Origin of the sequence: Cytobacillus horneckiae, from assembly GCF_002835735.1 — a bacterium.
Taxonomy (GTDB): domain Bacteria; phylum Bacillota; class Bacilli; order Bacillales; family Cytobacillaceae; genus Cytobacillus; species Cytobacillus horneckiae.
The window spans coordinates 1-93077 of sequence record NZ_PISD01000066.1; the positions used below are offsets into that span (position 1 = coordinate 1).

Here is a 93077-nt window from a genome sequence, read left to right on the forward strand (position 1 = left end):
GTGCGGACTGACGCAAAAAAGAGAGAAGAGGCGCAAAAAGTGTGCGGACTGACGCAAAAAGGAGAGAGGCGCAAAAAGCATGTGAGTTGACGCGAAAAAGAGAGAAAATTTTCTTGTTTTTATTATTAGAATTATCTGATTACCAGTTAAAGAATTCTTAATTACCGTGTATAGTTATAATTATATGAATATTAAAGGAGTACACTTGTATGAATAAGATGATTATATTTTTGATTTGTTTCTTGGTGATCTTTTTTGTAGCTGCTTGTGAAAAAGAAAAAACAGCAGAAGAGATTATCGAGCCCTTGCTTTCTATTGAAAATGAAGTGAAGCCTTTATACGCAGAAGGGAAATATAAGATATTTGAAAAAGATGAATTAATTGGTGAAGTAGAGTTTCACGAATATGTTGATAAGAATGGAAGGAAAAAAATTATTGAATTTGATAAAAAGGTGGGAACTGAATCGCTGACGATTAATAATGGGGAGCAGGCAATTGTCCATGCAGTCGGCTCCAAGCTCGCAAAACAATATGAAATCGCCGATGACAATGATACATTTGACTATTTAACGCAAATGAATCATCTTACATACTACCTTATGTATATACAAGACTCACATTCTGCAGTCTATAAAGGTGAAGAAGAAAGAAACGGATTTTTAACAGATCATCTCATACTCGAACCGGAGTCTGAGCTGTCAATGGTGAGAGATTTTGAGATTTGGGTTGATAAAGAATCAAATGCCATCATTAAAGCAATTGTTCAAACCGGTGATAAACAAACAGAGATGGAATATTCCAAAATCGATTTCTCACCGCAATTTGATGAAAACACTTTTAATATGGATTTGCCAGCTGAAGTAAAGATTGAAAAAGTAGAACAGTGAGTAATTGAAGATTAATGAACGATAGCAGGGAGAGAAAAGTATGATTTATAGTAAAGCAGAAAAAACAATCGAAACAGATAGATTGCGATAGATTGCTTCAGAATTTATTTAAAGAATCAGATGCAAAAACTGTTAGCATCATGTGCAATAATTACAATATATACAAAAACACAATGAGTTTGCCTTATCCCTATCCACTACAATGTGCTCTTTGGCTATCGTCAAATCATAAACAATATAATAATGGTGAAATTACCTACTGGATAGGAGAAGATTATTGGAGAAACGGATACGGAACGGAAGCAACTAAGGCCATGATAGAAAATCCAGTTAAAATAACTAAAAAACTATTGAAAAGTGAAGATCAAGAAGAGGCATCAAGTAATTTCGATTTTTTCTTCTTTTACGATAATAAATGTATAAATTTTTTGACTACCACAGGTCTTTTATACTGTGGTATTTTTCATTCTCTGAAGTTAAAGAAGCTAGAGAGCTATCGCAGAATAAAGTGGTGTTATTCCACTATCATGTGTAATACATTGTCTTGTTCTTTTGGATACCGTAATGAAGGTTAGTCGCCTCCCTCTATCTTTGGTATTATCTGCTCCTTCTAATGAAATACTTTTTCTAAACAAGAAGGCTAGTAAAAAGAAAAACGAGCTTTTATAGTAAAAAAAAGTAAGAGCATACAAAAATATATTGTCAGAATAATTCGTCTATGATACGATTAAATCATTCAGTTAGTGCAAACGTTTTCATAATAGATGGTGATGAATCTGTAAAAAGAATTTGTCTTTACATATGATATATCTATTAATTGGAAGCGTTTCCTAAGTGATGCCATTACAATGAATTATGCAACCGAATTCATTGCAAAAATTACTCATTTATAGGGGGAAATTCAGAGATGAGGGGTAAAAAATTTTATGCAGGGCTTGCTATTGCAGTTTTGGCATCAGGTGCTCTATTAGCAGGGTGTGGAGGTTCTAATGAAGAAAAAGCATCTTCTTCAGGAGACAAAGTTGTTGTTGACGTTTTCCAATACAAAGTAGAGTTCAAAACTCAGTTTGAAGATTTAGTCAAAAAATATGAAGAAGAGAACCCTGGTGTTGATATCAACATAAAAACAGTTGGTGGTGGAAATGACTACGGTGCAGCTGTAAAAGCATCTTTCTCCTCTGGAGATGAGCCCAGTATCTTTAACGTAGGTGGGCCTTCTGATGTTGCTGAATATCGAGATTACCTTGCGGATTTATCTGGAACAGAAGCAGCAAAAGCAGCGCTAGATGGCACCTTTACAAGTGTAATAGATGGTGAAGAGGTTCTGGGATTGCCATATAACCAAGAAGGATATGGATACATCTATAATAAAGCAGTATTTGAAAAAGCAGGAATTAAGGCTGAAGACATTAAAACATATGAGGATCTAGAAAAGGCGGTTAAAACTTTAGACAGTCAAAAGGATGAGTTAGGACTTGACGCTGTATTTGCACTTGCTGCAAAAGAAACTTGGGTACTTGGAAATCACTTAGCGAACGTTTTCATTGCTCCTGATTTCAATCACGATGTTGTAGAAGCGTTTAACTCAAAAACAATCCCAATGACGAAGAGTACAGAACTTCAAAGAATGCTGGATTTACAAGCTGACTATTCTGTACAGCCAGTACTTAGCCTTGACTACTCTCAACAAGTTGAGCAGTTATTCTCACTTCAAAAAGTGGCAATGATGCAGCAAGGAAACTGGACATACAACTCCATTTATGAAATCGATCCTGAGTTCGCAGAAAACAATATTGGTATTATTCCGATTCCTGTAGAAGGATTTGAAGGAAAGCTTCCTGTAGGTGTTCCAATGTACTGGGGAGTTAATAAGCAAGCTGATGAAGCAGTAGTAGAAGAATCTAAGAAATTTTTAGACTGGTTGTACACATCTGAAACAGGTAAAACAGCGGTTTTGGAAGATTTCAAATTTATCCCTGCATATGAAGGATATGACGAAACTAAGATTGCTGATCCGCTTTCACAAGAAATCTATAAGTATGCTTCTGAAGGAAACACTATTGGATGGACGTTTTTAGGAGCGCCAACTGGCTGGCAGCAAGAAGTATTAGGTGTTAATATGCAGAAATATTTAAGTGGTCAAGCGACTTGGGAAGAGACAATGAAGGCGTCTCAGGATTCATGGGAAAAGTCTCGTCCATAGGAGACTAATTCTCTATTTTAAAAAGGGTAAAAAATAGCTAACGAAGCAGCGTAGACGGTTTCGTTAGCTATTCCTTTTATCAAATGGAGCATGAATCGGGGATAACCTTTATCCCGGCTCAATTCATCATTTCTTGGTTGTCTTTAAACCGTGAAACGCACAGGAGGTTACCAATGAGAAATCGGGATCTATCATTTTGGCTGTTTTTAACACCTGTTCTGTTAAGTTTATTCCTTGTGGTGATCATTCCGCTCCTATATGGTACAGTTTATTCTTTTACAAACTGGAATGGTCTTAAAGCTACGGAATTTATAGGTTTTCAAAACTATATCGATTTATTTAAGGAAGAAGAATTTAGAGCATCACTTTGGTTTACGATTAAATTTACTGTTGTTTCGGTGATCTTACTTAACTTCCTTGGTCTAGGACTTGCATTACTCGTTACAACAAAAATTAAAACAAATAATCTTTTGAGAACTATTTTCTTTATGCCGAACTTAATTGGCGGACTTATTCTGGGATTTATCTGGCAGTTTATTTTTATCAGTGCCTTTAGTAGCCTTGGAGAATTAATTGGGGCTGAAGGCTTGCAGGGGTGGTTATCAACTACTGAAACTGGTTTCTGGGGTCTTGTGATTTTATCTAGTTGGCAATGGGCCGGATACATTATGATCATTTATATTGCATATTTGGAAAACATCCCAGGTGAATTACTTGAAGCAGCCGAAATTGATGGAGCGAACGCATTCCAACGATTTAAACATATAACCTTTCCACTTGTGGCACCTGCGTTCACAGTCAGCATGTTTTTAACGATTTCACATTCATTTAAAATTTATGATCAAAACTTGTCACTTACTGGCGGGGGGCCTTTCAACTCAACGCAAATGGTAGCGATGGAAATATATAAGACAGCCTTTAGCGAAAATCAAATGGCTCTTGCTCAATCAAAAGGGATTATCTTCCTTATTATCGTTGCAGTCGTATCATTAACACAAACGTACTTTAACAAAAAGCGGGAGGTCGACTTGTAATGAAACAAAAGAAAATCGGTTTAGTTTTATTAGAAATATTCGGCCTGCTCCTTGCGATTCTTTGGTTATCTCCGTTTTATTTAATGCTCGTAAATGCTTTTAAAACGAAAAGAGAAATCTTTACAAATGTACTTGGGATACCGGAAGAATTTACGTTTGAGAACTTTAACCGAGCCTTTGTTGAATTAGACTTTGTGAACTCGTTCCTGAACTCACTCTTCATATCAGTTGTGAGTGTAGCGATTATCATTCTGTTTTCTGCGATGGCTGGATATGCATTAGCACGGAATAAGAGCAAGCTTAGTAATATTATCTTTTACTTCTTTGTTGGCGCAATGTTGATTCCGTTTCAATCTGTTATGATCCCGCTCGTTTCTATCTTTGGGCAGGCGGAGATGCTAAACCAAGCTAGTTTAATTTTTATGTACTTAGGATTTGGATGTAGCTTGTCTATATTCCTATATCACGGCGCAATGACTGGTATTTCGAACTCATTGGATGAAGCAGCGAAGATTGATGGAGCAAACAAGTTTCAAACATTCTGGCATATTATCTTTCCATTGTTAAAACCGATTTCAGTAACAGTCGGAATTCTAAATGTGATCTGGATTTGGAACGACTTCTTATTGCCATCTCTTGTAATTGGGGAAGCAAATGCAACTATTCCTTTAAAGATGTTCTACTTCTTTGGTCAGTATACGAAACAATGGCATTTGGCCTTGGCGGGATTAACCATCGCAATCATTCCAGTTATTATTGGTTACTTCTTTGCTCAAAAACAAATTATTAAAGGTGTGTCTGAAGGTGCTGTTAAATAATATAAAATGAGTTTATAAGATAAATAAGGAACTAATTTACGAACATAATGTGCAGCTATGTTTCTGAATTTCCCTAGTTTATTTTATTAAAAATAAAAAGAGGGACGGTAATTACGATGTCAGTTACGATTAAAGATGTTGCCAAGAAAGCAGGCGTGGCACCTTCTACTGTTTCGCGTGTGATCGCTGAAAGTCCGAAAATAAGTAAGGAAACGAAAAAGAAAGTCAGAAAAGTTATGGATGAATTGGGCTATCATTTGAACTTAAATGCTCGAAATCTAGTTCAGAAATCGACGAAAACAATCGGAATTGTCTTGAAAAATTCAGCAAGTCAGTCTTTGCTCAACCCTGTTTTTCCTGAAATTTTAAATGGAATTAGTGCTTTTTGTCATCAGGAGGATTTTAGTATTATCTTAACTTCGGGAAGTTCAGAGGAAGAAATTTTTCAAGATACGGTTAAAATTGTCCAAGGGAAAAAAGTGGACGGAATCATTGTTATGTATTCCAAAAAAGATGATAAGGTGGTTCCTTATTTGTCAGAATGCGGAATTCCTTTTCTTGTTATTGGGAAACCTGTTTTCGGCCTTAATGAGGTTATGTATGTCGATAATGATAATGTCTTCGCAGCCAAACAGGCTACCGACTATTTAATCAAGCTAGGGCATAAGCAGATTGCCTTCATTTCTGCAGCTCCAAATTATGAAGTGTCCCTATCTCGATGTTACGGATATAAGCTAGCCTTAACGGAAAATAACTTAGAAATCAAAGAAAGCTATATAAAAAGTTTTCAAATTGAACAAAAGGATCCTGGCAAACAAGCGGTTACGGAACTATTGCAAATGACAGAACCGCCAACTGCTCTTCTTATTGCAGATGATCTTCAAGCGATGCTTGTTTTATTAATTTTAAGAGAATTGAAGATAAAAGTTCCGGAGGATGTCAGTATCGTAGCCTTTAATAATACTATTATTTCTAGGTTATCGAGCCCTCCCTTAACTTCGGTGAATATTCAAACCTATCAGTTAGGTTATGAAGCAGCCCGTTGTCTGATTGAACAAATTAAAGAACCGGATAGTAGCAAGAAGAGTGTCATTATTCCTACAAATATGGAAGAACGTGAATCTTGTTTAGCAATAAATCATTTGAAATAAATGCTAAACCGTGAGCATTTCACTTTTAAAATTAAATGGGGCAATACAAGCATGCCTTTAAAAAATATATTAATTTCAAGGAGATTTTACGGATGAATGTACTCGTTTGGAATGAAAACCGCCATGAAAAAACGAATCAAGTGGTAGCTGAAAACTATCCAAAAGGCATTCATGGAGCGATTGCTGAGTTTTTACAAAGGGAGGATGTTGTTGTAAAGACTGCCACACTGGATGAGCCTGAGCATGGCTTAACAGATGAGAGATTAAATAAAACGGATGTATTGGTTTGGTGGGGCCATAAAGCTCATGGAGATGTAAACGACGAAATCGTTGAAAGGGTACAACAGCGTGTTCTTGAAGGAATGGGACTTGTTGTTCTTCACTCTGGTCATTTCTCTAAAATCTTTAAAAAGTTGATGGGAACCTCTTGTGATTTGAAATGGCGTGAGGCTGGAGAAAAAGAGCGTCTATGGGTAGTGGATCCATCGCATCCAATTGCTAAAGGAGTCGGGCAATATTTTGAGATAGAGCAAGAAGAAATGTACGGAGAACATTTTGATATTCCAACTCCAGACGAGCTTATTTTTGTTAGTTGGTTTGCAGGCGGAGAAGTGTTCCGCAGTGGTTGCACATTCAAACGTGGTAAAGGGAAAATCTTCTACTTCCGTCCTGGCCATGAAACATACAAAACCTATTATAACGAAAATGTACAACGCGTAATTAAAAATGCAGTTAAATGGGCAAAGCCAAGTGAAACGGAAACACATACTTATGGAAATGTTCAAGCTTTAGAGAAAATTTCTGCAAAAGCAAACGCTTAATGACTTTTTACTGAATAAAGGAGAGAGAGAATATGTCAAAATTAAAAGTTGCGGTGGTTGGTTGTGGAAGTATAGCTAAACATCGCCATTTAATCGAATATGCTGCTCACCCTGAAGTTGAAATTACAGCTGTTTGCGATAAAGTAGCTGAACGTGCAAAGGAAATAGCTGAAAAGTATAATGTGAAAGCTTATACAAGCTACGAAGAGCTACTTGCGACGGAAGAAATCGATGCTGTCAGTGTTTGTACGCCAAACTACCTTCACGCACCTGTTTCGATCGCAGCACTAAATGCCGGCTGTCATGTACTATGTGAAAAGCCAATGGCTAGTTCAAGAGAAGAAGCTGAGCAAATGATTAAAGCAGCTGAAAAGAATAATAAGAAATTAATGATTGCTCATAATCAGCGTTTTGTTCTGTCTCATGTTAAAGCACGCCAGTTAATCGAATCAGGAGAAGTAGGCAAAATCTACAGCTTCAGAACAACATTCGGCCATGGTGGACCAGAATCTTGGAGTGCGGACGGGAAAGAGAGCTGGTTTTTTAAGAAGGATCAAGCCTTTATTGGTGCAATGGGCGATTTAGGTGTTCATAAAGCGGATTTACTTCGCTTCTTACTAGGAGAAGAGTTTGTTGAAGTCGCTAGCTTTGTGGAAACATCTGCAAAGGAGAACACTAATGTTGACGATAATGCAGTGTTTATTTTGAAAAGTGAAAGTGGTGTAATTGGAACCCTTGCAGCCAGCTGGGCTTACAATGCAGGCGAAGATAATTCAACAATCATTTATGGTGAAAAAGCAATCTTGCGTTTAGAAGATGATCCGAATAATTCCTTAGTTGTACAATATACAAATGGCGAGGTTGTTCGTTATGAGCTAGGGAAAATTCAGTCAAATGAAGAGGGAGGACAGAAAAATACGCATGTAGTCGAAAATTTTGTTCAGTCTATCACAGAGGATACAATTCCGCCAATTTCAGGCGAGGAAGGAAAAAAGTCGCTAGAAATTATTTTAGCAGCGATTGAGTCCAATGAATCGAAAAAAATTACGCAGGTGTTAGCATGAAAAAATTTAGAATAGGAATTATTGGAGCAGGAGGCATCGCGAAAGCTCGCCATATTCCCGTATTTTTAAAGATGAAAGAAAAGGTAACACTTTCAGCGGTTCAAGATTTGAATGAGAGTCGAGCGCGAGAAGTAGCAGAGGAATATGGAATTGAGCATGTTTTTTCTGATTATCGTGATATGTTTCTTGAGGTCGATGCTGTTGCTATTTGTACCCCTAATAAGTTTCATGCGGAAATTACCATTGCAGCACTAGAAGCTGGGGTTCATGTACTATGTGAAAAGCCGATGGCAATTTCAGCGGTAGAATGTGAAGCTATGATAGCAAGTTCTAAAAAATCCGGAAAAGTGTTAGCGATTGCCTATCATTATCGGTTTAAAAAGGAGTCACAAGCAGCGAAACGGGCTATTGAAAAAGGAGAAATTGGTGAATCAATTGTGACAAGAATTCAAGCCTTGAGACGTCGTAAAGTGCCAAACTGGGGAGTTTTTACGAATAAAGAATTACAAGGAGGAGGCAGTCTGATCGATTATGGCTGTCACTTGCTTGATTTATCACTCTGGTTGATGGAGGATGTAAAGCCTGTAGATGTGGTAGGGAAAACGTATAATCGGCTAAGCAAGCAGCCAAATCAAGTGAATGAATGGGGATCGTTTGACCATGAAACTTTTGAGGTTGATGATCATGTAACAAGCTATATTACGTTTGATAACGGCGCTTCATTATTATTTGAATGCTCTTGGTCTGCAAATATTAAATCGGATGCTGAACATGTAAGTATTTCAGGGGTTGACGGTGGAATAAATGTATTTCCACTAGAGCTTTATCATGCGAAGGATGGCATGTTAGTAAATAGGACAGAACAAACGATTCTTGGCGAAGATAATCCTTGGGTTTCACAGGCAGAGAATTTTATTGCTGCTTGCCTAGGAGAAGCAGCGTTGGTTGTGAAACCAGAAGACGCTTTAAAGGTAACCAAAATTATTGAGGCAATCTATCGAAGCAGTGAGACTGGAGAAAAGGTACCGCTGTAATACATAGCAAAAACTTACCAAAAGCGGTTGAGGTTTTGATCCCGTATTAATAGGCAGTAACCCCCTACGTCAAGACTTTTGAAGGGACAATAAAGGATAAATGGGGAATGAAAGAACTCCCCCACTGTTGGATGTTTCACTTTTATAAGGACAACACTCATTTAGAAAAGAATGGAGGATGAACAACTTGAAATTAGGTGTATTCACCGTTTTATTTTCAGGGAAATCATTTGAAAACATGCTTGATTATATTCAAGCTTCTGGATTAAAAGCCGTTGAAATTGGCACGGGTGGATATCCGGGTGATGCCCACTGTAATGTAGATGAATTATTAGCGAGTGAGGACAAGCGAAAAAAATACTTAGAAGAAGTTCAGTCTAGAGGACTAACAATTAGCGCATTTAGTTGTCATGGTAACCCGCTTTCACCTGATGAAAAGTTTGCAAAGGAGTCGCATGATATATTTATTAAAACAGTGAAACTAGCAGAAATGCTAAATGTCCCTGTTGTGAATACTTTCTCGGGAATATCAGGAGACCAGGAAGGTGCAAAATTCCCGAACTGGCCGGTTACACCTTGGCCAATGGAATACACCAATCTCTATAATTGGCAGTGGGAACAAAAACTGATTCCTTATTGGAAAGAACAAGGACAATTGGCAAAAGACCATGGTGTTAAGATTGGCATTGAACTTCATGCAGGATTTTTAGTTCACACGCCATATACGATGCTAAAATTGCGTGACGCAACTTGTGATGCAGTTGGAGCTAACCTTGATCCTAGTCATTTATGGTGGCAAGGAATTGATCCGGTTGCAGCGATTAAAATTCTAGGAAAAGCAAATGCAATTCATCATTTCCACGCCAAAGATACCTATATCGATCAAGAAAACGTTAATATGTATGGATTAACGGATATGCAGCCTTATTCAAATGTTCAATCTCGTGCTTGGACGTTCCGTTCTGTTGGCTACGGTCATAGTATTCAAGAGTGGTCCAATATTGTGAGCATATTAAGAACGTATGGCTATGATCATGTCATTAGTATTGAACATGAAGATCCAATTATGTCAATTGATGAAGGTTTCAACCAAGCGGTTAAAAATTTAAAGAGCGTATTCATTGAAGAAGCTCCATCCGATATGTGGTGGGCCTAACCAATCAAATAATCTAAGCCCTTTAACAAATTCCCTTTAAGGTCCGCTTTAAGGGGCTTTTGTCTTAAAATGAGGCAAATTGTAATCGTTGTCTGTATCCAGCTCTCAGCGCCTAATCCCTCGGGTTAATAGCCAATCATTCAAGAAGAGTAAAAAAACCACCTTCTGGCTGGCTCATCTTATGTCTGTCACGGCTGACCACTAAGGAAGGTTCCTTAGAATAAACATTGCATGAACAAGATGCGTGTTCCAAAGGCGCTTTTCGCTTTTGTTCGTTGGGATGCTATAAGTGGTGATAATTTTTTAAATGAAGGAGTAGATTCGGTTTGAAAGAAGTTTCCGATTTGATAGAGGGTATTTACCGTATATGTGAATGGATAATGAGATTTTCAGTGACCAATATGCTTTGGGTGGTTTTTAACTTGCCAATTGCTTTTTTGGTGCTGAATCTCTACTTTATAGAGCATACGGAATACTTAATGTTTTCTATTATTCCTCTTATTATTATGCTGCCATTTTTATATTTTCCAGCAACCGCGGCAATGTTTGCTTCTGCAAGGGATTGGGTGATGAAGGAAGAAAACACGTCTATACGCCAATATTGGAGCTATTATCTTGAAAACTATAAAAAAAGTATGTTAGGTGGATTGATTTTAACAGGGGTATGGACCGTTTGGGGAGTAGACTATTATTATTTCAGTCAAGAAAATGTAGTTTTGACATTTATCTTTCTCGTCATGGGAGTAATCCTCTTTGTATTTACGATTAACTTTTTTTCTATGCTATCCCATTATGAGATGAAATTGCCTAAGATTATGAAAAATGCACTTATCATTACATTAGGATGTCCCATTCTTTTTTTGACGATTCTTATTAGTAGCGGCATTTTATTATATATGAGTTTAAACGGCTTTGAATTCTTATTTATCTTTTTTACTGGGTCACTCATCTCCTACCTGTCATTCTCAGCATTTTATCGATTTTATTTAAAAATGACGGCATAATGCTGAATATTAGTTATTACAGAATAGTTAGGAGCGTATTATGGTTAACCAATAGGGAAAGAAAGTGTGGTTTGTAAAACTTATCGCAGATTAACGGATAGTAAGCCCCCACCTCAAAATATAGAGAAATGCTTAAGTAGATAACTGCATGACAAGTCCAGTTGGTGAGATACAGTGAAACTTATCTCGGAAGGTAAGACTGAACCAATCGAGTTTTGTCAATTAATCTAAGCGTATGCCAGATATGGGGACTAACAATCAGTGGAGAAGGAGAAAAAAATTGTTAGTCGTGGTGATTGTCGCTCAGAGCTACCATTCTTCAATCTTACTAAGGTCTTACATTTGACTCTCAACAATTAAAGATCAGTAATGATCGTACGGATGAAAGCGATTCAATCGCTCATTTCGAACTTAGACCTTATGAAGATTGGTTGTATTTATTGCACTATGTAGAAGGAGGAATAACATGAAGAAAATATGGTGGAAAGAAGCGGTTGCCTATCAAATATACCCGCGAAGCTTTATGGATTCCAATGGTGACGGAATCGGGGATCTTCAAGGAGTCATTTCAAAGTTAGATTATTTACAGGATCTTGGAATTGATGTGGTCTGGATCTCCCCTATTTATCGTTCTCCAAATGATGATAATGGTTACGATATTTCTGATTATCAAGATATTATGGATGATTTTGGGACAATGGCGGACTTTAATCTGCTTTTAGAGGAAGTACACAGACGCAAGATGAAATTAATTATGGATTTAGTCATTAACCATACGTCTGATGAACATCCTTGGTTTATTGAGTCACGCTCATCCAAAGATAATCCATATCGCGATTACTATATTTGGCATCCTGGAAAAGATGGAAAGGAACCGAATAACTGGGAGTCAATTTTTAGCGGCTCGGCTTGGGAATATGATGAACTAACCAAAGAGTATTATATGCACATCTTCTCTAAGAAACAACCAGACTTAAACTGGGAAAATCCACTCGTTCGCGAAGAGTTATATAAAATGGTGAATTGGTGGTTCGATAAGGGAATCGATGGCTTCCGAGTTGACGCTATTTCTCATATTAAAAAAGTACCTCAGTTCCCGGATCTTCCGAATCCAGATAAAAAGAAATACGTTCCATCGATGAACGGTCATATGAATCGTGAGGGCATTCAAGTATTCCTTGAAGAGCTAAAGCAAGAGACTTTTGCTAAATACGATATTATGACAGTCGGGGAAGCAAATGGGGTGAATGTTGACCAAGCGGAAGAATGGGTAGGAGCGAAAACCGGCAAATTCAATATGATTTTCCAATTCGAACATTTGGATCTTTGGGGAAAAGGAGCATCCGACAGACTTGACATTCATGCTTTAAAGAAAACGTTAACGAAGTGGCAAACAGGATTAGATGGCGTGGGCTGGAATGCATTATTTTTAGAAAATCATGACCAACCACGTTCAGTTTCTACTTGGGGAAACGATCAGGAGTTAAGAGATAAATCAGCAAAATGTCTGGCAGCCATGTACTTTTTAATGCAAGGAACTCCATTTATTTATCAAGGTCAAGAGATTGGAATGACTAATGTAAAATTTGACTCCATAGATGATTATAATGATGTTGCAATTAAAAACCTCTATAAAAGTGAGCGAGAAGAAGGTAAGTCAAACGTAGAAATTTTGGAGGTTATTTGGAGTAGCGGTCGTGATAATTCAAGAACACCGATGCAATGGAACGGTCACGAATCGAATGGAGGTTTCACCACCGGCACACCTTGGATAAAGGTAAACCCAAACTATGTTGAGATTAATGTAGAGGATGCATTGCAAGATCCAGGTTCCATTTACCACTTTTATAAAAAATTGATTAATCTGCGTAAAGAAAACGAAACACTTATTTATGGGAGCTATAACTTGATTATAGAAGATGATGATTCAATCTATGCGTATACAAGAACATTAGGTAATGATACCTTTGTTGTGATAACAAACCTATTTGCGGAAAGGGCAGAGTTTATTTTACCGAAGGGTTTAAATGCAAAAGATGCAGTATTTTGTTTGGGGAATTACTCCGTTGACTCAGTAGAACTATCAGTCCTTACACTTCAACCTTATGAGGCTAGGGTTTATCGGATTTAAAGTGATGCACGGGGGGAAAGAGGAGGAGAATGGTCATGGATGAAAAATGGCTAGTTGGTGTAGATATAGGTGGTACAACGATTAAAATGGCGGTTGTTAATCTACATGGCGATATCCTTTATAGCTGGGAGATCAGTACGGATATTAGAGACAAAGGTCAATATATTCCCTTAACGATTGCAAAATCGATTGATCAAAAGTTAGAAGAAATAAATCAACCAAAAAAACGGTTAATTGGGATTGGAATCGGTGCACCAGGTCCTGTTAATATGATGGATGGTTCTATTGAGATGGCTGTAAATCTAGGGTGGGATCATTTTCCATTAAAGGAGATTTTAGAACGGGAAACAGGCTTACCGGTTGTTGTTGACAATGATGCAAATATTGCTGCCATTGGTGAAATGTGGACAGGTGCAGGAAAAGGAGCTAAACATTTAATCTGTGTTACATTGGGAACTGGTGTCGGAGGAGGGATTATTATCAATGGAGAAATTGTCCATGGAATAAATGGAGCAGGTGGCGAAATCGGCCATATTATTGCTGTGCCTAAAAATGGTTCACCATGTAATTGCGGAAAGTCGGGATGTTTAGAAACGATCGCGTCTGCAACCGGAATTGTCCGTCTTGCCATAGCAACGCTCTCTTCTATGAATTGTAATAGTAAATTACGAGAATATTTTGAGGAACATCAAACGCTCACTTCTAAATTAGTTTTTGATGCTGCCAGTGAAGGGGATGAACTTGCTAAAAACGTTCTCCAACAGGTGACAGAGCATCTTGGATTAGCTCTTGCGAATTTAGCAAATGGACTAAATCCTGAAAAAATTGTCATCGGAGGAGGGGTATCAAAAGCAGGAGACGCTTTGTTAATTCCGTTGAAAGATGAGTTTACTCTATATGCTTTTCCGAGAGTCGCACAAGGGGTAGGGCTCGTCATTGCAGCTTTAGGGAATAACGCAGGTGTTATTGGAGGTTCCTGGTTGGTAAAGGAGAGGCTATTGAAGAAAGCGTAGGGATGTAAGTTACTTTTATGAATGAGCCTATTTACATAAGTGGTTTCAATTTGTTGCAGACGGACAAGTTAATATTAAGGCTTTAGAGAACGATAGTAAATTTTATGTTCAATTGTTTTTTTAGTAGTGTTTTTAATATCAGAACATTATCTTAACCAACTATAAATCTATCGATAATGAAGGTGACGACATGCTAAGTAAACTTCAGTCTTATTATCCAAATGCTATTGCGATGAATATTCCTCCTACTGTCACCGAGAAAGACTATTATTGGTTTAAGGAAGAAATGAAAGAGCTTTATTGGGTTGGAGTCCCGAAGTCAGAACTTCGTGAAGGACAGCTTGAATTATTAAGTACCTTATATGAATTAGTCATTCCTGATCATTCCTCCTATTTGTCCGATTCTGTAAGAGAATGGTACGCTTACTTATGCCAACAAGGAGACCTCCCTACGATAAACCGAGAAAAGACAATACGCTTTATCCAAGTTCATATTAACAGTTTTGACCAGGAGATAAAGGGGTTTGAGGAGGCGATTCGAGAATTTTTTACACAATCGCTCGCTTTTCTCTGGCTTGATAAGCAGAACGGAATCATTATAGAAGAAAAGTCAGAAATATCATACGGGGAAGAGGAATTATATTCAATCTCCATAACATTAGAGAATGATTTTTATTTAAAGCCATATTTTTATATTGGGAAATTCAGAAACAAATTCACCACTTTGCGAGAGTTATTCTCTTTAGAACGTGATTTGTTTATTCAAGCATTGAAGCACCTTTCCAAAGAAAGGGTGTATTCATTTGAAAAAATTTTTCCGTTTTTATTAGCATCTAATCTCCCTGACCTTCCTAGCAACATACTAAAAAAAGATATTCTTCCAATTTTAAGGGAGGATTCAGAGTTAAGGAGAACCTTAATTGTCTTTCTTGAACATAATTCAAATACCTCACATGCAGCAAAAACACTTTATGTTCATCGTAATACGTTACAATATCGAATTGATAAATTTAGTGAAAAAACCGATATTAACCTTAAACATTTCAACAGCGCGATAATGGTTTATCTTACATGCTTGCTGGTAAATTTACCGGAATGATTTCTTCGACAATCTGCTAAAAAGGCTTTCATTATCTTTGTGCAAGATGCCCATGACTAAAATGGGCAACAAAGGTAAGCTATTCATGTAAACCTTTTCATTTTAGGGGGGAAGAAAGTGGCTGAATTAAAATTAAATCACATTTATAAAATATACGACAATAATGTAATTGCTGTAAAAGATTTTAATCTTCATATACAGGATAAGGAATTCATCGTTTTTGTTGGTCCTTCTGGTTGCGGGAAATCTACGACTCTACGTATGATTGCAGGTCTAGAGGAAATTTCAAAAGGTGATTTCTATATTGACGAAGAACGAGTAAACGATGTGGCACCAAAAGACCGCGACATTGCAATGGTGTTCCAAAACTATGCTCTTTATCCACATATGACAGTATACGATAATATTGCCTTTGGACTAAAGCTTCGTAAAGTCGCTAAAGATGAGATTGACCGCCGTGTACGTGAAGCTGTGAAAATACTAGGATTAGAAGATTACCTTAAACGGAAGCCAAAGGCTCTGTCAGGTGGACAACGTCAACGTGTGGCTCTAGGACGTGCGATTGTGCGTGATGCGAAAGTGTTCTTGATGGATGAGCCATTATCAAATCTTGATGCCAAGCTTCGTGTTCAGATGCGTGCTGAGATTGTCAAGCTTCACCGGCGGTTGAATACAACAACGATTTATGTAACGCATGACCAGACAGAAGCGATGACAATGGCTACCCGGCTTGTAGTGATAAAGGATGGAATTATTCAACAAGTAGGGACACCAAAAGAAGTATACGATAACCCTGATAATGTCTTTGTTGGCGGTTTCATCGGATCTCCATCAATGAATTTTTTTAATGGGAAAATTCAAGGTGACAAGTTTGAAATTGGAAACGAAAGTCTCTCGATTCCAGAAGGAAGGTTGAAAGTGCTCCGTGACCAAGGATATGTTGGAAAGGAAGTTATCCTTGGAGTTCGACCAGAGGACTTCCATAATGAACAAGTATTTATTGATGCTTTTAGTGGTTCAACCATTCAATTTATAGTCGATGTGGCGGAGCTAACTGGTGCAGTAACGATGGTTTATTCGACACTAGAAGGACAGAATTTCGTTGCGAGCGTTGATTCACGGACTAGTATTTCACCAGGAGAAACAATTGATCTTGGCATTGATATGAATAAGGTCCATTTTTTCAATAAAGAATCAGAATTAAGAATCCAATAAAAAATAATGAGTATTAAGGTGTAAGGCTATGGATCCTCTTAAGACTGAAGCCATGAGATTCTTAAGTAAGAAACCTTATTGCTTAATATCCTTGTCGCGTGAGTCCTACAAGATTTTTATAAGAAAATCGAAATCCGAATGAATTTGAACACCTGAATTCACATCAAGATGGACAATCTCATTTACTAAGGGTTTACATTTTTTAACGTCTTTGGTTATTACATCCATACAGCATGCATTTGCGTCTTAATGCAAATTCCTGTAAATGAGTTTGTCAACAGCCTGCTGTTATCTAATTAGACATCCTATTTCTGTATAGCAAATAACATTGTAGTTCAACAAAGCAGGTTATTATTTAAATAAATCACTTGATAAATATCTCTCTCCTGTATCACAAACAATAAATACAACAACATCTTCAGGATTGAGTCTTTTCGCTACTTGAATTGCAGCATAGCAGGCTGCACCGGATGACGGTCCGACAAGAATGCCTTCCTTTCTTGCCATTGCCCTTGCCGTATCGTAAGCATCCTCATCATTGATTTGATGAATTTCATCATAAACGGATGTATTTAAAATATCGGGAATAAACCCTGGACTCGTTCCGACGAGCTTATGCTTGCCTGGTTTTCCGCCTGAAAGAACGGGTGAACCCTTTGGCTCAACGACATGGACTTGCAAATCCTTATAATGCTCTATTAAAACCTCACCCGTACCGGTAATGGTTCCGCCTGTACCCGCCGTTGCTACGAAAGCAGTGAGCTCCTTCCCAATTTGTTTCATGCCATCGATAATCTCTACGGCTGTTGTTGTTCTATGGGCATCAGGGTTTGCGGAGTTTTCAAATTGCATCGGCACAAAGCTGTTAGGGATTTCTTTTGCTAATTCCTTCGCTTTTTTTATTGATCCAGGCATTTTTTCATCTCCTGGTGTAAGAACAACTTCTGCTCCATAAGCTTTTAATAGATTAATTCGTTCTTGTGTCATTGTATCTGGCATGACGAGAATGCTTTTGTATCCCTTTGCGGCTGCATTCATTGCAAGGCCGATGCCAGTGTTTCCGCTAGTAGGCTCAATAATCGTCGCTCCTTCTTTTAAAAGACCAGCTTTCTCCGCTTCGATAATCATATTATAAGCGGCCCGGTCCTTCACGCTTTTACTTGGATTAAAAAATTCTAATTTCGCATAGATTGATGCTCCATCCTTGGGAGCCAAACGATTTAATTTAACTAAAGGCGTGTCTCCAATTAACTCTGCGAGGTTTTCTACAACTTTCATCACTTTTCTTCCTTTCCTAGTAAAACGAACTATTAAGTAATAATTTATTTATATCATACCTATCCTATCCAATATAGATGGTTTCAATCAAATCATTGAACCTATGAAAGCAATATCAATGAATGAGTCTTAAGTACTACTTATTCTTTCGGACTTTTAGTCATAGTTTGTTAAAATAAAGGTAGATAAAAATAATGGAGGGGTTAATTGTGAAGGAAAGAAGTCCGCATTACTTCTTTGCTGTTAGTTTGCCGCCTGAGGTTAAAGATATCTTAAAAAACAAATGTGATGGGATGGGTAATCAAGGGTCCTTTAAAAAATGGGTTCATTATAAAGATTATCATATTACATTGGCCTTCCTTGGAGATTCAGCTGAAGAAAGCCTAAAAAATGCAACTTCATTCATTAAAGAAAAGATCTCTGATTTTCCTGCATTTCCAGCTGAAATACAAAATATAGGCACGTTTGGTAAAAAAGAATCACCTCGAATTTTGTGGGCAGATATTCAAGAGAATGACAAGCTTCATTTGCTGCGAGCGCTTGTGTATACATGTTGCCAGAAAGCTGGCTATAAGCTTGAGGCAAGAGCATTTACTCCGCATATTACCCTTGCGCGCAAATGGATAGATGAAGAGCCGTATTCAAATGCACCTGGTCAATTTCTGCATTCAATTCCCTTTACCATAGATGAAATCGCGCTATACGAAACAAATACTGAAACGATACCAAAGTATAGAAAAATAGCTACACTTCCGTTAAAAATTAATTAAGGTAGGCATAAGTGAATGGGACAGTTAATTAAGTTGCAAGATTATATCTCACGCTACGAGCAAAATATCTATTTATATCCAGCCAGGTTTGTCAGGCTCAAACAGCAGCAGTGGGCCAAGCTGAATGAAGGTTGGGAACGCAATCAATTTGAAGAATGGATTGAACAGCAGCAGCCTGCAGCAGCCGAGATAATAGAAGAAAAACCATCAATTAAAGACAAGGTGAAGGGGTTGCTTTCAAGAAAACAAAAGGCTAATTCAGGATCTATTCTTCCTTCTCCTGAGATTGTTCAACTTGAGAAGCAAGAGGATAGTTTTGACTTCCAAGCTGTATTCACTGTGAAGCCGCACTCATCTGAAGATTTAAAACAACAATATTTAGATCAATTATTTCGTTTTCAAATGAAGTGGGCGAGCTCGACATTGACGGAGAAGTCAAATATCCAGCGACAATATTATTATGAAGAAAAATTAAAGTACCTACTGCAGCGGTTTCCAGATACTTTTTTAGTGCTTTATGATCCAATCTTTAAGGTGAAAAGTGCTCCGATTGCTCTAGAAACAATCGTCATTACACCTACGGAAGTCTGGTGCGTATCTTTTCTTGAAGAAGAAGATTTAATGGTATATACAGGGTCATCTGAACACTTTTGGGCAGGCAAAAGCCAAAGGCAAGATAAAAAGGTTCTCAATCCCCTGTTTGCATTAAATCGGACAGCTCAGGTGATTAAGCCAATTTTCCGCAAGCATTCGATCGATTTGCCTGTTAAACAAATCGTTCTCTCCCGAAATGGTTATATTGATTATCCATCAGTCCCAAACGGCTATCACATCATAGATCGTAAAAATTATGAGGAATGGTTTTCAAAAATGAGAAGCATGCGTTCGCCATTAAAAAATCATCAGCTGAAAGCGGCTAGATCGCTGTTAATTTATGGAGACATCCAAGCTTTTCGCAGGCATGATTGGGATGCTATGGAAGAATAAAGTGGATGCGCCATTTATTATGTACGAAAGCATTCACTGAAAGGACTTGGAGAATGCCAAGTTTTTTGTAGCTTACCTGGAAAGGACTGGAACAGGTTGAATTAAGTGGTCATAGAGAAGAAAAACGAAGAAATAATTTATCCATGATTTTGCTTAGTGATTTTCTATTCTGCAAGACCAGAAACAAGCACTGAATGAGATGTTGAAAAATATAAATAATAAAGACCTATATGAACTGCATGCAGCGCAATTGCTATAAAGTCATTTATCCAGGGAGGAATAGAGTGACCCTTTAAGCAACTCCATTGGATGGTTTATAAATACTTCGGCCGTCTATCATTTAGTAAGAGCAAAATTCCTTCAACAGTTGCAGACCTTTTCAAGATGCTATATCCCATAAACTGATAAAATCGCAAAGAGTTTTTCTAAGCGCTTACATCACAAAAGGAGTTGGGCCCATTTGCACGTAATCGAAAGACGATTTTATGCATACTTGGATGAATTGCAGCTTATAACGATCCTCTTGCCCTTTGATTATCATAATGGGCATTCCGAAAGCTTTACATTAATCCATGCTGGGGTTCATCTTCCAATATATATAGTCAATGTGACAGAGATTGAGAACTACAGAAAATATTGTTGCCGTGTAGAAGCTGAAATTGTATTTGGTGACCGATATTGGGTGAAGGATGAGCATGGTGGAAAAACAGATATGCAGATTGGTGCGGTAATAAGAACTCATCAGTTTGATGAAAAATTTTATTGTGATGCCGAGCTTGGAGCGAAATATCATAAGGAGCAGACTGTGTTTCGATTATGGGCACCAACTGCTACCGAGGTGAAGCTGGTTCTTCAGTCTCCTGAAGATAAAGCAGAGAAAAAAATGGGCATGCGTAGACAAAGTAAAGGAATGTGGGAATATACGGAAAAGGATAATCTGGAACTATGGCGCTATTCCTTTTTAGTTTGTGTAAACCTAGAATGGCGCCACGCAGTAGATCCATACGCGATTGCTTTGAGTGTAAATGGCGAAAAGGGCATTATTATAAATAAGGAAAAGTTTGAAAAGCAGACATCTCCTTCCCCGCCATTTAAGCATTCGACAGAAGCGATTATTTATGAAACTCATATAAGAGATTTAACGATTCATCCCGAAAGTGGAGTCGTACAAAAAGGAAAGTACTTAGGGGTTTCCGAGTGCAATAGTAAAAATAATAATGGCTTTACAACGGGATTAACTTATATAAGAGAGCTTGGCGTGACTCATATTGAATTTCTTCCTTTTAATGATTTTGCAGGCGTTGATGAAACAAAGCCAAAGGAAAAGTATAATTGGGGATATAATCCGCTGAATTATAATGCACCAGAAGGAAGCTATGCGACCGATGCATACGATCCTTACTCAAGAATTAATGAACTAAAGAAAATGATTGATACGATCCACTCACAAGGACTTAGGGTGATTATGGATGTTGTATACAATCATGTATATGAACGGGAAGAATCTGCTTTTGAAAAAATGGTCCCTGGATATTTTTTTAGGCATGATGATAATGGAATGCCCTCTAATGGAACGGGCGTCGGAAATGATGTGGCATCAGAAAGGTTAATGGTAAGAAAGTTTATCGTTGACTCCATTACTTTTTGGATAAAAGAATATAAGCTGGATGGTTTCAGGTTTGATCTGATGGGGATTCTAGATGTAAAAACGATGAATGAAGTGAGAAGAGCAGCGAATCATATCGATCCATCGATTCTCATTATTGGAGAAGGATGGGACTTGAATACCCCGATTAGCCATGAAATAAAGGCGAATATTAACAATCAAGCAAAAATGCCGGAGATTGGGCAATTTAATGATTGGTTCAGAGATTCCATCAAAGGGAATACGTTTAATCTTTATGATACAGGGTATGCATTTGGAAATGGATTTTACTATGAGGCGGCTAAATATGTATTGATGGGAAGTGTAGGTGAAAGCGGCATATTTAATGAGCCTGTGCAGTCTGTGAATTATGTAGAGGTTCATGATAACCACACTTTATGGGATAAAATTGAAGTTTGCTTTCCAAATGACACACTTGAGTTGAATCAGCGTAGGCATAGACTGGCTACTTCTATGGTTTTGCTTGCACAGGGAATCCCCTTTTTACACAGCGGACAGGAGTTTTTTCGCACAAAAAAAGGCGATGGAAACAGTTATCAATCTCCAAATCAAATCAACCAATTAGACTGGAAGGACAGAACGAAATTTAGAGAAAATGTAAATTATATTAAAGGCTTAATAAGCATTCGAAAGAAATATCCAAACTTAAGGTTGAAAAATACAAAACAAATACAGGATAGCATCACCTTTCTTTCATTTGAGAAGCCAATCATCGCTTACCGAATTGCAAATGAGGATTTAGAGAAAAAAATGTTAATATTCCTCAATTGTACAATTGAAGAAAAAGAAGTTACATTGCCAGATGGCAAGTGGGGGCTCCTTGCCAATGAAAGTACAGCTTCGCCTCATCCGATTAAATCGGTCGCTAAGATCACAATGAAGCCCATGAGCAGCTATATCTTTATACAATGAAATGAGACAGACAAAAAAGATGACTTGATTAAAAAGCACGAAAGAGATAAAATTTATTTAGATAGCTATTGTAGGATTTTGCATCAATAGCTTTTTTTATTTTTAGTAGAAGAGTGAGACTTACCTAATATAAAGTATAAGAAAGACTAAGGATTCGCCGATAGAACTTGGCAAACGCCAAGTTTTTCTAATCATAAGTGAACATGAAGTAATGTATAAATAAATAGATTGTCAGTAGGGAATGGCCGCATGCGAACCCATTTCTTAATAAAGCTGTTTTGCAAATGGCATAGTAAATTGCAGGTGAACTATTTTGGAAAATTTATTCGGGGATGACTGGGAGATTGTCCCGGCTGGTGGAGCAACTGGAGAAGCCTATTACGCTCAACATGAGGAACAAAGATTATTTTTAAAAAGGAACTCTTCTCCTTTCCTAGCTGTGCTTTCTGCTGAAGGTATTGTCCCGAAGCTAGTATGGACAAAAAGGATGGAAAACGGGGATGTGTTTACTGCTCAGCAATGGATGAACGGCAGTGAATTAAAAGCATCAGAAATGAATAATGAGCGAGTAGCCCGGCTTTTAAAAAAAATCCATTCCTCTAAGCCGCTGCTAGGTATGCTGACTCGACTTGGGAAGTCGGCAATCAATCCAGAAACAGTTCTTAAAGCGTTATTAAAAGGAATCGATCGTGACTTAAAGGACCAGGAAGATATCCATAAGTCTATCCATTTTTTAAAGGAAAAGGTAGACTTCCTTTCCTGTGAGGAAAAGACGGTATGCCATTGTGATGTGAACCACAACAATTGGCTTTTAACTGAGGATAATCAACTCTATTTAATTGATTGGGACGGAGCGGTCATAGGCGATCCAGCAATTGATTTAGGGACGCTGTTATATTCTTATATCCCGGTTGATGAATGGGCAGATTGGGTCAAAAGATATGGCTTGGAGCTTACAGATGACTTAAGATTGCGAATGAAATGGTATGTAATTGCCCAAACCCTAGACAGCATTCAATGGCATAAAAGCAAATTTCGTTTTCAAGAAATGAATCATCTTATCCAAGGTTTGGGAAGAATGCTTACGTTAGATTATAATAATTGAATCATATCGTCTACCCATTGTGATAGATTTTGTTTGCTAGCCTCAATATGAGTATTGAGGTTTTTAGCTTGCATTCCATCTTGACTATATTTATGAACCTCTTCCAAAATGGGAAGCATGTCCTCTTGCAAATCGTTTTGTAACATTAAAGATTGCACAAGACGTTCAAGCTGTTCACATTCTGAAACCGATCCGCAAGCATCAGAAGAATGATTAGTTAAAATATCTTGCAGCAAGGATAATTGATCTTTCTGACTAATTGGCATTGTTCCGCTACACCCTTTCTTAAAAAAGGAATCAAAGTTAGTTTGCAGTTCCTTTCATTTTTTTATTCGTTAAGAATAGCTTGCAACGTTTCATTTGACGTGGTATGTTTTGAACGATTAATTATTAATAGGAGTGTCACTATGCGACAAAGAAATAAGCCGTGGGCAAAACAAAAGCTGGATGATCACCCACAATATGTCATCTCTTCACCAGACAGCCAAAAAGGCAGCTGGAGCGATTATTTTGGTAATGATCATCCGGTTCATATAGAAATTGGTACTGGAAAAGGACGCTTTATTACCGGAATGGCTGCGCAGAATCCGGCAATTAACTATATAGGGATTGAGCTTGCAGAAAGCGTCATTGTATCCGCATTAGATCGGATTATTGAACAAGAATTGCCTAATGTAAAACTCATGAATGCCAATGCAGAGGATCTTAGAGATTTCTTTGAAAAAGGCGAAGTAGATAGAGTCTACTTAAACTTTTCTGATCCATGGCCAAAAAAACGCCATGCCAAAAGAAGATTAACTTATAAAACTTTCCTGTCTATTTATGAAGACATTTTACCTGAACATGGAGAAATCCACTTTAAAACAGATAATCAGGGGCTGTTCGAATATTCCCTTACAAGCTTCTCAGAATATGGCATGCTGCTCAACTATGTCAGTCTTGACCTTCATAATAGCGATTATGAAGGCAACATTATGACAGAATACGAAGAAAAATTCTCCAATAAAGGCAGCCGCATTTATCGCTGTGAAGTACAATATCGTTAAAAGAAGTGCCCATTTAGTCGGTTTGACTATTGGGCGCTTTTTTGTGGGTAAATCGCTGTGATAAAGTGACGAGATCGTCAGATGAATGACAGTCGGCCGGAAATCATATGAAAGTTCTTAATATTTCATCAACTATCTACTTAATGTTAAAATATAGATGTAAGTTGAGAGGAGGAGCAAGATGGAAACATTACAGATGGCAGATTTAAAATTAACATGGCTCCGCGGAGGCGTTACTCATTTAGATGGCGGCGCAATGTTTGGTGTTGTTCCAAAACCGCTATGGTCCAGAAAGTATCCGAGCAATGACAATAATCAAATTGAATTAAGAACTGATCCGATTTTGATTCAATGGGGAAATAAAAATATTTTGATTGAAAGCGGTTTAGGAAATGGCAAGCTTTCTGAAAAACAAAAACGAAATTATGGCGCTACAGAAGAGTCGAATGTAGATGCTGACTTGGAAACTTTAGGTCTTTCTGCAGCTGATATTGATTATATATTAATGACTCATCTGCATTTTGATCATGCATGCGGATTAACAAAACATGAAAAGGGAGTATATATTTCTGCTTTTCCAAATGCAAAAATTATTGCTTCACAAGTTGAATGGGATGAAATGAGAAATCCAAATATTCGTTCGAAAAATACATATTGGCAAGAAAATTGGGAGGCCATTCAAGATCAAGTTGTGACCTTTGAAGGTGAGTGGACGCTTGGACCGATTCGAATGGTGCACACTGGCGGGCATAGTGATGGACATTCGATTCTTGTGTTAGAGGCTGAGGATCAGATGTTCATTCATATGGCTGATATCATGCCGACACATGCACATCAAAATGTTTTGTGGGTGCTAGCTTTTGATGATTACCCGATGGATTCGATTGCAGCTAAGCAGAAATGGATGAAGATTGGACTTGAGAACAATGCATGGTTCTTCTTCTATCATGATACAATTTATCGAGCTGTGAAGTGGGATCAGGAAGGCAAATCAATCATAGACTCACTGGAAAGAGAAAATTAAGACATGCATTTGCTCCGTATCGCTTGTAGTGATGCGGAGCATTTTTTATTCATGGTTAAAAAGAATCATACAAGAGAATATTTAGGAATATACATTTAAATTCCTCACTTAACTTTTATGATAAAAGACTCCCGGTTTTTCACCTCGGGAGTCTCTTGAGTCATAGTGGATAAGCATCAAGAATGACGCCTGTTTTAGCATCTGCGATAAATTCATATTGCTTTAAGCTTTCGCCAGTATGCCTTGAGATACCGCCTTTATACACTTCATAATGAAGCTGTCCTTTTTCGAATGGCTCTTTTTTCATGTGAATCCATGACCCGCTGATTGTGCCGGCTTCCTTGAATGCTTCTTTTGCATTTTGCAAAGCTTTTTCAGGAGTAACTTCAATTTTTTCAGAGAGGAGTTCTCTTGTTAAATAGCCACCAACCAGACCTACGCCAATTCCTATTGCAAATGATTTCCAATTCATAATTGCACCTCCGAAGGTTGAAAATAAGTGATACGCAATTTAAGTGAGTTTTTTATTATTTGCTTAGTTATAAGAATCTTCTCTCTTATCTTAGCAAAGATTGGAGAATATAAAAACTGTTTCCACTTGGTTAAATGGTGGCAAGGAATATGAAAGTTCTGTAAAATAAAAGATATACATATACAGCAATAGTTGATTTTTGTAAAAAGAATAGGAGCGGGAGATATGAACGAGAAAACTTTACAAATGTTTAAAACATTAACAGAGCTACCTGGCGCGCCCGGTAATGAGCATCTAGTTAGAAACTTTATGCGCGAACAATTGGGGCAATATGCTGATGAAATTGTTCAAGATAAAATTGGCAGCATTTTTGGTGTTAAACGAGGCGGAGAAGATGATCCGACAATTATGGTTGCAGGTCATATGGATGAAGTAGGATTTATGGTCACTTCCATTACTGAAAATGGCATGGTTCGTTTTCAAACTTTAGGCGGCTGGTGGAGTCAAGTATTGTTGGCGCAAAGAGTCCAGATTATGACAGATAACGGACCGATTATTGGTGTAATCGGATCAATTCCTCCTCACCTGCTGGACGATTCAAAGAAAAATAAACCGATGGAAATTGGCAATATGCTTATTGATATTGGTGCTGATAATCGCGAGGATGCTAAGAATATTGGCATTAAGCCCGGTCAGCAAATTGTCCCTATTTGTCCTTTCACTCCGATGGCAAATGAGAAGAAGATTCTTGCAAAAGCCTGGGATAATCGCTATGGCTGCGGATTAGCGATTGAGCTTCTAGAAGAATTGAAGGATGAAACATTACCGATTAATTTATGGTCTGGTGCGACAGTACAAGAAGAGGTAGGTTTAAGAGGAGCAAAAACAGCGGCAAATATGATTAATCCGGATTTATTCTTTGCACTTGATGCCAGCCCAGCGAATGATATGTCAGGAAATAAAAATGAATTTGGCCAGCTTGGAAAAGGTACATTGCTTAGAATCTTAGATCGTACGATGGTTACGCATCGAGGTATGAGAGAATTTGTACTTGATACAGCTGAATCGAATAATATTCCTTATCAATATTTCGTATCCCAAGGTGGGACGGATGCGGGAAGCGTTCATATATCAAATGAAGGCGTGCCAAGTGCAGTAATAGGCATTTGCTCAAGGTATATTCATACACATGCTTCAATTGTTCATATAGACGATTACGCAGCAGCGAAAGAACTATTAGTCAAGCTTGTAAAATCATTAGATCGTACAACTGTGGAAACGATTCGTCAAAATAGTTAAGAAACAGGAGAGGCAGTGAAAAGCTGTCTCTTTTTCTAGGCTAATAGGAGAGTTTAACTTAATTTACGTATTATAGTGAACATTTTTTTATATCATTTGCTTTAAAATATCGGACTTGGCGAACGCCGGGTTTTTCTAAAAAAAGGTGGTCAAAGTTGAAAATTTTAATTGGTTCCAAAAATCCTGCCAAGATAAAAGCGGTACAGGCGGCTTTTAATCATTATTCTTCGGAATATGTAGCATTGGATATTCCATCTCTAGTGAACAGTCAGCCTTTATCTGACAGGGAAACGATTGAAGGTGCGATCAATCGTGCGAAAGGAGCGCTTGCTACTCATGATGGAAAGATTGGCATTGGGCTTGAAGGTGGAGTGGAAAAGACTGATTTTGGATTATTTCTATGCAATTGGGGCGCGCTTGTAGAAGAAGGCAAACCTCCGATTATTGCAGGCGGAGCAAGAATTCTTTTACCTGAAGAAATAGCGAAACATTTAATAGCGGGCGAGGAGCTTGGTCCGGTTATGGATCGATTTACGAGAAAAGAAAATATTCGTCACCATGAAGGAGCTGTGGGGATTTTTACAAATGGCCAAATCAATAGAGCAGACATGTTTACTCATGTAGCTAAACTATTAGTCGGTCAATATGAATATAGGAATAGAAAATAAAACTCGGAAATGAAGCGCTCCTTCTTCATTTCCGAGTTTTTTTACTCTTTCTCAAAAATATAGGAAAGAACCTTCATCGCTTGATTAACTGTTTCAACAGTGACCTTCGCTTTACTGGAAAGTTCTTTTAATGGATGATGCAGCTCCTTTGGTCGAATGAGAATGAGCGGTTTACCTTGTGATACAGCTGCACTCGCATCCATTGCCGTATTCCACTGCTTATATTTTTCACCAAATAAAGCAATGACAAGATCAGATTTTTGCATTAATAATTGTGTGCGCAAGTTATTGATCCCTGATGCAGCTTCATCACGCAAAATGGCATTTGGCTGCTCTCCTAAAATTTCTTCCCCAATAATATCAGAACGATCATGATTTTCCATTGGGCCATAAAAGTGAATAGGGAGCTGAAGCGATTTTGCTTTCTCCTTTATTTCTTCACGCCAATTTGAATGTATTTCGCCAGCTAAATAAACATTTATCTCCATACTTAGTCTCCTTTACAATCTTTTTTAATATTTTACCATTTTCAGTTGAATAGTTAAAAGGATAGGAATAGAAAATAGAGATAACAGTTGAAAAAGGATACTAAGCCAATCCCAATCCCTTCTTTTTATTTTTTTATAGCCTGATAAGATGACAGCATATTCAAGGAGATGTTCAACATGAAAAATATTTTGTCTTTCCTGATGATTACGATAGCGGTAGTTGTCAATACATCTTGTGCAGAAACATCATATACAGAAGAACGTTCAAATGCGAGAGAAGCAGCAAAAGCGGCTTTTAATCTAGCGCCTATTGACCCTAATCAGGAAAATGAACATATACAATACTATTTACCGAGCGGATTTAAAGTTGAAAGAGAAAAGCCAAATAATATATTGCTGAAAAGCCGGCGCCAGGAATACATTTTATTTTATAACCAGCATGAATCTGACCAAAGTGATGTAATATATGATACGGCGATAAGCCAAATAGATTATGATGTGAATGATACTTATTATCATGATGATCGCTTTGGTTTCCTCCTTATGACTCCGCTCAATGATGAAACTGTTGAAATAACGGTAGGGATTGGCGGTGTGAAAATCACTACACAATCAAAGGTAAGCAAAATCACCGATGAAGCAAAAAAAATGATGTTCATTGCAAACTCTGTAGAGGTTAAATAAGCAATTGACTTTAAATTTAACAGAGAGCTTAGACGTTAGATTAAATCTTTAACCTTTTTAGTTGGTATTTTGTTTTTCTCTAAAAAGTCTTTTTGGTAGAAACTGAAAAAGTCTTTGTTTTTTATTTTTTTGCTGGGCCAATACAGGGGATGCACTGCCTTTGAGCTCAAAATGATTAATTTCATGCTGCAGGTCATTGGCAATTTCACTTAGCTCTACCGCAGCATAGTTGACCCTTTCAATCGCTTCTAATTGATTTTCGCTCGAGGCTGAAACCTTTTCAGCAGCAGCTACTGATAGCTGTGAAACTGAGGCTGATTCAATAATTCTTTCGGTTAAATAATCATTGGTAAGATGAATCTGATTCACTGCATCCTCAATGAAAGCTGATTTGCTGTGTATGATTTTAGTGTGACCAGCAATATTTTCAAAGGTCGCTTTCGTATCATTTACAGCACTAGCTTGTTGCATTTTATATAAATTAAATTGTTCAGTTTCCAGCATAAGCTCTGTCATTTTTTCATTCATGCTTATAATTAAAGTCTGAATTTCTATTGCTTCTGATTTTGTACGTTCAGCCAGCTTTTTCACTTCAGCAGCGACTACGGCAAAGCCTCTGCCTGATTCACCTGCCCTGGCAGCTTCTATAGTTGCATTTAATGCAAGCAAGTTCGTGTTATCGGCTATGCTTTGAATTTTATCAATGATGGTAGATATGCTCTCTGTTTGTCTTGATGATTGTGTCACTTTATTAGTCACTTCAGTTGACAATTGAATAAATTGATCTGTCACTCTCTCTAATGCAATCACCGTTTCGAGCCCATTCTCTCCCTCTTGTGCAGCTAGTGCTGCCTCGGTTGATATTTCTTTGCTAAGCAGTTCAGTATGTGAAATCGCGGTTTTAACTTTTTCAATATCTAGCCTGCTGACTTCAAGTTGCTGGGATTGTTCTTCTGCACCTAATGCAATTTGTTTAATCGCTGCATTCACTTCATTTGATTGAGCATTTGTTTCTTCAGATATAGCAGCTAATTCCTGTGAGGACGACTGCAGCTGTGAGGAAGAGTCTAATATATGGACAAATGCCTGCTGCACTTTTTCAGCCATTGAATTGAAAGTATGAGCGAGCTGATTCATTTCTTCCTCACCGCTAGCAGGAACACGGTAATATAGATGACCACTGCCAATTTTTTCTGCACCGGTTTTTAATAAATTTATTGCTTTGGAAATATTGGCTAGTAAGTAATATCCTACTAATGTAAGAATAATAAGCAGAATGATACTAAGAGCAGCACTGCCCCAGGTGAGCCACTTGTTTTGCTCGTCAATCTTTTCCTGAAGTGCAACTGTAATTGCAATCGCTTCTTGTTCAGCTGCTGAAACAAACTGCTCAATGGCTCCTGCTTGTTCATCAAAATGGTGAATAAAATCAACTGTCTGCTGATAAGAATCATTAATTGTATCCATTGCCACTAAATACTGGGATAATCTATCTAATATGTAATCTTTGGATGACTCATCAAGACTTGCATCATTTTTTATTTCTGAAGTTAAAGCTTGACTTGCTTGCGAAAATTGATGGAATGCCTCCTCCTCTCTTACTGCTAAATACTGTTTTTCATACATACGCATCAATAGGATTTGTTCCTCAATCTTAGGATTTTTGACGTAGGACGTTAAGGAAGCAATTTGTTTTGCAGAGTTTTCAATTTGTCCTTTTAAACCATGGGGTTGATGAAAACCAATCTGTTCATACTTGTTTGCAAGCTGGGTAAATTGTTCTAAATATGTATCGGAGACTTTAACAATCTGGTTGAATTGTACTTTCAATTTTGTATCTGTTTGCTGTTCACTAATTGCCTTTGCTTCAGATTTAACACGATGAATCGATTGTGTCACTAAATCAATGCCAGATTGGTCTGGGGTGCGTAGAAACTGTTGTTCAAATTTCCTCGTCAATGCCATATTGTATTTTATTCCAATACTATCTGCGACTGTTTGCTTCATTTTCTCTTCTTCCGCTCTGCTTTGATCCTGGATGATTGTACTGATAAAATTGGATATTAAGAGAATAACAAATCCTCCAATGGTCATTAATAAAATAACTCTTATTTTACCCCGAATTGTTTTCACAGCTTCACCTTCCTAATTTATAGAAAATTCAAAAATATTATGACCTTTATTATAGAACCTATTACCTATATTGACAATATCCGACAGAAAGAAATATTATCTATTACATCTGTCTTTACATGTGGTAATCTATTAAGGTGCTTGCAAAATAGTCTTTATATGTTTCTTGGATAATAGATGGGGAGGAACAAAAACGAATGAAGGAATTCTTAAACAAAAAAGGTGTAAGCTTGTCTCCTAAAGTTTATTTAATAGATGCCTTGAGCAATATGGCTCTTGGTTTATTTGCTTCATTAATCATTGGTGTTATTATTAAAACAATAGGTGAACAGTTAGGTGCAGGCGGATTTGCAGCGTATATGATTGAAATCGGCACGATGGCAATGGGATTGATGGGACCGGCTATAGGCGTAGCTGTTGCTTATGGTTTAAAGGCTCCTCCGCTTGTATTGTTTGCAGCTATTGTGAGCGGGGCGGCAGGAGCAGCGCTGGGTGGTCCAGCTGGTGCTGTTGTAGCCGCTTTAATTTCCACGGAAATTGGCAAGGTGGTCAGTAATGAAACGAAGCTTGATATTATAGTGACACCTTTTACTGTTGTATTTACAGGCTATTCTGTAGCTGCATTGATAGGGCCGGGAATTGATTATATTATGAAGGGTGTCGGCAGTTTAATTATGTGGGGAACAGACCAGCAGCCGCTATTAATGGGTATTGTCGTGGCTATGTTGATGGGGTTTGCCATCTCTGGTCCCATTTCATCAGCAGCCATTGCAATGATGCTAGACTTAAATGGGTTAGCTGCAGGCGCAGCAACGGTTGGCTGTGCCGCTCAAATGGTAGGCTTTGCTGCAAGCAGTTATCGTGAGAATAGAATTGGCGGTTTGGCCGCTCTTGGATTAGGTACATCCAAGCTGCAAATTCCTAATATTATTAAAAACCCGCTTATATTAATTCCTCCTACCGTTGCTGGCGTAATTTTAGCTCCGATTTCAACGATGGTATTTAAAATGGAAAGTGTTGCGGCAGGCGCAGGAATGGGTACAAGCGGACTTGTCGGTCAAATAATGACTTTCTCAGTCATGGGTTTCAGCTTTGCCGTCGTTTTAAAGGTCGTTTTATTGCATTTTATTGGACCAGCTGTCATTAGCTTGATAATATCAGAATATATGAGAAAAAAAGACTGGATAAAATTTGGAGATATGAAGCTTAATATGGGAGGAAAAAAATAATGAAAAAATTACAATCGATGGAGCAATTTGAAGAGCTAAAAGACAATGGCAAACATATTTTTATGTTTTCTGCACAATGGTGTGGAGATTGCCGTTTTATTGAACCATTTATGCCTGAAGTGGAAGAAAAATTTAAAGAGTTCACATTTATTTATGTAGACCGTGATGATTTCCTGGATCTTTGCATAAAGCTTGATGTTTTTGGCATACCAAGCTTTGTTGGATATAGGGACGGTCAGGAGCTAGGCAGATTGGTTAGTAAGGATCGCAAAACACAGGCTGAAATTGAACAATTTATTTCTTCACTAGCGTAATGAAAACAGCGGTTTTAGTCTAATTGGCTAAAACCGCTTTTTTATGAAAATATACTAGATTACGTTTTCATGCCTCCCGCTTTTGTTTCTATTCTATATAGTGTAAACTGTATACGGAATTCTTCCCCGTAAAGGAGGGGCAAAACTTGAAAAATAAAATGGATAGTAAAAAGATGAAAGCTGAACTAGAGAAGCGGCTAGCAAAAGAAAACCGTTCATTTTCATTTGATAGAGAGAAAGATCAGCTGCGTATAGAGGATGCAGGTACGGGAAAAGGAATAACGATAACTTTGCCTGGCATCATTGCAAAATATCAAGAGCAAAAGGAAAAGGCAATTGATGAAGTCGTGTACTATGTTGAAGAAGGCCTTGAAGCAATGAATGGCGATGTTCATTTTTCTGGAAAGGAAAAAAATATCATTCCTGTCATTCGCTCGACTTCCTTCCCTTCAGAGTCTCAAGAAGGCGTCTCATTTTTATATGACGATCATACGGCGGAAACAAGGATATACTATGCTCTTGACCTAGGAAATACTTATCGTTTAATTGACGAAGCGTTGATAAGTAAAGAAGGATGGGAACGTGAGAGAATTAAGGAGACAGCTCTATTCAATGTCCGATCATTATCAACAGCTTTAAAGAAAGATCACGTAGCAGGGAATACTTTTTATTTCTTAAATAAAAATGATGGTTATGATGCAAGCAGGATATTGAACGAAGCCTTTTTAAAAGAGATGAAACAAAAGCTTGAAGGTGATATGGCAGTTGCCGTTCCACACCAGGATGTATTAATTATCGCTGACATAAAAAATGAAACAGGGTATGACGTATTGGCGCAAATGGCTATGAGCTTCTTTGCGAGCGGACGGGTGCCAATTACCGCGTTATCATTTTTATATGAAAATGGTGAATTGGAACCAATCTTTATTTTAGGGAAAAACAAGAAAAAATAACTGGATACTGAGTGGTCCATTCCAAAGTGAAAATAATAAAATTAAAGTTGAATTTGGAGTGGCTTACCGCTTCGCCCCGCGGAAAGCGTGCAGTAAGCCTTGGAAAATCCCACCCGCTTCTTTTTGAAAAAATTAGGAATGAGTTTGTCTGCAACCTCAAATGGATCACTTAGTGGTCCATTTTTCATTTATGTGTCATCCTTTGCAATAGAATCTTAAAAGTATCAATCAGAACACAGGTCACTTAATTTCTACCCTATTTTCATCGATTACTGCTAAAATGGAGAGGAAAGAATTCAAGAAAGAGATGATTTTCAATGAGCTGGATAAAAAGATTAAAGAATTTATTTAAAAATGATGATTATGAATACGACGATGAATACATAGATACGGAAGAAGAAGTAAAGCAGAAGCAAAGCTATCAGAAATCTGAGCAATCTCGTGAAGTTGAGACACGTGTCATATATCAATACCCTAAAGGTGAATTTCGCTTTCCAATAATTCCGGATGAAAAAAAGGAACGGGATAGAAGCAGCATTAGACAAAAGAAGCAGAATCAAGAAAAAATCCCTGCAAGTGAAAAACCGGAGCAAAGAAAACAAAGTGTTGAACGAAAGAAACCGCTGGAAAACAAACCGAAGGAAGAAAGTCAGTATACGCGTAATGAGAGGGAAGCAAAGTATAGAAAAGGCCCTTTTAAGCCAACAGAAATACCATCCCCTATCTATGGATATGAGCGGCCGAAAATTAAAAAACAAATAATAGAAGAAGAGATTGAACCAGTAGAATATGAAATTGGACGGACTGAACAAGAAGAGGGTAAGGTATTACAGAATTACACAGAGCAAGAAACAAAAATCATATACATGAGAGATGAATATGGAAATGAATCCTCCTATTCTGGAGAAAATTCCTATAGACATGATAAAAAAAGCGATATAGGTGCTGCTGTAGAAGAGCAGGCTGTTACACTCGAAAAACCATCGCGAGGATGGGATGATAAAGAGGCAGTTTTCAATAAAGAAGCTGAAAATAAAGATGATAGAGAACATACTCTTATTTTTCATGAAGAGAGAAAAGTGACACGTGAAATTGATGAAATCGCAGGCGTGGGTACCAATGAAGATTCTGCACATAACGTCAATGTTGCTGAAGAAACTGAAGCTGAGCTTGTTTTTGAAGAATATCAGCAGCAGGAAGAGGTTGTTATCAAGAGCCCTTCAGAAGAGCGTGAATCAGAAGGTGATTTTGCAGAGGATCGGCCAAAAGTGCAGAGATTTGAAGAGTTTATCGCAGCGAGCTCGACAGAAGAGCAGGAAAATGAAGAGGTTATTGCTGAGAGCCCTTCAGAAGAGCGGGAATCAGAAGGTGATTATGCAGAGGATCGGCCAAAAGTGCGGAAATCTGAAGAGTTTATCGCAGAGAGCTCGACAGAAGAGAGGGAAAATGAAGAGGTTATTGCTGAGAGCCCTTCAGAAGAGCGGGGAATGCAAGAAGTATTAGCTTGGAGTCCTCCAGAAGCACAGCAGCAGGAAGAGGTTTCAGATGTAACGCGGCAGCCGGAACTCATTTTGACAGAGAAGAACGAAGAAGTGCAGGATGAGCCATTCGAAACAGTTGAGGAAATTACTGGCGAAACAGAGCGAAAATCACCTGAAGAAAGCAGTCACTCATCGAGAAGCCATTTGCCGTTTAATGTAATGATGCTAAATTCAGATAAACAAAAGTTCAATTCAAATAAGCGTGTTGAAAAAACTGAAACGAAGCCGCAGCCATTAACGATGGTGACTGAGCATGAAAAGGAAGAACCGCTGCCGCATTATGTTTTCCCTTCAAGAAATTTACTGACTCCGCCAGTAGTGATGGAGGAGGATTCAGCATGGCTTCATAGGCAAGAGGAGCTCTTGAATTCTACGCTACACGACTTTAATGTAAGGGCAAGTGTAGTGAATGTAACGAAAGGTCCTGCGGTGACGAGATTTGAGGTACAGCCGGAGCCGGGAGTTAAGGTTAATAAGATTACTAACTTATCAGATGATATTAAATTAAGCTTAGCCGCCAGGGATATAAGAATTGAGGCACCTATTCCAGGCAAGCATACGATTGGCATTGAAGTTCCAAACCAATCTAGCAGACCTGTTCTTATTAGTGAAATCATCAATAGTCCTGAATTTTCAAATGGCGCTTCGCCATTAACTGCCGTACTTGGCTTAGATATAGCTGGTAAGCCGGTTGTAACAGATTTAAGAAAGATGCCTCATGGACTCATTGCAGGTGCTACCGGTTCAGGGAAAAGTGTATGTATTAATTCAATCCTTGTCAGCCTTCTATATAAAGCTGATCCAGATGAGCTTAAATTATTGTTGATTGACCCGAAGATGGTTGAGCTTGCGCCATATAATCATATTCCACATTTAGTTAGCCCTGTGATTACAGACGTAAAGGCAGCTACTGCATCATTAAAGTGGGCAGTTGAGGAGATGGAGAGACGGTACGAACTATTTGCACATGCGGGGGTTAGAGATATCAACCGCTACAATGAAAAAGCGGAGGAAAGCAGACAGTTTGCCAATAAATTGCCGTTTATCGTAATTGTCATTGACGAGCTGGCTGATTTAATGATGATGTCGCCAGCGGATGTTGAAGAGGCGATTTGCAGAATTGCACAGAAGGCAAGAGCTTGTGGGATTCATTTGATCATAGCGACACAACGGCCATCAGTGGATGTCATTACGGGGCTTATTAAAGCTAATGTGCCTACGAGAGTAGCGTTTTCCGTATCATCACAGATTGATTCTCGTACAATCATAGATATAAGCGGGGCAGAAAAGCTGCTTGGCAGAGGAGATATGCTTTTCCTCGAAAATGGTTCATCGAAGCCTGTACGTCTTCAAGGCACGTTCGTATCCGATCGTGAAATTGACGATGTTGTGTCACATGTTAGAAAAGAGCGTTCTCCAGAGTTTTTATTTGAACAAGAAGAACTGTTAAAAAAGGCAAAAATTACTGAGGAAGAGGACGAGTTGTTCTATGACGCATGCAAGTTTGTAGTTGATCATCAATCAGCATCAACCTCCTCACTTCAAAGAAGGTTTAAAATCGGATATAATCGTGCAGCCAGGCTGATAGACATGATGGAAGATCAAGGCTTTATCTCCGAAAATCGGGGCAGCAAGCCAAGGGACGTATTGATAACAGAGGCTGAACTGGAATCTAGTCATCATACTAGTAACTTCGAATAATTCATGTTAAGCTGTTTTTTTATGTAACCTTGTAGAGACAACTTAAGCTAAGAGTGATAAAATAAATAATGTTTTTATGGAAAAAACTCCTAATAAAAAAACAAAAAGGAGCCAGGCCGATGGTTACGAAGGAAGTCTCAATATTAAACTTGAATGAATATCGTGCCGAGAAGCAAGCTCAGAGTGAGAAATGCAGTTTACAGTTACACAGCATGGCGATAGATTATGTTAATCGCAGCGTGAATATTCGTGAGAAGGTGCGGGCCAAGCATATTTTTAGGAATAAGCTTGGTCTTCCAGCAAATCAAGCTTTGTTAGAACAGCTAGATGAAATATTTCTTGATTGGTTTTTATTTGACTATAAGACAATTCAAAGGACGACTATTTTTAATCTGTTTATTAAAGAGATGGCCAAAGACTTAAAGGAATATGAAATGATTCAGGCGGCGCTATGCATCTCTGCCGTGATGGAGCCTTTTGTAGTAACAGGTCAGCAAAGAAAAGATTTGTTCATCTTAAAATCGATGGTTGGAGAAATTTCTAATGTCCGCTTTAGTGATAACAGAAAGCTTAGTCTCCATAAAGGTTCCGCTCTTATGCTACGAAAAGTCCATGGGTTGGAGTATGATTTTGCATTGGGGCCAACCATGATATTTGCTTCTAAAGAAGAGTGTGAACGAATCAAGCATGCCTACAATAATATGAAAGAGACGCAATCAGATTTGACTTGGAGAGCTTTTTTAAAACTGCAGGCATTAGAAATACTCCCTCCTCTGAAACAATGGAGTGTAATAAAGGAGTAATTTTCTGATTGAAGGCTTATACTTATAATACGCACTGAGGTTCGTGGGACAAAAGATGTGTTTTAATTGAGCAGAATTGTATCATTCTAAAGTATTGGGAGCTATATTCTCTTTTCAGGAAACATGATACATAGTTTTTAAAAATGAATAATGCTATAATGATAAAATGTGATTTAAGAATGACCAAATTTCATCTAATTGATGGAATATGAGCAAAAATAGATATATGTCATATACTGTTTTACAGATATACGATGGTTGGAGGTTTCTTTATATGACTATTTACCATTTCGTAGGTATAAAAGGGTCAGGGATGAGTGCATTGGCACAAATCCTTCATGATATGAACTACAATGTACAAGGATCAGATATTGAAAAGCATTTCTTCACTCAGGTGGCACTTGAGGAAGCTGGAATTAAAATTTTACCGTTTCAAAAAGAAAATATCGAACCAGGCATGACGATTATTGCCGGAAATGCATTTCCTGATTCACACGAAGAGATTCAGGAAGCGTTAAGATTAGGTCTGCCTGTGATTAGATATCATCGCTTCTTAGGTGATTTTATGAAAAGCTTTACGAGCATTGCAGTGACAGGGGCCCATGGTAAAACATCAACAACAGGATTGCTTTCCCATGTACTGGCAGGTGCAAAGCCGACCGCTTTCTTAATAGGAGACGGAACAGGTAAAGGGGATCAGAAAGCGGAGTACTTTGCATTTGAAGCATGTGAGTATAGACGCCATTTCTTATCTTATCATCCGGATTATTGCATCATGACGAATATTGATTTTGATCACCCTGATTATTTTGCTAGTATAGAGGATGTCTTTTCCGCTTTTCAAGAGATGTCATTACAAGTGAAAAAGGGCATTTTCGCATGCGGTGATGATGAAATGCTACAAAAAATTCAAGCGAAGGTACCTGTCCTGTTTTATGGATTTGGTGAAGAAAATGATTTCCAAGCAAGAAATATCGTGAAATCCACTGAAGGCACAACTTTCGATGTATTTGTACGCAATACTTTCTATAATACATTCTCAATCGCTTCTTACGGTGATCACAATGTGTTAAACGCACTTGCTGTTATTGCTGTTTGCCATTATGAAGAAATTGATGCAGCAATCGTTCAGGCACAATTAACAACATTTGGCGGTGTAAAAAGACGGTTCACAGAAAAGGTGATTGGTAGACAAGTCATTATAGATGATTATGCCCATCATCCGACAGAAATTAAGGCAACGATCGAAGCGGCCAGGCAAAAGTATCCGGAAAGAGAAATTATTAGTGTGTTCCAGCCTCATACTTTTACAAGAACACAAACTTTCTTAGATGATTTTGCCGAAAGTTTGAATATGGCCGATCAAGTGTATTTATGTGAAATTTTCGGATCTGCGAGAGAAAATCATGGCAAGCTATCTATTGAGGACTTGCAGGCTAAAGTGTCTGGAGCTGTCGTATTAAATGAAGACAGAACGAGTATCTTAAAGGAACATAACGATAGCGTACTTATTTTCATGGGTGCAGGAGATATTCAAAAGTTCCAAAAAGCCTATGAAATGCAATTATAGTTGTAAGCACCTAACCCCCTAGTATACTTTGGGGGTTTCCTGCATTTGTGCTCTGTTACACATATACGGTTTTAAGGAAGAAGATGTAATTGGACTAAATGAGGTGTCTGCTCGACTTCCGCAAGAGAGAAGCGAGACAGACGAGAAGACACTGCGGCAACGACGAAACGGACCGACGCTCTCGATCAGTGAGCGAGAGATTAGTTTCCAAATAGCGCAGAAGAACCGAAAAAACGGTGCGCTACATGAAAAAGTGGTATTAAAAAGCAATGTAATTAGGACAGGAGAATAGCAGTTTGTTTTTTCATATACTCCCTTACTTTGACAAAAATAAGAAAGCAGACAAAATGACAAGATTGTTACATCGTTGGAAAACATTGAATAATCTAGGGGAAACAGCTACAAAAAACGAATAATAATTCCCTGTGTTAATTTCATATAATTAAAGTAACAAATGAAGGTGAGTGTTTATATTTTCCGATGCAAGAGCAGATACACGACTTCGCTATTGTTGCTTCCGTGGGATAGAAAGGATGAGTAAACGAGTGTTACTTACCGCACCATGTCAGAACATGAAAAGAGATACGACAGCTTTTTATATAAATAAAAAAGCTTGTAGAAAAACGATAGGTTTCTCTACAAGCTCTGGAAGAAGTCCATTGGATTTCTTCCCGTTCTATTATTTCAAGTTTTCTGGATTTAAAGATTCCAATTCAGGAATGACAAAACGGCCGTCTTTACGGATAAGGACATCATCAAAATAAATTGCTCCTCCGCCGTAATCAGGGCGCTGGATATTAACTAAGTCCCAATGGATGTTTGATTTATTGCCATTGTAAGCTTCGTCATAGCATTGTCCAGGCGTAAAATGGAAGCTGCCATCAATTTTTTCATCGAATAATATATCTTGCATTGGATGAAGAATGAACGGGTTCACACCGATTGCGAATTCTCCTACAAAGCGAGCGCCTTCATCAGTATCAAAGATTTTATTGATTCTTTCAGTGTCATTTGCTTCTGCTTCAACAATTTTTCCATCCTGAAATGTAAGCTTTACATTTTCAAAAGTAAAACCGTTGTATGGCGATGGCGTATTGTACGAAATGGTTCCGTTTACAGAATCGCGAACAGGGGCTGTATAGACTTCGCCATCAGGGATATTCATCTGACCTGAGCATTTAATTGCAGGAATATCTTTAATGGAGAAAGATAAATCTGTTCCTGGACCTGTTAAATGCACTTTATCTGTCTTGTTCATTAACTCAACTAAGTTTTCCATTGCTTGATCCATTTTTCCATAATCAAGGTTACATACATTGAAATAGAAGTCTTCAAATGCTTCAGTGCTCATTTTTGCAAGCTGTGCCATAGAAGCATTCGGATATCTTAAAACAACCCATTTTGTCTTCGGTACGCGGATTTCTCTATGTACTTTTTGACCGATTGTTGAGCCGTGGATTCTCATCTTGTCGTCTGGCACATCGGCATGTTCATTAATGTTATCACCTGAACGCAGGCCAATATAAGCATCCATTTTGCTCATTACAGTCGCTTCGAATTCAGCAGCAAGATTATATTGCTCTTCATGCGCTCCAAGCAGTAATTCGCGGTCAACTTGATTGTCTTTTAAAGTAACAAATGGATGCCCGCCTGCTGCATATGCTTCTTTAACTAATGCAGTAACAAGCTCTTTTTGCAATCCGAAATTCTCAATTAACACTTTTTCACCTTTTTGCAGGCGAATAGAATAATTAATTAAATTTTTTGCTAGTTGTTGAATACGAGGATCTTTCATCCTATTATCCCTCCGTAGAACAGAATAAATGTTACTAGTATATTGTAACCTAAATATTTTGTTTTTGTTTATTCATTTAAAAACTCTTTTAGATTGTGGTAATATTTACATAGAAATTAAAGGACGTTGCAAGGAAAGGATATCATCAGGTTTACTATACAGTTTAATTGGGAAAAGAAATAATATATCTTTAATTACAAATGCTGTAATGTAAAAACTTTCTTAAACTTCTCTTTAATTTTTTAATCAACTGGAGGTGTACCCTTATATGCAGATAATTTTATATTTGAGTGTGGCGGTTATTGCCATTGCCTTTCTCGTTTTAGTGATTTATTTAGCTAAAACTCTTTCATCCCTGCAAGTCACTTTAACAAGTGTTTCAACTACACTGGTCGGCTTGGAAAAGCAGCTGGATGGAGTAACAAGAGAAACAACCGAGCTGTTACATAAAACAAACGCACTTGCTGAAGATATTCAGCACAAGTCTGAAAGTCTTAATAATGTAGTAGACGCAGTAAAAGAAGTTGGAGATTCTGTTAGAACCTTTAATGGTTCTATTCAAAATATTACTTCATCTGTGAATACACAGGTTGAACTAAATAAAGACAAAATGGCTCAAATGATTAGTTGGGGCAATGTCATCTTAGAATTAAGGGACAAATACAAAAAGCGTAAGGTGGAACCAGTTCAAACCTATACTGCTGAAGAGCCAGTTCCAACTAAGAGAAGAGAAAGAGGAAGATCGTAAATTCTAATCTGGAGGTTGAAAGAGATGGGAAATCAAGATCGTAATCAAAATGATACTAAACAAGCAAATAAGAGTGAAGACAGCATTAATACAAAGGATTTTTTAATTGGTGCTCTTATTGGAGGAATTGTAGGAGCCGGGACAGCACTGCTGCTTGCACCTAAGTCAGGAAAAGAATTGATTAGTGACATTAATACCCAAGCTGCAAATTTGAAAGACAAATCCAGTCATTTAGCTGGTACAGCCAAGGAAAAAAGCAATGAACTTGTCCACGCAGCAAAGGAAAAAACGAATGAAATTTCACATACTGTTTCAAAGCAATCTTCAGAAATTATGGATAAGATTAAGCATATGACAACAAATGAAGAGACGCCTGCTGCTGAAAGTGCATTTACAACTGAAGGTGATGCGCAACTGAGGCTTGAAGAAACAAAAAAAGCCTTCGATGCAACAGAAGAGAAAGTTAATCAATAAATCAAAGCTGAACGATTTGTTTTCAAGGCGGTGAAGTGATAATATTACTTCACCGTCATTTAATGATTAGGAGGAGATTTAACATTATGGAAAGATTAACGAATCATGAAGAATTTGAAAAAGCATTGGCAGAAAACGATCAAATGCTATTGCTGAAGCATAGTAATACATGCCCAATAAGCGCGGACGCATATGAACAATATGAAAAATATACAAGTGAAAACAACAGCGTCAAATCTTACTATCTTATCGTCCAAGAAGATCGACCATTATCTAATGAAATTGCCGAAACTTACGAGATCAAGCACGAATCACCACAAGCTTTCTTCTTTAATAATAAACAAGTTGCTTGGCATACATCACATCGTAAAATTACATATGACACATTGGCAGCAGCTGTAAGTGAAGGGAAATAAAAAGCTCACAATAGTGAGCTTTTTATCATTTTGTTGCCTTATTTGGATTAGAGAAAATGACTTTCGTTATTGGCCAAACAATCTCGAGCTGGTCGCCATCCTGAATTTGTTCATGAAAGTTAGATTCCTCGCCATTTTTTAATAAAGTAAAGCTTCCGTTTGATTCATGGGGTATTTCGACTTGCACCTTTTTAAATATGTCTTGAAAAATAAAAGGTTCATTTGGCTCCTCTTTATAAATAAGGCGATCGCCATTGTAAATGAAGCTCTCTTCTTCCAAAGCTTCCTCATCACGCTTAACTGATATAAGCCTTTTTGTTAAAGCTAAAGGTTTTCCGTTGTAGGTAATGCGAATGGATTTTGATAGCGATAAACGTTTATGCCCAGCTAAACGGCGCAGCGTGATCGGTTCTCTTTTTTGAATATGAAACCTGTCAAGATGCTCGAAGGGAAAATGGATTTTTGCTTCTTGGCCATTTCTCAACAGCTTTCCAGAACCGGATGGTATGATTGTCGATTTATCATTGAGTGTGATGTTCATCGGCTTTAATTCATCCAAAAGGTCCTCTAATTGCAAGAACTTAAACATGTCTTCTATTGTTATTGGAACTTTGCACACTATTTTATCTCTATCATTGAGGCTTTCTTCCATTGAAATATTCTCGCCGTTACGTGTAATAGCAGAATGAACGATGTATTGTGCTTCGTTAATTTGCACCTGTTTTTTTGCTGCTTCTTCAATTAAGTCCTTTACACGGACTTCCGCTTTTTTTCCATCACTGCCTTTGAGAACTTTTAAGACATCACCATTTTGAACCTTGTCATCTAGTTTACATACTTGGTGATTAAGTGTTATTTCCGGAGCATGACCATGACTTCCAGGAATCGTAATATTGTTCTCATTTAAGGAGATAATCATAGCGAGTCCCGGTTTTCCATATAGCTGATTCACCTTTATCCCTGCAGCCAGTAAACAGTCGCCAACAGTCAATTTATTAATTTCAAATAGCCGAATCGGCTGTTCGTTCACATAAACTGTGCGGTATTGAACAGGCGCTTTATGTGCAGCGATAGCAATGCCGATTGGGGTGACCAGCTCTGGTCCAGCAGGCAGATCCGCTGACTTTGATAAAGATTGTATAGCTTCAATTCCGCGTATCGCTACTCTGTTAAAAGGGAGCTCAAGCAGCTCAGCAACTCTTGACGTTAAATCAGGTGTTTGACTGCCACCTCCTACAAGCATGACAGCGGTTGGAGAGCGTCCATTATTCAATTGATATATTTCATCACATATTGCTCCAGCAAGCCGGTCTATCGCTGGAGAAAGGTCTTTCATAATCGCATCTCGCGATAATTCTGACTGAAAGCCGAGAATGTCTGAAACTTTAATTGCCTCTTTTGTATTCAGCTCTTTCTTTACTTGTTCAGCTGATGGAAAGTCGAGTAATAAGTTCTCTTGAATTGCTTCTGTTACTTCATCGCCGGCTACAGGAACCATCCCATAAGCCACAACAGTGCCTAAGTCGGTGATTGCGATATCAGAAGTGCCTGCCCCAATATCAACAAGAGCCACATTCAGTTTCCTTATTGAAGGAGGAATAAGTACGTTAATAGCTGCTATAGGTTCTAACGTTAATGCTTCCATCTCTAATCCTGACCGCTGCAGTGCAGCAATTAGTGAATCGATAACGACCTTTGGCAAGAATGTCGCAATAATATCTACAGATGCAACATCTCCTGTTTGATCTATTAAATTACCGATTTCCTGGCCATCGATATAATAATGAAGGATGGAATAGCCTACACAATAATAATGGTGGCTTTTTTCTATTAGATATTTTTCTGCCACATTTGCTTGAGCTTGTTGAACCGCGCTTAGTTCTAAATGAAGTACGTCCTGCTTTTCCATAAGCGAATTTCCCTGAATGTTTATGGACGCAGAAGCATGTTCTGTTTTTAATGCTCTCCCTGCAGCAGCTACGCTGACTTTTTCCAAAGGTCCATAAGTTTCTTCAAGTTCATTTTTGATTTGTGAAATGACTTTTGAGACCGCTACTATATCGTGAATCTGTCCATCAAGCATTGCACGTTCCGAGTGCTCCTGACTGCGCATATCGATGATACTAAATTGATCATTCTGTTTTTCAAGAATGATACCTACAACTGATCGTGTGCCAATATCTAATGCAAAAATCCTGTTATTCTCATCGTTCAAGAGGATACACCTTCTTTATTTTAATAACTTTTTGCTTTATTACTTAAAAGCGTTTAATTAATAAAGAAAAATTTAGTGACAGATACGTATATTTCATATATAATAACCCTAATTATAAAAAATGTATCATATATTTTTAAGCCAATAAAGATGAATATGTCTGAATAGAGGTAGAATAAAAAGAATTCAACCATCTATGTGCTATTCTAACCTTCATATAATTCTTACGGCAATTTAATTTTTGAGAGGATGGGACTGTTATGGGTAAAGAACTAGAGCAATTACGTAACCGTGTGGATGAGATTAACCTTCAGCTACTAGCTTTAATTAATGAAAGAGCAGAACTTGTTCAAGAAATCGGAAGGGTTAAGGAAACACAAGGAGTTTATCGATATGATCCTGTCCGCGAGAGAGCTATGCTTGATTTAATTAAAGAGAACAATAATGGTCCTTTTGAGAATTCGACGATTGAGCATATGTTCAAAGAAATTTTTAAAGCGGGTCTAGAGCTTCAAAAAGATGACCATCGCAAAGCACTATTAGTTTCACGTAAGAAAAAATCAGAAAATACGATTGTTGATATAAAAGGTGAAAAAGTAGGCAATGGCCAACCGCATTTAGTGTTCGGTCCATGTGCAGTTGAATCTTACGAGCAGGTTGCTACAGTAGCGAAAGCTGTAAAAGATAAAGGCTTAAAGCTTTTGCGCGGAGGTGCATTTAAGCCAAGAACTTCGCCTTATGATTTCCAAGGACTTGGTCTTGAAGGGCTTAAAATCCTTAAAAAAGTGGCAGATGAATTTGATTTAGCGGTCATTTCCGAAATCGTTAGTCCTAGCGATATTGAGACGGCTGTTGATTACCTCGATGTCATTCAAATTGGCGCAAGAAATATGCAGAACTTCGAATTGTTAAAAGCAGCGGGCCAAGTAAATAAGCCAGTCTTGCTTAAGCGAGGCATGTCTGCAACAATTGAAGAATTTATCAATGCAGCGGAATATATTATGGCGCAAGGAAACGGGCAAATTATCCTATGTGAACGCGGCATTAGAACATACGAAAAGGCAACGAGAAATACGCTTGATATTACTGCAGTGCCGATTCTTAAACAAGAAACTCATCTGCCGGTATTTGTTGATGTTACTCATTCAACAGGCAGAAAGGATTTATTATTACCAGCTGCAAAAGCTGCATTAGCTATCGGAGCTGATGGCGTGATGGCGGAGGTTCACCCTGACCCTGCAGTTGCCCTGTCTGATTCAGCGCAACAAATGGATTTAAATCAATTTGATCAATTCATGAGCGAGCTAAGCAAATCCGCTTTAGTAAGAGTTTAAAAAAGAGTTCGGCCGGCTAGAGGCTAAAGATGTCTCATATAAAAAGCTAAACTGTGTTTCTTTAAGCCAGTAGCTTGGGCTGTGATGAATGTATCGTATCGTTCATTGCTCAAGCCGCCTCGACATTTTGAAGTAAGAGCCTTCTGCGTATGCCGAAGGCTCTTTTTCTCATTTAAGCATTGATGCTATATATTTCTAAGTGAAGCCGTTGAAAAAAGAGTCGTTCACGTAGATAAAATTAGAAAATCTAAGTTGTTTCATTTCCTCTAGCTAGTTCTTCATTGAATAGTGTTAAGTTTGACGGCCGCTGTCTGCTATTTGGTTGATTTGCCTTATTCACCTGCTGGTAAAGCACGTCCACATTTAGTGACTATTTTTTGACTTTTTCAGAAATATTTAGACATGGCGTTGCGGGGAGGGGCGCTCTGTCGTATGATTATACATAATTAAAGATTTGTTCGTACATCTAAGGATGATGTTACATAGGAGTAATACATAAGAACATGCTATAAAATAAAGATAGGAATATTAAAGGAGTGTTATAAAGTGAATATAACGATATATGATGTAGCGAGAGAAGCAAATGTATCTATGGCAACAGTTTCACGCGTGGTAAACGGAAATCCGAATGTAAAGCCGACAACAAGAAAGAAAGTTTTAGAGGTAATCGATCGTTTAGGCTATCGCCCTAATGCTGTTGCACGTGGTCTTGCGAGTAAAAAGACGACGACTGTAGGTGTGATTATTCCGGATGTCTCTAGTACTTTTGTTGCAGAGCTTGCAAGGGGAATTGAAGATATTGCAACGATGTACAAATATAATATTATTTTGAGCAACTCTGACCAAAACATGGACAAGGAGTTGCACTTATTAAATACAATGCTTGGCAAACAAGTGGATGGTATTGTATTTATGGGTGGCAATATCGAGGAAGAGCATGTAGCTGAGTTTGAAAAATCACCAGTTCCAATCGTTTTAGCAGCTTCAATTGAAAAATCAGAAACGATTCCCTCTGTTAATATTGATAATGAACAAGCTGCATTTGATGCGACGACTGCTTTTATTGAAAAAGGCCATAAAGAAATTGCGCTTGTCATTGGACCGTTACGTGAACCAGTTAACAAAGAGAAAAAATTAGCAGGCTATAAAAGAGCGCTTGAAACAGCAGAAATTCCATTTAAAGAAGAGCTTGTCATCGAAGGCGACTATACATATGACTCTGGGCTTGAAGCATTTGAGCGATTACTAGAGATCGATCCAAAGCCATCAGCCATTTATGCAGGGTCAGATGAAATGGCGCTTGGAATCATTCATGGAGCAACGGATAAAGGATATTCCGTTCCGGAAGATGTGGAAGTAATCAGTTCTGATAGCACTAGACTGGCATTGATGGTCCGTCCGCAGTTAACTTCTGTTGTACAGCCATTATATGATATAGGTGCAGTTGCCATGAGGCTGTTAACCAAGTATATGAATAAGGAAGAAGTAACAGACCATATTGTAGTACTTCCGCACCGAATTGAAGAAAGAGACTCAACAAAATAAATAGTACTGCCGATAGAAATGACATAACGGGATAGAAGCGAGAGAGGCAGCCCAATTGTTCTTTTTCTATGGCAGCAATTAGAATATCTGTTTAAGTAGAAAAAGTGGGTTTCTCTTTGCTTGTCAAAGTGAAAACTTCACTTTTTTGCTGTTAGAAAACGTGAAATTTTGCTTATCAAGGAATATAAAAAAAAGAGGATCATTTTAAATTCGCATAAGGAAAACTAAAGCGTTCGCCTCATGATTTGGCGAACGTCAAGTTTTTCTAATCGTGCAATGCGGGAGAGAGGAAATGAGAAAGCTAGATATGTTAACACCGATTGGACTAGTGTTCGGTGTTCTTATGGTTATTTTCGGCGTAGTTGCTACAGGAGGATTTAGCGGGATCAATTCTTTTTTTGATCCAGCCTCTATCTTCATCGTTTTTGGCGGGGTCATTGCTGGTTTACTCGTAAGCTTTCCATTAAAGGAATTGAAGCATGTTTTTATTGTCATTAAAAAAGGCTTTTCCCACGAGGAAAAATCGATTCAACAGCTTATTCAAACCTTTGTAAAGCTATCTGATCGCGCTAGAAGAGAAGGACTTTTATCATTGGAAATAGAACTGGCAAAAGAGCCTGACTCTTTTGTTCGGAAAGGAATCATCTTGGCTGTTGACGGTATGGAGCCTGCAATGATTCAGGATATAATGGATGCGGATATTTTAGCCATGGAAGAGCGCCATAAAAAAGGGCGCAGCATTCTAGAGAAGGCGGGAGAGTATGCGCCTGCATGGGGGATGATTGGAACATTGATTGGGCTCGTCCTCATGCTGAAAAATTTAGAGGACCCTGCTAATCTTGGACCAAGCATGGCTATTGCTCTATTAACAACACTATACGGCTCGTTATTAGCTAATTTATTTTTCATCCCAATGGCAGCAAAGCTTGAAGCACAAACAGAAGCAGAGGTTTTTTATAAGCAAATAATTATAGAAGGTGTAATAGGTGTCCAATCTGGGCAAAACCCTTCAGTCTTAAGAGAAAAATTAAGTGTATTCTTATCAGAAAAAGAAAGAAGAGAAGCAGAAGAGATGGAAGATGCCGAGGAGGCATTCAAACCATGAGGCGCAGAAAGAAACCGGAAAAACAAAAAAAAGGTGCTCCTGTGTGGATGGTTACCTATTCAGATTTAGTGACGCTTATTCTTGTGTTCTTTATTTTGCTATTTTCTATGTCGCAAATTGATATGATAAAATTTAAGGCCCTTTCAGAAGCATTTAGTAAGCATGCGATTTTTGACTCGAATTCGTCCATAATACCGCTGGATGAGCCACCTGATTCTACAGAGAATAATGATAATCAGGAAAGAGACAAAGAAAGCCACTCTCTTGATTCACTCATTACAGAGGTACAATCCTATCTTGAACTAAATGGCCTTGAAGATGTAATTGTTGCAAATAAAACCGAACGAGGAGTAGTCCTAGTTCTTCAAGAGCAAGTATTATTCGAAACGGGTGAAGCGGAATTAATTGATGACTCTTTTCCTTTTCTTGATAAATTGGGAGAAATGCTTGCCGCTATGCCCAACTTAATAAAAGTTGAAGGTCATACAGATAGCCGCCCGATTTCTAATTATCGATATCCATCTAACTGGGAATTATCTACAGCACGCTCAAGCAGTGTCATTCGTTATTTAAGTGAAAATCATGACATCAACAACAGAAGGTTCACTGCAATCGGATTTGGTGATACAAGACCAATTGCAGCAAATGATAACCCGGAAAATTGGGAGAAAAATCGCCGAGTAGAAATTATTATTGCAGATCCGGAATATACGGAAGAAGTGACTGAGGAGGCATCGTAAACGGTGAGCTCTTTAGTCTTTTTTTTATTTGAGAGGGCAAGGGAAGCAGGAAAAGAGGAAGTTCTCAAATTGGAGAGGTGAGGCTAATGATTTTATAAGCGATAAATCTGTTTAGACTAACATTCAAGAGCAATATTATTTATGTTCATCCAAACACTTCCCACCGCAAAGTAAAGAATGCCTAAAAAGCCATAGACTGGAAAATAGACATTCTAACTTATTGATTAGGTTAAGCTCTACTTCTAAGAGGATATAACGCTTTCTCCAATGTGTTAAGGTTCTTTTCGGTAATTTCACTTTTTCTAGGGATAGGCGCATACAGATTGGCCGGGTCTTCCCATGCTGTTGGCAGCGGTACGGGTGCTTTTTCCTGCCACTCTTTGACCCATTCATCAGGTAAAGCGCCACAACAGTTTGAGTTTTCAGTCATCTCCATCCAAATATGTGCCCAGGCGCGGGGAACGACTCTCCATAAATCATAGCCTCCACCTCCTACAGCGATCCATTTACCATTGCAGTATTGGTGCGCAAGTTCATGAGCTAATTTTGGAATCTCTTTATAAATTCGCATTGTTGCTGATAAATGAGTAAGCGGGTCAAGATAATGAGCATCTGCACCATTTTGAGTGAAGATGACATCAGGTTTGAAGAATTCAACAACCTCTTTAAATGATGTCCGATAGGCATTGAGCCATGATTCATCCTCTGTAAAAGCATCTACAGGAATATTAAAGGAGTAGCCATAGCCGTGGCTATGCCCCCGCTCATTTACGTTTCCTGTACCTGGGAAGAGGTAGCGTCCAGTTTCATGTATGGAAAGTGTGCATACATCTGGGTCATCATAAAATGCCCATTGAACACCATCGCCGTGATGGGCATCTGTATCAACATATAAAACTCTAGCATTATATTTTTCTCTTAAATACTTTATAGCAACAGAACTATCATTATAAATGCAAAAACCAGATGCTTTTCCTCTAAAGCCATGATGAAGACCGCCACCAAGGTGAAGTGCATGGTCAGCCTTGCCTTCCATTACATAATCAACAGCAGTCAGAGCTCCGCCGACCAAAAGGGAGCTCGCCTCATGCATTTGCGGGAAAATAGGTGTATCTTCTGTTCCAAGACCGTAATTTTCAGCCTTATCTTCCGCCAGTTCTCCCTTGCCTGCAAGCTTGACTGCCTGAATGTAGCCTGGATCATGGATAAGCAGCAATTCCTCATCAGATGCGGCACGAGGAGGAATAATCTGCTCGTCATTAATAGCGCCAAGCGACTTTAATAAATCAAGCGTTAATTTAAGGCGGACTTGATTAAAGGGATGGTCTGCATTAAATCTATAATTTAATAAATCATTTGAGTAAAGAAATACTGAACGATTCATGATGATCACATCCTCGGATCGATGGGCCAGAGTACTTCATGCCCTGCCTCCCTTAGGTCGTCTACAAGGGAAAGCGGATTCATCGTTTGAACTCTAAGCACAATAATTTTATAATTGCTATCTTTTTGATCAGGGTAAACTAAAACGCTTTGAATATTTGCTTTGCGATTGCGGATCACCGAGCTTACTTCAAACAGCATCCCTGATTTATTTGGAACCTTCACTTCAATTTGTGAACCTGGCTGGTGAGCTCCTGTCAATTCAACAAGCGTGTGAAGCAAATCTGTTTGTGTCACGATGCCAACCAGTTTTTCATTATTTAAAATTGGCAAACAGCCAATTCTATGTTCATATAGTGTTGCTGCGATTTCTTCGACAAAATCAAGCGGATGACCTGTAATGATATCCGTTTTCATCACTAATTTTAATGGGTTATTTACGCCTTCTTTAAATTTATCTGTATCAAAAATAGAAGGAGTTGCGTCTCTTAAATCTCTGTCTGTAACAAGCCCTACTAAGCTTTTATCCTCATCTACGATAGGAAGATGCCTAATTCTTTTCTCACGCATGATTTTTAGCGCATCAGCAATACTATGATTTTCTGATAAGACGACGATGTCTGTTTTCATGATTTCTTCAACAATCATTAGAATCCCCCTTCTGTTTTTAAAATTTTAATACATAAACCGATTCATAAATCGCAATTGATCAAACCGCTGTATTGAATCTTGGTCAATTCTTTTTCCGATTTTAACCATCAAACAATTGGCTGGATGAGAACTTATTTCCGGATCATCCGTAGCATACCAAACAAGGCCGCCGGCGTTCATCATCTTTTCCATTATTTTTCTGTACTCCCATACATTGAGGCCAGTCCCTTTTAAATCCCAGTGCCAATAATATTCAGTCGTGATAATAATATAATCTTCCATCGCATCATCCATCATCGATACTCTAAGAAGATTCTTTCCAGTACCAGAGCCGCGAAACTCCGGAATGACTTCAATCGCTCCAAGTTCGATTAGATTATCCATTTTCCCCTCTGACCATCTTTCTAACGGATCAGGATATAAATAGGTTACATAGCCTACAATGGTATCTCTATCTCTAGCAATGATAATTCTCCCCTCAGGCAAATCCGCTATTTCAACAAGTGCTTTTTTTGTTGTTCCGGGGGTCTAAACGAAACTAAATCTTTATGAAATTCATAATCTCTTAATAGGTTTGATGGAATAGGACCTTCAATAATCAATTCTCCCTTTGGCGTTTTCAATTCCATTGCATTATATGTTTTATGATGTTTCAATCTATTTCACCGCCTAAAAGCATTTTCATGATAACTCTATTATACATAATACCTTAAAGCGCTTTCATATAAATATTATATCTATTTTATGACAATTTGAAATTATTCGTTTATTGTTTTAGAATGGTTGTTAATAGAAATTATTGTTAATAAATATTTTAAAAATTGTGAAAAGAAAATATTTATACTATAATAATATCAAACAAATATATAAGGGGGAATAGGCAAAATGAAGTTGGAAGCGCTGCCAGTAATACAAGGTGAACATAATCTTAAAAATTATGAAGAAGAATATAAAAGCTTTGATTGGAGCAAGGCGAAGCAGCAATTTTCTTGGTATGAGTCCGGGAAGATGAATATGGCCCATGAGGCAATTGACCGCCATGCAGAATCTGATAAAAAAAATAAGGTAGCGCTGTATTACCGTGATGATAAGCGCAACGAGAAGTATACATTTAAAGAAATGAAAGAACTCTCAAACAAAGCCGGAAATGTGTTAAAAACAATTGGCGATGTGGAAAAAGGGGACCGGGTATTTATTTTTATGCCGCGTTCACCTGAGCTATACTTCTCAGTACTAGGAGCGATTAAGCTGGGAGCCATCGTAGGTCCATTATTTGAAGCTTTTATGGAGGGTGCAGTGACGGACCGCCTGGCAGACAGCGAAGCTAAAGTATTAATTACGACTCCTGAATTGCTTGATAGAGTACCTGCGGATAAGCTTCCTCATTTAAAGCAAATTCTAGTCGTAGGTGAAAATATTGAGGAAAATGATTTAATTGCAGATTTCAATAAGCAAATGAAGGATGCCAGCAAGCACTTAGATGTTGAGTGGGTAGAACCGACTGATGGTCTGATTCTGCATTATACTTCAGGCTCAACAGGCAAACCAAAGGGCGTCCTGCACGTTCATAATGCGATGATTCAGCATTATCAGACGGCTAAATGGGTGCTGGACTTTAAAGATGAGGATGTTTATTGGTGCACAGCTGATCCAGGCTGGGTAACCGGTACATCTTACGGTATATTTGGTCCATGGTTAACAGGTACTTCAAATTTAATCGTCGGTGGAAGATTTAATCCTGAATCATGGTATCAAATGATAGAAGAATATGGAGTCACTGTATGGTATAGTGCACCAACTGCTTTCCGTATGTTAATGGGAGCCGGAGACGAAGTTGTTAAGAAGTTTGACTTGAGCTCGCTCCGCCACGTATTGAGTGTTGGCGAGCCTTTGAATCCAGAAGTAGTTAAATGGGGAGTAAAGGTGTTTAACAAGCGAATCCATGACACTTGGTGGATGACTGAAACTGGTGCACAGCTAATCTGCAACTATCCATGCATGGAAATCAAACCTGGTTCAATGGGGAAACCGATTCCGGGCGTAGTCGCTGCGATTGTCGATGATCAAGGAAATGAGCTGCCTCCTAATAGAATGGGGAATCTGGCAATTAAGAAGGGCTGGCCTTCTATGATGCATACAATCTGGAATAACGAGCAAAAATATGATTCCTATTTTATGCCTGGTGACTGGTATGTATCTGGTGATTCTGCTTATATGGATGAGGAAGGATATTTCTGGTTCCAGGGGCGTGTAGATGATGTCATCATGACTTCTGGAGAACGAGTAGGCCCATTTGAAGTAGAAAGCAAGCTGCTTGAGCATCCGGCTGTTGCTGAAGCAGGTGTGATTGGAAAGCCTGACCCTGTACGCGGGGAAATCATTAAAGCATTTATCGCTTTAATGGATGGACATGAGCCTTCAGACGAATTAATTGAGGAGATTCGTCAATTCGTGAAAAAAGGCCTTGCCGCACATGCTGCACCACGCGAAATTGAGTTCCGCGAGAAGTTGCCTAAAACAAGAAGCGGAAAAATCATGCGCCGTGTCCTAAAAGCTTGGGAGCTCGATTTGCCGACTGGTGATTTATCTACAATGGAGGACTAAATTTATATTGAAGTTAAGAAGGGCAGTGAGGGAGAAAATCATTATGATTTACCTTCACTGCTTTTCTATTTTCACTATATTAAAAAAGAAAAGCGCCATAATGGCGCTCAGGCTGTATGGAAACTCCTTTCCAAATAGGAAGGGTTTTGGATTTTCCGAGGCTTACGCTCGCTTTGAGCACTTCGAGCGTCGAGCAGCTTCGACGCTACTCACCTTTAGTGTCTCGACTTCTACTCAGAGCAGCGAGATACCCGAGACCATGGAAACTTCCACTCCGCTCCAACTATTGGAATATTGATTTATAAGTATTGACGGAAATTCGTCTTAGCGCATTTTACGCATAACTATCCCCATTTTTGATTCCAGTTTCACAGTCTATGACCATTTTCCGCTTGCCTACACCCAATTTCGGTTCCAGTTACACAATCTAAGACCATTTTTCGCCTACCTACACCCAATTTTGGTTCCAGTTACTCAATCTATGACCATTTTTCGCTTACCTACACCTAATTTTGGTTCCAGTTACTCAATCTAAGACCATTTTCGCTTGCCTACACCCAATTTCGGTTCCAGTTACACAATCTAAGGCCATTTTCTGCTTGCCTACACCCAATTTCGGTTCCAGTTACTCAATCTAAGACCATTTTTCGCTTACCTACACTCATCTTTAATTTCAGTTACACAAAAAAGGAAGTATATTCATTACTATAACAACAATCGAATGAAGCAAAAATTAAAAGGACTGAGTCAAGTATAATACCGAACTCAGTCTGCGGTTGCATAAAAAATGTGTCTAACTTTATCCAGGATCTCGACCGTCTCGCTATTCCCACGAGTCGAGCGGACACCACCTCTCCAAATCCAGCAAAAATTTACTTGTCTTCACTTTATGAGGTGCTCTGAAGCAGCAAGTAGCTGTTTACTCCTTGTCTTCAATTTGGCTCTATGTTTCTCAAAAAAAAATCAACAAGCCGGGCAATCGGCTTGTTGAGGTCATTCTATGCTTTCAGTTCTTCTTTTTCATAAACCGGTACCCATCCTTCAGGTGTAACAAATAAGCGAACGGCAACGACTTTGCGATCATCTGCTAAAGTGAAGTAGTGGCGCGTGTTTTCTGGAACAGAGATTAAGTCGCCGGGATCAAGATGTACCTCGATGAAACGCTCCTCATTTCCTCCTTGGATAATAAACACACCGTGGCCGCTTACGATAAAACGGACTTCGTCATCTGTGTGGTGGTGCTCTCTTTGGAAGTTTTTCAGCAATTCATCAAGGTTTGGATTGGGTCTGAGCGCCATAAAAGGCGCTTTTCTTTTATGATTCTTCCCCGTTGTCAGCTGGAGAATTATTGTCTTCTTCTTTTTTGTCTTTATCTACATCCTCTGGTTTATCAGGGGTAGGTTTTTCTTCGTCTTTAGGTTTTTCTTCTGTTTCATTTTCTTTTTTATCTTCGTCTTGTTTTTTTACATCTTTATCTTTACTTTTATCTTTATCTGCAGCTGTTTCCTTTTCAGCTGCTTCCTTTTTGCCTAATTCAACAACATTAGAAGGAGAAGATTCCTTACCGGCAATATCTACTGCTGTGACATGATAGCTGCCATTGCCACCTTTATAACTTAAGCTATCTCCGGCTTTTACAATGCCAACCTTTTTGCCATCTTTATAAATACGATAGCCGATCACATCACCTTCAGGATGCTTGCCCCATGAAATAGAGCCTCCTGATGCTTTAATGCCAGGCGCACCTGGAGCTTTGCCGTTATCTGCCATCTTGTTTGCGGCAACAAGAACATTTGACCAGCGATCCTTTTTCGGAATTAAGTCGCTAGGGTTCGCTTTGATGCCAAACAATTGTTCAATATAATCTGGATCAAGCACCATTCCCGGTTCAGAAAATTCTTCTGGTGTCGATTCTAATGCAAGATATTTCATATCGCCAATCCGAACTAAACGGCCAGTGCCTAAACTTTTATCTGTTTGAGTTGGTACAAACTTAGCATTAAATAAATCCGTATCAACGAGTCCTGCTTTCGAACATGCTTCAGACGGTAGCAGTCCGGAAATCGCACAGAATGATCTGCTGACGATGCCGTCAGGTCTCTTGAAGGTGGAGTTTGGTTTCATTAATTCAGGGTTAACATCATAGGCAGCATTTACTAAATCTGCCCAAAGGTAATTGGTCCGCATACTATAAGAAAGATTTCCACTCGCTTTTAGCGATTTTGGTGTATCGTAGCCGGTCCAAATCCCTGCAGTGACATTAGGATTAGAGGCAACAAACCAGGCATCTTCAAATTGGTTACCTGTACCTGTTTTACCCGCCCAATCGGCGCTGAACTTCAATCTGCTCTTGATAGCTGTCGCTGTACCGTTATTGATAACACCGCGCATCAAGTCTAATGTTAAATATGCGGTTTGCGGACTAAATACGTCCACTTCTTCTTTTTTATGCTCATATATCAAATTACCTTGTTTATCGGTAATTTTTTCAATAATGTAGGCATCGATAAATTTACCGTTATTGACAAAGGTTGTATAGGCGTTTGTATTTTCCTCGACAGACACACCTTTCTGCAAGGCCCCTAATGATGCAGCCAGGTTGACATGGTCATCTTTAGTCAAGGAAGTAAAGCCCATTTTTTCAAGATATGTTGTTGGTCTCTGATCTTTAATATCTTTATAAAGTTTCGCAGCCGGTACGTTAAATGATTGTTCCAGTGCATATCTTGCTGATACAAGTCCATTATATGTCATCGTATAGTTGTTGGGCCATGGACGCCCAAGACCAGGGTTGAGGTACAGTGGTACATCAGGCAGGATAGTACCCGGCTGCGCTTTACCCATTTCAAATGCAGGTCCATATACGAGAAGTGGCTTCATTGTAGAGCCGTTTGGTCTAATTGTACCCGTAGCGTGGTTAACTTCAGGATTAATAGAGACGTTTTTACCGCGGCCTCCTACAAAACTAATGATTTTACCTGTATTGTTTTCAATCAGCATGGCGCCGACTTCCACTGGCTCCATTACTTCCTGATCTTTTCCATCTACTATTTTCATTTGTGCCTTTGCTGGACCGTAATATGGGTAGTCCTTCGCCACTTTTTGCCATGCATCATATATTTTTTTATCCACTGTAGAGTGAATGCGATAGCCGTTTTGCCTGATGGCACGATCAGCCAGCGTTTTGTATTCCTCGGCGAGTTCTCCGGTTAAATCCTTTTCTTCATATCCATCTTGTTCCGCTAAAATTCCGGCAAGTAATTCTTTAGCCCTCTCCTGAATTTCATTCGTCAAATAAGGATAATTCTCAAGGGCATCATCGTTTTTAGGCTTTCTAAAGTCTCCGACGATATCATAATCAAGCGCTTTGTTATACTCATCTTGAGAAATTCTTTCGTCATCGTACATTCTCTTTAAAACTGTATTCATCCTGCTAATGCCTGGCTGAAGGGATTCTTCATCCTTCAATCCGCCGCCCTGCATAAAGGGAGTATAGCCAAATGGGCTTTGAGGCAGACCGGCAATAAAAGCAGATTGTGGAAGGTTTAAATCTTTTGCATCCACACCAAAAAGCCCTTGCGCTGCAGATTGAACACCAGCGACATTTCTACCCTCTGCATTTCTGCCAAAAGTTGAAACATTTAAGTAGGCTTCAAGGATTTCATCCTTTTCGAAGAACCTTTCTAATCGCAGGGCAAGTAAAATTTCCTTTGCTTTACGATCAAAGGATACTTCATTCGTTAAGATTTGGTTCTTGATTAATTGCTGGGTTAAAGTACTGCCGCCTGACTGCGTACTGGAGTTAGTGACCTCCTGGAAAAGCGCACGCATAATCGCTTTTGGCACAACACCGTCATGCTCGTAGAAATATTCATCTTCTGTTGCAATGACCGCGTCTTTAACATATTCCGAAACATTATCGAGCTTGACTTCTTCGCGTTCAAGGTCGGTCCGGACTTTGCCGAGATAAACATCATCAGCAAAATATAATTGTGAGGTTTCCTCGTAATTATAAATATCTTTCTTCATATTTTCGTAGGAACGAATCGGCTCATCCTTTACAAGCGATGCAAAATAGCCTGCACCGGCAGCACCAGCAAAAGCACCGCCTAAGATGACAGTTATCATTATAAGTAATAATAAGTTCCAGACAACTTGATATGTAATACTGGCACCTTTTTTTGCTTTTCTATTAGTTAAAAAGCCGAAAGCAGGTTGTGCTTTTTCGATTAGTTTCCTGAAGGCTTCTTTCATTCGCATCAATCCCCCTAAAATCACATACATTATAGCACATCAATCTCTACAATATGACATGGTTCGAGATTAAGTTGGAATTTTCCTTTTTTTCGACATTATTTATAGGAAAGAAATCCTAACTAGTTTTTTTGTTTGTAAGCAATAAGTATTAGGAATGAAGAAATGTGTGTAAAAAGCTAGCATGATATTGACATCAGTATCTCCAATATGATAAAAATGCTTTAATAAATCTTTTATATGATGCATTGATGGGACTCCCAGTAGTACTTCTATCCCTGTTTAAAGAAAGCTGACGTTTGCTGCGAGTCAGTACAAATAGAAGGATGAATTACCTCCCTGAGCATTCGCTGTCAACCTGAGAATCGTCAGTTATAGCAGCGGACGGTTTATCCGTTATCAGCAAGAGTGGAGGATTGTATAATTCTCAATTTTGGGTGGTACCGCGCACACAATGAATGATGCGTCCCTGCATATTGCAGGGACGCTTTTATTATGGCTTGAATTAAAGGAGGACTTTGGAATGAATTTAGTGGAAGATTTGCAGTGGAGAGGGATTATTTATCAGCAAACAGATGAGGAAGGGTTAAAGGATACTTTAAATAAAGAAAAAATCTCACTGTATTGCGGTATGGATCCTACCGGTGACAGCATGCATATTGGTCATTTACTACCGTTTTTAACGTTGAGAAGATTTCAAAATGCAGGTCATCGTCCCATTGTTTTAGTTGGTGGGGCAACAGGCTTAATTGGCGATCCAAAAGCAACAGAAGAAAGAACGCTGCAAACGATTGAAAAGGTGCAGGAAAATGTGAAAGGTTTGACGAAACAGTTAGAAACAATCTTTGACTTTGAGGGCGAGAATGGTGCTACGCTCGTGAACAACTATGACTGGACTTCAGGAATGAATATTGTGACATTCTTAAGGGATTACGGAAAGCATATAGGAATTAACTATATGCTCGCTAAGGATACAATAGCTAAACGGCTTGATACAGGGATTTCGTTCACAGAATTCACATATACAATCTTGCAAGGCATGGATTTCAAACATTTATATGAAAGACATAACTGTAAATTGCAAATTGGCGGGAGCGACCAGTGGGGCAATATTACAACCGGTCTTGAACTGATCCGCAAAATGATTGGCGAGGGTTCGAAAGCATATGGAATGACCATTCCGCTCGTAACGAAGGCGGATGGAACGAAGTTTGGCAAAACAGAAGGCGGAGCAATCTGGCTTGATCCGGAAAAAACATCTCCATATGAGTTCTATCAGTTCTGGATTAATACAGCTGATGCAGATGTGGTCAAATACTTGAAATACTTTACATTCCTTTCAAAAGAAGAGATAGAAGCATTGGAACAATCTGTACAAGAGGAAGCTCATCTGCGCAAAGCGCAAAAAGCACTGGCCGAAGAGATGACAAAGTTGATTCATGGAGAAGAGGCGCTAAAGCAAGCAATCAAAATTACTGAAAGCCTATTTAGCGGCGACATTAAAAATCTGACTGCAGCAGAAATAAAAGAAGGCTTTAAGGATGTTCCTTCCTACAATCATGTAGAAGGCAAGGAAGCAACAATCGTAGATTTGCTTGTTGCAGCTAAAATATCTCCGTCAAAACGACAAGCACGTGAAGATGTTACCAATGGAGCGATCTATGTAAATGGCGAGCGAATTCAAGCGCTTGACTATATTTTAGATGATAAAGATAGAATTGAAGGGCAATTCACAGTTATTCGTCGCGGCAAGAAAAAATATACATTAATTAAATATTAATGTTGTTGATACCCCGATTGAAGTTACATTCAAACGGGGTTTTATATAGCAAAAGAATGCTTTGCTCCCATTTTTAAAAGCTGTAAAAGCATTGCATTCATGTTACATTTCTGATGAAAGAGTGTAAAAGGTATCTTTTTCATTGGATTTACTTTATAATGCGCACTAGATGATTTTATTAGAAAAGCATACTTCTATTTTAAGGAAGGAGAACGATGATGAAAAAATTAATGCTTTTATTTATAACCGGTCTAATGATCGTAGTATTAGCTGCTTGCGGAGGTAATGAAGAAGGCAAAGAAGCAAAAACTGAAGATCAACCAAAAGCAGCTGAAGCTGAACAGCAAAAGCAAATGGAAGAAATGGAAAAGAAATTAGAAGCACAGCAAGTGGATGAAAAAGAAACGGTTGTCGTTGTGAATGATAAAGAAATTCTAGGAAGAGACTACAACAATGTCCTTTCATCTATACAAATGCAAATGCAGCAAATGGGACAAGATCCGACTGCTAAGGACGTAGCAAAGGAAGTAAAAAATCAAACAATTGACAGCTTAGTGGGACAAACACTACTTCTTCAAGAAGCGGATAAAAAAGGTTTTAAAGCTTCAGAAGAAGAAGTTAAAAAGCAGCTTGAAGAAACAAAAAAACCATTCAAATCTGAGAAAGAATTCGAAGAAGCGTTGAAAAAATCGGGCATCGATTTAAAAACATTAGAAGCTCAAATAGCTGATGGCATTAAGTTTAACAAGTACGTTGAGAAAGAAATACCTGCAGGTGAAATAAGCGAAGAGGAAATCAATAAAGCTTATGATCAATATGCTGAACAAGGAAAAAAAGCAGAGCAAGAAGTTCCTAAACTAGAAGAAGTTAAACCGGATATCGAAAAATCTCTTCAGCAGCAAAAGCAGCAGGAAAAACTTGCTCAGCATGTCGAAGAATTGAAGGGAAAAGGGAAAATTGATATTAAAATATAAGTTGTCACAAAGAGGAAAGAACAGCAGCTGCTGTTCTTTTTTTATTTTTCGCCAGAATCGACAAAAGAAACCAGTTTTTGCGTGAATCAATAAAAAAGTGGTATCAAATAGCAAAAAATAACCAGTCTTCGTCTGATTCGAAAAAGAAAACAATGGCTTTCACAAAAATAGAGCTCTATTGTTGACCAGCTTGTTAAAACCATTGAAAGCTCGAATATGTACCTTCTGATTTACTCATACTATCTTTGATTATTAATTAGAAAGGAGCAGATGGAAGATGGGCAAAACAAAACGAGGCAATGCGAATGCACAGCGTAATAAGAATCAAAAAGAAGGCAGCAGGGTTAGTGAGGAGCTTGTTGAATTCACCACTGCTAGGAAAGAAAGAGACAAAAAACCTTTAGATTGATCTATTTTTAACGGAGTTCCTCGTTGCTGAAACGGGGGCTCTTTATTGTGGCTCTCCTTTGGCTTCCTCTCAAAATCCACGTGTAAAAGCCTTGCTACATAAGCTATAGAGCAAGGCTTAGAGTATGGCCGTTAGGCACAAACCTTTATTTGCGAAAATTTAATAGCCTTTTGAAAGGACATTGAGGTAATGATGTTTCATCGTCCCGGAGAAAATATTGTTTCCACTCCAAGTTGCCTTCTTCTCCATATGTCTTTAAATCTGGATGAGGTGATATACGATCGTAACGAGTAAGACGATTGCGGATAGATGCTTTTGTGTTTTTTGCTTTCTTATTGTTTTTTTCGAATTGTTCTAAGACCCATCTTGGGGTCAATGCGAGCATGAAAAATGGAAAATAACGGCTTTTTCTTTTTTTATGGCTAGGAGTCGCACAGTACACGAAATATGGTTCTTTTTGAAAGCAATATTCCCAAATCTGATTCTCTGGTTCCATTGGAATATTGGCCGGCCATGATTCTTCATCATACAAGCTAACATTGCTTAAGAGGCTCCAAAACAAGTCCTCGTATGCTTGCACAGAAAGTTTTTCACTGTTATTGCTGAATATGATTAAGGAGGCATACTGCCCGGTTTCTTTAGATATAGTATTATATTCCTTCAGAATTTCAGCGAGGTCTTTGCCAGCAGAATGGCTTTTGACATCGTCCAAAAAGCTAAAGCGCAAGTGTCCAAGATAATTTCCTTGTACTGCCGGAATACAGGGGAATGCATCCACTGTATTCTTTAATTTTTCTTGAAATAGCTGATATGCCTCTCTTTTCCAAGCTTCTAAATGATTTATTTCATTACCTCTAAAAATTTGTTCATTCATACATACCCTCCTCAGAAGATATATTATGAATATGCATTGTTAAAGTACATTGTCTTTTTATTAATTTACAGGGCTATCAAATAATATTGTAAGAAGCTGTCCCAAAAGGGTCATTAAAATGAAACCTTTTTATGTACAGCTTCTTTTTCTATCCAATGGATGGTATGGAGAATAAGTTTTTTTTCTGTTTCCTCTTTATTATCCCTTCAGTTCCGAATTCTTCATAATTTTTCACCCAGTTAATAATCTGCTTATGTGATTTTACACCATATTTCTTAGCTAAAAAATAAACACCATAAATGTTAGATTTTCAACTTTAGCTTTTGGGGTGCATCACAATCTTCATCACATCTATGGTTTTTCTTAAAAAGGTCCTTTTGAGACAGCCTTATGCCGATTTTTAGGTCCTCAATGAAAAACGTTAAACCGCATCTTTCACATCATCCTCATCCTCATAAATATTTTCATAAGTAAGAAGCTTATATTGTTTGTATCGAGTAATCATAAAATAGATACCTAATAACCACCAGCCTGCAAAGATCATCCATTCTTGCTTGCCAAGACCTGCGGGCATACCTGGCAGGTAAAGGATGATAAAGCAGACAGTCAGTATGGCTGCAATCCAGCCAATGATGGATGATTTTCCTGCTTTAAATGGGCGAATCATAGCTGGTTCAGATTTTCTTAAGAGCAGGAAGGAGATTGCCACCGTGAAGTAGGCGAGTACGATGGTTAATCCACCAGCATTTACAAGCCATCCAAGCATTGGTGCTCCGAAAAATGGGCTGATTGCTGATAATAAGCCAATAAAGATAATTGCATTTGTCGGTGTTCCATATTTGGGATGAAGTTTACCGAACCATTTAGGAAGCATATAAGTTTCAGCCATTGCAAAGATGATGCGGCTTGCGCCTAAAACAAAGGCGTTCCAGCTTGTAATAATTCCTGCAACTCCTCCGAGAACAAGAATAACTCCGAAAATATCACTATTAAAGAGGTTGCTGATGGCGTCTGCAGTAGGGAGTACGGATACTTCTCTTGAGTCGGCATCTAATCCAAATCCTACTGAATATATGACGGCTACATAGAAGAAAACTGCGCAAATAACAGAAGCGAGTAATAGTTTGCCAATTGATCGAGGCTTCATGTCCATTTCTTCTGCGGCTTGTGGGATTACGTCGAATCCGACAAATAGGAATGGTGTTGCGATGACAACGCTCAGGAAGCCGGCAGAGCTAGCAATCCATAACGGATCTGCGTTTGCCATACTACCATTTGTCACTCCGCCAAAAATAAGCATTAAACCCACTAAGACAATTAATAAGGTCATGACCATTTGGAAAAAGGCTGCTAGTTTCGCACCAAAATAATTAACAGCGGTGACGATAATAGAACCAGCTACACCGACAAGTACCCAAGATAAATACACATCATAGCCTGTGATTGTGTACATATATATGACCTTGTAATTAGGAAAGAGATATTCTATAACATTAGGGAAAGCAACAGCTTCAAAGGCAACAACGGAAACATAGCCTAGTATGATGGCCCATGAAGCAATGAAGGATCCGTTCGGTCCAATTCCCCGAAGTGCATAGGCGTGTTCACCGCCAACTTTAGGCATACTTGAAGCAAGCTCAGAATAGGTTAGTCCAACAAATAGAACGAGGATACCCCCAATTAAGAATGCTAGTATTGCTCCCATAACACCTGCATCAGATACCCATTTACCTGATAAAACAACCCATCCCCAGCCAATCATTGCTCCAAACGCAAGGACTAATGCATCAGTATGCGTAAGTACTTTCTTTAACTTCGGCTTATCTCTCAATTCGCTCATCTCCTTTATTAAAATAGTCTGATAAATAATGCGCGATAGATACATTTATATTTGTCTAAATATTGAGAAAATATATAATGGAAAAGTATAAACTCAGAAAACTAATAGAAAAAACTATTCATTTAAGCCTCTTTAATAATTAAAATCTATACTATATAATCTTATTATTGATTATTTTCAAAAAATAAGGAGGCGAATTATGTCAGTATCAATCACTCTTGAAGAAAAAATATTGGAAGCCATTATTAAAACATCAAATAACAATATTACGATCACTGATCAACACGGTAATATTTTGTATTCGAATCCTGAACATTGGACGGTTTACGGTATAGAGCCAACTGATCTTACTGGACAATCAGTATATACTCTTCAAGATGAAGGCATACTTTCTCCTTCAATTAGCGCAATGGTGATAAAAGAAAAAAAAGAAGTGCAAGTCATGCAACACACGATTACAGGAAAAGTTATTATGTCCACAGCCTATCCTGTATTCAATGAAACCGGAGAACTCATTCGGGTCATTAGCTATGCTCAAGATCAAACAGAAATTTTAAACCTTCATCAGCAATATGATCAACTAAAGGAAAAAGTTAAAGGCTATCAAACTGAAGTGAAGAATCTTAGGCAGAAAAATGGTATCTCGTATAGAAGTAAAGCGATTCAACAAGTCTTCGAAACGATAAATAGAGTAGCAAATTCTGATGCAACCGTGTTATTTCTAGGGGAGTCCGGTGTTGGAAAAAGCATGTTTGCTCAAACACTTCACAGCCTTAGCCCGCGTGAAACCGAACCTTTTATAGAAGTAAATTGCAGCACCATTCCTGAGCATTTATTCGAATCAGAGATGTTCGGCTATGAATCGGGTTCTTTTACCGGTGCATCTAAACACGGAAAACAAGGTCTCATTCAACAAGCTGATAATGGAACATTATTTTTGGACGAAATTGGTGAATTACCATTAAATATTCAAGTCAAACTTTTAAGAGTGATTCAAGAAAAAAAGTTCATTCCTGTAGGAGGTAAAAAGGAGATCCACATAAACTTTCGTTTAGTTGTCGCAACAAATCAAAATTTAGAGAATATGGTACAGAAAGGCACTTTTCGTAGCGACCTATATTATCGTTTAAATGTAATACCACTCCAGATTCCTTCCTTGCGTGAAAGAAAAGAAGATATTGCCCTACTAATGAATCACTATTTGCAAATTATGAATACAAAATATCAAGCATCTAAAAGGCTGCATTCAAAAACTTTTGACTATCTTGTCCAATACAGTTGGCCTGGAAATGTTCGCGAGTTAGAAAATCTAATTGAACGGCTAGTTCTAACATCCGAGGAGTCCATTATTACACCAAGCTCTCTTCCACAGGCTATAAGAGGACAACTCTCGTCTACAGAAGAGAAATCCTCTTATTTACTCGAGAAACTTTTCCAAGATAAACGAAATCTGAAAGAAATATTAGAAGAAACCGAGAAATTTATTCTGTTAAAGGCATATGAAGAATGTAAATCAACTTATCAAATTGCGAAAATGCTTGGTATAAGCCAGCCATCGGTCGTTCGTAAATTAAAGAAATATAAATAATGAGTTTTAAGCAGCCTCCTGCCTCGCTCATGCCAGTTTTTTATTTATTGAGCGGATGGAGAGATTGTTACAGTTTTATAGGTAGTAAAAAACTCTTTTGCTGCTTGTCCTTGTTCGCGACTGCCGGAACTGGATTCCTTCATTCCGCCAAACGGGGCTTGTGGTTCTGCCCCGCCTGTTTCTCCGTTTATTTGAACTAAGCCAACCTCACTATTTTGAATAAAGTGAAGAGCTTGATCTAAATTGGTTGTAAAAAGCGAAGCACTTAATCCATACATATTATCATTTGCTTTAACAAGTGCTTCTGCATAATTTTGGACCTTTATTATACATAATACAGGTCCAAATATTTCCTCTTTGGCAATCGTCATATCTTTTGTCACACCGCCAAAAATTGTTGGTTCAACAAAATAACCGCCATTGTAATCAGCCCCAGCTAATTTACCTCCCCCGTAAAGTAGCTCTGCTCCCTCATCCACACCTTTTGCAATATAAGCTAATACTTTATCGAATTGTTTTTTTGAAGCGATAGGCCCCATTCCAACAGATGAATTAAATCCATCTCCTACTTTTATTTGCTTTACTTCATCAAGAAGTTTTTCAACGAAGGAATGATAAATCTCATTAACTACATATGCGACACTTGTTCCTGTACAGCGTTGACCAGTTTGTTTCATTGCTCCTTCAATCGTTCGCTTTGCAGCTAAATTCAAATTTGCATCCTCGAGAACAATGACTGGATTTTTTCCGCCAAGCTCTAACTGATATTTTTTATTATGTTCAACAGATTTTGAAGCGATCTTTCTTCCAACGGAATTGGAGCCTGTAAATGTGATGGCTGCTATTGCAGGGTGCTCCACTAACTCATTTCCAACCGTATCACCGTCCCCATACACTATCTGCAATACTGCATTTGGAATACCTGCTAGATGAAATACTTCAGCAATTTTCTTAGCGGTCATGCTGGATTCCTGAGATGGCTTCCAAACGACTGTATTCCCATATACAAGAGCAGGAGCAATTTTCCAAACAGGGATTGCTACTGGAAAATTCCAAGGTGTAATTGCAGCTACTACTCCTACAGGAACTCGCAGTGAGTAAAGCGTATTTGCCGGATTATGTGAAGGGAGTATCTCGCCAATCCCGCGGGTTCCCTCTTGTGCATAGTACCTTAATATAGCTGCTCCACGAAGAACTTCTCCAACCATTTCAACAAATCGTTTTCCCATTTCTTTTGTCGCAATGGCTGCGATCTCATCCTTATCTTTCTCTAGAATATCCGCCGCTTTTTGCAGGAAATCGCCTCTTTCTAAAGAGGACCTATTTTTCCATTGTATCTGTGCTTGCTTAGCAGACAAAACAGCTTTTCTTACATCTTGAATTGCAGTTTCCTCTGTAAAGCCTACACACGCTGTTGGGTTTGCCGGATTAAAGTGAGAATAGACAGTTCTGTCCTCTATACTTACAGAATGTTTGTTTGTTTTCAATGATCATACCGCCTTTCTCTAGTTAATCTCAGCTTCAATTACAGTAAACGTTTCATCTAAAATATCAATCATTTTATTCATCTCTTCTTTTTTAATAATGAGCGGTGGAGAAAGTACTAGTGTGTCCTGATCAAATGTTACAGCACGAATAATCAGCCCCCGTTTCTCTGCCTCACTAACTAATTTAGGTGATAATGGGGGATGAAAGGCTTCCTTCGTTTGTTGATCTTTTACAATTTGAATTCCGCCCATTAGCCCCAATGCTCTAACATCCCCTATTATCGAATGTTTTTCCTGTAGGTATTGGAGCCCTTTTAAGAGTTCACTTCCCATTGCTTTTGAATTTTCCACTAAATTTTCCCGCTCAATAATTTCAATATTCTTTAATGCAATACTGCAGGCCATCGCATGCCCACTATACGTATATCCATGTAATAAAGTACCTTGAGAAAGGTCAATAAATGCTTGATGTAAAGCATCAGAAAACATGACGCCCCCGAGCTGGGCATATCCACTCGTGACCCCTTTTGCAAAACACATGATGTCTGGAGCTACTTCATAATGGTTCATCCCGAATAATTTCCCTGTTCTACCAAAACCAGTGATTACCTCATCAGCAATCATTAAAATTCCATACTCATCACAGATAGCGCGAACTTCTTTAAAATAGTTTTCCGGTGCGATATTTACGCCGCCGGCTCCTTGAACCGGTTCTGTGATAAAGGCAGCAATGGTCTCTGGTCCTTCCTGTTCAATTTTGGCACGTAATGCTTCTACTGAGAATCCGTCTACATAATAAAAATCAGGGGATGGAGAATTTGTGAAATCACGAAACGGTTTTAATCCAGTAGCACTTGTCGCTCCCATCGCAACGCCGTGATAGGACTTAGAACGCGAAATAATCTTTTGTCGGTTTGGCTGGCCTTTTAATAGCCAGTAATGTCTTGACATCTTAATAGCAGTATCATTTGATTCTGATCCTCCAGAAGTGAAAAATACTGCATTTAAATCCCCGGGTGCAATCTGCGCAAGTTTGGCAGCTAATCGAATAGCTGGCTCATTACTAAATGATGAGAAACAAGAATTAAATGCCAGCTTAGTCATTTGCTCCTTCGCAACTTCCGCTAATTCCTCTCTTCCGTGCCCGATATTTACATTCCATAGTGAAGACATGCCATCAATCATTTTTTTGCCAGTAATGTCTGTTAAATAAATCCCTTTTCCCTCCGCAATAATCATATTCGGACCTTTTTCCTGCTGTTGAGAAATCGAAGAAGTGGGATGAATAAAATGTTTCTTATCTAATGCTTTCAATTCTTCAACAAGAGTCAAATTTTCTATCATAATCAATCATCCTTTCAGAATTTTAAGTATTTAAATTTAATAAGCAAGTATCATGCCATGTTGTGGTTTCAGTATGGTTTTTTACAGTTGAAAATGTTTTACAAAATAAAAACGATTTAGATATGACTCAAATTCGTTGAATGAATGATTTAAAAATAAATCATTTCCTTGTTTTTGATTTACAGTTGAATCGCTTTGCCGCTTTGCACAATGAATTCTTGAGTTTCTTCACATCCAAAGGAAAAAAAGATTTAATGGTCCGCTTTTTTATCCAAGTGCTGGCATTTTTTCCTTCAGAGCACATGAAAAATGAAACCTTTTCCGGATTCATTAAGTATAGAATAGTATTAAACAATTCCTATTATTTGCTTTATGGTGAAGGGACATCAGGTTTAGACGATAAAATGTATAGGAAAGACGGGATTGCATTTGAAATTTCCCATTGCAAATCAGATGGCAGATGGATGGGACACTAAAAGGAGGAAAAGGAAGATGAGTATTATTACAAGATTTAAAGATATTATGGCGAGCAATGTGAATGCATTATTAGATAAAGTAGAAAATCCCGAAAAAATGATTGATCAGTATTTACGGAATCTCAGTTCTGATTTAGGCAAAGTAAAAGCGGAAACAGCTTCTGTAATGACCGAAGAACAACGCGCTAAAAGATTACTAGAAGAATGCCAAGAAGATATTGAGAAAATGGAGCTTTACGCAATGAGGGCATTAGAAGGAGGCAGCGAAAATGATGCAAGGAAATTTTTAGAGAGAAAAGCAGCACTGTCAGCAAAGTACACTCAATTACAAACAGCGTATGAATCAGCCTACTCAAACTCACATCAAATGAAGCAAATGCACGATAAGCTTTTATCTGATATAGAAGAGTTAGAAGCACGCCGAAATATGCTGAAAGCTAAATGGTCGGTAGCAAAAACACAAGAGAGAATAAATAAACTTGGTGCCGCAGCGGGACGTTCCAGCGATTCACTATCAGCATTTGAAAGAATGGAAGAAAAGGTGAATCATGCGCTTGATGAAGCAAATGCAATGGCAGAGCTGAATGCCGGTTCAAGAGATGAACTAGCGGAACTAACTGCAAAATATGACAAGCCAGGCAATGCAGTTGATGATGAACTGGCTGCGTTAAAAGCAAAAATGAATAGTCAAAAATAGCCGGATATATTTGAAGCTGTAGCTCCAGGCTACAGCTTGTTTAATTAAGATGAGGTGATCAATACATGATTCTACATTATAAATGTCCGGGCTGTGGAAGCGATATGAGTTTCGACGCTGCATCTGGCACAATATCTTGTAACAGCTGCGGCAGACAGGAGAATATCGAAAATTACCCTGAACAGCTCGTTACGGCATTATTTGAGGAAGATGAGGTCAAAGAATACCATTGCAATAACTGCGGAGCTGATATATTAACTGATGCGCATACGGCGGCTACAAGCTGCAGCTTTTGCGGAGCTGGAGTTGTTCTTGCGGATCGATTATCAGGCAATTTAGCGCCTGTAAAGGTCATTCCTTTTAAATTAAGCAGGGAAGAAGCAACAAAAGCGTTTCAAAAATGGTGCAAAAAAGGCAGGCTGACTCCGAAGGGATTTATGAATGCAGACAGAATCAAAAGCATAACAGGGCTGTATGTTCCCTTTTGGCTCTATGATTTAAACAGCAGAGTACAGGTGAATGCAGTCGGCACAAAAGTCAGGACTTATACGAGCGGAGATTATATTTATACTGAAACCTCCTATTTTGATGCCTTTAGGGATATTAACCTTGATTATATTAAAGTGCCTGTTGACGCTTCTGAAAAAATGAATGACCAATTAATGGATAAGCTTGAGCCGTATGAATATGGCGAATTAAAGGAGTTTAAAACACCTTACTTAGCAGGATACATTGCTGAAAAATACAATTATACGGAGGGAGAACTGCTGCCGCGTGCGAAACATAAAATCAATTCCTATATCGACTCATATATTAGTCAGACGTTAGGCGGCTATCGTACAGTAACTTATAAAGATAAGCAAATTGATACGAGAAGTGTAAAAAGCGATTATGTCCTGCTTCCTGTATGGATGATGAGCTATGATTTTGAGCAAAAAGAGCATATTTTTGCAATGAATGGCCAAACCGGTAAAATTATAGGAAAGCCACCGATAAGCAAACGCAAAGCATTTATGTGGTTTAGCGGCGTTGCGGGCGGAACCTTTTTTGCTATGAAATGTTTCTCCTTTATTGTTGGGGGTGGCTTTTGGTGAAGAAAAGAAATTATTTATATTTATTAGCTATTCTTCTGTTTTTTCTTCCTATAGGAATGTCGGTCCAAGCAGAAACAGTGGATTCGCCAATATATGATTATGCTGGACTGCTTACAACTGATGAAGTGGCGCAATTAAAGTTACAATCCAGTAAATTAAGTGAGGAAAGTGAAACGGCTTTTATCATCATTACTGCGGATGGAACAGATGGAAAGGATATTGTTCAATACGTTCAGGAATTTTACGATAATCATGCTTCTGAATTTGAACAGTTTCATGGGAATGCCGCGATTTTAGCGATCGATATGATGGAAAGAGATATATATTTGGCGGGATTCAAAAAAGCCGAGGATTACTTGACTGATTCGCGCTTAGATGTCATTCGCAATGAAATCACGCCTGATTTATCAGAAGGGCGCTATTTTGCAGCATTCTCCGGTTTTATCAATCAGGCAGTACACTATATGGAAACTGAAGAAACAGCTGTGATCCCACCTGCAGAAGAGCAGCAAAATGAGAGCGGGCAGACTGGTTCTTCTGAATATGAGAATGAATCAGCCTACGAACAAACCTCTGAAACAAAGAACCTGTTTTTTGAATGGTGGTTCCAACTGATTGTTTCCGTAGCATTAGGAGGTGCTGTTGTAGGTACAATGATGTTAGGTTCAGGAGGAAAGGTAACAGTTAGCAGTCAAACTTATAACAATCAGAAAACATCTGCGGTGTTAGATAAGTATGACCGTTTTGTCAGAAAAACCGTCACTAAACAGAAAAAGCCTTCTTCCAATAATAAAAGCAGTGGAGGCGGCGGATTCACAAGCGGCGGACATTCGCATAGCGGGAGCAGAGGCAAATTTTAATATGGCTTGATAGTGGAAAGGAGAATCATATGATGTCTTTTTTTAGAAACCAATTTGCTAATGTAGTAGAATGGGAAGAATTTAGAGATGACATGATTTTTTATAAGTGGAAGAACAACGAAATTAAAAGGGGAAGCAAATTAATCATACGCCCTGGTCAAGATGCGATTTTTTTTAATAACGGAAAAATTGAAGGTGTTTTTCAAGATGAAGGTGAGTATGATATCGAATCGCAAATCGTCCCATTTTTATCTACATTAAAAGGGTTCAAGTTTGGATTTAACAGCGGTATGCGTGTAGAAGTTTTGTTTGTTAATACGAAGGAGTTTAATGTAAAGTGGGGTACGAGAAATGCGATAAATATCCCAGCATTAGGTTTCCCTGGGGGAATGCCAATTAGAGCGAACGGAACGTTTAATTTTAAAGTGAATGATTATATTGCATTAATAGATAAAATTGCCGGCATGCGCAATCAATATTTAGTAGAGGACGTCAGAATCCGAATTACAGCGGTTCTTGATCAATTATTAATGAAATGGATTACGCGCGAAGGGAAGGACATGTTTAATCTACAGTCCAACTCCTTTGATATTTCGAAAGGGATTAAAGAGGATTTAGATATGCAGGTATTAGCAGACGGTCTGACCATTACTGGATTCAATGTAATGAGCTTTAACTACCCGAAGGAAATTCAGGATATGATTACGAAAAATGCTTCACATGGAATGATTGGCAATGTTGAACGCTACCAGCAAATTTCAATGACAGATGGAATGGCGTCAGGCAAAATGAGCGGAGGCGGCACTGCGTCAGATATGGCTGGGATGATGATGGGCATGAATATCGCGAACAAAATGATGAACCAACAAAACGAAAATCAGCCTAATTCAAATCCATTGACACCTCAAAGCCCTCAGCCTTCCCAACAGAATGCTAGTGACAGCCAAAAGCCAAACTTCTGTCCAAATTGCGGCACTAAAACAGGAGGAGGGAATTTCTGTTCTAACTGCGGTCATAAGCTGATTGCTGAATAATGTAAAATTAATTGAAGCTGTTCCAATTGGGCAGCTTTTTTATACGAGTAAAAGAGCGTGAAGCGCAAGAAGAGAAATAGCAGAAGAATTTAAAGTATGTAGTAAATAGTATGATGATGGAGAAGTACTTACGTAATAAAGGTCTTTTTAAAGATTATGTAAATAAGGATGCACAAGAAATTCTAAATATCCAAGCAGATATCTTACGACGTGATTTTAAGGTTGTGGACCCACTATGAGTAGCAAAGAGCCATCTTTATTAAGAGCTTACCTGTATAATATATGAAAAATTTATAATATTCTCCCTTTTTATATTTCTTTTTGCTATGCTATGTACGAGGTGATGATAGATTGGCTGAGCAATATGATGTGTTTCATCGATTAGAGAGAATATCAGAGAGTTTGGACCAAGCTGCTAAAACTATCCGTTCTTCAGAAGTAGATACAAAATTAAAGGTAAAGAATTGGTTGTTTACTTGGTTTATACTACCTTTTCACTCTTTGTTGGATTTTAAAGGATTATTTAAAGGGGTTAAGTCATTAAACATTTCGCCAGCTCTCCCATTATTAACTGGTACAGTCCTATTTCCGCTTGCTAGTTTCGTAGTGGATACAAAGTGGTACATATTAATAGGATGGGGTGCTTTAACTGGCTATATTATTTCCTTTATATTCGTTGCCCCTAGAAGCATGTGTGACTTCGTAAGTGGGTATTTCCGAATTGGAGCATACTCCAAATTTCGTAATCAAGAATATGAGATATTTAAACAATCCATTGTACATGGAGACGATTTTTACTTTTCTACCATTCCGAAACAGTTGCAGGTACTTTTAAAATCGGACGAGAACTTAAAATTAGTTCATTCACGTATTGATACCTTCTTGTATCAAGAGAAGGCTGAATTAGCACAAAAAATAAAGGTGCTAGAAGAAAAGTGTTCCGACAAAGAAAAAGAGTTTAAACAAGCAATTAAAGAATATGACAACGAAGCTAGTAACCTGTTATTAGCAAATACAGAAGTTCATAAAGCGATGGGGTATGTGGTAGATTTTCTTAAAGCTACGAGGTTAGCTCTTCTACGAAAATCCAATAAGAAGCTAAACATCGCGGACCTTTCAAACATGTTAAGTGCCGGTGTGTCTATCTTTGTTATCAAAGAGGATCATTTAGAATTAAAAGGTGAAGAGCGAACAGCGGGGGATCTTCCAGATATCATTCGTTATGATGATGAAAAATACAGTAGTGCATCATATGTTGATGCTGCTTTGAATGAGCATGGGGAATCTTATGATGAACCAGAAACAAACCACTTTATTATTTCAAAAAGATTTACTATGAAAAACGATGAGGAATGGGTTATTAGTTTTCATGTAGACTCGGGAGTGGAAAAAGCTTTATTCTTATCAGTCGGTAATGATATATTAGAGATAAAAGAAGTGTACAGCATGATTCATAGCTTATGTTTATTACAACAGGAACTAGAATCACATTAGGAGGTGCTAGTATGTCAGATCATAAAGGCGATATGAGAGATAAGCTGGTAGCGAACCTTCGTAGTCAAGCTAGACAATCTAGTGTTGAAAGACAAACAAGAGCTGGTAGATTTGCTCATAGGCCTGCTGTAGAAAGAGCAAAAAGGGTTCCCGCAAGAAGTGAAGCTGTAACGGCTAGAGTCTCAATAGTAGAAGGCGAACCACAAGCAGTTTTGATTAAAAACAGAAGCGAAGATTTAGCAAAACATGTCATTCGACTAAGAAATAGATACGCAAAACTGTTAACTGAAGAATCCAATAGCTAATAATAGCCCTTTTGATTTACTCAAAGGGGTTTTTTCTTTAGTGAATGGGAAGAGTATTCTTCTGGAAGCCATTTGCTTCTCAATTTGCTCTGACCAACTGAAAGTTTTTCTGTTCGTTCGGCAATTAATTCACTCATGGACTTGTCCTTGTATTTAAGATGCTGTTCGATCATTCTTTTTTTCATAAATATCCCTCTCTTCCGTATCAGATTTTCCAATTTGTTACCTATGTATACGAGAGGGGTGTACAGTTCATGACAGAAATATAAAACTATGAAGGAAAAGTAGGGGAGGAAAAATAAAAAGTCTTGCGCTTACTTCTGTTGCCAATGATAAGCGTCTGTCCACAATTTTTTATTGGAATTTCCCTCGTTGGGATAAAATACATTATTCTGCAAAACAAAAGAAAAAACCCCAGAAACATTGATAAATCAATGTTTCTAGGGTTTAATTTAATGCTTTTTACAAAGCATTCCTCTTAACGAGAGTAGAACTCAACGATTAGAGATTCGTTAATCTCAGCTGGAAGCTCAGAACGCTCTGGAAGACGTGTGAAAGTTCCTTCTAATTTGTCAGCGTCGAATGCTACGAAATCAGGAACAAAGTTAGTAACTTCGATCGCTTCTTTAACGATGTCAAGGTTGCGAGATTTTTCACGAAGTGTAACTGTTTGACCTGGTTGCATACGGTAAGAAGGGATATCTACGCGCTTGCCATCAACCATGATGTGTCCGTGGTTAACAAGCTGACGAGCTTGACGGCGAGTACGAGCTAAACCTAAACGATAAACAACGTTATCAAGACGAGATTCTAAAAGAACCATGAAGTTTTCACCGTGTTTACCAGTCATTTTACCAGCTTTATCGAATAAGTTACGGAATTGGCGCTCATTTACACCATACATATGACGAAGCTTTTGCTTCTCTTGTAATTGTAATCCGTACTCAGATAATTTTTTACGTTGGTTTGGACCATGTTGTCCAGGAGCGTAAGGACGCTTTTCTAATTCTTTACCAGTTCCGCTTAAGGAAATACCAAGACGACGAGATAATTTCCAGCTTGGGCCTGTATAACGAGCCATGAATGACTCCTCCTTTATGTTTTTATTTGGTAAAATAAAAACAGTTGTGGTCAGCTTTCATGTACATTTTGTTTTCATGCACCTTCGCCCTCGCAGCAGAGGGTTACACAGTACCCCGTCATCATTCAATGATTGAGGAACAAAATGAGAACGTAAAAGTGCTCACATAGGCTGCGATATTTTACACAAATTCTATTATACATTTTTATATTCCATGAAGTCAATGCCTTTTTTAATGAACAAGCAATCGCAACATAAGCGGTGGAAAAACTAAAACCTTTTCTAAGAAAAAAATTTATAAAGATTGAAACCATCTGGAAAAGATATGATATAATATAGTTCGAAAGTAATGTTATTTTGATATAAATAACAATTTATATTATAAAAATAGTTATTTATACCTAATTATATTTATTTTGTGAAGCTACTTATTACTATTTGGAATGTTCACTGAAAAAGAGAGAATGATAATTAATAAATTTTCAAATGCACTTACATCTATGATACAAACCTGCTCTAACTAAAATCTTGCTCGTTCAAAAATTTAGGTGATGTAGAAATGGAAAATAAATCTCAATTTATACTAAATCTTAAAAGCATTTTTTTTGATATACTCCAAAAAGGAGAATCTTTATTTCGCTATGAGGATTTATCCAATCATCTTGGCAACTTAACGGGTGCTGATCAAGTGATCATCTATCTTAAAGATGAATGGAAGCAGGCGTTTATTGCTGAGCCAAATATTGCAGTTTCAGGCTTGCCATCTTCATTCAGCTATGAAGCCATAAATGATAGTGAACATCTGTTTAATGTAACAAATAACATAAAAATTTGCAGATTAGATAATGGACAAGCCGTCATTATTCTTTTAGTTCAAGAGGACAAGCTATTAGGGTATTTGGTGCTATATTTTAAAAAAGATCAACTAAATGCACTTTCTGCTTCTTTATTAAATGATCTTGGAAATATTTGCAGCGATATTATTGGCAGGATAAACACACTTGATGATTTTCTTACTGAAAAAGATAGATATAAATTGCTGTTTCGTATGACAGAAAAATTCCAAAATTCAAGAAAAATGGATTTACTTTTACAAGAGATGTTAATCACCTTAAAAAAAGTATATCCAGGCTTTACCTTTTTCCTGTTGTTATCGCATGACTACAAGACAGATTTAGCTCTGCCTATTAAAGATTTGGATTATACAGAAGAAAAAAACGGTGCAATGCAGGCATATGCTACAGGCAGAATTCAAGTGGAAAGCAGATTGAAAAATAAGCACTCTACCCTTTACGCTCCTTTAATGGGAAGGCAGGGTATATACGGTGTCCTGCAAGTGAATGCAGCAGAAGCTGTTATTTTCCCAGAAAAGGAATTGACGTTTATCTCTCTTCTGGCAAGGACGACGGGAGGAGCAATAGAAAATGTGCAGCTTTATCAGCAGTCTCAGCAATTAATTAGTGACTTACAATTAATAAACGAAACCTCACATCGGTTAAATTCTGATCTCCGTTTAACGGAAACCATTAAATTTATGACGGAGCAAATTAAAGATTCATTTCATGCTGAAGAAGTAGGGTTTATATTACTCTCACAAGAGGGAGAAGCATTTAATGTCTTAAATGGGAGTACAAGTTTCTTTTTTACTCAAGAAGTTACAGCGTATATTGAATTAATTAAACAGAAAATGATTGAGGAAGAAGAAGCAATCTTTATTGGCGATCTGCTATTTCCAAGTAAACGCGGAAACACCTTGTTTAAGTCTGTAATGGCTGTCCCAATGGATCAAAGTGGTGAATTGCATGGGTTTGTCTTAGTAATGAACTGTACGCCTTATCACTTTACATTTGAATCTTTTAAATTGCTGCAATCACTGATACATCATTCAACACTTGCGTTTAAAAATTCACTTTTACGTGAGGAGCTGGAGAATCTCGTTATAACAGATCATCTGACTAAGCTATATTCTAGAAATTACTTAGACGACCAGGTAGAAATCTCTATGAATAAAGATAAAGAAGGCGTGTTATTATTAATTGATATAGACAATTTCAAAGCAATTAATGATGAATATGGACATCAAGTCGGGGATGATATTCTTAGACAAGTAGCTGATATTATCACTAATCATATTCGTTCTTCAGATATCGGTTCGAGGTGGGGCGGTGAAGAATTAGCTATCTATTTGCCAAATGTAACAGCAGACACGGGAACTTTGATTGCAAGAAGACTGAATACAAAAGTAAATAGCTTAACGAAACCTCAGGTGAGTATTTCATGCGGGGTATCCTATTGGAATGATGACATCGAGGATTCATATTCCGCTCTTTTTAAAAGAGCGGATGAAGGTCTTTATAAAGCGAAAAATTCTGGGAAAAATAAAGTGGTTTTTAAAAAGAAAACAGATGTTTAAAAGCTGTTTTCTTTTTTCGTTTCAGTAAAAATCAGTTTCTTTTTGAAAAAGCGAGCGCTCACCTAGATAGCCTGAAAAAGGAGTGACCATATCAATAAAAGGCTTTCCAAAAAAAGAAAATTATCATATGCTAACAGAGAAGGGGAGAATTGTTTCAATAAAATGTAAGCGTTTTCACACAAGGGGGAGAATGAACATTGAATAAAGATGATGTGATGTTTGAAACCAAATTAATCCACTCAGGCTACAATAGCCATGAATTTAAAGGCAGCTTGGCTCCGCCATTATTCCAAACGTCTACCTTTGCTTTTGATACGGCTGAACAAGGGGAGCGCCGCTTTGCTGGTGAAGAAACAGGCTTTATGTATTCAAGATTAGGCAACCCTACTGTCAGTTTATTGGAGGAAAGGATAGCTGAACTTGAGCATGCGGAGGCAGCGCTCGCTTTTGGCTCTGGAATGGCTGCAGTTTCAGCTGTTCTTATGGCGCTGACAAAAGCTGGCGATCATATTCTATGCTCACAAGGTGTGTATGGCTGCACATTTGGTCTTTTGAAAATGATGGATGAAAAATATGGGATTACACATGATTTTTCTAGTATGGAAACGAAGCAGAAATTACTGGAATGCATCACGCCTGAGACAAGTTGCATCTATGTGGAAACACCGATAAATCCAACCTTAAGTATAGTGGATTTACAAATGGTAGCAGAAGTAGGCAGGGAGAGGGGCATACCGGTTGTCGTCGACAATACTTTCTGTTCGCCTTACTTGCAGAGACCGATGATGCTAGGCTGTGATATTGTCATTCATAGTGCAACGAAATACATTGGCGGGCATGGTGATGTGGTGGCCGGATTAATTGCCGGCAGGAAAGAGATGATCGCCGACATCGCAATAACGACAAGAAAGGATATTGGCGGCATCATTTCTCCTTTTGATGCTTGGTTATTGCTTAGAGGATTAAAAACATTAGCACTACGAATGGATCGGCATTGCATGCTTGCAGCCCAATTGGCCGATTATTTAACAACACATCCTAAAGTAGAGAAAGTGTTTTATCCTGGGAATGAGAATCATCCAAATTATCATATTGCACAAAAGCAAATGAAACAAGCGGGCGGTTTGATTTCATTTACTATAATTGGAGATAAGAAAACAGCGCAAAAATTTATGGATGAGCTCCACTTAATCAAGATTGCTGTCAGCTTAGGGGATGCTGAGACACTGATCCAACAGCCAGCAACTATGACCCATGCTGTTGTTCCAGAAGAGGAAAGACGGAAGATGGGAATTGATGATACATTATTGCGGCTATCAGTCGGATTAGAGGGGCTGGATGATCTCAAGAAGGACCTTGACCAAGCACTTGCAAAAATCTAAATGATAAAAGTGAAAAAGGCAGTGAGCGAAATAAAACGGGATGCCCGCTATCCATAAAAGGAAGGGCATCCCGTAGAAGCAGAGCTGTCGTATTTTTTTAAAGAAATTTAATTAATACATCAGCAAATTCAGTTAACATTTTTTCATCGATTTCATCAAATCGACCTTTTTCTGGAGAATCAATATCTAATACTCCGAGAAGTTCCCCGTCCTTAATCAATGGAACAACAATCTCTGATTGTGAGGCAGCATCGCATGCGATATGTCCAGGGAATTGGTGGACATCCTCGATGCGCAACGTCTTTTTATTGCTTGCGGAAGTTCCGCATACCCCTTTGCCAAGAGGAATCCTTACACAGGCTGGAAGGCCTTGGAAAGGTCCTAGTACAAGCTCGCCATCTTCCATTAAATAAAAGCCCACCCAATTTGTACGATCAAGAAATTGGTTTAGCAAAGCAGAGGCATTACTTAAATTTGCAATTTGATTGGCTTCCCCTTCAAGCAATGCAGCCAGCTGTTTTATAACGAGTCGGTAATTTTCTTCTTTCGTTCCTCGATAGGATTCGACGTTAAACATCATTCATCACCAAGCTTTCTTTATGGTTATAGATTTTTATGCCATTTTTCCTAGAAAAAGACGAAACTTTGTCGAGATTTTTATAAAGGATAACTTAGTCCATAGCAAGAATATTTTTATTATAACAAGAAACCTGCAGTTTTTAACAGAAATTAATGTTGGAGGGAGGATCCGAAGGCATGAAGGAAAATTCAAAGGCGGCAATCATAGAAGCAGCGGTGTTTTTATTTAATCATAATGGGTTTAACGGTACATCGATTCGTGATATTGCAAAGAAAGCTCGAACAAATGTAGCTAATATATCCTATTATTTTGGTAATAAAAATGGGCTATTAGAACACTGCTTAACAGAGTATTATGAAGCATATTTACTCGAGATCGAAAAGGGCTACTCCATTTTGGAAAACGGAGCAACCGAAAGCTTAAAGGCGATTGTAGAAAATATCATCTACTTTCAATATGAAAACATTCAGCTAACAAGACTGATTGTCAGAGAGATGTCCATTGATTCACAAATTGTACGAGAAATCATGTCCACATATTTGACGAAAGAAAGATTTTATTTTAGCAAAGTCTTTGAGAAGGGGTTTAAAAACAAAGAATTTCGCATTAATACTGCGAATTATCTCATCTTGCAATTGAAAAGCTTGCTGACAATGCCGTTTTTAAATAGCCAATACGTAGCTGAAGTTCTTCATCTTCTCCCGCATGAAAAATATTTTGCTGATAAGTACATTAGAGAAACATATACATGGATTGATCGAGTCGTTTGCAGTTCAAATCAGACGAGAAAATTGAAGGCGAATTTATTGCGAATTTTATAAGTTTAATAGTGCGTTTACCTCTTCCCATCCTTGTCCAAGGTCTTTCACTTGATGAGCGTCCGATCCGAAGATAAGCGCTATTCCTTTTTTTGCAGCATTATTCGCAATAGATTGCGGCGGATAAGTTTCCAGACAAAAAGGTTTGAATGTACCTGCTCCATTATAGTCAAGCTCATAATGTTTAATTTTTATCGCATTCAGTACTTCATCTATTTCATTATCATATTCCCGAGCAGGGGGATATTTTTTTTGGAACTTTTTCACTAGTGTAATATGACCTATGCGCTTAGGCTTGTATCTGCCTAAATCTGCATTAATTGACATTAATAAAGTTTGAAAATAGCGGAGATAAACCGCGTCAATTGATCCATATCGTTCAATCATTGCTCCAAAAGCCTTCGGACTGTAATCAACACAATGATATTGATGTTGATATTTTAAGAAATGAACAGATAAAATTGCATCATCCAGCTGCGGGCCGACTTCATTTAGAAATCTTTCCGTTTCACTCTCATAGCCTTCGATAAAATCTACCTCTAGTCCTGTATTTATTTTAATCTCTTTCATATATTCCTTTTTCAAATTTTCTATTTCAGTAAAATAAAGCTGTAAATCAGATAAATTCATTGAACTATCCTGAACGGGTACAGGGTCGGTGAATCCTTCGGGAAGCGGAGCATGTTCGGTAAATGTGATTTCTTCAAACCCGAGTGATATTGCTCTTTCTACATAGGATTGAAGGGAATCCTTTGTCCCGTGTGGGCAGTAGGGGGTATGTATATGGCCGTCCTTTTTCATAAGTATCAACCTTTCGACTCACAATGTTATTACATACTGAAGAACTAGATGTTTGAATTTTTTTGTCAAATATGAGATAAAGAGAGTTCCTATCCTTTTAAGCCAAAATTATTGATTATACGAATTTTCACCAATTATTTCAACAAAATATGAAATTAATAGTCAAAAAATGTCGTTTACATGGTATCATAAAAGCATTAAAAAGAACATGATAAAAAATTGAAATATATATAGATTACATATACTGGCTCGGGCACAGAACAGGGGGCTTTACAGATGGAATTTGTGATTGGCGGCATCGTCATAGCTATATGCATTTATTTTGCAGGGTATTTTTTAAAGAAAAAATATTATAAAGAAGTTGACAGGCTTGAAACTTGGAAAATGGATATAATGGATCGCCCTGTTTTGGAGGAGTTTTCAAAGGTAAAGGCTTTGAACATGACTGGTCAAACTGAAGAATTGTTTGAAAAGTGGCGAAGTGAATGGGATGAAGTAGTCACTTCACATCTCCCAAACGCTGAAGCTTCATTATTTGATGCGGAAGAATACATAGACAAATATCGATTTAATAAAGCAAAAGAAGTATTGGAAAACTTAGAAGTGAACTTAAATAAGGTCGAAGAAGAAATTAAACAGATTTTAACGGAATTAAGCGATCTTGTTGGTAGTGAAGAGCAAAATCGTCTTGAGATTGAAGCATTAAGAGAAGAATATCGAGAATATAAAAAACGGCTGCTTACACAGAGGCACACTTTCGGGAAGCCTGGTGAGCTACTTGAGAAAAAGCTTGAGGAAGTACAAGGTCAATTTGAAGAGTTTGATCAAAAGACGACAGAAGGCAATTATTTAGAGGCGCGTGAAACCGTCCTATCGATTAAAAATAATATCGAAGAGGTTGCAAACAAGGTAGAGCAGATTCCTCAGCTTCTAGTTGAATGCCGCACAAAGGTTCCAGTTCAAATTGCAGAATTGAAAGATGGATACCAAGAAATGTTAAAGCAAGGATATATATTAGAACATTTACAGCTGGATAAAGAAGCTGACGAAATCGATCAAGAGCTTCAGAAGCTATCGGAGTATGTAGAACAAACGAAGGTTGCCGAAGTCGCTCAAGGGCTGGAAGAAGTGAAAGAAAGGTTAGACGCATTATATGATCTTCTTGAAAAAGAGGTCCATGCAAAACACTTCATCCAACAAGAAGGACAAATTGCCAAGGATTTATTGTTTTCCAGCAGTGAAAAGCATATGATGCTGAAGGAAGAAAAGGAGTTAGTCTGTGAAAGCTATCATGTACCGGGCAATGATTTAGAAGTACAGGACAAGCTTGAAAAAGCGCTAACCTCACTGATTAAGAAATACGATTTGCTTCAGCATAAAATTGATAGCCAAAATGTACCGCATTCTGTTCTGCAGAGCGAGCTTGCAGAGATAAAGTCCGAACTTGAATATATTAAAGAAGAACAGGAGCTTTTCGCTGAAAAACTTCAAACGTTAAGGAAAGACGAAATCGTTGCAAGAGAAAAAGTGAATGAACTAAAAAAGAAAATCAGCGATATGATAAGGCTAGTGTCCAAAAGCAATGTTCCCGGTCTCCCGCAAGAGTATAAATATGCATTGCAGGATGCAAATGAAAGTATAAAAAATGTCACAGAACACCTAGAGGTTAAGCCATTAAGTATTCAAACCGTGAATGAATATTTGGAAATTGCTGTTCTGACTGTAGAGAAAACCGTCACATATACAAATGAAATGATTGAAACCATTTTATTAACCGAAAAAGTTATTCAGTATGGAAATCGATATAGAAGCAGCAATCCGGGACTTGCCGAGAAGTTTAGCAAAGCAGAAGAATCATTTAGGAATTATGAATATAAAGCTGCGCTTGAACAAGCTGCAACATCTATTGAAGAAATCGAACCTGGAGCGCTGCAAAAAATAGAAGGCTGGATGAAAGAATAGTAAATGTGAGGATTTGCCTGACTAATCAGGTGAATCCTTTTTTGTGCCAGGAAGGGCTGATAGAGCCGATATGCGCATCAATCTAACATTGTAGGAAATAAAAAAACAGCGAAGTGATCTTCGCTGTTTTTAAATTACTTTTTCTCAGTAACTAGCTCCTCTTTAGAGCCAGTAATAATTGAAATAATATAACCAATTATAGCCCCGATGATTGCTGGAACAATCCAGCCGATTCCGACATTAAATAGAGGCAGGAAGGATAATCCGTTGTTTAGTGCTTCTATCTTTATTCCTGCTGTATTTAATCCATCTACAACACTGATTAATCCAGTTGGAATTAATGCGCAAATGTAAACAATTGATGCCCCTTTGAATACATTATTCATTAATGAAAGCACAATTAGTACAATTGCTAGCGGATAAATAAACGTTAATACAGGAACAGAAAAATTAATTAGCTGTGTTAAACCAATGTTTGCAATTGCTGCACTGAATACTGAGAAAATTATAACGAATTTTTTGTAAGAAATACTTGGCATGATTTTATTAAAGTAGCTTGCACATGATGAAATTAATCCTACAGAAGTTGTCAGGCATGCAAAAATGATTGCAAAACCTAATATATAGCCTCCGGCAGAACCAAATAAGAATTGAGCTGCGCCAGACAAAATTGCTCCGCCATTCGCTTGTGCGCCAATAGCCTCAGGTGCCGTAGAACCAATATAAGCAAGTGCAACATAAACGACTGCTAATCCGACAGCTGCAATGATTCCTGCATAAATGCAAATTTTCATAATAGAGTGTTTATTTTTAACCCCTAAGCCCTGAATAGAACCAATTACGATGATTCCAAAAACGAGGGCAGCAATGGTATCCATTGTTAAATACCCTTCAATGAATCCTTTAAAAAATGGACCATCCTGGTATGCTCCAACTGGTGCTTGAGGTGAACCCATCGGTGTAATAAATGCTTTAACAACGATAATGGCTAGCACAATTAATAAAATTGGCGTTAAAATATTTCCTATTACGTCAACTAGCTTAGTTGGGTTTAAAGCAAGCAGACATGTAATGATAAAAAATACGATTGAGAATATCAATAATGGCCAGAATGCACTGGAAGCGGTTTCAGATAAAAAAGGAAAAACGCCGATTTCAAATGAAACGGTTGCAGTTCGCGGAATGGCGAAAAGAGGCCCGATTACTAAATACATAACGACTGTGAATATAATCCCATAAACAGGATGAACGCGATTTGCCATTGTTTGTACATCGCCATTTTTGGCAATGGCAATGATTGCAATTAAGGGAAGACCTACACCGGTTATTAGAAAGCCGATAATGGCAACCCAAACTTCTGTGCCGGCATCCTGGCCTAAAAATGGTGGAAAGATCATATTGCCTGCTCCAAAGAATAAGGCAAAAAGCATTAATCCTATAGAGAATATATGCTTAAATGAAAGTGTGCTATTATTCATACAATTTACCCCCTAGTTCTCTCATACATAGTTTCCATTTTTTCAACAGTTACCATACTACCATGCTTTTAGCGAAATGTGTCGAATTAAAAAAATGTTGTAATTTTGGGTATATTGAAATAACGGTAGCAAACTTAGAGAGGACGCTATCGGAGCATAATTTTTAAACTCAATTTATTTCATTATAAATCATAAACCCGTAATTACCAAGAGGAATCTGTATTAATACAATATTTTTTTTTGCAAGGTGTATCGTAATAATGAGTTATATCCATATAGTAAATGATTTGCGAGATATATTTAATAACATTTCTTTCTAGCGAAATTTTATGCTAAGATTAAAAATTGCATAAGTGTTTCTTTGAAAGGAGCAGACATGATTTACTTTGATAATAGCGCGACAACACAACCATATAAAGAAGCAGTGGACTCATTTGTAAAAGTTTCTTCCAATTATTTCGGCAATCCGTCCTCACTTCATGGCTTTGGAGAAAAAGCTGAAAGACTTATTATGCAAGCAAGAGAACAGATTGCAGATCACTTAGGAGTAAGAAGCAATGAAATATATTTTACATCTGGTGGAACAGAAGGAAATAATATGGCGATTAAAGGAGCGGCTCTCATGTACCGCAACAGGGGCCGTCATATCATTACTTCCTCCATTGAACATCCGTCAGTTAAAGAAGCATTGCTGCAATTAGAAACTTTAGGTTTTGAAGTAAGTTATTTACCAGTTGATTCTTACGGAATAATAGATATTACCGCATTAGAACGTGAGATTAGAGAAGATACTATTCTTGTTTCCATTATGCATATCAACAATGAAACAGGGTCAATCCAGCCAATTGGAAAAATTGGCGATATTTTAAAAAGCTATCCAAAAGCCCACTTACATGTTGATTATGTACAAGGCATCGGAAAAGTCCCTTTAAACATTGCTGAACATCAGATTGATCTTTGTACAATCTCCAGCCATAAGTTTCATGGACTAAAAGGAACTGGGGCATTATTTATTCGTGATGGTGTTCATATATCCCCGCTGCTTTCAGGTGGCAATCAAGAAAACAAAATGCGGAGCGGAACAGAAAATACCGGTGGAATTGTTGCAATGGCAAAGGCATTAAGAATGACAATGGAAGAAATGAAAGCAAATGGCGGACAGCTGCTGTCAATAAAAACCTATCTTATGAAGGAACTTGGGGAGATGGAAGAGGTAATCATTCATACACCTGTCGAACATGCAGCACCTCATATTATTAATTTTTCCATTAAAGGCTTCAAAGCCGAAGTCTTTGTTCATGCATTAGAAGAAAAGGACATTTATATATCTACCACAAGTGCTTGTTCTTCTAAACATACTTCAGTCAGTGGAACATTAATTTGTATGGGCGTTGCAGAAAAGATAGCAAAAAGTGCGGTTAGAGTAAGCCTATCCTATAAAAATACAATGGATGAAGCAAAAATCTTCGTCACAGCAGTTAAAAAGACAATCATTCAACTACGAAAGGTAATGAAAGTAAAATGATATATGACAGAATTTTGATTCGTTATGGAGAAATCTCTACAAAGGGGAGAAACCGAAAGCAATTTGTTGATAAATTAAGAAGAAGTATAAAACGAGTGCTACATGATTTCCCTGATGTAAAAATAGAAGCACAGCGCGATCGGATGTTTATCCTTTTAAATGGAGAAAAAAGCGAAGAAATCATTGAACGATTAAAAGATATATTTGGGATACAATCCTTTAGCCCAGCAATGAAAGTGGAAAAAGATCTTCATGCAATGAAAGAAGCAGCATTGTCATTATTTAAAAATGTCTATAGTGAGGGGAAATCTTTTAAAATCACTGCTAAAAGGGCAGATAAAGAATTTGAGCTTGATACAAATGAGATAAATCAAGAATTTGGCGGTCATATTTTAAAAAACATGGCAAATGTAAAAGTGAATGTTAAACAGCCCGATATTAATTTAGTTGTTGAGGTTCGAAAAGAAGCGAGCTATATATCTTGTGAAAATTATAAAGGAGCAGGCGGATTACCGGCAGGATCAAGCGGAAAAGCGATGCTGATGCTGTCAGGTGGCATTGACAGTCCTGTTGCAGGCTACTTATCGATGAAACGCGGTATTGAAATTGAAGCCGTGCATTTTTATAGTCCACCTTTTACAAGTGAACGCTCTAAGCAAAAGGTAATCGATCTTGCAGAAAAGCTTTCACGAATAAACGGCGGTGTCGCTCTTCATATCGTGCCATTTACTGAGATACAGCAATTGATACAAAAACAAATACCAGATAATTATACGATGACTACAACAAGAAGGATTATGATGAGAATCACAGATGAACTGCGAAAAAAATATGAAGGATTAGCAATAGTCACAGGAGAAAGCCTAGGACAAGTAGCAAGTCAAACGATGGAAAGCATGTATGCAATTAATGAAGTGATTAGCACACCAATTTTAAGGCCGCTCATCACAATGGATAAAGCAGATATAATCGACATTGCCCAAGAGATTGATACCCATGATATATCAATAAGACCATTTGAGGACTGCTGTACTGTATTCGTGCCATCATCGCCGAAAACTAAGCCTAAATTGGAAAAGGTTCAGCATTTTGAGAGCTTCACCGACTTTGAACCTTATATTGCAAAGGCGGTAGAAAACACTGAAAAAATCGTTGTAAAACCGAATGTTGCGTTAGAAAAAGAGATGGAAGATTTGTTTTAAATCTTATTTAAAAAAATAAATGCAACAATTACCAATTAATATTTGCATACAGCCATGTGATTCTACACATTCTATACTCACAAGGAGGTGAAATCACATGGCAAACAACAGTTCAAATAACTTAGTTGTACCGGGAGTACAACAAGCTCTTGACCAAATGAAATACGAAATCGCTACTGAATTCGGTGTTAACCTTGGTGGAGAAACTACTTCTCGCGCTAACGGTTCAGTAGGTGGTGAAATCACTAAACGTTTAGTTCAAATGGCTGAACAACAATTAGGTGGTTACCAAAAATAATTATTTATAAATATTATGGCTACATTGAGCAGGACAGATGTCCTGCTCTTTCTTTTGTTTTTAATTTAATTAGTTAAATATTTTAATTGTTTAAATAATTTTGTATAATAATATTAATCAGCCTGTTGTCGACATAAAATCATTTCTAAAAGGGGAGATTTTACATGAAACGCGAAGACTTATTAGCACCGGAGGAATATAACCTCGTCTCAGAAGTGGAAAAATTCGCAAAAGATAAACAAAAATTTGCAATTAAATGGGAAAGTGATTCTGGAGAAAAACAAGATATTACATATGATGGATTAATTAAAAATGCGAATAAAATTGGAAACGTTTTCTCTGAGAATGGATTAAAACAGGGCGATGTCATTCTTGTAATTGTACCCCGTCTTATTGAGGCATACCAAACGTATCTTGCAGCGCTGAAATCAGGGTTCGTTGTCATTCCGAGTTCAGAAATGCTGCGTGCAAAAGATCTTCAATACCGTATTAATCATGGGGATGTAAAGGCGATTGTCAGTTATCATCCATATGTCGGGGAGTTCTCTTCTATTAAGGAAGCCGAAAGCCTACCGAAATTTGTGATTGGCGGAAAAGTCGATGGATAGATCCATTTAGATGAGAAGATGGAAAGTGCATCAGATAAACTTGAAATTGCAAAAACATCACAGGATGATATGGCATTTCTTTCCTATACATCCGGTACAACTGGTAATCCTAAAGGTGTTGTCCATACACATGGCTGGGCATTTGCACATTTGCGCACAGCGGCACCTCATTGGCTTTGTATTGAAGAAGGTGATACAGTTTGGGCAACTGCTGGACCAGGATGGCAAAAGTGGATATGGAGCCCATTTTTATCTGTATTAGGCTCGGGCGGAACAGGCTTTGTCTATAGTGGCAAATTTGAACCGAAAAAATATCTACAGCTACTTGCGGATTACGATGTTAATGTTCTTTGCTGTACGCCAACTGAATATCGTTTAATGGCGAAGGTAGACAATATTTCTGATTATAAGCTTCCTAATCTCCATAGTGCGGTTTCTGCCGGTGAACCATTAAATCGTGAAGTGATCGATACATTCCAAAGACATTTTAATTTAAAGGTAAGAGACGGTTACGGACAAACGGAAAATACATTATTAGTTGGCGTTACAAAAGATATGGAGTTAAGAGCTGGTTCGATGGGCAAGCCGACTCCTGGGAACAGAGTGGAAATCATTAATGAAGAAGGAAAACCTTGCAAAGCTGGTGAAGTGGGCGATATTGCTGTACATGTAGAGACACCTGCATTATTCAAGAACTATTACAAAGATCCGGAAAGAACAGCCATGCAATTTAGGGGAGAATATTATATTACAGGGGATAAGGCGAAAATGGATGAAGAAGGGTACTTCTGGTTTGAGGGCCGAGGTGATGACATCATTATTAGTTCAGGCTACACCATTGGACCATTCGAAGTAGAGGATGCGCTTGTAAAACATCCTACAGTAAAAGAGTGTGCGGTGGTTGGAAGTCCGGATGAAGTCCGCGGACTAATTGTGAAAGCCTTTATCGTGCTAAAAGAAGATGTTAATCAGAATAATCCGGATTTAATACCTGCCTTGCAAGAGCATGTAAAAGAGCTTACAGCTCCATATAAATACCCTAGACGGATTGAGTTTGTAGAGGATCTGCCAAAAACAACATCAGGGAAAATTATGAGAAAAGAGTTGCGGAAAAAAGAAGAAGCGGCCTCCACGTCACAATAATTGATTGGCTATGCACACTTTAGTGGAGGCCATTATCAGACTCCTGTGGGAATGCAATAGCGAAGCGGCTCGAATCGCTTAGGAAGCGAGAGATAAGCCTTGGAAAATCCTATATTATCTACAGCTTGAACAGGTGGATTTTATCCACCTGTTTTTATATGTCATCAAGTCAATATTATCAACTAGGGGGGAGCCATTCTTTCTGCTATACTGAAAATAAAAAAGCTAAAAGGAGTAATACATAATGGGGACGCTCTGGTATGGTGGAAATATTTATACACTTCAAAGTGAAAATGACAGAGTAGAGGCAATATTCACTCGTGGTGATCGAATTATTGCATTAGGTACGGAAGCTGACTTGCGTATGAAATATGAAAATGAGCTTGAAAGAATCATCGATCTGCAAGGGGCAACAATGCTACCTGGTTTTGTGGATAGTCACATGCATTTAATAGGCCATGGAGAAAAGCTCATTCGTTTAGACCTGTCATCCTTCACAACAAAGTCGGCAGCACTTGCTGCATTAAAGGAATATGCAACAGGATTTTCTCCTGGAGAATGGATTATAGGCGAGGGATGGAATGAGAATCTTTGGGAAGAGCCGGTGCCTATTTATGCACATGAAATTGATGAAGCAGTTCCTGATCACCCGGTCATGCTGAAAAGAATATGCCGGCACGCCATTTCAGCTAATTCGAAAGCATTGCGATTGGCATCGATAAATGTTGATACCACTTGTCCCCCAGGCGGTGTAATTGAAAAGGATGAGAAGGGATATCCTAATGGTTTATTAAAAGACCAGGCACAGGATATTCTTTTAAATGTGATTCCTGCTGTATCCGATGAGTATATGAGCAAAGCGATGCGGGCGGCAATACGAGATGCACACAAACTCGGGCTGACTGGCGGACATACAGAGGATTTAAATTACTATGGCGGATATGCACAAACATATAGGACATTTCACGATGTCATAGAGCAGGAGGGACTGCGTTTTAGGGTGCATTTACTTGTACATCATGAAGTGGTCGATGATATGGCTGCAGCTGGAAACCAATATTTAAGCGGTGGAAAATGGATTGAATTCGGTGCAATGAAGCTGTTTGCTGACGGTGCTCTAGGAGGGAGAACCGCATTGTTGAGCCATCCATATAACGATGACCCAGCCGTATCTGGCGTTGCAATTTTTACTCAAGAACAGTTAAATGGGTTAATTTTAAAAGCAAGACAAAAAAAATTACCAGTAGCTATTCATGCAATTGGAGACTTAGCATTTGAAATGGCTTTGAATGCCATTGAGAAGCATCCTCTTACTGTAATGGGTCGAGACAGATTGATTCATGGACAAATATTGCGAAAAGAGCTGATTGATCGAGCAAAACAACTGCCGCTTATTCTTGATATCCAGCCAAGATTTGTCGCCTCAGATTTCCCATGGGTCGTTGAACGAATAGGTGCAGAAAGAATGAAGTATTGCTATGCGTGGAAAACACTGCTTAATGAAGGTGTACCGTGTGCAGGTGGATCAGATGCACCAATTGAGCCGCTCAATCCGCTATTAGGCATCCATGCAGCCGTGACTAGAACAAATTTAGAAGATCCAGAGATTTCCTATTATCCAGAAGAAGCCTTAACGATCTATGAAGCGGTATCATTATTCACGAAGGGCAGTGCTTTTGCTGCCTGTCATGAAGATAACCGCGGCATGCTGCAGGAAGGATTCATTGCTGATTTCACTATACTTAAAGAAGATATCTTTAAAGTGGGATATGGAGACATACCGAATATTTCCGTGGTAAAAACAGTAATTGGCGGAGAAATTGTGTACGAAGATTAAAGAATTTTTAAAAATTCATTGCACACCTATTTTTATAAGATTATAATTACATTTATTTCGAAAACAGAAAGAATCGAGGAAGGATAACATGAGCAATGAAATGAAAAAGGGTGCTTTTTATGCAGGCTTTTCTTATTTCCTGTGGGGTGTGCTGCCGATTTATTGGAAAATGCTGCATGATGTAAATGCTGGGGAAACGTTAGCAAACAGGATTGTTTGGAGCTTTATTTTTATGGTGCTTCTGCTTGTGATAATGAGGAAGTGGAGCGGCTTTATTACAACAATTAAAGGCCTCCTTACAAATAAAAAACAATTAATTGGACTTATTATTGCTTCTCTATTAGTCAGTGGCAACTGGTTTATTTTCATTTGGGCTGTAAACTCAGACAGAATCATAGAGACGAGCATGGGCTACTATATTAACCCTTTAATTAGTGTATTGCTTGGCATGGCTGTATTCAAAGAAAAGCTGTCACGGTCACAGCTGCTTTCCTTCGTACTGGCGGCAGTGGGCGTCCTTATTTTAACTATTTCCTATGGAGAGTTTCCGTGGGTTTCTATTTTGCTTGCTTTAACGTTTGCACTCTATGGATTAGCGAAGAAAATGGTGAAGGTAGATTCTGAAGTAGGTTTAACCTTGGAGACACTAGTCATTACTCCAGTGGCGCTAATATATATTATCAGTCTCTTTTTTAAAGGTCATCATTCCTTATTTAGCGGGAGCTTGCAAACGGACTTGTTTCTCATGGGAGCAGGTGTAGTTACTGCGATTCCATTACTGTTATTTTCTAAAGGCGTTCAGCGCATTCCGTTGTCGATGGCGGGCTTTTTACAATATATCGCACCGACAATTATGCTGATCTTAGGCGTATTTGTATATGATGAATACTTTTCTAAAGTGCACTTCATTTCGTTTGCTTTTATTTGGCTATCATTGACATTGTATTCTTTGTCAAAAACGAAGCTTATCCTTCATTGGGAAGCCAAATGGAAAAATGGAAATCAAGTAGGTATGTAAATGACAAAAAATTAGGAACTGTGACCAAAAATGGCGGGGAATTCAAAAAAAATGGTCACAGAGTGTAAAACTGTGACCAAAAATGGCGGAGAAATCAAAAAAACGGTTACAGAGTAAAGAACTGTGACCAAAAATGGC

General features: G+C 38.1%; 79 protein-coding genes, 2 pseudogenes and 1 other annotated feature. Of the genes and pseudogenes, 59 read left to right on the forward strand and 22 right to left on the reverse strand.

Annotation, left to right across the window (positions count from 1 at the left end; translation table 11 throughout):
- Nucleotides 1-209 precede the first annotated feature (209 nt).
- The 15 genes from CWS20_RS23615 to CWS20_RS23685 all read left to right on the forward strand — a co-directional run bounded on the left by CWS20_RS23615 (nucleotide 210) and on the right by CWS20_RS23685 (nucleotide 16630).
- Nucleotides 210-887 (forward strand): LolA family protein, encoded by a 678-nt coding sequence (locus tag CWS20_RS23615; RefSeq protein WP_066191072.1) that lies wholly within the window; start codon nucleotides 210-212, stop codon nucleotides 885-887.
- Between the two features lie 173 nt (nucleotides 888-1060).
- Nucleotides 1061-1462, forward strand: a complete 402-nt coding sequence (locus tag CWS20_RS23620; RefSeq protein WP_241504256.1) for a GNAT family N-acetyltransferase — start codon at nucleotides 1061-1063, stop codon at nucleotides 1460-1462.
- A gap of 332 nt (nucleotides 1463-1794) precedes the next feature.
- On the forward strand, nucleotides 1795-3090 hold the full coding sequence (locus CWS20_RS23625; RefSeq protein ID WP_066191077.1) for an ABC transporter substrate-binding protein: 1296 nt from the start codon (nucleotides 1795-1797) through the stop codon (nucleotides 3088-3090).
- Nucleotides 3091-3263: 173 nt separating this feature from the next.
- Nucleotides 3264-4124 carry a carbohydrate ABC transporter permease gene (locus tag CWS20_RS23630; protein WP_066191081.1) on the forward strand — a complete coding sequence of 287 codons (861 nt, stop codon included), beginning with the start codon at nucleotides 3264-3266 and terminating at the stop codon, nucleotides 4122-4124.
- Nucleotides 4124-4942, forward strand: coding sequence for a carbohydrate ABC transporter permease (locus CWS20_RS23635; protein ID WP_066191089.1), 819 nt, complete (start codon nucleotides 4124-4126; stop codon nucleotides 4940-4942). The genes CWS20_RS23630 and CWS20_RS23635 overlap by 1 nt, the downstream gene beginning before the upstream one ends.
- Nucleotides 4943-5058: 116 nt before the next feature.
- On the forward strand, nucleotides 5059-6093 hold the full coding sequence (locus CWS20_RS23640; protein WP_066191091.1) for a LacI family DNA-binding transcriptional regulator: 1035 nt from the start codon (nucleotides 5059-5061) through the stop codon (nucleotides 6091-6093).
- 92 nt (nucleotides 6094-6185) lie between these two features.
- Nucleotides 6186-6914, forward strand: a complete 729-nt coding sequence (locus tag CWS20_RS23645) for a ThuA domain-containing protein (RefSeq protein WP_066191093.1) — start codon at nucleotides 6186-6188, stop codon at nucleotides 6912-6914.
- A gap of 32 nt (nucleotides 6915-6946) precedes the next feature.
- The gene (locus tag CWS20_RS23650) at nucleotides 6947-7978 is read left to right on the forward strand and encodes a Gfo/Idh/MocA family protein (protein ID WP_066191097.1); all 1032 of its coding nucleotides are present in this window, start codon (nucleotides 6947-6949) and stop codon (nucleotides 7976-7978) included.
- The gene (locus CWS20_RS23655; protein ID WP_066191102.1) at nucleotides 7975-9012 is read left to right on the forward strand and encodes a Gfo/Idh/MocA family protein; all 1038 of its coding nucleotides are present in this window, start codon (nucleotides 7975-7977) and stop codon (nucleotides 9010-9012) included. Before CWS20_RS23650 ends, CWS20_RS23655 begins: the two co-directional genes overlap by 4 nt.
- 187 nt (nucleotides 9013-9199) lie before the next feature.
- Nucleotides 9200-10168, forward strand: a complete 969-nt coding sequence (locus CWS20_RS23660; protein WP_066191105.1) for a sugar phosphate isomerase/epimerase family protein — start codon at nucleotides 9200-9202, stop codon at nucleotides 10166-10168.
- Nucleotides 10169-10548: 380 nt separating this feature from the next.
- Nucleotides 10549-11172 carry a YesL family protein gene (locus CWS20_RS23665; protein ID WP_180321497.1) on the forward strand — a complete coding sequence of 208 codons (624 nt, stop codon included), beginning with the start codon at nucleotides 10549-10551 and terminating at the stop codon, nucleotides 11170-11172.
- A gap of 466 nt (nucleotides 11173-11638) precedes the next feature.
- Nucleotides 11639-13303, forward strand: coding sequence for a glycoside hydrolase family 13 protein (locus CWS20_RS23670; RefSeq protein ID WP_066191112.1), 1665 nt, complete (start codon nucleotides 11639-11641; stop codon nucleotides 13301-13303).
- 35 nt (nucleotides 13304-13338) lie between these two features.
- The gene (locus CWS20_RS23675) at nucleotides 13339-14316 is read left to right on the forward strand and encodes an ROK family glucokinase (RefSeq protein WP_066191115.1); all 978 of its coding nucleotides are present in this window, start codon (nucleotides 13339-13341) and stop codon (nucleotides 14314-14316) included.
- Nucleotides 14317-14506: 190 nt separating this feature from the next.
- Nucleotides 14507-15415 carry a PucR family transcriptional regulator gene (locus tag CWS20_RS23680; protein WP_066191120.1) on the forward strand — a complete coding sequence of 303 codons (909 nt, stop codon included), beginning with the start codon at nucleotides 14507-14509 and terminating at the stop codon, nucleotides 15413-15415.
- Nucleotides 15416-15532: 117 nt separating this feature from the next.
- Entirely contained in the window at nucleotides 15533-16630 is a 1098-nt protein-coding gene (locus tag CWS20_RS23685; protein WP_066191123.1) for an ABC transporter ATP-binding protein, read from the forward strand.
- A gap of 351 nt (nucleotides 16631-16981) precedes the next feature.
- On the opposite strand, the gene cysK is transcribed toward CWS20_RS23685, so the two are convergent.
- A complete protein-coding gene (cysK, locus tag CWS20_RS23690; RefSeq protein ID WP_066191124.1) occupies nucleotides 16982-17908 on the reverse strand; it encodes a cysteine synthase A in 927 nt (308 codons plus the stop codon).
- A 209-nt stretch (nucleotides 17909-18117) separates the two neighbouring features.
- On the opposite strand from cysK, the gene thpR reads away from it, so the two are divergent.
- The 4 genes from thpR to CWS20_RS23710 all read left to right on the forward strand — a co-directional run bounded on the left by thpR (nucleotide 18118) and on the right by CWS20_RS23710 (nucleotide 23348).
- Nucleotides 18118-18678: an RNA 2',3'-cyclic phosphodiesterase gene (thpR, locus tag CWS20_RS23695; protein WP_158237035.1), complete on the forward strand. Its 561-nt coding sequence runs from the start codon at nucleotides 18118-18120 to the stop codon at nucleotides 18676-18678.
- 15 nt (nucleotides 18679-18693) lie between these two features.
- Nucleotides 18694-19665, forward strand: coding sequence for an NERD domain-containing protein (locus CWS20_RS23700; protein ID WP_066191129.1), 972 nt, complete (start codon nucleotides 18694-18696; stop codon nucleotides 19663-19665).
- Nucleotides 19666-20125: 460 nt separating this feature from the next.
- Nucleotides 20126-22243, forward strand: coding sequence for a type I pullulanase (gene pulA, locus CWS20_RS23705; protein ID WP_066191132.1), 2118 nt, complete (start codon nucleotides 20126-20128; stop codon nucleotides 22241-22243).
- Nucleotides 22244-22556: 313 nt separating this feature from the next.
- Nucleotides 22557-23348: a phosphotransferase family protein gene (locus CWS20_RS23710; RefSeq protein ID WP_066191134.1), complete on the forward strand. Its 792-nt coding sequence runs from the start codon at nucleotides 22557-22559 to the stop codon at nucleotides 23346-23348.
- On the opposite strand, the gene CWS20_RS23715 is transcribed toward CWS20_RS23710, so the two are convergent.
- Complete coding sequence (locus CWS20_RS23715; protein WP_066191135.1) at nucleotides 23336-23614, reverse strand: YtzH-like family protein; 279 nt, start codon at nucleotides 23612-23614, stop codon at nucleotides 23336-23338. The two genes, CWS20_RS23710 and CWS20_RS23715, sit on opposite strands and share 13 nt — an antisense overlap.
- Before the next feature lie 141 nt (nucleotides 23615-23755).
- Between CWS20_RS23715 and trmB the strand changes: the two genes are divergently transcribed.
- Together trmB and CWS20_RS23725 are read left to right on the forward strand one after the other, a co-directional pair.
- On the forward strand, nucleotides 23756-24394 hold the full coding sequence (gene trmB / locus CWS20_RS23720) for a tRNA (guanosine(46)-N7)-methyltransferase TrmB (RefSeq protein ID WP_066191138.1): 639 nt from the start codon (nucleotides 23756-23758) through the stop codon (nucleotides 24392-24394).
- Nucleotides 24395-24575: 181 nt separating this feature from the next.
- Complete coding sequence (locus CWS20_RS23725; protein WP_066191141.1) at nucleotides 24576-25418, forward strand: YtnP family quorum-quenching lactonase; 843 nt, start codon at nucleotides 24576-24578, stop codon at nucleotides 25416-25418.
- A 160-nt stretch (nucleotides 25419-25578) separates the two neighbouring features.
- On the opposite strand, the gene CWS20_RS23730 is transcribed toward CWS20_RS23725, so the two are convergent.
- Nucleotides 25579-25890 (reverse strand): PepSY domain-containing protein, encoded by a 312-nt coding sequence (locus tag CWS20_RS23730; protein ID WP_066191144.1) that lies wholly within the window; start codon nucleotides 25888-25890, stop codon nucleotides 25579-25581.
- 225 nt (nucleotides 25891-26115) lie between these two features.
- Between CWS20_RS23730 and CWS20_RS23735 the strand changes: the two genes are divergently transcribed.
- Both CWS20_RS23735 and CWS20_RS23740 read left to right on the forward strand, forming a co-directional pair.
- Nucleotides 26116-27189: a M42 family metallopeptidase gene (locus tag CWS20_RS23735; protein WP_066191147.1), complete on the forward strand. Its 1074-nt coding sequence runs from the start codon at nucleotides 26116-26118 to the stop codon at nucleotides 27187-27189.
- Between the two features lie 155 nt (nucleotides 27190-27344).
- Complete coding sequence (locus CWS20_RS23740) at nucleotides 27345-27857, forward strand: DUF84 family protein (RefSeq protein WP_066191150.1); 513 nt, start codon at nucleotides 27345-27347, stop codon at nucleotides 27855-27857.
- Nucleotides 27858-27898: 41 nt separating this feature from the next.
- Here CWS20_RS23740 and CWS20_RS23745 read toward each other — a convergent pair whose 3' ends face one another.
- Nucleotides 27899-28345, reverse strand: a complete 447-nt coding sequence (locus CWS20_RS23745; RefSeq protein ID WP_066191153.1) for a YtoQ family protein — start codon at nucleotides 28343-28345, stop codon at nucleotides 27899-27901.
- Between the two features lie 177 nt (nucleotides 28346-28522).
- Here CWS20_RS23745 and CWS20_RS23750 point away from each other — a divergent pair, with 177 nt between their 5' ends.
- On the forward strand, nucleotides 28523-29029 hold the full coding sequence (locus CWS20_RS23750) for a hypothetical protein (RefSeq protein ID WP_066191156.1): 507 nt from the start codon (nucleotides 28523-28525) through the stop codon (nucleotides 29027-29029).
- 57 nt (nucleotides 29030-29086) lie between these two features.
- Here the strand turns inward: CWS20_RS23750 and CWS20_RS23755 are convergent, their stop codons facing one another.
- Entirely contained in the window at nucleotides 29087-31162 is a 2076-nt protein-coding gene (locus tag CWS20_RS23755; protein WP_066191159.1) for a methyl-accepting chemotaxis protein, read from the reverse strand.
- A 197-nt stretch (nucleotides 31163-31359) separates the two neighbouring features.
- On the opposite strand from CWS20_RS23755, the gene CWS20_RS23760 reads away from it, so the two are divergent.
- From CWS20_RS23760 to CWS20_RS23770, 3 genes are all read left to right on the forward strand, one after another.
- Entirely contained in the window at nucleotides 31360-32391 is a 1032-nt protein-coding gene (locus tag CWS20_RS23760) for a PTS sugar transporter subunit IIC (RefSeq protein WP_066191161.1), read from the forward strand.
- The gene (locus tag CWS20_RS23765) at nucleotides 32391-32705 is read left to right on the forward strand and encodes a thioredoxin family protein (protein WP_066191164.1); all 315 of its coding nucleotides are present in this window, start codon (nucleotides 32391-32393) and stop codon (nucleotides 32703-32705) included. The genes CWS20_RS23760 and CWS20_RS23765 overlap by 1 nt, the downstream gene beginning before the upstream one ends.
- 158 nt (nucleotides 32706-32863) lie before the next feature.
- Complete coding sequence (locus CWS20_RS23770; protein ID WP_066192055.1) at nucleotides 32864-33658, forward strand: DUF1444 domain-containing protein; 795 nt, start codon at nucleotides 32864-32866, stop codon at nucleotides 33656-33658.
- 41 nt (nucleotides 33659-33699) lie between these two features.
- On the opposite strand, the gene CWS20_RS28225 is transcribed toward CWS20_RS23770, so the two are convergent.
- A complete protein-coding gene (locus tag CWS20_RS28225; RefSeq protein WP_157090484.1) occupies nucleotides 33700-33846 on the reverse strand; it encodes a hypothetical protein in 147 nt (48 codons plus the stop codon).
- A gap of 129 nt (nucleotides 33847-33975) precedes the next feature.
- Between CWS20_RS28225 and CWS20_RS23775 the strand changes: the two genes are divergently transcribed.
- The 3 genes from CWS20_RS23775 (at nucleotide 33976) to murC (ending at nucleotide 39273) form a co-directional block, all read left to right on the forward strand.
- Nucleotides 33976-36900, forward strand: coding sequence for a DNA translocase FtsK (locus tag CWS20_RS23775; protein WP_066191167.1), 2925 nt, complete (start codon nucleotides 33976-33978; stop codon nucleotides 36898-36900).
- 119 nt (nucleotides 36901-37019) lie between these two features.
- Nucleotides 37020-37703, forward strand: coding sequence for a hypothetical protein (locus CWS20_RS23780; RefSeq protein ID WP_066191170.1), 684 nt, complete (start codon nucleotides 37020-37022; stop codon nucleotides 37701-37703).
- Nucleotides 37704-37977: 274 nt separating this feature from the next.
- Complete coding sequence (gene murC / locus CWS20_RS23785; RefSeq protein WP_066191173.1) at nucleotides 37978-39273, forward strand: UDP-N-acetylmuramate--L-alanine ligase; 1296 nt, start codon at nucleotides 37978-37980, stop codon at nucleotides 39271-39273.
- 679 nt (nucleotides 39274-39952) lie between these two features.
- Here the strand turns inward: murC and CWS20_RS23790 are convergent.
- On the reverse strand, nucleotides 39953-41068 hold the full coding sequence (locus tag CWS20_RS23790) for an aminopeptidase (RefSeq protein ID WP_066191176.1): 1116 nt from the start codon (nucleotides 41066-41068) through the stop codon (nucleotides 39953-39955).
- A gap of 268 nt (nucleotides 41069-41336) precedes the next feature.
- On the opposite strand from CWS20_RS23790, the gene CWS20_RS23795 reads away from it, so the two are divergent.
- The 3 genes from CWS20_RS23795 (at nucleotide 41337) to ytxJ (ending at nucleotide 42706) form a co-directional block, all read left to right on the forward strand.
- The gene (locus CWS20_RS23795; RefSeq protein WP_066191178.1) at nucleotides 41337-41816 is read left to right on the forward strand and encodes a DUF948 domain-containing protein; all 480 of its coding nucleotides are present in this window, start codon (nucleotides 41337-41339) and stop codon (nucleotides 41814-41816) included.
- Between the two features lie 24 nt (nucleotides 41817-41840).
- Entirely contained in the window at nucleotides 41841-42290 is a 450-nt protein-coding gene (locus CWS20_RS23800) for a YtxH domain-containing protein (RefSeq protein WP_066191181.1), read from the forward strand.
- Between the two features lie 86 nt (nucleotides 42291-42376).
- Nucleotides 42377-42706, forward strand: coding sequence for a bacillithiol system redox-active protein YtxJ (gene ytxJ / locus CWS20_RS23805; RefSeq protein ID WP_066191183.1), 330 nt, complete (start codon nucleotides 42377-42379; stop codon nucleotides 42704-42706).
- 25 nt (nucleotides 42707-42731) lie between these two features.
- Here the strand turns inward: ytxJ and CWS20_RS23810 are convergent, their stop codons facing one another.
- Entirely contained in the window at nucleotides 42732-44921 is a 2190-nt protein-coding gene (locus CWS20_RS23810; RefSeq protein ID WP_066191186.1) for a cell division protein FtsA, read from the reverse strand.
- Between the two features lie 260 nt (nucleotides 44922-45181).
- On the opposite strand from CWS20_RS23810, the gene CWS20_RS23815 reads away from it, so the two are divergent.
- The 4 genes from CWS20_RS23815 to motS all read left to right on the forward strand — a co-directional run bounded on the left by CWS20_RS23815 (nucleotide 45182) and on the right by motS (nucleotide 49645).
- Nucleotides 45182-46255, forward strand: a complete 1074-nt coding sequence (locus CWS20_RS23815) for a bifunctional 3-deoxy-7-phosphoheptulonate synthase/chorismate mutase (RefSeq protein ID WP_066191188.1) — start codon at nucleotides 45182-45184, stop codon at nucleotides 46253-46255.
- Nucleotides 46256-46801: 546 nt separating this feature from the next.
- The gene (gene ccpA / locus CWS20_RS23820) at nucleotides 46802-47800 is read left to right on the forward strand and encodes a catabolite control protein A (RefSeq protein ID WP_066191190.1); all 999 of its coding nucleotides are present in this window, start codon (nucleotides 46802-46804) and stop codon (nucleotides 47798-47800) included.
- Between the two features lie 292 nt (nucleotides 47801-48092).
- The gene (motP, locus tag CWS20_RS23825; RefSeq protein ID WP_066191193.1) at nucleotides 48093-48905 is read left to right on the forward strand and encodes a flagellar motor protein MotP; all 813 of its coding nucleotides are present in this window, start codon (nucleotides 48093-48095) and stop codon (nucleotides 48903-48905) included.
- Entirely contained in the window at nucleotides 48902-49645 is a 744-nt protein-coding gene (gene motS / locus CWS20_RS23830; protein WP_066191196.1) for a flagellar motor protein MotS, read from the forward strand. The genes motP and motS overlap by 4 nt, the downstream gene beginning before the upstream one ends.
- Before the next feature lie 229 nt (nucleotides 49646-49874).
- On the opposite strand, the gene CWS20_RS23835 is transcribed toward motS, so the two are convergent.
- The 3 genes and pseudogenes from CWS20_RS23835 to CWS20_RS23845 form a co-directional block, all read right to left on the reverse strand.
- A complete protein-coding gene (locus CWS20_RS23835; RefSeq protein WP_180321493.1) occupies nucleotides 49875-51029 on the reverse strand; it encodes an acetoin utilization protein AcuC in 1155 nt (384 codons plus the stop codon).
- A gap of 5 nt (nucleotides 51030-51034) precedes the next feature.
- A complete protein-coding gene (locus CWS20_RS23840; RefSeq protein ID WP_066191200.1) occupies nucleotides 51035-51676 on the reverse strand; it encodes an acetoin utilization AcuB family protein in 642 nt (213 codons plus the stop codon).
- A gap of 27 nt (nucleotides 51677-51703) precedes the next feature.
- Nucleotides 51704-52335, reverse strand: a pseudogene (locus CWS20_RS23845) (GNAT family N-acetyltransferase).
- A gap of 229 nt (nucleotides 52336-52564) precedes the next feature.
- On the opposite strand from CWS20_RS23845, the gene acsA reads away from it, so the two are divergent.
- A complete protein-coding gene (gene acsA / locus CWS20_RS23850; protein ID WP_066191204.1) occupies nucleotides 52565-54283 on the forward strand; it encodes an acetate--CoA ligase in 1719 nt (572 codons plus the stop codon).
- Between the two features lie 998 nt (nucleotides 54284-55281).
- On the opposite strand, the gene CWS20_RS23860 is transcribed toward acsA, so the two are convergent.
- A complete protein-coding gene (locus CWS20_RS23860; protein ID WP_411814272.1) occupies nucleotides 55282-55581 on the reverse strand; it encodes a cupin domain-containing protein in 300 nt (99 codons plus the stop codon).
- Between the two features lie 16 nt (nucleotides 55582-55597).
- Nucleotides 55598-58543: a transglycosylase domain-containing protein gene (locus CWS20_RS23865; protein WP_083957178.1), complete on the reverse strand. Its 2946-nt coding sequence runs from the start codon at nucleotides 58541-58543 to the stop codon at nucleotides 55598-55600.
- Between the two features lie 233 nt (nucleotides 58544-58776).
- Nucleotides 58777-59011 (forward strand) — a binding site (T-box leader).
- A gap of 49 nt (nucleotides 59012-59060) precedes the next feature.
- On the opposite strand from CWS20_RS23865, the gene tyrS reads away from it, so the two are divergent.
- The 3 genes from tyrS to CWS20_RS29120 all read left to right on the forward strand — a co-directional run bounded on the left by tyrS (nucleotide 59061) and on the right by CWS20_RS29120 (nucleotide 61700).
- Nucleotides 59061-60317: a tyrosine--tRNA ligase gene (gene tyrS, locus CWS20_RS23870; RefSeq protein ID WP_066192057.1), complete on the forward strand. Its 1257-nt coding sequence runs from the start codon at nucleotides 59061-59063 to the stop codon at nucleotides 60315-60317.
- Nucleotides 60318-60535: 218 nt separating this feature from the next.
- On the forward strand, nucleotides 60536-61291 hold the full coding sequence (locus CWS20_RS23875) for a SurA N-terminal domain-containing protein (RefSeq protein ID WP_101226418.1): 756 nt from the start codon (nucleotides 60536-60538) through the stop codon (nucleotides 61289-61291).
- 277 nt (nucleotides 61292-61568) lie between these two features.
- Nucleotides 61569-61700, forward strand: a complete 132-nt coding sequence (locus CWS20_RS29120; protein WP_276328338.1) for a hypothetical protein — start codon at nucleotides 61569-61571, stop codon at nucleotides 61698-61700.
- Between the two features lie 145 nt (nucleotides 61701-61845).
- On the opposite strand, the gene CWS20_RS23880 is transcribed toward CWS20_RS29120, so the two are convergent.
- Nucleotides 61846-62574 carry a YqcI/YcgG family protein gene (locus CWS20_RS23880; protein WP_066191215.1) on the reverse strand — a complete coding sequence of 243 codons (729 nt, stop codon included), beginning with the start codon at nucleotides 62572-62574 and terminating at the stop codon, nucleotides 61846-61848.
- Between the two features lie 421 nt (nucleotides 62575-62995).
- The gene (locus CWS20_RS23885) at nucleotides 62996-64414 is read right to left on the reverse strand and encodes an APC family permease (RefSeq protein WP_066191218.1); all 1419 of its coding nucleotides are present in this window, start codon (nucleotides 64412-64414) and stop codon (nucleotides 62996-62998) included.
- Between the two features lie 199 nt (nucleotides 64415-64613).
- Here CWS20_RS23885 and CWS20_RS23890 point away from each other — a divergent pair, with 199 nt between their 5' ends.
- Complete coding sequence (locus tag CWS20_RS23890) at nucleotides 64614-66002, forward strand: sigma-54 interaction domain-containing protein (protein ID WP_066191220.1); 1389 nt, start codon at nucleotides 64614-64616, stop codon at nucleotides 66000-66002.
- A gap of 44 nt (nucleotides 66003-66046) precedes the next feature.
- Here the strand turns inward: CWS20_RS23890 and CWS20_RS23895 are convergent, their stop codons facing one another.
- A complete protein-coding gene (locus tag CWS20_RS23895) occupies nucleotides 66047-67489 on the reverse strand; it encodes an aldehyde dehydrogenase family protein (RefSeq protein WP_083957179.1) in 1443 nt (480 codons plus the stop codon).
- A gap of 18 nt (nucleotides 67490-67507) precedes the next feature.
- Nucleotides 67508-68833: an aminotransferase family protein gene (locus CWS20_RS23900; protein ID WP_066191223.1), complete on the reverse strand. Its 1326-nt coding sequence runs from the start codon at nucleotides 68831-68833 to the stop codon at nucleotides 67508-67510.
- Nucleotides 68834-69087: 254 nt separating this feature from the next.
- Here CWS20_RS23900 and CWS20_RS23905 point away from each other — a divergent pair, with 254 nt between their 5' ends.
- The 7 genes from CWS20_RS23905 (at nucleotide 69088) to CWS20_RS23935 (ending at nucleotide 74793) form a co-directional block, all read left to right on the forward strand.
- On the forward strand, nucleotides 69088-69309 hold the full coding sequence (locus CWS20_RS23905; protein WP_066191226.1) for a hypothetical protein: 222 nt from the start codon (nucleotides 69088-69090) through the stop codon (nucleotides 69307-69309).
- 16 nt (nucleotides 69310-69325) lie between these two features.
- Nucleotides 69326-70006 (forward strand): PspA/IM30 family protein, encoded by a 681-nt coding sequence (locus CWS20_RS23910; protein WP_066191229.1) that lies wholly within the window; start codon nucleotides 69326-69328, stop codon nucleotides 70004-70006.
- Between the two features lie 65 nt (nucleotides 70007-70071).
- The gene (locus CWS20_RS23915; protein ID WP_066191231.1) at nucleotides 70072-71100 is read left to right on the forward strand and encodes a TFIIB-type zinc ribbon-containing protein; all 1029 of its coding nucleotides are present in this window, start codon (nucleotides 70072-70074) and stop codon (nucleotides 71098-71100) included.
- The gene (locus tag CWS20_RS23920; RefSeq protein WP_241504255.1) at nucleotides 71097-71960 is read left to right on the forward strand and encodes a TPM domain-containing protein; all 864 of its coding nucleotides are present in this window, start codon (nucleotides 71097-71099) and stop codon (nucleotides 71958-71960) included. The genes CWS20_RS23915 and CWS20_RS23920 overlap by 4 nt, the downstream gene beginning before the upstream one ends.
- Nucleotides 71961-71992: 32 nt before the next feature.
- Nucleotides 71993-72994 carry an SPFH domain-containing protein gene (locus tag CWS20_RS23925; RefSeq protein WP_066191242.1) on the forward strand — a complete coding sequence of 334 codons (1002 nt, stop codon included), beginning with the start codon at nucleotides 71993-71995 and terminating at the stop codon, nucleotides 72992-72994.
- Between the two features lie 351 nt (nucleotides 72995-73345).
- Nucleotides 73346-74488 carry a hypothetical protein gene (locus CWS20_RS23930; protein ID WP_066191245.1) on the forward strand — a complete coding sequence of 381 codons (1143 nt, stop codon included), beginning with the start codon at nucleotides 73346-73348 and terminating at the stop codon, nucleotides 74486-74488.
- 11 nt (nucleotides 74489-74499) lie between these two features.
- Nucleotides 74500-74793 (forward strand): hypothetical protein, encoded by a 294-nt coding sequence (locus tag CWS20_RS23935; protein WP_066191248.1) that lies wholly within the window; start codon nucleotides 74500-74502, stop codon nucleotides 74791-74793.
- Between the two features lie 20 nt (nucleotides 74794-74813).
- On the opposite strand, the gene CWS20_RS28230 is transcribed toward CWS20_RS23935, so the two are convergent.
- On the reverse strand, nucleotides 74814-74978 hold the full coding sequence (locus CWS20_RS28230) for a hypothetical protein (protein ID WP_157090485.1): 165 nt from the start codon (nucleotides 74976-74978) through the stop codon (nucleotides 74814-74816).
- Nucleotides 74979-75271: 293 nt separating this feature from the next.
- Nucleotides 75272-75874, reverse strand: coding sequence for a 30S ribosomal protein S4 (rpsD, locus tag CWS20_RS23940; RefSeq protein ID WP_066191251.1), 603 nt, complete (start codon nucleotides 75872-75874; stop codon nucleotides 75272-75274).
- Nucleotides 75875-76433: 559 nt separating this feature from the next.
- On the opposite strand from rpsD, the gene CWS20_RS23945 reads away from it, so the two are divergent.
- Together CWS20_RS23945 and megL are read left to right on the forward strand one after the other, a co-directional pair.
- On the forward strand, nucleotides 76434-78287 hold the full coding sequence (locus tag CWS20_RS23945) for a sensor domain-containing diguanylate cyclase (protein ID WP_066191256.1): 1854 nt from the start codon (nucleotides 76434-76436) through the stop codon (nucleotides 78285-78287).
- A gap of 197 nt (nucleotides 78288-78484) precedes the next feature.
- Nucleotides 78485-79669, forward strand: a complete 1185-nt coding sequence (megL, locus tag CWS20_RS23950; protein WP_411814273.1) for a methionine gamma-lyase — start codon at nucleotides 78485-78487, stop codon at nucleotides 79667-79669.
- A 97-nt stretch (nucleotides 79670-79766) separates the two neighbouring features.
- Here megL and CWS20_RS23955 read toward each other — a convergent pair whose 3' ends face one another.
- Nucleotides 79767-80246 (reverse strand): GAF domain-containing protein, encoded by a 480-nt coding sequence (locus CWS20_RS23955; protein WP_066191258.1) that lies wholly within the window; start codon nucleotides 80244-80246, stop codon nucleotides 79767-79769.
- Between the two features lie 179 nt (nucleotides 80247-80425).
- Here CWS20_RS23955 and refZ point away from each other — a divergent pair, with 179 nt between their 5' ends.
- Nucleotides 80426-81070 (forward strand): forespore capture DNA-binding protein RefZ, encoded by a 645-nt coding sequence (gene refZ / locus CWS20_RS23960; protein WP_066191261.1) that lies wholly within the window; start codon nucleotides 80426-80428, stop codon nucleotides 81068-81070.
- Here the strand turns inward: refZ and hisJ are convergent.
- Nucleotides 81065-81868 (reverse strand): histidinol-phosphatase HisJ, encoded by an 804-nt coding sequence (gene hisJ, locus CWS20_RS23965; protein WP_101226419.1) that lies wholly within the window; start codon nucleotides 81866-81868, stop codon nucleotides 81065-81067. The two genes, refZ and hisJ, sit on opposite strands and share 6 nt — an antisense overlap.
- A 276-nt stretch (nucleotides 81869-82144) precedes the next feature.
- Here hisJ and ezrA point away from each other — a divergent pair, with 276 nt between their 5' ends.
- Nucleotides 82145-83830, forward strand: a complete 1686-nt coding sequence (ezrA, locus tag CWS20_RS23970) for a septation ring formation regulator EzrA (RefSeq protein WP_066191265.1) — start codon at nucleotides 82145-82147, stop codon at nucleotides 83828-83830.
- 134 nt (nucleotides 83831-83964) lie between these two features.
- On the opposite strand, the gene brnQ is transcribed toward ezrA, so the two are convergent.
- Nucleotides 83965-85308 (reverse strand): branched-chain amino acid transport system II carrier protein, encoded by a 1344-nt coding sequence (gene brnQ / locus CWS20_RS23975; protein WP_066191268.1) that lies wholly within the window; start codon nucleotides 85306-85308, stop codon nucleotides 83965-83967.
- A 376-nt stretch (nucleotides 85309-85684) separates the two neighbouring features.
- Between brnQ and CWS20_RS23980 the strand changes: the two genes are divergently transcribed.
- The 6 genes and pseudogenes from CWS20_RS23980 to rarD all read left to right on the forward strand — a co-directional run bounded on the left by CWS20_RS23980 (nucleotide 85685) and on the right by rarD (nucleotide 92939).
- On the forward strand, nucleotides 85685-86833 hold the full coding sequence (locus CWS20_RS23980) for a cysteine desulfurase family protein (RefSeq protein WP_066191270.1): 1149 nt from the start codon (nucleotides 85685-85687) through the stop codon (nucleotides 86831-86833).
- Complete coding sequence (gene thiI, locus CWS20_RS23985; protein WP_066191271.1) at nucleotides 86830-88035, forward strand: tRNA uracil 4-sulfurtransferase ThiI; 1206 nt, start codon at nucleotides 86830-86832, stop codon at nucleotides 88033-88035. Before CWS20_RS23980 ends, thiI begins: the two co-directional genes overlap by 4 nt.
- Before the next feature lie 97 nt (nucleotides 88036-88132).
- Nucleotides 88133-88333, forward strand: a complete 201-nt coding sequence (locus CWS20_RS23990; RefSeq protein ID WP_066191274.1) for an alpha/beta-type small acid-soluble spore protein — start codon at nucleotides 88133-88135, stop codon at nucleotides 88331-88333.
- Nucleotides 88334-88497: 164 nt separating this feature from the next.
- A pseudogene (mbcS, locus tag CWS20_RS23995) lies at nucleotides 88498-90084 on the forward strand (acyl-CoA synthetase MbcS).
- A gap of 244 nt (nucleotides 90085-90328) precedes the next feature.
- Nucleotides 90329-91921, forward strand: a complete 1593-nt coding sequence (locus CWS20_RS24000; RefSeq protein WP_066191277.1) for an amidohydrolase — start codon at nucleotides 90329-90331, stop codon at nucleotides 91919-91921.
- Between the two features lie 88 nt (nucleotides 91922-92009).
- Complete coding sequence (gene rarD, locus CWS20_RS24005; RefSeq protein ID WP_066191282.1) at nucleotides 92010-92939, forward strand: EamA family transporter RarD; 930 nt, start codon at nucleotides 92010-92012, stop codon at nucleotides 92937-92939.
- The last annotated feature ends 138 nt before the right edge of the window (nucleotides 92940-93077 follow it).

What these genes read in the sequence shown, in the direction of transcription:
- CWS20_RS23615 (WP_066191072.1), top strand. Translation starts at nt 210, where the DNA reads ATGAATAAGATGATTATATTTTTGATTTGTTTCTTGGTGATCTTTTTT.
- CWS20_RS23620 (WP_241504256.1), top strand. Translation starts at nt 1,061, where the DNA reads ATGAGTTTGCCTTATCCCTATCCACTACAATGTGCTCTTTGGCTATCG.
- CWS20_RS23625 (WP_066191077.1), top strand. Translation starts at nt 1,795, where the DNA reads ATGAGGGGTAAAAAATTTTATGCAGGGCTTGCTATTGCAGTTTTGGCA.
- CWS20_RS23630 (WP_066191081.1), top strand. Translation starts at nt 3,264, where the DNA reads ATGAGAAATCGGGATCTATCATTTTGGCTGTTTTTAACACCTGTTCTG.
- CWS20_RS23635 (WP_066191089.1), top strand. Translation starts at nt 4,124, where the DNA reads ATGAAACAAAAGAAAATCGGTTTAGTTTTATTAGAAATATTCGGCCTG.
- CWS20_RS23640 (WP_066191091.1), top strand. Translation starts at nt 5,059, where the DNA reads ATGTCAGTTACGATTAAAGATGTTGCCAAGAAAGCAGGCGTGGCACCT.
- CWS20_RS23645 (WP_066191093.1), top strand. Translation starts at nt 6,186, where the DNA reads ATGAATGTACTCGTTTGGAATGAAAACCGCCATGAAAAAACGAATCAA.
- CWS20_RS23650 (WP_066191097.1), top strand. Translation starts at nt 6,947, where the DNA reads ATGTCAAAATTAAAAGTTGCGGTGGTTGGTTGTGGAAGTATAGCTAAA.
- CWS20_RS23655 (WP_066191102.1), top strand. Translation starts at nt 7,975, where the DNA reads ATGAAAAAATTTAGAATAGGAATTATTGGAGCAGGAGGCATCGCGAAA.
- CWS20_RS23665 (WP_180321497.1), top strand. Translation starts at nt 10,549, where the DNA reads ATGAGATTTTCAGTGACCAATATGCTTTGGGTGGTTTTTAACTTGCCA.
- CWS20_RS23670 (WP_066191112.1), top strand. Translation starts at nt 11,639, where the DNA reads ATGAAGAAAATATGGTGGAAAGAAGCGGTTGCCTATCAAATATACCCG.
- CWS20_RS23675 (WP_066191115.1), top strand. Translation starts at nt 13,339, where the DNA reads ATGGATGAAAAATGGCTAGTTGGTGTAGATATAGGTGGTACAACGATT.
- CWS20_RS23680 (WP_066191120.1), top strand. Translation starts at nt 14,507, where the DNA reads ATGCTAAGTAAACTTCAGTCTTATTATCCAAATGCTATTGCGATGAAT.
- cysK (WP_066191124.1), bottom strand. Translation starts at nt 17,908, where the DNA reads ATGAAAGTTGTAGAAAACCTCGCAGAGTTAATTGGAGACACGCCTTTA.
- CWS20_RS23700 (WP_066191129.1), top strand. Translation starts at nt 18,694, where the DNA reads ATGGGACAGTTAATTAAGTTGCAAGATTATATCTCACGCTACGAGCAA.
- CWS20_RS23715 (WP_066191135.1), bottom strand. Translation starts at nt 23,614, where the DNA reads ATGCCAATTAGTCAGAAAGATCAATTATCCTTGCTGCAAGATATTTTA.
- trmB (WP_066191138.1), top strand. Translation starts at nt 23,756, where the DNA reads ATGCGACAAAGAAATAAGCCGTGGGCAAAACAAAAGCTGGATGATCAC.
- CWS20_RS23725 (WP_066191141.1), top strand. Translation starts at nt 24,576, where the DNA reads ATGGAAACATTACAGATGGCAGATTTAAAATTAACATGGCTCCGCGGA.
- CWS20_RS23730 (WP_066191144.1), bottom strand. Translation starts at nt 25,890, where the DNA reads ATGAATTGGAAATCATTTGCAATAGGAATTGGCGTAGGTCTGGTTGGT.
- CWS20_RS23735 (WP_066191147.1), top strand. Translation starts at nt 26,116, where the DNA reads ATGAACGAGAAAACTTTACAAATGTTTAAAACATTAACAGAGCTACCT.
- CWS20_RS23745 (WP_066191153.1), bottom strand. Translation starts at nt 28,345, where the DNA reads ATGGAGATAAATGTTTATTTAGCTGGCGAAATACATTCAAATTGGCGT.
- CWS20_RS23750 (WP_066191156.1), top strand. Translation starts at nt 28,523, where the DNA reads ATGAAAAATATTTTGTCTTTCCTGATGATTACGATAGCGGTAGTTGTC.
- CWS20_RS23760 (WP_066191161.1), top strand. Translation starts at nt 31,360, where the DNA reads ATGAAGGAATTCTTAAACAAAAAAGGTGTAAGCTTGTCTCCTAAAGTT.
- CWS20_RS23765 (WP_066191164.1), top strand. Translation starts at nt 32,391, where the DNA reads ATGAAAAAATTACAATCGATGGAGCAATTTGAAGAGCTAAAAGACAAT.
- CWS20_RS23770 (WP_066192055.1), top strand. Translation starts at nt 32,864, where the DNA reads ATGGATAGTAAAAAGATGAAAGCTGAACTAGAGAAGCGGCTAGCAAAA.
- CWS20_RS28225 (WP_157090484.1), bottom strand. Translation starts at nt 33,846, where the DNA reads ATGAAAAATGGACCACTAAGTGATCCATTTGAGGTTGCAGACAAACTC.
- CWS20_RS23775 (WP_066191167.1), top strand. Translation starts at nt 33,976, where the DNA reads ATGAGCTGGATAAAAAGATTAAAGAATTTATTTAAAAATGATGATTAT.
- CWS20_RS23780 (WP_066191170.1), top strand. Translation starts at nt 37,020, where the DNA reads ATGGTTACGAAGGAAGTCTCAATATTAAACTTGAATGAATATCGTGCC.
- murC (WP_066191173.1), top strand. Translation starts at nt 37,978, where the DNA reads ATGACTATTTACCATTTCGTAGGTATAAAAGGGTCAGGGATGAGTGCA.
- CWS20_RS23790 (WP_066191176.1), bottom strand. Translation starts at nt 41,068, where the DNA reads ATGAAAGATCCTCGTATTCAACAACTAGCAAAAAATTTAATTAATTAT.
- CWS20_RS23795 (WP_066191178.1), top strand. Translation starts at nt 41,337, where the DNA reads ATGCAGATAATTTTATATTTGAGTGTGGCGGTTATTGCCATTGCCTTT.
- CWS20_RS23800 (WP_066191181.1), top strand. Translation starts at nt 41,841, where the DNA reads ATGGGAAATCAAGATCGTAATCAAAATGATACTAAACAAGCAAATAAG.
- ytxJ (WP_066191183.1), top strand. Translation starts at nt 42,377, where the DNA reads ATGGAAAGATTAACGAATCATGAAGAATTTGAAAAAGCATTGGCAGAA.
- CWS20_RS23815 (WP_066191188.1), top strand. Translation starts at nt 45,182, where the DNA reads ATGGGTAAAGAACTAGAGCAATTACGTAACCGTGTGGATGAGATTAAC.
- motP (WP_066191193.1), top strand. Translation starts at nt 48,093, where the DNA reads ATGAGAAAGCTAGATATGTTAACACCGATTGGACTAGTGTTCGGTGTT.
- motS (WP_066191196.1), top strand. Translation starts at nt 48,902, where the DNA reads ATGAGGCGCAGAAAGAAACCGGAAAAACAAAAAAAAGGTGCTCCTGTG.
- CWS20_RS23835 (WP_180321493.1), bottom strand. Translation starts at nt 51,029, where the DNA reads ATGAATCGTTCAGTATTTCTTTACTCAAATGATTTATTAAATTATAGA.
- CWS20_RS23840 (WP_066191200.1), bottom strand. Translation starts at nt 51,676, where the DNA reads ATGATTGTTGAAGAAATCATGAAAACAGACATCGTCGTCTTATCAGAA.
- acsA (WP_066191204.1), top strand. Translation starts at nt 52,565, where the DNA reads ATGAAGTTGGAAGCGCTGCCAGTAATACAAGGTGAACATAATCTTAAA.
- CWS20_RS23860 (WP_411814272.1), bottom strand. Translation starts at nt 55,581, where the DNA reads ATGGCGCTCAGACCCAATCCAAACCTTGATGAATTGCTGAAAAACTTC.
- CWS20_RS23865 (WP_083957178.1), bottom strand. Translation starts at nt 58,543, where the DNA reads ATGCGAATGAAAGAAGCCTTCAGGAAACTAATCGAAAAAGCACAACCT.
- tyrS (WP_066192057.1), top strand. Translation starts at nt 59,061, where the DNA reads ATGAATTTAGTGGAAGATTTGCAGTGGAGAGGGATTATTTATCAGCAA.
- CWS20_RS23875 (WP_101226418.1), top strand. Translation starts at nt 60,536, where the DNA reads ATGAAAAAATTAATGCTTTTATTTATAACCGGTCTAATGATCGTAGTA.
- CWS20_RS29120 (WP_276328338.1), top strand. Translation starts at nt 61,569, where the DNA reads ATGGGCAAAACAAAACGAGGCAATGCGAATGCACAGCGTAATAAGAAT.
- CWS20_RS23880 (WP_066191215.1), bottom strand. Translation starts at nt 62,574, where the DNA reads ATGAATGAACAAATTTTTAGAGGTAATGAAATAAATCATTTAGAAGCT.
- CWS20_RS23885 (WP_066191218.1), bottom strand. Translation starts at nt 64,414, where the DNA reads ATGAGCGAATTGAGAGATAAGCCGAAGTTAAAGAAAGTACTTACGCAT.
- CWS20_RS23890 (WP_066191220.1), top strand. Translation starts at nt 64,614, where the DNA reads ATGTCAGTATCAATCACTCTTGAAGAAAAAATATTGGAAGCCATTATT.
- CWS20_RS23900 (WP_066191223.1), bottom strand. Translation starts at nt 68,833, where the DNA reads ATGATAGAAAATTTGACTCTTGTTGAAGAATTGAAAGCATTAGATAAG.
- CWS20_RS23905 (WP_066191226.1), top strand. Translation starts at nt 69,088, where the DNA reads ATGGTCCGCTTTTTTATCCAAGTGCTGGCATTTTTTCCTTCAGAGCAC.
- CWS20_RS23910 (WP_066191229.1), top strand. Translation starts at nt 69,326, where the DNA reads ATGAGTATTATTACAAGATTTAAAGATATTATGGCGAGCAATGTGAAT.
- CWS20_RS23915 (WP_066191231.1), top strand. Translation starts at nt 70,072, where the DNA reads ATGATTCTACATTATAAATGTCCGGGCTGTGGAAGCGATATGAGTTTC.
- CWS20_RS23925 (WP_066191242.1), top strand. Translation starts at nt 71,993, where the DNA reads ATGTCTTTTTTTAGAAACCAATTTGCTAATGTAGTAGAATGGGAAGAA.
- CWS20_RS23935 (WP_066191248.1), top strand. Translation starts at nt 74,500, where the DNA reads ATGTCAGATCATAAAGGCGATATGAGAGATAAGCTGGTAGCGAACCTT.
- CWS20_RS28230 (WP_157090485.1), bottom strand. Translation starts at nt 74,978, where the DNA reads ATGAAAAAAAGAATGATCGAACAGCATCTTAAATACAAGGACAAGTCC.
- rpsD (WP_066191251.1), bottom strand. Translation starts at nt 75,874, where the DNA reads ATGGCTCGTTATACAGGCCCAAGCTGGAAATTATCTCGTCGTCTTGGT.
- CWS20_RS23945 (WP_066191256.1), top strand. Translation starts at nt 76,434, where the DNA reads ATGGAAAATAAATCTCAATTTATACTAAATCTTAAAAGCATTTTTTTT.
- CWS20_RS23955 (WP_066191258.1), bottom strand. Translation starts at nt 80,246, where the DNA reads ATGTTTAACGTCGAATCCTATCGAGGAACGAAAGAAGAAAATTACCGA.
- refZ (WP_066191261.1), top strand. Translation starts at nt 80,426, where the DNA reads ATGAAGGAAAATTCAAAGGCGGCAATCATAGAAGCAGCGGTGTTTTTA.
- hisJ (WP_101226419.1), bottom strand. Translation starts at nt 81,868, where the DNA reads ATGAAAAAGGACGGCCATATACATACCCCCTACTGCCCACACGGGACA.
- ezrA (WP_066191265.1), top strand. Translation starts at nt 82,145, where the DNA reads ATGGAATTTGTGATTGGCGGCATCGTCATAGCTATATGCATTTATTTT.
- brnQ (WP_066191268.1), bottom strand. Translation starts at nt 85,308, where the DNA reads ATGAATAATAGCACACTTTCATTTAAGCATATATTCTCTATAGGATTA.
- CWS20_RS23980 (WP_066191270.1), top strand. Translation starts at nt 85,685, where the DNA reads ATGATTTACTTTGATAATAGCGCGACAACACAACCATATAAAGAAGCA.
- thiI (WP_066191271.1), top strand. Translation starts at nt 86,830, where the DNA reads ATGATATATGACAGAATTTTGATTCGTTATGGAGAAATCTCTACAAAG.
- CWS20_RS23990 (WP_066191274.1), top strand. Translation starts at nt 88,133, where the DNA reads ATGGCAAACAACAGTTCAAATAACTTAGTTGTACCGGGAGTACAACAA.
- CWS20_RS24000 (WP_066191277.1), top strand. Translation starts at nt 90,329, where the DNA reads ATGGGGACGCTCTGGTATGGTGGAAATATTTATACACTTCAAAGTGAA.
- rarD (WP_066191282.1), top strand. Translation starts at nt 92,010, where the DNA reads ATGAGCAATGAAATGAAAAAGGGTGCTTTTTATGCAGGCTTTTCTTAT.